This window comes from Lysinibacillus sp. CNPSo 3705 (assembly GCF_028674935.1).
GTDB lineage: Bacteria > Bacillota > Bacilli > Bacillales_A > Planococcaceae > Lysinibacillus.
In genome coordinates, this window is the sequence record NZ_JAQZSD010000023.1 from 1 (window position 1) to 94,820 (window position 94,820).

Sequence of the window (94,820 nt, forward strand, 5' to 3'; positions counted from 1 at the left end):
TCGATTGGATAAAGCATTCTTCCAAAATCTAGTTAAATACAATGAACAACCATTTGGCGAGTTAGTAGCTGCAAACTTCTTTGAACTTGATTTTTCACCAGTTATGGCAACACCAGAAGGCACTTTCGACACATTACGTGAAAAAATCGTGCTAGAGCTTACAGTAAAAGTACTGCAAGTTCAACAAATTCGTCTTGGAGCAGGCACTAGTGTTATAACTCCTGTTCTTACAGGGCTTACTCCTCCAGTTAGTCCTCCTACTCCTACGCCAACTCCGACTCCTCCTTCTAATCCTTGTTGTTAATCTCGGATTTAGAGGAGCAAAATAGACAAGAACGGGCATTTCGTAGGCACTAAAAAAACCTTAAATGGCAGTTGAAAGTTCGGATAAATCCAACTTTCAACTGCTTTTTGTATTAAAAATAGTGGATAGATAAAATTTTGGGTGCTATCGTCTCTCAAAATATGGGTATCTTAATTGCTACCCGAAATTTGGGAAGTAATCTGTGACAAAAGTTAAAATAAAGCATAGAATGGATTGTAATTAGTGCAAATACCTAGATCAAAGTAAAAGTAGCTCATAATCGTTTGACAATATTCAAAAAAGGAGCATTCATTAAAACTTTACACATTTATAAATTATTCGAAAAAAAATAGAAGAAAAAGTGTTTAGCTGTTAGCAAACATTAAAAGAAATGAAAAGGGCAGTTTTAGCAATCCATGGCAACGTAAGTAAATGAACTACTTCGTGAGTTTTTCCTGAAGAAAACGATTTTGAACATGTTTCTCTTATCGTAGGATTTTATGGATCAAATGTTTCACAATAAACATTATTTGGGAGTGAACGAATGCAAACTCCATGGATTAACTATAAAGTGATGAAAGAGATAAGTTCCGAACAAAAATATAATTGTCAAATTGAACCCATCGAAATGGATCAAGCATCGCAACAGAATCCTCCTTATTCCGATTTTGTAAATAATTCACTTGATAAAGAAAAAGAAAGTGAATCCATTCTCGTACCACATGTCATTCCTTCTGAAACGAATGTAGGGGATGAAATGGATAATCCTCTTGATGCAGACGATGTAGAAGAAACCAAGCCTGTGGAAGAAATGAATGATCCTCTTGATCCAGAACATATAGATGAAACCAAGTCCATGGAAGAGCAGGATGTTGTAGCTTGTTTAGATTCCGTCATTCCTCCTGAAACCAATATAGAGGATAAAATGAATGATCCCCTAAATATAGAACCTTTGGAAGAGCAGGATTTTGCATCACATGTAGATTTCGATTGTGAACTACCTAATCCTTCTGAAACGAATGTAGGGGATGAAATGAATGATTCCCTTGATTCAGACGATGCAGAAGAAACCAAGCCTGTAGAAGAACAGGATTTTACAACCCAACTAGACTCTAAACGTGAAACTTGTAGTCCTTGTGAATCCGATGTTGGGAAGAAAAAAATATGTCTTATCGATTCAGAAGAGATGGAAAATAGCAATTTTATAGATCGTGTTCATGCATTGTCTCGGTCAGTACAAGGGGAAGTACATTCTAAAACGAAAAAAAGCTTATTCTCTACTCACGTAGAAATTGACGATTTTCTTCATGCTCCTATCTGTGGGGAGGTTGTTAAAAATACATTTGATTTTCTTGAGCCAAACAATCATCTAACTCCGCAATTTGAAACGAAACTATTTAGTACTACAACGGATTATCCTGAACAACCTGATTGTCGTTTAGTTCACTCAAAAATTAATCAAATTACATTTTTAATGAAAACTGATACTTATGATAAAAATAATCAGAAGAGTAATCCGTCTAAATCAGTTGTTGTTCCCTTACATAACACACAATCAACTAAAAAAGGAGAAATCGATTATCACTCTTACTGTTCCGGTGACTTTATGCACATTAGAGCGCCAGTTGTAGTTGGGGAATATAAAATAGAAATATGCCTTGAAGAGAAGATCGTATTTGAAAAAGGAATTGAGGAGGTTAAAGATATCTCGAATGAGGTAGTATTAACGAATTGTAGATTCGTTCCTCATCAATTTTCTCAATCATTAGGTAATGGGACATGTTCAGCGCTGAGGGGACATTTATTTATTGAAGGTTATATTCATCAGAGTATTGAATATACAGTATCCCACATTGGGAATGCAGTACCTGCACAAAATGAGTCATTAATTCATTCAAATCAAATGTGTCAAAACATAGTATTAGAAATAATCATTCATTTGCTACAAGCACAAAAAATTCGAGTGCCTAAGATCTAAAGGATGCTTAAGCATATATCTCTGCTCAAAAAACTCTTTTTTAAAAAAACTAGTGTATATGTCCATATATGGATTAAATCCCGACATATTCTAGCGATATGAGTACTCTCATAAAAAAAAAGAAAAGAGGGAACATTTTGAGTGAACAATTAGATAATCAAGTAAATAACGTTAGTAAAGGTGAACCTTGTCCAGTGGCGTCAACTGAACAAATACCATTAACTAGTGCTATTACTCCAGTAATCGCTACACCGGTTACGGCTCCAACTATTAAAGTTCCAGTTGTACTTGCAGAACCAACAGTTCAGATCGTTGTGGAGTCGGATATTACGCTTACTCCTGCAGCAACTGAAATCAAAAGAGTGAAAAAAAATGTATTCTTAAATCAAGTAAAATTAGTACCGGTTAGCTTTGCACGTATTGACAACACTGACTTTTTTGCGGTAACAAGAGCTAAATTATTTGTAGCAGGACATATTCGTAAAAATATAGAATATGCTTCATCTGCATGCAATGGGGCACTTCGTGATAGAATTGCCGATGTTCAGTTTTCTGGTTTTACAGATCTTACTTTCCCACAAACACCTGGAGGTCCTACTCCGATCTTAGGAATTTCCGAGTTTGCCGAAGCGAACTTCCTTAATGAAAAAACGCAAATGGATGCTCGATTGGATAAGGCTTTCTTCCAAAACCTGGTGAAATATAATGAACAGCCATTTGGCGAGTTAGTAGCTGCAAACTTCTTTGAACTTGATTTCTCACCAATTATGGCAGCACCAGAATGTACTTTCAGCACATTGCGTGAAAAAATTGTACTGGAACTTACTGTAAAAGTACTGCAAGTTCAACAAGTCCGCCTTGGAGCTGGCACTAATGTAATAACTCCAGATCTTTTCGGACTTACGCCTCCTACTAGTATATGATAATCTCTAGTTTTTAGAGGAGCAGAACAAGTAAAGGTATCTCTTTTATTTGGAAAAACAACAACTATGTAAAATTTAATGAGCACTAATAAAAATCCAATATTCGAGAGGGCAGTTGAATGTTAGGTTGCTTCTAATGTTCAACTGCCTTTTTAAATTTTATACCCAAAGGAATTAATTTGTGGATTAAGAGGACAGGAATGATGTAGGGAATAGCAGGGCCTTAAAATAAAATGGAGCAAGAAGGATTTTGGTTTAGTGGAACAGCCTATGATCAAGCAGGTACTCAATACTATAGTGCCTGTTTTTTTATTCAAAAAAATAAGCTTAGCCAAAAAGCTAGGCTCATTATATTCATTTGTGCTATTATAAGACACGTTAATAATTTTATTTATTGTAGTGTACTCTTGAAAGGATGATATATATTATGAGTAACGAGCGACCGAAAATCGTGAGTTTCCATACTCTAGGTTGTAAAGTGAATCATTATGAAACAGAAGCGATTTGGCAGCTATTTAAAGAAGAAGGCTATGAACGTACGGAGTTTGATCGTCAAGCAGACGTTTATGTCATTAATACATGTACAGTAACAAATACAGGAGATAAAAAATCACGTCAAGTTATCCGTCGTGCTATTCGTCAAAACCCAGACGCTGTCATTTGTGTAACAGGATGTTACGCTCAAACATCTCCAGCTGAAATTATGGCGATTCCTGGTGTTGACATTGTTGTAGGTACACAGGATCGTACAAAATTAATTGGCTACATAGACCAATATCTTACTGAACGCCAACCAATTAATGCAGTCCGCAACATTATGAAAAATCGCGTTTATGAGGAATTAGATGTACCGGCATTTACAGACCGTACACGTGCATCTTTAAAAATACAAGAAGGCTGTAATAACTTCTGTACGTTTTGTATTATTCCATGGGCACGTGGGTTAATGCGTTCTCGAGATCCTCAAGAAGTATTGAACCAAGCTCAACAATTAGTGGATGCAGGCTATCTAGAAATTGTTTTAACGGGTATTCATACAGGTGGCTATGGACAAGACTTAAAAGATTACAATTTAGCTCAGCTACTACGTGATTTAGAGGCAAATGTGAAAGGCTTAAAACGTCTTCGAATTTCTTCGATTGAGGCAAGTCAATTAACAGATGAAGTGATTGAAGTTTTACGCGAATCAAAAATTGTTGTTAATCATTTACACATTCCAATCCAATCTGGCTCTGATACCGTTTTAAAACGTATGCGTCGTAAATATACAATGGAGTTTTTCGGTGAACGCTTAACTAAACTACATGAAGCTTTACCAGACTTAGCTGTCACTTCTGATGTAATCGTAGGTTTCCCGGGAGAAACTGAGGAAGAGTTCATGGAAACATATAACTTTATACGTGATCATCAATTTTCTGAATTACATGTATTCCCGTTTTCTCCACGTACAGGTACACCAGCAGCGCGTATGGAGGACCAAATTGACGAGGACATTAAAAACGAACGTGTTCACCGATTGATCGCATTAAATGACCAATTAGCAAAGGAATATGCTTCTCGCTTTGAAGATCAAGTACTAGAAGTAATTCCTGAAGAATTCGTGCATGATGGAAGTGAAGAAGAGGGGCTATTAACAGGTTACACAGATAATTACTTAAAAGTAGTCTTTGAAGGTCCTGAAAGCCTAATCGGTCAGCTTGTAAAGGTGAAAATTATTCAAGCTGGATATCCACACTCTAAAGGACAATTTGTTCGTGTTTTAGAAACTGTAAAATAAAAATAGTAACTATGAAGAGAAGCACCGTCCGAACTTTGGACGGTGTTTTACTTTTTTGATTGAAGAGATGTCGTTTATTAACTTATAGAAATCCCTTACTATAAAAGAAATTAGACGGAAACGTTAAAAAATGTTATGATGCCAAAGAGGTACGTACAACTTGTTGGTAGAGGAGAGTTTATTAAAATGGAACAAAATTTTGCGCGTATGATTGATCACACATTATTAAAGGCTGAAGCAACAAAAGAGCAAATCGAAAAATTATGTGCGGAGGCAAAACAATTTAACTTTGCTTCTGTTTGTGTAAATCCAACTTGGGTAAATTATAGCAGCGAGCTTTTACAAGGCTCAGAGGTCTTAGTTTGTACTGTAATTGGCTTCCCTTTAGGTGCTAACACGCCAGCAGTTAAAGCATTTGAGGCGAAAGATGCGATTGCTAACGGTGCTAAAGAGGTAGACATGGTTATCAATATCGGTGCGTTAAAGGATAAAAATTATGACCTTGTGCAAGCAGATATTGCTTCAGTTGTTGAAGCGGCGAAAGGTAATGCACTTGTAAAAGTAATTATTGAATCTTGCCTTTTAACGGACGAAGAAAAAGTAAAAGCATGTGAGTTAGCTGTGGCAGCAGGTGCTGATTATGTGAAAACATCAACTGGTTTTTCTACTGGAGGCGCAACAGCAGAAGATATTGCATTAATGCGTAAAACAGTAGGCCCAGATTTAGGTGTAAAAGCCTCTGGCGGTGTCAGAAGCTTAGAGGATATGAAAAAGATGATTGAGGCTGGAGCAACTCGTATCGGAGCAAGCTCTGGTGTTGCTATTATGAACGGATTAATTGCAGATTCTAATTATTAATAGTAATGAAAATCCTTATATAGTAAGGTATATGGGGCTGTTCGTTATGAACTAGCCCCTTATACATTTAGAATTTAAAAACCCCATTAACCCCCACGCTTAAAATCCCCCAGCAATTTATAACAAATATTTAATCAATCGATCTATTGTTATTATTTCATCCACATCCCCCTCTTTTTAACTTATAGTAGATGATGTATTATTGAGAGTAATTGCAAAAATGTTTAGGAAGGAATATGATAAATTTTAGGTTTTACAATAAAGTTTTTATAGATAAAAAATATAGTTATTGGACTGAAATTTTTTCTTTATAGGAACTTTGTATAGATATAAACCGACTTCTTACATAATTTAGTAACATCGATAACATAAAGTATCGTAAAACGGGTCAATCATTCGTTAACTACTATATTTTCGTCTGAGTTGCCTCTCAAATTTTTAACTTCTTTCAACAAATGTTTTGGCAGTGAAGCGAAGCATCAGCTACAAAAGTCAATGCGGAATTAAGTTACTTTTCAGCGGGTGTACAAACATCTGCTATTATGCCAAGGTATAATTGATTCATCATCCCGGTGTTTTAATAAGCAAAAATGGGGTAATATAGATATTTGATAAAAGTAACGAATTGTATTAAAAAAGGAGAAACTATCCGTGGAATTCATAAGCAGTTTTATAAGTCAATATGGATATATTGCTATATTTTTACTTTTATCTTTAGGGATAATTGGCTTACCTGTCCCAGATGAAATCTTGATGACGTTTGTGGGATTTATGTGTCAAGAGGGGCATTTAAACTATCTATTGAGTATACTTTTAAGTTTTCTAGGCTCAGCTACTGGTATGATCATTAGCTATTTAATAGGTAATAAATTAGGGAAACCTATAATATTAAAATATGGGAAATGGATTGGTCTTAATAATAAACGGTTCGTTAAAGTTGAACGATGGTTTCATCGTTTTGGACCATGGACAATAATCATCGGATATTATGTTCCAGGTATTAGACATGTTACAAGTTACATGTCTGGAATAACTCAGATGAAATTTAGGACTTATCTCGCTTTCGCTTGTTTTGGAGCTTTGACATGGGTCATTATTTTTATTTCTATAGGTTATTTTCTTGGTATAACTTTATAAAAATGCATAAGGGGTACAAAAAACAGCTCGCGTTTTTCGAAATGCGAGCTACTTTTGTGTTCTTTGTATGCGAGTGCTTACTAAATGTACTTCCTTCTGATCAAAACACTACTTTGAATAAAAATTTCATCTACCTCATATACTCCACTGATGTAATTGATTACAGAAGGGAGGATACAATGTTCACTCAATTTAAATATTGGAAGCCTTATATTAGCCCATTCGATCCATGTCCACCTATAAGGGTTAAAAGTTTTTCTACACCACCCCAATTGTATATAGGTTTTCAACCACCTGGGCTACCACAATTTCAAACCCCTCAAGAAGCTCTTAGATCCGGCACATTATGGCCTCAATTATTTAGCCCCTATCCAAATCCCCAAAAAGGAGGGATGAAGAATGAGTAAAGAGATGCCACCAGAATTTTATAAGCTACTTGAAGAAATACAAGCAATCGATTTTGTAATCGTGGAATTAAATCTTTATTTAGATACTCATCCTTACGATTATGATGCTATCCAGCAATTTAATGAAAACACTGAAATAAGCATGCGATTTAAAGTTGAATTTGAGCAAAAATTTGGTCCACTTATGAATTTTGGGAGAAGTTATTCAAATTATCCTTTTAATTGGATAGATACACCTTGGCCATGGCAAGTTTAAATTTATTAGCAAATGTTTTGGTAGCGAAAGCAAAGCGGCAGCTATAAATGTTTGGGTAACGAAAGCAAGCTATAAATGTTTTGATATTATGCCTAGGTATAATTGATTATGAGTAACTAGGAGGAATTTTTTTGTGGTATTACGAAAAGAAGCTCCAATATCCAGTAAGGGTGAGTACATGTAACCCAACGTTAGCTAAGTATTTAATTGAGCAGTATGGTGGTGCGGATGGAGAATTAGCAGCGGCACTTCGATATATGAATCAGCGCTATACTATTCCAGATAAAGTGGTTGGTTTGTTGACAGATATAGCTACAGAGGAATTTTCTCATTTGGAAATGATTGCTACGATGGTTTATAAACTTACGAAGGATGCCACTCCAGAGATGCTGAAAGAGGCAGGTCTTGGAGAACATTATGTCAATCATGACAGAGCATTATTTTATCAGAATGCAGCTGGATCACCGTTTACGGCAACTTATATTCAGGCTAAAGGGGATCCGATTGCTGATTTGTACGAGGATATTGCGGCTGAAGAAAAGGCACGAGCGACATATCAGTGGATTATTGATTTATCAGATGACACAGATTTGAATGATAGCTTGAAATTTTTACGCGAACGAGAAATCGTCCATTCTCTACGTTTCAGAGAGGCGGTAGAGATTTTAAAAGACGATAGGGATAGCAAGAAAGTCTTTTAATTGCCTCCATCCATTATTTTTTGTAAACGACAGCAAATCGATTGGTACAAGTGTTAGTTTCTTTTCAAAGGAAGTTCAAACCGCTACTGACATAAGATAACTCAGTCTAAGAATGCCACGTCCTGTGGAAAAAATCGTGCAAGGCAAAGCACAATGTCCACTATAGACGCATTGTTTATCGAGGTGACAATGACAAAAGTTTACTGCGCGAAAGCAAGGCGGCGGCAGCGATTATGCCGAAGCATAATTGATAAAATATAGCAGGCTGTTTCAGGGGGGGAAATTACCTTTTGGCGCAGCCTCTTTTCATTTATGCTTTTTCTATTCAATATTTGAAAATACAGTGAGATCCTTTCTATGCCCAATCATAACTAATATATCTTTTTCCTCAATAATTTCATCTGGAGAGGGTAAAATGGTAATATTACCGTCTCGAACTATGGCGATAACACTGACATTATATTTAGCCCGAATGTCTAAATCCCGTAAATTATGGCCAGCCATGTTAGAAGGAATCATAATTTCCTCTATACTGTATTCTTTTGACAATTCAATGTAATTTAGCATATTCGGTGAAAGTAGCTGATTGGCTACACGTTCCCCCATGTCTCTCTCAGGGTAAATAACCCATTCAGCACCCACCTTATCTAAAACTTGTCCATGTCTTTTTCCAAGAGCCTTTGCAATTATTTTTTTGATACCTAGCTCCTTTAATAAGGAAACAGTTAAAATACTTGATTGCATATCAATACCTATAGCAACAATGACACAATCGAAATTTCTTATCCCAATGGAGTTAAGAGCTTTTTCTTCTGTCGTATCGGCAACTACTGCATGTGTAACATATTGTTCGGCATCTTCAACTCTTTCCTCGTTAATATCGATTCCTAAAACTTCGTGTCCAGCTTCATACAACTTGCGTGCTACGCTAACGCCAAACCTACCTAGACCTATAACAGCATATTGTTTGATAGACATTGTACACATCGCTCCTTTATCATCGTTATCCAATCATAATATTTCCTTTTGGATGACGGAAAGCCCCTTTTTTCCGTCGATTTGTAATGGCAAAAGCAATTGTTAAAGGGCCTAATCTTCCGATAAACATCGTTAATATGATAAGAAGACGGCCACCAATTGATAGCTCGGGTGTTAGCCCCATTGAAAGTCCAGCTGTTCCAAATGCAGAAGTAGCCTCAAATAAATACATCATAAAACTATGACGTTGTTCAATGATACTTAAGACAATGGTAACAAGTACGACAATCATCATTCCACACATTGTGACTGTTAAAGCTTTTAAAATTGTTTCATGAACGATTCTACGTCTAAAAAGCACAACATCTTCTTGCCCTTTTAATTGAGACCACATCGTAGCAACTAAAACAGCAAAAGTCGTTATTTTAATACCACCAGCCGTTGATCCAGAACCGCCTCCGATGAACATTAGCCAAATGATTAAAAATAATGTTGAATGTGTTAAATCACTAATAGGAAGGGTATTAGAGCCAGCAGTTCTGGGTGTAACCGCTTGGTATAATGAACCAAGAATTTTGCCCCATCCAGATAGTTGCCCAAGGGTTTTACTATTTCCGTATTCAAATAAGAAAATTAAAAGTGTCGAGCCGACTGTTAAAATAAGCGTTGTCGTTAATACAATTTTTGTGTGCACTGAAAGTCGTTTCATTTCACGGTATTCATAAAGTTCATTTATAACAATAAACCCTAAGCCTCCAATCGTAATAAGTGCACAAATAGTTATTACTACGAAAGGATCATCTACGTACTCTGTTAAGCTCTTAAACCCACCCATTAAATCAAATCCTGCATTATTAAAATTCGATATAGCATGGAAAAATCCGAAATAAATGGCCTTACCTACTGGCATATCGAATGAAAAACGAATAGATAAAATGATACCACCTATAAATTCAATCAGTGCGGTAAATAACAGTATCCTTTTAACTAATTTAACTAGACCAGCAATTGTAATGTTATTAAATGCTTCCTTTAACAAAAGCCTTTCTTTTAAAGAAATTTTTTTCCCTAATAGCAAAAACAATAACGTTGCGAACGTCATAAAGCCCAATCCGCCAATTTGGATAAGAAACAGAATAACTAATTCCCCAAATATCGAAAATGTATCACCGGTATCTACAACAACGAGTCCTGTTACACAGGTAGCAGAGGTAGCAGTAAATAAAGCATCTAAAAATGAAAGACCTTTACTATCGACCGTTGCAATGGGGAGCATTAACAAAAATGTTCCGATTGAAATGATGACGGCGAAGCCTAACACAAGTATTTTGGGAGGATTTAATTTATTTTTAAATGTTTTCATTTTTATCTCCTCATTAAACCTTTCATTTAACTTCTTTCAGCAGGTGTCTAAACATCCGCTGAAAAAGAACGCCACGCCCTGTGGCATTTATCTACAAGTTATCGCTTTTGCGCAAAAACATCTGTAGCTGTCGCTTTGCTTTCGCTACAAAAAACATCTGTAGCTGTCGCTTTGCTTTCGCTACAAAAAACATCTGTAGCTGTCGCTTTGCTTTCGCGCACGTCTACAGGTCTAAGCTCAAAGCTAATTCTCGGCGCAATTATGCCGAGATATAATGGATCACTTTGTATGTTTATGGTGTCCAAAAGCAAGCTGAAAATTCTTAAGGTAATAAAACCAAAAATTCATCGGATTAATTCGTACACTTTCTATTGACCATTTTTAGACAATACGTTATAATTCTTTAGTACACAGCAAATGGTTATTTGCCTATTTGTGTATTGACGTGTGTTCGGAGGGAGGGAAAGAGAGATGTCAAAAACTGTCGTTCGCAAAAACGAATCGCTTGAAGATGCTCTTCGCCGCTTCAAACGTACTGTATCAAAAAGTGGTACAATTCAAGAAGTTAGAAAGCGCGAGTTCTACGAAAAACCTAGCGTAAAACGTAAAAAGAAATCAGAAGCTGCACGTAAACGTAAGTGGTAATTTAATTTCCCATTAAAAATCCCTACGTTCATAACACGCAATTGTATGATTCACTGAGCAGACAAAGATATACCTGAAATTAATCGCATGTCGGTTAATTTCAGGTATTTTACTTTAAGCACTCAAAATTACGTACATATTGAAGAAGCCGAATGTAATCGCTGAGATTCATTCGGCTTTTATGTTATATTCTGATTGTATAAACGTAAATTAATAATTCACACTATAATAAAATTATTAGGATTTTTGAAACTTTTCGGTTAGTCAGTCGTATATACAGGAGAGAAGCATGTTAGAAGGGAGGGAAAAAGATGCGGAGACGAAGAACCCTCAGTTATTTAATAGTTATTTGGATGACATTTTTGTTAGCGTTGCCATTAACGTCGGCTTTTGCAAGTAGTAAGGTGTACCACATACCTATTCATAATGAAGTAGAACGAGGACTTCACGCATTTTTAGAACGAGCTTTTAAAGAGGCGGAAGAAAACTATGCAGAGGCGATTATTTTAGATATTCATACGCCAGGCGGTTTCGTGAATGCAGCAGGTGATATTGCTATGCTAATGGATGCAACGGATATACGTAAGATTGCGTATATTAACAAAGACGCGCATTCTGCAGGTGCTTTTTTAGCCTTACATGCGGATGAAATCTATATGGTGCCAAATGGAACAATCGGGGCGGCTGCAGTAATTGATTCAGCAGGAAATGCAGCAGACTTAAAGGCTCATAGTGCATGGGTTGCTCAAATGGAGGCAGCTGCAGAATCGAAAAATAATCGTAAGCCGATTTATGCACGAGCGATGGCTGATGCATCTGTTGATTTACCAGATTTTCGAGCAGGAAAAGGGAAATTATTAACTTTATCTGCTTCGGAGGCAGAAAAAGTGGGTTATTCTAATGGAACGGTTTCGAATTTCCAGGATCTTTTAAAAGCTACCCAACTAAATGGTAGTGATATCATTCCGGTTGAACCTACTTTTGCTGAAAAACTTGCTCGATTTATTACGAATCCGATTATAGTTCCGATTTTATTGTCGATTGCAAGCTTGGGACTTGTAGTTGAGCTTTATTCGCCAGGTTTTGGTGTTCCAGGTATAATGGGATTGTCAGCACTTGGATTATTTTTCTTCGGGCATATGGTGGCAGGCTTCGCAGGTTATGAAACATTACTTTTATTTATTGTAGGCTTAGCACTTGTTGTTGCGGAGTTTTTTGTCCCGGGAGGTATTGTTGGTATTTTAGGTGGTGTGTTAATCTTACTAAGTCTAATACTGGCAGGTGCAAACATGATGCAAATGCTTGTAGCGATTTTCATTGCGCTTGTTGTAGCGATAATAGGAATGGTGATCCTGATGAAATTTTTTGGTAAAAAATTGCATGTTTTAAACAAGCTAGTCTTGATGGATGCGACAACAACGGAAGAGGGCTATGTCTCTAACGTGAATCGCACAGAGTTGCTCGGAAAAGTAGGTACAACGGTTACACCACTTCGTCCGGCAGGTACAATGCTATTTGGTAGTGAACGTATTGACGTAGTATCGGAAGGTGGCTATGTTGATGCTGGAAAACATGTAGAAGTTATTAAAGTAGAGGGCTCACGTATTGTTGTGAGACAAACAGAAAAAGAGATGGAGGAATAACAAATGGGTATTGATTTTGCATTAATAGGTCCAATTGCGGGGCTAGTCTTATTATTCATTGTTGTCGCGGTATTCTTTACCTTTGTACCAGTGGCGCTGTGGATTTCTGCACTTGCTGCAGGTGTCCGCGTTAGTATTTTCACATTAATCGGTATGCGATTACGTCGTGTAATCCCATCACGAATTGTGAACCCATTAATTAAAGCACATAAAGCAGGTTTACCTGTGACGATTAATCAATTAGAAAGCCACTATCTAGCAGGTGGTAATGTTGACCGAGTTGTCAATGCGTTAATCGCAGCTCATCGTGCAAATATCGAGTTAACATTTGAACGTTGTGCGGCAATTGATTTAGCGGGGCGTGATGTATTAGAAGCTGTACAAATGTCTGTTAACCCGAAAGTTATTGAAACACCATTTATTGCAGGTGTTGCAATGAACGGGATTGAAGTAAAAGCGAAGGCACGTATTACAGTGCGCGCAAACATTGAACGTTTAGTCGGTGGTGCTGGTGAAGAAACGGTTATTGCCCGTGTAGGTGAGGGGATTGTTTCTACAATTGGTAGTGCATCTAGTCATACGACAGTTCTTGAAAATCCTGATATGATTTCTCAAACTGTATTAGCAAAAGGCTTAGATTCTGGAACAGCATTTGAAATCTTATCGATCGATATTGCAGACGTTGATATCGGCAAAAACATTGGTGCTGAATTACAAATTGAACAAGCTCAGGCTGATAAAAACATCGCCCAAGCGAAAGCTGAAGAACGTCGTGCAATGGCTGTAGCAAACGAGCAAGAAATGATTGCACGCGTACAAGAGATGAAGGCAAAAGTAGTAGAAGCAGAAGCTGAAGTACCGCAGGCGATGGCCGAAGCTTTACGTTCGGGTAATCTTGGTATTATGGATTATATGAACTACCGCAACATTCAAGCAGATACAGCGATGAGAGATTCCATTTCTAAAGTAAGCTCAGATAAATCGGAAAAAAATGAACCTAACGAATAAAAAACGGAAAGGAGCAGTACTAATAAGTGGAACAATTAATTATATTTGTGATAATTGCCATAGTCAGCTCTATTTTCGGTAAAGCAAAAAAGAAAGAACAAACAACACCGATGCCTCCTTTTAATAAGGATTCACATGTTGAGCCTCCTGTTAAAACAGAGATGACTTCAGAGCGACCTGCTTCTAAACCACAGAGCTTTGAGGATTTTGCACGTGAATTTTTAGGTGAAAGGAAAAATGAACAGCCTAAAGTGGAAGAGCCGAAAAAAATTGTCGAAGAAACAGGGAATAAGGACATTCCAAGCTATGCAGCTCCACCGTTAATCCCAACTGACAAAGTGAGTCGTACTTCGAATCGAGAAAGTATCGGTCGTTTAGCTGCTGGGAAAAAAGCTGCGGGAGTAGCTGAATCGCAATCTGCTTTTCAATTACCAACATCAAAAAAATCATTAATGCAGGCTGTTGTAATGGCAGAAGTTTTAGGTCCTCCTAAAGCAAAAAGAAAATAACTAGCATGTCCTCCTTTTTCGATGCATATATTGCCGAAGAAGGAGGCATTTTTTATGAGAAAACTATTTCAATTAACGCCACTACTTGAATTATTACAATATAATACATTAAAAATCATTGGCCCATATCGTTTTCTACATGCTGATGCTTCATCATGCTCTTTTATTTATGCAGACTATCATATTACTGTGCGTGGGAAATCAGTGGAAATTAATGCTCTTAAAGAAGAAATGCTTCATCTTTCTGTAGAGGATTTGCAGGAGCTTCATCTGAAAATGACAAAGGATATGGGTGTGAGCGATAATGTGGAATAATCGGCCAATTATCATACGTATAAAGCGCCATGAAAATGTTCATCCTTTTATTCAAGCATTGCATGCACAACATGTGCCATTAAAGCGGATTGTCTTTCGTGAGCAAGAGGTTACTTTTGAAACAACGATGCATTATTTACCAAAGATACGCCGAGTACGTAGTCGATACCGACTGAAAATGGCTATCTATTATGCAGATGAGCTTCAAGTTTTTCGAGCGCAGCTTTGGACTTTACTTGGTCTAGCGTTGATGATAGTAATACCATTGCTATGTGCACAGGTTATTTGGCGTATTGATATTAAAGCGGCAACGCCAGAGTTAGAGGAACGTCTAGGAAAGACCTTTCAAGATACATTTCAACTAGAAACACCTATTTCTAAAAAAGACTTACCCTCAGATGCTGTTATTCGTCAGAAGCTATTAGAAGGGCATCGAGATCTTTCATGGGTGCATATTGAAAAGCATGGTGGACGTGTAACTTTACGGCCTCAGGAATCTCCGAAACAAACTAAACAAACGAATGAGAAACTAGCAACGCATTTAGTAGCAACAAAAAGTGGTGTTATTACGAATTTTAATATTCAAAATGGTGAACGAAAAATTTCAGTCAACGATACTGCTTACGAAGGTGATGTTCTTGTAAGTGGCGTAATTGAAAGTGGCGAAGATCAAGTTTTTGTTGGGGCGAAGGGAGAGGTCTACGCTGATTATTGGCTCGAATGTTCATTTAAAATTCCAACAAAGCTAACGATGGAAACGCTACAACAGAAGCAGTGGCGTGTATTAGTGAAAGGCATTCATCAAGAAAAAGAAAAAATTGACTATGTGCAAAAGAAAGATATACCAAGCTGGCTCGATCAGTATGTATCAATTGTTGAAGAGCAGTACACTAAAAAAGTGCAAGTGGAGCTTGATGAATCCAAAAAAGATTCGCTGCTCTTACCATTACTTCATGAAAAGGTAATACGTTCATTACCTGCGAAAACGGTTATCAAAAAAGAAAACCTTTTACAGGTAAAGTGGGGGAATGGTACAGTTGAAGGGAAAGTTCTATTTTTAGTCAATGAAAATATTGCCAGTCCAATACAAGGCCCACAAGGAGAATGATTATGTCAGAACATTTAACTGTATTACAAGTGGATAATCCAAACGAAGCGGTTATGCTACTCGGAATTTCCGATGCAAATATGAAGTTAATCGAAGAGGCACTACAAGTCCACATTATTACACGTGGTGAACAAATTCAGCTTGCTGGTGAAGAGGATGCAAAGGAACATGCGACTTTCCTTTTACATGCTCTTCTAAAGGTCATTCGTAAAGGAATTAATATTGATCAGCGTGATGTTGCAACTGCTATTGAAATGACACAAAAAGGAACGATTGAATATTTTGCAGAACTTTATGATGAAGAAATTGCACGCACGACGAAAGGAAAGCCTATTCGTGCAAAAACAATCGGTCAACGTGAATACATACAAGCAATCCGTCATAAAGACGTTGTTTTTGGTATCGGTCCTGCTGGTACTGGGAAAACGTATTTAGCGGTAGTCATGGCAACGCAGGCGCTAAAAAATGGGCATGTTAAGCGTATTATTTTAACACGCCCTGCAGTAGAAGCAGGAGAGTCTCTAGGCTTTCTTCCGGGGGATTTGAAGGAAAAGGTAGATCCTTATTTACGACCTCTCTATGACGCTTTAAACGATATTTACGGGACAGAACAAACTCAAAGACTTATTGAACGAGGTACAATCGAAATTGCACCTTTAGCATATATGCGAGGCCGTACATTAGACGACGCCTTTGTTATTTTAGATGAAGCTCAAAATACGACACATCAGCAAATGAAGATGTTTTTAACGCGATTAGGCTTTGGCTCAAAAATGGTCATTACCGGCGACAAAACACAAATTGATCTTCCGAAAAACACGGAATCTGGGTTAATCGTAGCAGAACGTACACTAAAGTATGTAAAATCAATACACTTCCAAATTTTAGAACAGGGCGATGTTGTACGCCACCCAATCGTAGCAAAAATCATCAAAGCCTACGAAGAACAGCAACTTTAATAGGACCGCTAGCGGTCCTATTAAAGTCTGCACCGAAAGTGAAGTGAAACGGAACGACAGGTGCAACTAAGTTTAGAAAGTCTGCACCGAAAGTGAAGTGAAACGGAACGACAGGTGCAACTGGGTTTAGAAAATGTGCATCGAAAGTAGCGATTGTATAAAATTTAACAAACGTGAAAACACTTGGAAAATGGAAAAATTTGTGACAGCTATACAAATTGTATAGCTGTTTTTTTGCTTTCTTATACATTTTTCGGGAAAAATGTTTTTTGAATTGGTATGATAGTAGATAGATAGAGGAGGTGCCGGATGGAGAAACAATTAAAAAAATTTACAGAACTTATTGGCTTCCGCTACTTTTTAATTGTCGTTCTCATCTTAACAGGAGCCCTACAATTTGCTTTTATGTATGGCAATGTTAAAGGTGTTACATATGATTTTAAACCATTACAATTAGCGCCTGAAACAGTACGATCTACTAAAACGATAGAAGATACTTATAAAACACAGCAGGAACGAGAAAAAGCAGCAAATGCGGTTGCGCCAGTCTATCAATTTTCTGCGGATGTTGCTAAGCAGCGAGCTGCGATTGTAACGTCTTTATTTGACTATGTACTTGACGTAAAAGCGGATGTTGAGGGTAGCAAAGAACCTATTCCAATTGACGACCAAGTGACGAAGCTCCGTAAAAAGTTTGAATCCATAGATTCAGAGCAAATGCCGATTATCTTTACCGATTCACAGCTAGAAGGATTGTTAGTACAAAGTGAAGCAGATTTAAAAAGAACAAGTACGCACCTTTCAAAATCTGTGCAGGAATATTTGCAAAAATCTATTCGATCAGAAAATGTATTTGCGGGTCAAAATGATTTTGAGACAAAAATTCGTGGACAACGTGGCTATCCAGATAAAATATTTAATACGGTAGTTTTAATTGGACGGACGAGTATTATCGAAAACGAAACTGTAAACGAAGAACAAACGAAAATTCGAAAGGATCAAGCGAAGGAATCGGTTGAACCAACTCGAATTCTTCAGGGGCAAATCATCGTACAGGAAGGTCAAATTATTGATAATGAGGCATTTCGTCAATTAGAACTTTTAGGTATGGTCAGTAATAAGGCATCGATGAAACCGATTGCAGGGCTGATTATTTTAATACTTTTGGAAATGACGTTTATGTTTGTGTTATTTGAACGTTCGGATACAGATGAGCACAAGAAACGTAATGCCTTGTTGGTGACAGTAATTGTTTATGGTTTATCCATTTTGCTGATGAAATTTATAAGCCTAGTTTCTGGTGGCTTCGATGTTACGGTTGCCTTCCTTTTCCCAACAGCTTTGGCAACAATGCTTGTACGGCTCTTAGTGAATGATCGTGCTGCGGTACTCATTACGGTTATGACAGCGGCATCTGCGGGTGTTATTTTTCAAGAGGGTTATTCATCTGTTATGCAGATGGAAATTACACTGTATATAATTTTTGGAGGCTTTGCGAGCTTATTCTTTTTAGGTAGTATGGAAAAGCGTTCGCATATTCTACATGCTGTAGGTGTTATAGGGCTAGTAAATATGTCGTTTATCGCATTTTATTTACTGATGACACAATCTACTTACGGCTTGTCAGAGTTAGTGTATTACTTTATAGCGGCATTGATATCGGCGCTATTATCAGGTGCTCTTACAATGGGTCTGTTACCATTCTTTGAATCAGCATTTAGTTTATTGTCGTCGTTGCGTTTAATTGAATTATCGAACCCAAACCATCCGTTGCTGAAAAAATTACTAATGGAGGCTCCAGGAACATATCATCATAGTGTAATGGTGGCAAACTTAGCGGAGGCAGCATGTGAGGAAATTGGAGCAGATGGATTACTGGCTCGTGTAGGATGCTATTATCATGATATTGGCAAAACGAAGCGTCCTGCCTTTTTCATCGAGAATCAAATGTCTGGTATTAACCCACATGATTCATTGCCCCCTGAAAAAAGCGCGGAAATTATAATTGCGCATACAACTGACGGAGCTGAAATGCTAAAACGTTATAAGATGCCACAGGAAATTATCGATATTGCCTTGCAGCATCACGGATCTAGTCTGTTAAAGTTCTTCTACTTTAAAGCGAAGGAAGAAGGAAAATGTTTAGATGATACAAAGTACAGATATCCAGGTCCGAAGCCACAAACGAAGGAAGCGGCAGTGATTAGCGTTGCAGATAGTGTTGAGGCAGCGGTGCGATCGATGAAGGAACCGAATGCAGAGAAAATTCAAAAGTTGGTACGCGCAATAATTGATGATCGAGTACAAGACAATCAATTTGATGAATGCGATATTTCAATAAAAGAGTTAAAATGTATAGAGCGAGTACTTTGTGAAACGTTGAATGGAATTTTCCACTCACGAATTGAATATCCAAAGGCAGATAAGTAGGAGGATCTATGATTTTAACAATTGATTTTACAGATGAAACAAATGAAGTAGCTGCTGAGCATATGGAGCTTGTTGAAAAGCTTTTGCAGCATGCTGCGAAAATAGAGAATATGGAGCCGGAAACAGAAGTGTCAGTAACGTTTGTTACAAATGATGCGATTCAAGAAATCAACCGAGAATATCGTGACAAGGATCAACCGACAGATGTTATTTCTTTTGCCTTGGAGGAGTTAGGTGAGGGAGAAATAGAAGTAACATTTGAAGGGATGCCCCGTGTGTTAGGAGATATTATTATTTCAACAGATCGTACGAAAGAACAAGCAGAAGAATACGGGCATACTTTTGAGCGGGAATTAGGATTTTTAGCGGTTCACGGTTTCTTACATCTACTTGGCTATGATCATATGGTGCCAGAAGATGAAAAGGTGATGTTCGGTAAGCAGGATGAGATTTTACAAACTTTCGGCTTAGGACGAGAATAAATGAATGTTCGCAAATTCGTACGCTCCTTTGGGTATGCCTTTAAAGGTATCATTACAGCCTGTACCGAGCAAAATTTCAAGTCCCACTTGCTAAGTGCAGGAATAGTTTTGATTGCTGGCTATTTTACGGATTTATCACATATTGAATGGTATATAGTGTTGCTATTAATAGCACTAATGTTAGTACTTGAAATGATTAATACTGCAATTGAACGAGTAGTGGATTTAGCTTCACCTAATATCCATCCGCTTGCAAAGCAGGCTAAAGATCTTGCAGCAGGCGCAGTACTTGTATTTGCGATATTCAGTGCTATAATCGGATTACTCATATTTATACCAAAATGGTTTTGATAGTACAAAAAATCATTAATCGGTCATGAAGTAGTAACAGTTGTGCTGAAGAAATATGATTTATTCAATTACGCCAAGGCGAAATGGATTTGTAGAGGAGAACATAATGACAATTGATATGCATGCATTACTAGAAGAATCAAAAAAAGCGCGTGAAAAGGCTTATGTACCTTATTCAAAATTTAAAGTTGGCGCGGCGATTTTAACGAAAAATGGAGAGGTTATTCATGGTTGCAATATTGAAAATGCTGGCTATAGTATGACCAATTGTGCTGAACGTACAGCCTTTTTCAAAGCTGTATCAGAAGGTATTTATGATTTTGAGGCGATCGCTATTGTAGCTGATACGGATGGGCCATGTGCGCCATGTGGGGCTTGTCGTCAAGTGATGATAGAATTTTGCAAACCATCTATGCCTGTATATTTAACAAACTTAAAAGGTGATGTCACGGTAACGTCTGTAGGCGAATTACTACCGTTTGCATTCACAACGGAGGATTTAGAGAATGCTGGAAAATAACAATGGCTATAAGTCAGGTTTTATCTCCATAATCGGTCGCCCAAATGTAGGGAAATCAACATTTTTAAACCGTGTTATAGGTCAAAAAATTGCGATTATGAGTGATAAACCACAAACAACACGAAATAAAGTACAAGGTGTACTAACAACAAATGATAGCCAAATGATTTTTATAGATACACCAGGAATCCACAAGCCAAAACATAAGCTAGGGGATTTTATGCTAAAGGTTTCTAAAAATACTTTGCGTGAAGTGGATGTTATTATGTTCATGGTAAATGCAGAGCAGAAACTTGGGAAAGGTGACGAATTTATCCTTGAAATGTTGGCGGGTAATCCAACGCCTGTCTTCCTAGTGATTAATAAAATCGATCAAATTCATCCTGATGAACTAATGGGGATTATTGAAAGTTACAAAGAGCGTTATGACTTTGCTGAAATAGTTCCAATTTCCGCATTACAAGGGAATAATGTTGAAAATTTATTAGCAACATTAGCGAAGTATTTACCAGAAGGTCCACAATATTACCCAGCAGATCAAGTAACAGATCATCCTGAGCGTTTTATTATTTCAGAGTTAATTCGTGAAAAAGTGTTACATTTAACGCGTGAAGAAATACCCCATTCCATTGCTGTTGTTATTGATAAAATTCGCCGTGATGAAGAAAATGAAGATAAAATTCGTGTAGCAGCAACAATTATCGTGGAAAGGGATTCTCAAAAAGGGATTGTCATTGGTAAACGTGGAGCGCTATTAAAAGAAGTAGGGATACGTGCAAGAAAAGATATTGAAATGCTTCTTGGTTCAAAAGTGTATTTAGAGCTTTGGGTAAAGGTACAAAAGGATTGGCGAAATAAATCAACACATTTACGTGACTTCGGTTTCCGTGATGATGAATATTAATAGGAAAAGCTGTTAAGTTCCAAAGCTTACTAACATTCCTGTTTATCGCTGTAGTTTTAAATGGAGCTGTCCAATAATTATTGGAGAGCTCTATTTTCACTTCTTTCAGCAAGTGTTTTTTGTAGCGAAAGCAAAGCTACAGGAATTTGGACACTGCTGAAATAGAGGGACGCAGTCTAAGGACACCACATCTTGTGGCAATATTGCTGTGCGAAAGCAAACGACTGTGCAATACATGACTGAGTGACCAACATCGTGTTGCTGTCGCTACGTTAGCTCTAAAGCCTCCGGACGCGCATTATTGATTGCAAAGCTTGTAGAAAGGAGGAGGATCGATGCTTCATAAATGGGAAGGAATTGTCCTAAAGGTGCGTGCCTATGGGGAATCAAATAAAATTGTAACATTACTAACAAGAGAAGCAGGAAAGGTTGCAACAATGGCGCGTGGAGCGAAGAAGCCTTCCAGTAGGCTAGCATCCGTGACACAGCCATTTACGTATGGCATGTTTATGGTACAGCATCATACCGGTATGGGGACATTGCAACAAGGAGAGCATCTAAATTCAATGCGTCATATTCGTGAGGATATAATGGCAACGGCCTATGCAAGTTATATAATGGAGCTTGTCGAACGTGTAGTAGAAGAGGGGAAACCAGAGCCACTTGCATTTGATGTGCTCCTTCAAGCATTACAAGCAATTGAGGAAGGTTACGACCCGGAGGCCATTACATTGTTCGTTGAATGGAAAATGCTACCCTATACGGGTGTGCAGCCTATATTACATGCTTGTGCTGCTTGTGGGGCAGTAGACGGTGAATTTGCATTTTCTTTTGTGCAGGGAGGTTTTTTGTGTCATCGTTGTTATCATCATGATCCTTATATCATTCGATTAACACCGACTCAGCTTAAGCTTATCCGAATGTTCTATACTGTTCCAATTGACCAAATTGGGAAATTAGAATTAAAAAAGGAAACCAAATATTTTATTAAAAAAATAATTACAACAATTTACGAAGAACAAACAGGAATTCGTTTTAAGACTAAAAAATTTATTGAACAGCTTGAAAGAACGCCTGAATTTCAGTTAAGAACGAGTACCGATCAAGTAAAAAAGCCAGAAGACCATTAATTATGATCTTCTGGCATTTTACTTTTTACATTACAAAATATTAATATTCTTCTGGATCTTCCAAGAACTCGTAAGAAGCAGCCCATTTATTAGCGATTTTTAGAAAATCAATATATAGGTAAGCAGTTTCACCATTTTTACCTGTTATATGTAAAATAGATGTGCCTTCTGCTAATGGTGTAACATTTACTTTCTTATCCTTTATTGTCGCTTTCACAGCAGCTGGCTCAGAATTAAATTTTTCTAAGGCAACATGTGTTGGCTCGAACGATAGATCGCTACTTGAAAACGTTAACTCATCTGTAACTTGATACAAATCAATACTACGCACGAAATCATATGTATTGACATCAGCAGCCATTATTTGTTGTTGAGTACCGTTAGTGAAAGTAAGCATATATTGACCATTTTTAAAGATAGAAAGTGTAGCAGAATTAGTCGTTGGTTTAAAACTATATAATTCAGGAGATAAAGCTTGACCATCTGCAGTTTGAATACTTACCTTAGTAGGAACAAATTTTAAATTACTTTCCATTAAGTTTAGCGGTAAGTTTTCTGCATAATCCTCTTCTTTCACTTTTTGAAGCGTTGTTTGTAGCTTTCCGTTTACTTTCTTCACATTTACTAAGTAATAGACATCTGTAAATTCTTCCGTATCTTCTTTAAAGCCCGTAATAACTAATTTTCCTGTGCCTTCTTTAAGCGGTTTAATTGTAATGGACTCTGTCATATAATCTTCTTCATCTTCAACCCATGTAAAGATATCCTCTGCGGGGTTAATGCCGCCATAAGAAGCAAAGATATAGTCTTGCTTAAATTGGCTAGCAAAAATTGTGACGTTGCCTTGAGCTTTTTCAGCACGTACAACAAAAAGTGCTAACTGGGAGCGTTTTACATTAGTTTGTGGTCCGAAGGTAGTAGGCGTTGTACCTTTTGTAATGCTATTGGCAAAAAGTGTTTTTATATATGGTTCGTATTCGCTACCTTCGTCGACATCATCGAAAGGAATGTAAATGCCGTTTGTAATTGGTAATTTAAAACCTTTTACAATCATTTTTGACATTTGTCCACGTGTAATATTTTTAGTTGGGTTGAAATAGCCATTAGTTCCGCTAATAATACCTGCATTTGCTAAAGCAGCAATTGCGCCATAATTTGGATCGCCGGGTTTTATATCCTTAAAATTTGGATTTTTCACATGAACCGTATCTAGCTTTAAAATACCAGCTAAAATTTTCGCAGCTTGTGTACGAGTAATTGAATTCTCAGGTTTAAAAGTGCCATCGGGGTAGCCTGATATAATGCCACGTTGAGCTAAGTTAATAATAGCTTGACCTTCTTCAGATGACACATTTTTCACATCGGAGAATACCGATGCAGCATGTGCCGGGGGTGCAATGGCAATAGCGCTTGTTGCTAGTGCTGATGCCATTGCGATGTGATAAAAACGATTGCTTTTCAAAAAAATTCCTCCAAAGTACATAAAAAATTTTTATAGCTAGGACCATCCTGTTAAATAGGTTGGAATCTCCATGAATTGTTAAATTATTGTTATTTAACGTTTAAGATTAACTATAATACTTTATTTATATCAAAATGATGAAGATGAGAATAGAGGGAATTATATGATGTTAAAAATTAACATGGATAAAATGCTTGTTCATCAACAAGTATTAGCTATTAATTCCTTATCGGCTGGGACGTATTTTAGGTGAGATAAAATATATAAAAATGATTTCAATAATGTAAAATTTTCTTAAAAGGTAATGTTTGTATAGTATTGTGAGATTTTAGGACGAAATGAGTGATTTTTTGTAATTTACAGAAAATATTATTTGTGATATAAATTTAACTATAAATTATAAAAATATGCTTTTAGTTCTATTGTATAGGATTTTCTATCTTTTTTATGGTTGTTGATAGCTGTTGTTAACAGAATTGGTTAGATATAAATTACTGAATTTTGAATAGTTTTTAACATAAACATAGTAGTAACGATTCATTTGTATACCATAAACTAGTTGAAAAGGCATTTTAATCTATGCTATTGTAAATAATATAGATGATCTTTAACTTCTTTCAGCGTATGTCCAAACGTCCGTTGAAAGAAGTTAAAGCCTCCAAAACGCAATTGTGCCGAGGCATAATTGATGAACAACGCAGTCTATCGAAGAAGGAGGGAGTCACATAATGCTTGGATATTGCATATGTGGCAGAAAATATGCTAAGAAAAGTGACGTTAAGTATTGATGAAGTTGAAGCCAATGATATTTTAGCTGAAGATATTTTTTCTGATTATCGTTTACTCGCTAAAAAAGATTTAGTTTTAACGGAACGAATTATTGCTTTACTTAAGCTTAGAAAAGTAGACCAACTATCTGTATATTTACCAACTAATTCAGTCCGAATTGTTCATGATTTAAGTATGCAGCATACAAAGGATTGCTGGGATATATTTGCACCACTACTCGATAAGAAGGATGACGTAGGAGAGTATAAAGATAAGGTGAATACCCTTTTTATGACTACATTAGAAAATGTTGTGCATGAATTGCGCTATGGTCAAATTTTAAAAAGTACCCAAGATACTACTTATGTACAAAATGTTTTTGCACAAATTTTAGAAAAAAAACATCGCTATGAATTACTTATGCGATTAAAGGAATGGGATGAGTATTCCTTTGTTCATTCATTTGATGTTTTCGTTTTAGGTACTATCTTTGCACGTTATTTAGGGTTAACCGATATTGTAACGCTAGCAAGGGGCTATTTGTTCCATGATATTGGGAAGGTGTTTATCCCGCAAGAAATATTAAATTTAAAACGGAAATTATCAGAAGATGAGTTTGACATTGTTAAAACTCATACGACTAAAGGTTATGAGTTGCTCTTAGAAAATGGGGAAGAGGATATTGCCTATTTAGCACGTGATCATCATGAACGTTTTGCCGGTAAAGGTTATCCGAATAAGCTTTGTGAGGACGATATGCGTGAGGGAGTTCAATTACTGCAAATTATAGATGTTTATTCAGCTATGACATCAAAGCGTGTATATCATTCGGGATATGCTGCAACAGATGCATTAGCTGTTTTATATCGTGATCGACATTTATATAACGAGAAATTTATGCACAAATTTGTAGAGTGCTTAGGGATTTATCCTGTTAACTCGGTCGTTCAATTATCAAATAATCGAAGTGCACAAGTAGAACTTGTCTATGATTTATTCCCAACGTTACCTAAAGTTAAGTTGTTGGATGAACAAAAGTCAATGATTTTACCTTTAAATTATAATGTGAAAATTGCGAAAATGATTGATTATCGTGCGAACAGCTTTGAAGAAATTTTTAATTTATTTATAGAACAATTAATTCGTTGTGACGAAAATGGCTTAAGAGTCTACTTTAATAAATTAATAGATCATTTACATCCTAAAGAAATTATTTTAAAAATATTTTTACCTGCCTTTCGAATTCTACGTTTATTAACAAGGGAAATTCAAACAGATGTGAAAAAATACAGGAACTCTATTACTATATTAAAGAAACTGTTAGAAGAGCAATTACATATATTGTATATGGATTATCAGCATGAGAAAACAACGATATTAGTTGTGGAAACTTCACTACGTGAAAATTTCTTCATTAAACTTGTGCAAAGTATTTTGTATATTGATAAAATTGTGCCGTTCTTTATTAATCCAGATGATGACCAGAGCATTACGCAATTAATGGAACATTGTAACGTAAATGTAGCGTACTTTATTGGGGAAGAGCTGACAGTTGATAAGAGAGTTCGCACGATGCGAGAAGGAACATTCCTTTTTTATTCGCTTGTAGATATTGAGGAACTACTTATTAGTTTAGTAGGCATGAATATGAAAAGGTTTTCATTTGAGGAGAAAATGCAAGAGCGCTTGTTTTCATTATTAAAGACATAAGGAAGAGGGAGTCGCTTAAAATGCGACTCCCTCTTTATACTGATGAATTTTAGAATTGAAGATGTTTTTCGATGTATGCTTTCACATCTGTAATTGGCATACGAACTTGATCCATTGAATCGCGATGACGCACTGTAACTTGACCATCCTCTTTTGAGTCAAAATCGTAAGTGATACAGAATGGTGTACCAATTTCATCTTGACGACGGTAACGTTTACCGATTGATTGTGACTCGTCAAAGTCAACTGGGAAAGATTTACGAAGCTCTGCCCATACATCTGTAGCTTCATCCGAAAGCTTTTTAGAAAGTGGTAGAACTGCAGCTTTAAATGGTGCTAGAGCAGGGTGGAAGCGTAACACTGTACGCTTATCATCCCCTTCAAGCTCTTCTTCGTCATAAGCGTCGCAAAGGAATGCTAATGTTACACGGTCTGCACCTAAAGAAGGCTCGATACAATATGGAACATAACGTTCGTTTGATACTGGGTCAATGTAAGTGAAATCTTCACCAGAATGCTCCATATGCTGTTTTAAATCGAAATCTGTGCGATCCGCTACGCCCCATAGTTCGCCCCAACCGAATGGGAATTTAAATTCAATATCAGTTGTAGCATTTGAGTAGTGAGACAATTCGTCTTCTTCATGATCACGAAGACGCATAGAATCTTCCTTCATGCCTAAATTTAATAACCAATTTTTACAAAATTCTTTCCAATATGCGTGCCATTCAAGGTCTTCGCCAGGTTTGCAGAAAAATTCAAGTTCCATTTGTTCAAATTCACGTGTGCGGAAAGTGAAGTTACCTGGTGTAATTTCGTTACGGAATGATTTACCGATTTGTGCAATACCGAATGGTGTACGTTTACGCATTGAACGTTGTACGTTTTTAAAGTTTACGAAAATACCTTGTGCTGTTTCTGGGCGTAAATAAATTTCATTAGTAGAAGATTCTGTCACACCTTGGAATGTTTTAAACATTAAATTAAATTGACGAATATCTGTAAAATCAGCTTTACCACAATCCGGGCACACTACGTCATACTTAATCATCGTTTCTTTCATTTGATCAAATGTCATACCATCGACAATGATTTCATCGCCTTTTGCTAGCGCAGCGTCCTCGATAATTTTGTCAGCACGATGGCGCGCTTTGCATGCTTTACAATCAATCATTGGGTCATTAAAGTTGCCAACGTGACCAGAAGCAACCCAAGCTTTTGGGTTCATTAAAATTGCAGCATCTATTCCAACATTGTGCTCTGATTCTTGGACAAACTTTTGCCACCACGCTTTTTTAACATTGTTTTTTAATTCAACACCTAGTGGACCGTAATCCCAAGTGTTTGCTAAGCCTCCGTAGATTTCAGAGCCAGGGAAGACAAAGCCGCGATGCTTCGCTAAAGATACGATTGTTTCCATTGATTTGTTTGCCATAAAAAATAGCCTCCTTCATAGTTTTCACAGAGTGAACATTGATTTTGTTTTAGCGAATCTATACAATTCGCTAGAGATTTTTTTAATTTAGGTAGGACTAAATTAAAAATAGCACCCGTCTCCGGGCACAATGAATGCCCAGGGACGAGTGCTAAAACCCGCGGTTCCACCCTGATTGTTTTAAACACGTTGTTTAAAACCTCTTTTCAAAAAAGTTAGCTCAAGGAGTGCCTTTTCTCTGTTACTATGTAGACTTTCACCATCTTCTACTCGCTTTAAAGTGGAACAGATACTTTTTTCCTATCATCGCCTATAAAACGCAAATCGCTCGAAAATACATTTAGAGCAAGCGTATGTGTCAATATTGTAGCATGTAGTTCTTTTCTTCGCAATAATTATTAAAATAGTATATAATAATTGGAGCATAAGTATAACACTATTAGATTTGAGGCGGTGAGTCCAATCGAACTCAATAAACGTCAGGAAGACATTTTACAAATTGTGAAAGAAAACGGCCCAATCACAGGCGAACATATTGCAGAACGTCTCAATCTGACAAGAGCAACTTTAAGACCAGATTTAGCAATACTTACAATGGCGGGCTTTTTAGATGCTAGACCTCGTGTTGGCTATTTCTATTCAGGTAAAAAAGCATCCGTTACATTGACGGATAGTATTAACAATTTAAAAGTGAAAGATTTCCATTCAGGGCCAGTTGTTGTACCGGAAACAATGACTGTTTACGATGCGATTTGTTTCATGTTTTCAGAGGATGTTGGCACACTCTTTGTCGTAGATAAAAATGAGTTTTTAACAGGGGTACTTTCTCGAAAAGATTTATTACGAACAAGTATTGGCACACAGGATTTAAACAAAATTCCTGTACATATAATTATGACACGAATGCCAAATATTTCGTACTGTGAGAGAGCAGATTCTTTAGTTGTTGCAGCGAATAAACTAATAGAACGAGAAGTTGATTCGCTACCAGTAGTAGAGCCACAAGAAGGTGGTTTGAAAATCGTTGGTCGTCTTACAAAAACAACGATTACACGAGCTTTCTTATCACTGGCACAGAATGACTAAATAGTTGAAGGAGAGCAGCATGAAAAGACTACGGGTTTTTGTTGTATCTGATTCAGTCGGTGAAACAGGTGATCAAGTAGCGAAAGCGGTTATTAGCCAGTTTCGACCTAGTTTGGAAAACACAGTAATTCGCCGTTTTCCTCATATACAATCAGAGGAGCTCATTCGGAAAATTGTATGCCTTGCAGCGAAACAGAATGCATTTATTGTATACACGCTTGTTCGCCAGGAGATGCGATCGTTATTACATGAATTGTGTGAGCATGAAAATGTCTATGCTGTCGACATCTTAGGGCCTGCTTTAAAAACAATGACAACATTTGTGGAAGAATTCCCATTAGAAGCACCAGGAATTGTTCACCAGCTAGATGATGATTATTTTAAAAAAATAGAGGCTATTGAATTTGCAGTAAAATATGATGATGGTAGAGATCCACGTGGTCTTTTACAGGCTGATATTGTGTTAGTCGGTGTTTCACGTACCTCTAAAACACCGTTATCACAATATTTAGCACATAAACGCTATAAGGTGGCGAACGTACCTTTAGTACCAGAGGTGGAGCCACCAGAAGAACTATTACAAATTGATCCGAAAAAATGTTTTGGTTTAATTATTTCTCCTGATAAATTAAACTCAATTAGAAAAGAGAGACTAATGTCTCTTGGATTGAATGATGATGCTATCTATGCGCAGCATAATCGAATATTAGAGGAAATCCAACATTTTGAAAAAATTGTCGCTACAATCGGTTGTAAGGTTATTGATGTGACAAACAAAGCTGTTGAGGAAACAGCGAACGTCATTATTGAGCATATCTCGAACTGTAAATAAGAAACGAATGATGATAAACCACCTCATGGATAGAGGCGGTTTTTTTGAGTGGTTTTGAAAATAGTATAGATAAAAACTAATTTTTGTTTTATAATAATAAAATTGTGGTAAAAATATTTATTAAGAGAAAAATCCTATTTTTTTGTCGAGAAATAAAGGATTTTTAAATCGGATAGCGAATTGTGTTTTAGAACGTAATTTAAAAGATGGTGATAAGATTTGGCAGGGAAGATTCCTGAAGAAGTGATTGAACAGATTCGCTCACAATCGGAGATTGTTGATGTCATAAGCGAATACATGCAGCTTACAAAGCGTGGGCGCAATTGGTTTGGGCTCTGTCCATTTCATGGAGAACAAACGCCATCTTTTTCTGTGTCATCAGACAAACAAATTTTCCATTGCTTTGGTTGTGGTGCAGGCGGTAATGCTATTACTTTTGTTATGGATATAGAAGGTATTTCTTTTCCTGACGCTGTCGTGAAACTTGGTGAACGTGTTGGCATACAGTTAGATATTGGGCCAAGTTTACCTGAAGTAACGAAAAAGGTATCTAAAGCGGAAGAAAGGATGAAAGAAGCTCACGCTTTTGCAGCAGATTTTTTTCATCATTTACTGTTAAATACTGAAGATGGTGAAGAACCTTTAAATTATTTGCTAGAAAGAGGATTTACAAGGGAACTTATAGAATCTAATAGCATTGGATGGTCTCTTCCAAGCTTTGATGCATTAACGATATTGCTTGAAAGAAAAGGTTATAACTTACAAGAAATCGCGGAAAGCGGTTTAGTAATTAAGCGTGAAGGGGAAGAACGCTATTTTGATCGTTTTAGAGGGCGTATTATGTTTCCCATTCGTGATGAGAACGGAAAGGTTATAGCATTCTCAGGGCGAATCCTTTCATCTACTGGTGAAGAGGCAAAATATTTAAATAGTCCAGAATCACCAATTTTTCAAAAGAGTGAAGTGCTATATAACCTAGATAAAGCACGAACCTCGATTAGAAAAAATCGTCAAGTAGTATTGATGGAAGGGTTTATGGATGTTTTAGCAGCAACCTCTGTGGGTGTAACGAATGCTGTAGCAACAATGGGCACTTCGCTTACGAATCAGCATATCACAAAGCTAAAGCGCTTAGTAGAGCAGATTACGATTTGCTATGACGGTGATAATGCTGGGTTTGATGCGGCGAAAAGAGCAGCACAGTTACTTCAAACGGAACGTATGAAAGTCAATATTGCGGTGTTACCAGATAAGCTAGATCCCGATGAATACATTCGTAGTTTAGGTGGACAAGCCTTTAAAGAACAAATTTTGGAAAACCCTCATGCGTATATTGCTTTTATGATGATGCATGCTAGACGAAATAAGAACTTTCAGTTTGAAAATGATACGCTTCAATATATTCAAGAAGTTCTTGAACAACTGGTAGGTAGATCATCACCAGTTGAACGAGATTTGTATATAAGACAGCTATCGAAAGAAACAAACATCTCGGAAGAAGCAATTTATGCTCAATTCCGAAAGCTAGAGGCCAATCAGGTTCGTTCCGCAAAAGTGGAAATGCCTGTTCAAACGCCTTCGATGCCGGTCACTCAGCAACATAAGCCTATGGACGCAGCTGAACGTGCCGAACGTTTATTACTGGCTCATATGCTTCATAATATAGATGTAGTGGACAGGGTATTACGTAGTGAGCAAAAAGATCCATTTGTACGAGATGCTTATATGGCAGTTTTTGTTCGCTTAGTAGGATTTTATGAGGAATATGGTCATCCTGATTATCAGCGTTTTGTTGAGATATTAGATGACGCTGAATTACGCAAGATTGTAATGGAAGCGGCATTAGCGGAAAGAGATCCTGACCAAGCAGATGCAGAGGTCACGGACTCCATACGTCAGCTGCAAAAATATAGAATTGAGCAAGAAATTCAACAAAAGATGCATGAGTCAAAGGAAGCGGAGAAGATGCATGAGTATGCGCGTGCACTTGAAATCGCCCAACAGATTATTCATTTAAGAAAATCGTTATCGGCGATTTAACCCGATTCGGTTGTTTAGAAGGAGGAAGGTTTATGGCGGACAAGTCAGAACGTTCAAAAGAGGTAGAAGTAGAAATTACATTAGATGAAGCAAAAAAAATACTACAAGAAAAAGCAAAAACAGAAGGTGAAATTTCTATGAAAGAAATTTCAGAGAAACTAGCGCCTTATGAATTGGAGAACGAAGAGATTTTCCACTTTGCTGAGGATCTTGAAAAGGCTAAAGACATTCAAATCATTGGAAAAGAAGAGTTTGAAGAAGAAAGCTTAATGAAAGAAGAAGCAAACGAAGAGACTTTTGATTTAAATGATTTGAGTGTACCACCGGGTGTTAAAATAAATGACCCTGTACGTATGTATTTAAAAGAAATTGGTCGGGTTGATTTACTTTCTGCCGAGCAAGAAATTGCCTTAGCTGAGCGTATTGAGCAAGGTGACGAAGAAGCACGTAAACGCCTAGCTGAAGCGAACTTACGTCTTGTTGTATCGATTGCAAAGCGCTATGTTGGCCGTGGAATGCTATTCCTTGATCTAATTCAAGAGGGGAATATGGGTCTTATCAAGGCTGTTGAGAAATTTGACTACCGTAAAGGTTTTAAATTCTCCACTTATGCAACATGGTGGATTCGCCAAGCGATTACACGTGCAATTGCGGACCAAGCACGTACAATTCGTATTCCAGTGCATATGGTAGAAACCATTAATAAATTAATTCGTGTACAACGCCAATTACTACAAGACTTAGGTCGCGAGCCATCTCCAGAAGAAATTGGTGAGGAGATGGATTTAACACCTGAAAAAGTACGTGAAATTTTAAAAATTGCACAGGAACCAGTATCTCTTGAAACACCAATTGGAGAAGAAGATGATTCACATTTAGGAGACTTTATTGAGGATTCAGAAGCTCAATCTCCATCTGACCATGCAGCTTATGAATTGTTAAAAGAGCAATTAGAGGATGTGCTAGATACATTAACTGACCGTGAAGAAAATGTCCTTCGCTTACGTTTTGGTTTAGATGATGGTCGCACACGTACATTAGAAGAGGTAGGGAAGGTATTTGGTGTAACACGTGAACGTATTCGCCAAATTGAAGCGAAGGCTCTTAGAAAGCTACGTCACCCTTCTCGCAGCAAGCGTTTAAAAGACTTCTTAGAATAAAGACAAAAAGTTGGGCTATCTAATTAGTAATGACTAATTGGATAGCCCTTTTTTAGGCTATTATTATATTCACATGAAATAGGAGAATACGTGTGAACGTGAAGTAAAACCCGCGCAAAATTGTCATCATTTTCCCTAGAACCTACTAAACATAGTAAATATTTTTTCGATAAATGTTATAGCGAGTAATTAGAATGAGTCAATCTTGATTATTTTTGCTACTTTATACAGATGTGTTATTAACAATTTTAAGATAAAATTGTAATAACAACCATTATTAAGCAATGTTTGGAGTATACACTATGACAAATCCTCGAAAAAAAATAATCTTGAATGAGATTTTGTTTTGGAAGCAAAATAAGCTATTACCAGAGCATTACTGTGATTTTTTAGCGGCTCTATATGCAGAGGGGTCAGATATAGAGGAGTTAGAACCAGTACATCATAAACAGGCTATATTCCCTTCAGAAAAGAGAAGGCTGCTACTTATAATTGCAGGTATATGTATTGCAATAATTACGTTGCTGTCTATTTATTTTACAATATCGTCCTTAATGATAATTTTAACGGTTGTCGTTGGCATAGCTGCAGTGATATTATTTTTGACGGCGTTTCGGATGGCAGGAAAAAATGATCTTCTAGCCCCTGTTTTTCATTTGTTAGGTGCTATTTTATTATTTAGTATGTCTATTCGAATTTACACTACATATTTTAATGGCAATAATAGTGCATTGTTTTGCTTGATTGCAGCAAACTGTGGGGTTTGGCTTTGGTCAGGTTTAAAAATGAAGCTACTTTATTTTACGGTCTCAGGTGTCCTAGGTTTTCTGGCATTGATTAGCTACTATATCATAAACGTTTGATAGGAACTCATTTTGTAAAATAGTTTCGCTGACAAAGACAAGAATCTGTTTGCTTTCCAATAGCTAACGGATTCTTTTTTGTTTTAAAATTGGGTCTGTAATGGAGCCTACACTATGTTGATGAAAATTATAATCGTATAGCTTATTTGGCGAATGGATGATTACATAAAGAAATTTTGATTTTCTTAGTATATGACTGTGCAAAGAGAGGAAAGATAACAGCGTAGAAGGAAGTCGTTCAGAAGATCATGGATAGTCCAAATATTGGGGATTTCAAGACATATTTTATCCAATAGTTACAGAAATGTCGAAATTGTTACAAACAAAGGAAAACTTAGCGAATAGGCTTTTCGTTTTTTGGTTAATGAAGTACAATATTAGATGTTGACTGATTCTATATTATCATAGAAGTAGATTTACAATGAGGAGGGGAAATATATGAAAAACAATCCAGTCGTTCCTTACATCTTAATTTTAGCATTTGGTATTGGTCTTATTTTCTTTATGTCTTTAATAGGCGCAGAGAACAAAAAGGAAATCGCTGCTGAAAAAGAGGGTGGTGGCGAAAAAACAGAAGCTACTGATGACTCTGCATTAGTACAATCTTGTGTTAGTTGTCATGGTACTGACTTAACTGGTGGTATGGGTCCAAATCTACACGGCAAAGATGAAGCTCGTATCGTAGATGTTTTAACAAACGGAATCCCAGGAACTCCAATGACGCCTGGTATGAAAAACGAAGCGGAAGCGAAAGCAATCGCTAAGTACATTTCAACTCTAAAATAGTCTAAAAAAGTAGCTGTACTGAAAGCGTTTAATCGTAATCGGTACAGCTACAATTTATTTATTTTCATTTCAGTTAATGAAAAATGGAGTTGCTCAAAATTTGAGTCAACTCCATTTGTTTTTTTTCACGACATCATACATACTAAGAAAGAACACTATTTAAGACAGGCGGTAAAAATAAATGAACGCACAAAAATTATCAAAGCGATTAGAAACAGTAGCAAAATATGTACCCTCTGGTGCAGTTGTAGCCGATATTGGTAGCGACCATGCCTATTTGCCATGCTACTTAATTCATAAAGGTATTGCTTCTTACGCAATAGCAGGGGAAGTTGTGAAAGGACCATTTGAATCAGCAGTTGGACAAGTGCAAAAGGAAGGCTTAACAGAAAAAATTACAGTACGGCTCGCGAATGGCTTAGCGGCTGTTGAAGAAGCTGACCATGTAGATACAGTTACGATTGCCGGAATGGGTGGACCTCTTATTGTTTCCATTTTGGAGAAGCATCCTGAAAAATTGCAAGGGGTAACAAGGCTTATTTTGCAACCAAATATTCATGCTAAAGTGATTCGCGAATGGGCATTAGCAAATAATTGGGCAATCCAGGACGAAGAAATTTTAGAGGAAGACGAAAAAATTTATGAAATTCTTGTTTTGCAAAGAAGCACAATGACGTTATCGGAACCAGAAATTTTATTTGGTCCGAAATTAATGCAACGAAAATCACCATCATTTATAAAAAAATGGTCACGTGAAAAAGAAAATTGGCAGCGTGTATTAAAGTCCATTGAAGGCGCAGATCAAACACCTGAAATTGAAGAAAAACGTGCAGAGTTAGTAGCTCTACTCAATTTAGTGGAAGGGGTTCTATGAGATGAAAACAGTTAACGGTCAGGAAATTATACAATTGTTCGAATCATGGTCGCCTAAAAAACTAGCATGTATGGAAAATGACCCAATTGGTCTTGCGATCGGTACATTAAATAAACCTGTTAGTAAAGTATTGGTCACATTAGATGTTAATGAAGCAGTTGCTGAGGAAGCTATTGCACAAGGATGTGAGCTAATAATAGCGCATCATCCACCGATTTTTAGACGACTTTCAAATATTCGTACGGACAATCCAGCTGGGCGTTTATATGAAAAGCTACTAAAAAATGATATTGCCGTTTATGCTGCACATACGAATTTAGATGTAGCTGAAGGCGGTGTTAACGATTTACTAGCGGATGCTTTACAGCTTGAAAACCGTTCTATTTTAGAAGAAACATATGCGGAAAATATGTTGAAGCTAGCAGTTTTTATACCGACTACAAATGCCACTGATTTACGTGAGGCATTAGCAAAAGCAGGAGCAGGTCGTATTGGAGATTATGAAGCGTGTAGCTATACTACATTAGGAGAAGGGCGTTTCCGTGCACTAGAAGGTGCAAACCCACATGTGGGTTCTATTGGTGAAATACATGTTGAAGAAGAAGTGAAGGTAGAAGTTGTATTTCCGGAATCTATAAAAAATCGTGTATTAAAGGCAATGTTAAACGCACATCCATATGAAGAACCAGCTTATGATATCATTCGCTTAGACCAGCAAACGAATGTAATGGGCTTAGGACGAGTTGGTTATTTACCACAAGAAATGACGCTTCATGAATTTACGCAATTCGTTAAACAGCAGCTAGCCGTACCCGCTGTCCGCGTTGTTGGTGATTTACAGTCGAAGGTGAAAAAAGTTGCGCTTGTCGGTGGCGACGGCAATAAATATATCTATTCTGCGAAGCGTGCCGGGGCGGATGTATTTTTAACAGGAGATATGTATTTCCATACTGCACAGGACGCTCAAGCAATTGGTCTACAAATCGTAGACCCAGGACATCATGTGGAGAAAGTGATGATTGCAGGAGTAGCTAACAAGATGGCAAGAATGTGTGAGGATAAAAAATACTCTGTTGAATTTGTACAATCTACTATTCATACAGAACCTTTTTTATTCGTGTAAGAGAGGGGAATATCTATGGCGCATGAAAGACCTGCCGGCAATAAGGCCGGCAAGTTATGGATGATGGTTGGTTTGCTGATTGCTGTATTTGGGGTAGGTTTGACATTGATGACGAATACGATGAATGCCAAAAAAATTGATACTATGACAGAGCAATGCGAAAAAGACGGGGGAGAAGCCATCGTCTCAAAGGAAAAGAATTTTCTATCAACAAACTATTCATTTAAATGTAAAAAGTAATAATAACAAGGCTGAATTATCGTATTTAAAATAATTCAGTCTTTTTGTGTAGAAAACAAAACGCTTAAGGAAATCTTTGTGAATGTTGTGCTCTAAAAATGAGGGTGATTTCCGTTCCAGGCTACTCGCTTTCCTGTGGGCGAGCGTCGAGCCGCTTCCTCCGCTAAAGGAACGAAGGCTAAGTGCGTCACATCCTGTGACAATGCCTTCGTGACCAACATCGTGTTGGCCTCAGGGTCTCGCCTGTCTCGCCTTCCCACGGGAGTCGAGTAGCCTTCCACTCCAATCAGCAATAGCGTATAACTTTTATAAATTTTATTTATTTCAAAAGTGAACACTATTATTATTCACCATAATCAAACAGAAAAGACTTATAACAGTGACGCAATTGTAAACCTATTATTGCTAACGCTAAGATTTCGCACAAAGATGCCGTCGCTGTTTCGTTGTATCATTATTAATTAGAGTAACATGCCAATAGATACATGCTAAATGGTTGATTGTAGTGGAGGCTGGGCGACTCCTTGGGGATCAGCAAAAGAGGAACGAAGGCTAAAAGCATCACATCCTGTGATAACGCCTTCGTGACCAACATCGTGCTGCTGTCGCTACGTTGCACTCACGCTTTCGCGCAAAAACAAATGCTTTATCTGCGCGAAAGCGAAGCGTCAGCGGCAAATGTTTTATCTGTGCGAAAGCGGAGCGGCAGCAACAAAGCGCCCAGCCGGAACGGAAATCAGCCCCTCGTTTTGCCGAAGAGCCAAACATAATTTATTGTGAAACTTTAATATAATTGACATAATACGGAATATGAAGACTGAATTATAGTATTTAATATAATTCAGTCTTTTTGTGTATGCATGAATTAATTTTAGAGTATTATGATAGGTGAGTATAAATTGCTATGAGAGGGGATTTTTGGATTGTTTATTCGTTTCACAAAAGAGCAACAGGAAACAATAATTGCTAATATTCAACGTTTTTTCTATAATACTCGAGATGAGGATATTACAGAATTTGAAGCGGAAAGAATATTGGACTTTATAAAGGAAAACATTGCTCCACATATTTATAATGCGGCTATCTCGGATGCAAAATATGTTGTAGAAAGACAATATGCATCGATTGAGGATGAACTTGCAGCATTAGAAAGACCGATAAAAATAAAATAAATTAATCCGAATTAAATAACTGGAAATTTTTATAAATATATGATATTTTTATCTTGGATTAAAGATAATTTAATTCGAAGTAAAAAACAATGGTTCATTAACCTTGTACAACATGGCTAAGAGAACTGTTTTTAGTATTAAATGAATGATTCGGTCATATTAGAGGGATGAATGAAGGAGGAACAACATGTTGAAAATAGGGGTAATTTTAGGGAGTACGCGTGAAGGTCGTTTAAGTCCACAAGTGGGCGAATGGGTAAAGGAAGTCGCTGGAAAACGCGGTGATGCGGAATATGAAATTATTGATATTGCGGATTATAAACTACCACTTCTAGGCGAACCAGGTGGAGATGCTTCAGGAGCAGCTACATGGTCACAAAAAGTTGCTGCATGTGATGGCTTTGTTTTTATCGTTGGAGAGTATAACCATTCTATTACTGGGGCATTAAAAAATGCATTAGACTACTTACGCGTGGAATGGAATAATAAGGCGGCAGGTATTGTTTCTTACGGTTCTGTTGGTGGAGCAAGAGCTGCTGAACATTTACGTGGAATTCTTGGTGAATTATTAGTCGCAGATGTCCGCGTCCATCCTGCTTTATCTTTATTTACAGATTTCGAAAATGGTACAGTATTTAAACCAAAGGATGTGCAAGCAGAGTCAGTAAATCAGATGCTAGATCAACTTATCCCGTGGGCAACGGCTTTAAAAACAATTCGATAGATGCTTAGGCAGTATGTACAGTAAAATGTGCATATTGCTTTTTTTATGCATTTAGGGATCTATGTCCGTATGCAGATATGCACGCACGACATTTTTCATCACCTTATTCTGGAACATTTGAAGATATAACTACAGGTACAGCCTCTGGTGTTATGGGAGCATATTTTGCTGCGTATATGGATCGACAAGCACAATTGCCGAAGACACTAATTATTGAACAAGGGCAGGAACTCGGAAAGGATGGCCGTGTGCATGTACATGTAAAAAATGATGAGGGCAAATTGGCTATTTCTATTTCAGGAACCGCTGTATATGTGAAGGAGCTAAATGTCAAATATAAAAAAGTGGCCGCTTAAAAACTTTTACTTAAGAAGCGGCCACTTTTTGAATGCCATCCATTCGATTAATGTTTTATTTCTTCAATGACTTTTTCTTTTAAATCTGCATCCATAGAGGAAAGTTTAACGTTATTAGTGAGACGTTCTTGTAACTCTCTTTCTGTCATAATACCACGTTCCTCTAGAATTTGAACAAGTAAATCTAGCGACATTAAATTTTTAATGTCTGCTGCTTTTGTATCCATGTTAAATGCCTCCAAATGTATAGTATTTCTACCTCTTTAGTGTACTCCTTTTATAGAAGAGCTGCGTAAAATGGTCAAAACAAAGCGAATTTATTTCGTGTCCCGGAAGATATTGATTGATTCTAGCAGTAGTAAAAGGCTAAAGCTTTTAGGGGTCACTTCAATATTAGGAGTTTTTTTGTTCATCATCTATTTAAACCGTATGTTATGTATATAGTCACCTAATTACTCATAGAGAATAATGCCTGATACAGAGTTGCTAGCAAAGCAACAAAGAGAGTATCGTCAGAGTTAAACAGTTTAAAAGTTATACCAGTACGCACAAGCTCAGTTTCTATATTACTAGCGCTTGCTATTTTTTCATCATTACAATATAAATAGGCGGTTGAAGTAAAATCCTTTTCAAAGCGAAAAGCGAGTCCATCCATTGTAAAAGAGTAGGAAGATTCAAGTAATTGAACCGTCTTCCGTTGTATCGGTAAAATGGATCCGTCTGGCATAATAAGCTGATGGCTAACACCCTTTGTTAATAGTGTAGATTGCACTTGAAAAAGTGGTGCCCCTAACGTAGTGCGTGATTCATAGCGATGTGGTAATGACTGTTGTGCAGCAACTAGCATAACAGCATTGATTACTTTTCCAACGGATGAACGTTCCACCTTTTGTAGCACACAAACAGTCTCATGTTGTTCATTCACAATAGGAATATTTGAAAAGCTTTCGAAAGCTTTTGGGTAGGTAAGGGTAAATATAGTCATAAAAAAGCCTCCAATCTACTTACTATACGGAGAAGCTTTACGCTAGGTTTCATCTTCAATAAAAATTTTGATAGTTAAAGAGGTCCATTCAAACGGTTTAAAGGTCCATCGTGTTTATTAACTACAGGGTAATTAAAAGATACTAATTTTGCAAATAGCAGTAAATGATCAAAGTTTATAAATCAGGTCGGCTAGATTACAGTAAGTTCACGTATAAGTACGCACACAATATCAAATCCATTGAACAAAAAGACTATAATACTTTAAATTAATTAACATAAGAAACGTATGATGATGATAGGCAAGTGGATTACACATATGATCAGGTTGGTAATCGTCTTTCAAAAACGGTGAGTAAAGCAGGTACATACCAATATAATGGAGCCAATTAATTAGTATATGTGAATTATCAGCAGTCGTATAAGCCGATGATGATGGAAATTTAATAAGTGATGGTGTATATTCGTAGGAATGGAATGCGTTTGATCAGCTAACGAAAGTAAAAAATAATGCTGGCACAGTCATCGCGGAATATCTCTATAAAAAGGTTTATTTTAATATAAGGGGGATTAAGACAATGATAGAAGACCTACTATCAGGATTAGTGCCACAAGGAAGTAATGCATTAGATACCCGGAAAATTGATAAACATATTAATTATTTATTAAGTGAAAATTGGTTTAAAGAACTATATGAAAACGAAAAGTATAGACATTTATTATATACGAATCGAAAAGTTAGATCCTATTTAGAAAGTAAAAGAAGAGTAGACAAACTAATAGTGAATGATAAAAAAAGAAAAAAATTAATAGAATTAATGGCGAATCAATTGAAAAATTAGAATAAAAGCGGTATCGAAAAGTTAGATTGACTTTTTATGCAAGCAACAAATGGTGTACATTTGATTTTAAAAATGAAATACGGAGTTTAACACTAAAAAAGGCTGGCCGATAATGTGAATTTCTTCACTACCGGACAGCCTTTCGTTTTAATGTTGAGTTGTGACTTCTCCTGCAAGAGCACGTTTTTCTTGCTCTGGATCGAATTCTTTTTCCATTTTTGAAACGACAACTGTTGCTACACCATTACCAATTAAGTTTGTAACGGCACGAGCCTCTGACATAAAGCGGTCGACCCCGATTAAAAGGGCAATCCCTTCTACTGGAATCATTGGGAATGCTGCTAATGTCGCTGCGAGTGTAATAAAGCCAGAGCCTGTTACACCGGCTGCACCTTTAGATGTTAGCATTAAAATAGCTAGTAATGTAATTTGATGCCAAACATCTAAGTCTACTCCATATGCTTGTGCGATAAAAATAGCCGCCATAGATAAGTAGATGGACGTACCATCTAAGTTAAAGGAGTACCCCGTTGGAATAACAAGCCCAACGACTTGTTTAGAGCAACCATAGTTTTCTAATTTACGCATCATCGAAGGTAGGGCAGATTCTGATGATGATGTTCCAATAACGATAAAAATTTCATCTTTAATATATTTAATAAACTTAAAGATACTGAATCCAAAGTAACGTGTAATAAGACCAATGATGACTACGATAAAGATAAACATTGTAATATAAACGGAAAGCATTAAAAATCCTAAGTTTCCTAGTGATTTAAGTCCGAAGTTTCCGATTGTGTAGCTCATAGCGCCAAATGCACCAATCGGGGAAACTTTCATGACCATATTAACAATTTTAAAGAATATATCTGCAACTTGTTCGAAAAATTTAATAACTGGTTTAGCGGGTTCACCAATAGCTGCAGCAGCTATGCCGAATAAAACAGCGGAGAATAAAACAGGTAATAACTCGCCATTTGCAAGTGCTCCGACAACATTATCAGGTATAATTTGCATGATAAATGCACCAATACCATGCTCTGTAGCTGCTGCTGCCTCTGTATATTGGGACACATCTGCACCGTTCGCAGCAGCTGTATTAAAGCCTTTACCAGGTTTTACGATATTGACAACGATTAAACCGATCGCTAATGCGAAAGTAGAGACAATTTCAAAATAAATTAATGCCTTCCCGCCAATTTTACCAACCTTTTTTACATCGCCCATACTACCAATTCCAATAACAACTGTTAAGAAAATGATAGGAGCTATTAACATCTTAATTAATTTAATAAAAATATCTGCTAATATTTTCAACTTCGCTCCGAATTCAGGGAACGTAGCACCTACAATAATACCTAGCACAATAGCAATCAGGACTTGTACTGTTAAGTTTTTAAAATTTATACGCATAAAGTTCTCCCCTAACACTGTTTATGAATATTATGTGAACGCTTTCATGAAGTTATCTTAGCTGAAATTTTCCGACAATAGTTTTTATGACCGTAAAGTTTCTATTGTTCATTTTGTTCAATTTTAGTTGGGAGATCAATAAAACTAGTGATATCAGGGGTTTTAAGCTGTTTTATAGTAGTTTTGTAATTTTAGAACCTATTATAATACACAAGAAAAAAATCCCCACGCTAGTGAGGATTTTATCATTAATGAACAAAAGTATGAATCGCACATTAATACTTTAAGGAGAAACAATTTTTTCAATTTCTGATAAAACATCATTTTCTTGTACATTGCTTCTATAAAAATCATAAACAGGCGCTAGTTTGTCCTTAAAGCGTTGGCGTTCCTTATTACTCATCGTATAGATTTCAAAGTTTTCCTGCTGCTTAAGTTTTTGCAAATCTTCTTCGTTCATTTCTACTGCTTGTTCAAATTGCCAGTCTGTTGTTTCTTTCATAGCCTCCATTACCTGTTGTTGGATATCTGAAGGTAAGGATCTCCAAAATTTGTCATTCATTAAAACAGCGTATCCTAAAATGCCGTGCTTAGTTAATGTCATATGTTTCTGCACTTTATAGAAACCTTTAGAATAAATATTTGACGCTGTATTTTCCTGAGCATTAATCGTATTTGATTCTAAATCAGAAAAAACCTCGCTAAAAGAAGTTGGGATTGGTGTAGCCCCAACTACTTCGAATTGCTTTTCAAGGGTTTTACTTGGCATTGTACGGACACGTAAGCCTTTTAAATCCTCAAATGTATGAATAGGGTGATCGACAGAGGTTAAATGTTTAAAGCCATTATGCCAAAAGCTCAGTCCTTTAATATGAAAAGGCTTAAGCTCATTTAACAATTGTTCACCGATCGAACCTGTCAGTACCTCATGTACTTCATCATCCGTATTAAAAAGGTATGGTAAATCAAGAACCTGCCAATTTGGTATATAGGATGTCATCTTTGAGAAAGTAGGGATAATCATTTCTACTTGTCCATTTTGCAAAGCCTGAAACTCGTTTTCATCATTAAACAAGGAGGAGTTTGGGTAAACGTGTACCTTCACCTTGCCATTTGTTTTTTTCTCAACAAGCTCGGCGAATTTACTTGCCGCCTGTCCTTTTGGTGTATTCTCAGCAACAACATGACTTAAATGAATCGTAATTTGCGTATTCAATCCTTTTTGCTCATCGTCATAGGGAAGAGGCTTGGCGAATAGTAAGCCTTGTTGAACACCAAACGCTATCGTTAACAATAAAACGGTTGCAATTGTACCAATAATAAATTTTTTCATCTATTACACCTAATTTATTCGTATTTTCTGATGTTTTTGTTATTCTAACATATGGAGTAAGTTAAAATATAGTAAGAGGGAGGCGTACATCTTGAAATTTCAAAAAATATCGATGAAGAGAAAAATTATGTCTCTGACTTTTTTTATTCTCATGCTCTCCTTTAGTATAGGTGGAACATTTTTGCTAGGGTTCGTCATGACTGTGCAAAAGGATAAGCTTGGAGATCAGGCTTTACTCGTGGCAAAAACAGTATCACAGCTTCCCGAGCTAAAAACTTACATATCAAATAAAAATTTTAACGAGGCTACGAAACACATAAATCCTGTAGTGGAGGAAATACGTGATATAAATGGCGCACAATATATTGTTGTACTAGATATGCAAAGGCGTAAGTACTCACATCCAAATACAGAGGAGATTGGGCAAATCTCGGAGTCAGGAGATCTAAACGCTGCGTTTTCTGAGCATTATTATACATCCATTGCACATGGTGAACATGGAGATATGGTACGAGCATTCGTCCCAATCATGAGTAAAGAAGGTAAACAAATAGGCGTAGTAGTAGTAGGCTATAGTGTTTTAACTGTGGCAGAGTTGCTACAATCTATTCAAACAGAATTAATGATTACTATTTTATTATCTCTGTTCTTTAGTGCATGGGGGGCTCATACATTAGGGCTTCATATGAAAAAGCAAATGTTTGGGTTAGAGCCTCACGAAATTGCTAAAATGTATGTAGAAAGAACCGAAACATTTAACGCGATGCATGAAGGGATCATTGCTATTGATAATGATTTGACAATTACAATATTTAATGAAAAAGCATGTGACATTTTGGGGGTTCACAAAAAACCTTCAACATTAATAGGGAAGAAAATTTTTGACGTGTTACCTGATACACGATTACCGGAAATATTGGAGTTAGATCAACCCATTTTTAATCGAGAGCTCTATATTAATGAAAACAATATTATGAGTAATCGAATACCAATACAAGTTAATGGAAAAACGGTTGGGGCTGTAGCCATGTTTAAGGATCGTACAGAAGTGAAAAAGCTTGCAGAGGAACTAACGGGTGTTAAGGCATTTGTACAAGCATTACGCGTACAAACACATGAGCATAAAAATAAATTGCACACAATTGCTGGTCTATTACAACTTGGACATCATGAACAAGCACTTTCTTATTTAACACAAGTAAAAGAAGAACACGATGAAATTACAAACTTTCTAAATGAACGGATTAAAAATGAAAATATTTCCGGGCTATTGCTTAGTAAAATTTCCTATGCAAAAGAACAGGGAATTCTACTGGAGATTGATAGGGAAAGCCGTTTGACAACATTTCCTAACAATTTAGATCATCATGATTTCGTTATTTTATTTGGTAACTTAATCGAAAATGCTTTTGATGCATTAAGGGATGTACAAATTGAAGAAAAAATAATTCATGTTTCTGTTGATGAAGATGAGGACGTGCTGGCAATATTAGTAACGGATAATGGTATAGGCATGACGAATGAAGTCAAGGCACATATTTTTGATAATGGCTATTCGACAAAAGAGAATAAAGGTCGAGGCATTGGACTTTTTTTAATACAAGAAATTGTACAAAAAGGAAAAGGAGAAATCGAAGTCATAAGTGAACCGAATAAAGGAACAAGCTTTTTAATAACTTTTTACCATACTTAATAGGCTCATTAACAAATGCTGGACGACTCATGATGTCCCTAAGAAAGCGCTTGGTTGTATGGAAGGTCAATTCTATGAGTAATGAGTTGAAATAGCAGTGAGAATTTCTATGGGAACCGTGTGGCGCTCTCATAGATAGCTTCCTTAAGTAAAAATTTGCACATATAGAGATAGAACAAAGTGTATGGAGGACTAACAGTGACACAAACAAAGGTTTTATTAATAGAGGACGATCCAATGGTGCGAGAGGTTAATCGCCAATTTATTGAAAAGATAGTTGGATTTGAAGTAATTGGACAAGCCTCAAATGGAGTTGAAGGGATTGCGCAAATTCAAAAACTTAAACCAGAATTAGTATTTATGGATATTTTCATGCCAGAGCAAGATGGCGTGACAAGTTTACGAAAAATTCGTGAACTCAAGTTACCGGTAGATGTAATTACGGTAACAGCTGCTAATGATATGGAAACTGTAAAACAGGTCCTACATCTTGGTGTCTTTGATTATATTATGAAACCTTTTTCATTTGAACGAGTGCAAGGAACGCTTGAAAATTATTTGCGCTTCAAAAAGCAAATGCAATCGGAGCGTGAAATAACACAAGGAGAGCTGGATGAGTTATTCCATTATCACGGAGGACATAATGAAGCTCAGCAATCAAACGTCTTACGGTCAGAAAAAAGTTTACCTAAAGGTTTTAATCGCGCAACGCTAGAGAAAGTGGTGCACTATTTGCACTCTGTAGAAGGAGCATCAGCAGAAGAAGTAGCCAGTGGTGTAGGTATTGCGCGTGTAACAGCAAGAAGATACTTAGATTATTTAGAGAAGCAAGAGGAAATTACGATGGATGTGCATTATGGTGGTATTGGTCGTCCAGTCAATTATTATTTTAGTAAATAATGAGAAATCCTGATTGTCAACATAGACAATCAGGATTTTTTTCTACTATAGATCGTCTAGACTAAAGCGCTACTTCCTCGAGGTCGTTTCGATTGTCGTGCAAACTGGTGAGCGTTTCTGTTGCTTCTGGCTCTCCAGTGCTTGTCGGATGTAAACGAACGCTTTAGCACATGATTCTTAGTAAGGCATAATTTTATCAACAGGCTTTGGTGATTTAATTTTAGGTAAAATTTTATCTAATGTAACTGTACGCTCAATGATATGTGTTGATTCATCATTTTCATCGAAATGCTCAAGGAATGAAATAACCTCTTTTACAATGGGTGTTGGCGTAGAAGCACCTGCTGTAACAGCGACAGCATTAATTCCTTTTAACCATTCAACTTTTAGCTCAGAAACGTCAGCAATTCGATAAGATGGCGTCCCTGCTATTTCAACTGAAACTTGCGTTAAACGATTCGAGTTATTGGATTTTGGGTCACCAACAACAATAAGTAAATCTGCCTCCCCAGCTTGCTGAGCAACAGCCTCTTGGCGGACCTGGGTTGCCAAACAAATTTCCTTATGCACTTCAATATGTGGGAATTTCTCTTTTAAACTATCCATTAAATGAGCAACATCCCATTGACTCATCGTCGTTTGATTTGTTACTAGTAATTTATCATTCGTTAAATTTAATGCATCAATATCAGTAGACGATTGCACTAAATGTACATGATCAGGTGCAACCCCAATTGCTCCCTCTGGCTCGGGATGGCCTTTTTTACCGATATAGATAATATCATAGCCATTTGCTGATTTTTCACGAATTAAATCATGTGTAACCGTTACGTCAGGACATGTAGCATCAATGGATACTAAGCCTTTTCGCTTTGCAATTTCACGAATTTCAGGTGAAACACCATGTGCTGTGAAAATAACAGTGCCAGTTTCAACTTGTTCGATAATTTCTAAACGATTTTCGCCATCTAATGTGATGATGCCATCTGCTTCAAAGGCATCCGTGACATGTTTATTATGCACAATCATACCTAAAATGTAGATAGGTCTTGGTAATGTTTTATCGAGTGCGGCGTTTCGAGCGATGACCATCGCATCAACAACACCGTAGCAATAGCCACGTGGATTAATTTTTAATACTTGCATGGTTGTGACTCCTTTCAAGCTTACCTATCTACATTATAACGGACAGGGACGGTGAATACAAAGAAACCTTATTTACATAGGCGGCTGGAATATACGAGGCTTTGATGGAAGTGGTTCAGCAGGAGTAAATGATCCATTTTGTCGTCGAGACGCTTTTCGACTTTTAGTAGAACCAGATCCGCTAGCCGCTGCTTCAGCTGCTACTGCTCCAGCCCCTGCGGCAGCTCCTGCAGCAGGAAGACCTTGAAATCCTTTATACAATTTTAAAAGTGACGGAATATTTTTTACCATTGGCATTGCTTGCTGAATGTAAGGTGTATATGTTTTCGCGGAGTTAAATAAATTATTCGCCTGCTGCAAAAATGAACCGATTTTTGAAGGTTCCTGCATTGGCATTTGTCCTCCAAATGAACCTATTCCACTGGACATAGGAAAGCCACCGGGAATTCGTGGCTGATTTGGGAAGCCTCCAGGCGGGAAAAAGGACTGCGGTGGCATTTGTGGAGGTGTTGGCATTTGCATTGGCATTTGCATCGGCATTTGCATTGGCATTTGCATGGGCATTCTCATGCCACCAGGATACATCGGGAACTGTGGTCTAAATACCATAACGATCTCCTTTCGATAGTGATTTAACATAGATGACATACTTGATTATAAATATGATATGCAGATGGGTAAGCTAGCGTTCGACACGCACAAATAAATAACTAGATCCGTTGTAAATGTATTCACTGTATCCTGTAATGTTTACTTATTTCATCTGTTGTAATAATTGGTGAAAAATTCTTGAAAACTACATATTTTTTTTATTTTTCCGGTCGATAAGAAAGGTATAATGTTTTGTTGGTAAATCATTACGTGGCAAAAATGAAGAATTCGAAGTTAGTTTGGTAAATATGTTACATTAATGTAAATAAATTGTTAAAATATTTTCTATCAGACTAAACTATTAGAGGTTAAAAATAGGAGGTATTTTGTGTCAATTAAAGTAAGAAGTATGGTGTCGTTTGGCCTTATCGTAGTATTCGTTTTAATTATGGGGGTATTTCAACAACAAAATGCTAAATCTCAACTGGAAAAAGTACATTTGATGAAAGAAAAAACACTTCAAACGACGTTATTAGCAGATGAGATGAAGCTAGCAGTTGTACAGGTTCAGCAGTATTTGACTGATATTAGTGCCACAAGAGCACTCGATAATTTAGATGATGGATTTGAACAGGCAGAAAAATATAGCAAAATCTTTTATAAAGATTTGGAACAAGTGAAAAAAATGCATCAGGAAGACCAGGAAAGATTAGATGCGATTAAAATAGCGTTTGATAAGTACTATAGTACTGGTCAGAAAATGGCTCATCGTTATATTCAAGATGGGCCTGAGCAAGGGAATAAAATGATGCTTGAATTTGATACTACTTCAGTTGAGATTAATGACAAAGTAGATTTGTTTCAACAAGAAAACATTACAGACATGCAAAATTCTTTAGCACATGTGGATAAGCTTATTAATAATAATAAACAGTGGTTCTTATGGATGTTCTGCATTATTTTATTGATTTGTGTAGTAGTTGGGATTATATTTGTACGTTCCATCGTTGTCCCTGTAAATAAGCTAACTTCTGCAGCGAGGGTCATTGCTAAAGGTGATTTATGTCAAAAGGATATCGAAGTTAAAACGAAGGATGAAATTAAAGAATTGGCCGATTCTTTTAATTTGATGAAGTCTAATTTACATTCACTAATACATAGCATGACTGCAAATGTTGAGCATACATCATCAGCGGCTGAAGAACTAGCAGCAAGTACAGAAGAAATTTCAAATTCCTCACATGATATTGCAAACCTTGTAGAGAGAATGGCGATTAGTGATACCCAAGCGGCTGTTACAGGTCGTGAAAGTTCGATAGCAATGGATGAAACCGCTCAAGGTGTTCAACGTATTGCTGAGGCTACTCAAATGCTTCATTCTAAAGCAGTAGACACACAATCTATTGCAAATGATGGTGAAAAAACGTTGCATATTGCAGAAAGCCAAATGTCAATTATCCAACAATCTTCAAATACAACAAATGAACGTATTAAGAAGCTAAGTACGCAATCAGCTGAAATTGTTAATATTACGAAAGTAATTACTGACATTACTGAGCAAACAAATCTTTTAGCATTAAATGCTGCGATTGAGGCGGCTCGTGCAGGAGAGCATGGTAAAGGCTTCGCGGTCGTAGCAGATGAAGTGCGTAAATTAGCCGAGCAATCCAAAGCTTCTGCCAATCAAATAGTAGATGTAATAGCACTTATTCAGCAAGAAACAAAAGAAGTAGAAAATGCCGTAAATGTAACAGTATTGAATGTAGACGAAGGTGTCACATTTATTCAGAATGCCCAAAATGCCTTCGATGGAATTTTAAAGGCGATTAGTGATATGACATCTCAAATCGAGGATGTATCTGCTTCTACGCAACAAATTTCTGCGAGTACTGAAGAAGTGGCAGCATCGGTCAATGAAATGTCCTCTTCTTCCAAGCATGCTGCACAACAGTCTGAAACAATAGCAGCGACAATAGAAGAGCAAGCTGCGACTATTCAAGAAATTAACGCTGTTGCTAAGGCATTAAGTGAAGAAGCTGTGTCCGTGAAGGAAGAAATCAATAAATTTAAAATATAAGGACCATTACCAAAATGTGTAGTTTATTTCCGTTCAACTGGACGCTAATAGATGTTTTTTGTGCGGAAGCTTAGCGGCAGCAGTAACAACACGATGTTGGTCGCGAAGGCGTTCTGATCCTCAAGGAGTTCAGACCAGCCTTCACTATACACTGTAACAAATGTCATCACTAACTTTTGGTACTGAAACATTTAAAGTACGTTTCTAATACTTAAGCTTTAGAAGAAAGCACTTCATGTCTAAAAGCTCACAAAAAAGCGAGGTAGTTCCAATGGAATTTTCCATTTGGAATTACCTCGCTATATTTTATTTATTTAGTATTAAAATCTTCCAGTTTGGTAGGAGGGACACAAACGTTAGAGGAACAACTCTTCTGTAATGAGCATGATGCGCATTTGCCCTTTTTCTGCTTCTTAATGCTCTTATATAAAGTAATACCAGCATAGCCAAATATAATACTACCGATTAAGATATTAATTAATAAAGTCATCCTCTACACCTCACATCAATAAATTCCCAATACCATAAATCATAAGTGCAATGAGATAAGCTACAACAAATGGATAGATGGTTGCAAATAAAGTCCATTTCACAGACTGTGTTTCCCTTTTTATTGCGCCTACTGTTGCTAAACAAGGCATATAAAGTAATACAAAGGCCAAGAATGTATAAGCACTTAAAGCAGTAAAATGAGTTGTCATTGTAGATGATAATACACCTTCACTTACACCATAAATAATCGCCATTGTCGAAACAATTACTTCTTTTGCCAGGAACCCAGCAATAAGGGATGCACCGGCTTGCCATGTTCCAAAGCCAAGAGGGATAAACAGCACACCAAAAGCGCCCCCAATAATGGCTAAAAAGCTGTCATCCATATTGACATTAGCACCATGTGGTCCAAGATAAGAAAGAAGCCAAATTATAACGGAGCCTGCAAAGATAATAGTACCAGCTTTGCGGAAAAATCCTTTCCCTTTTTCCCAAGTGGAACGCCAAAGTGTTTTAAGTTGTGGTACATGGTAGGCTGGTAACTCAACGAAAAATACGGAAGTTTCATTTTTTAAAATTGTCATTGATAATATTTTTGTTACAATAAGCGCTATGACAATACCCATAACATATAGTGAGAATACTACTAATGATTGATGTGCAGAAAAGAATGCAGCACCGAACAAAGCATATACAGGTAGCCTTGCTGAGCAGCTCATAAACGGCGCAACAAGAATTGTTAATAGTCGTTCTCTCGGCTGTTCAATTGTTCTCGCTGCCATGACACCTGGAACATTGCATCCAAAGCTTACAATCATCGGAATAAAGGCTTTGCCGTTTAGACCGAAAAATTCCATAAGGCGATCCATTACAACAGCAATTCTCGCCATATACCCTGAATCTTCTAATAGTGAAATAAAGAAAAATAGGACAAAGATTTGCGGAATGAAAACTAAAACACCGCCAACACCTGCAATGATACCATCACATATTAAATGAACAATAAAAGGAGCTGCACCAATAGCTTCTAAGCCATGAGTAACAGCATCTGAAAGAGGACCACTTACAAAGCCATCCAGGAAATCCGAAAGAGGGGTACCAATCCATGCAAACGTTGCTTGAAACATTAAAAACATAAGTGCTAGGAAAATCGGAACACCTAAAATTGGATGTGTTAGAATTTTATCAACTTTCTCTGACCATTGAGTTTCACTTTTCTCTTGTATAATTACTTCACTATTGATGGTAGAAATATATAAATCACGTTTTTTAGCAATCGCTTTATTTAATGGTTCTCCTATTTGCTTCTCTAAAGTATCTCGAATAGTAGCTAGCTTTTCAAAGTATTTCTTGTCATGCAAATAAGCGTCAACAGCGTCATTTCCCATTAAAAATTGAATCGTACACCATCTTCTTTGTTCTTCAGGAACATGCTGTAACAATGCTTCAATTTTTGAGATGCCTTTTTCAATTACGTCATCATAGGCTAATGTAAAACGTTGTTGAGTACGATCTGAGGCTTGAATAGCAGCATAAATACCTTCGACACCTTTACCCGTACGAGCACTTATTGGAACAACAGGTACTCCTAAAGAACTTTGTAATTTCTCGACATCAATTGAGATGCCTTTCTTTTTCGCTACGTCTATCATATTTAAACAGATGAAAACAGGCTTTCTAAGTTCAAGTATATCTACTGTTAATTGCATATTTCGTTCGAAATTTGAGGCATCGATAATATTTAAAATTCCATCTACCTGATCTTCCAGTAAAAAGGAAGTAACAACACTTTCATCTTTTGAAATAGGGTTAAGCGTATAGACACCAGGTAAATCAATTATTTCTTTTTGTAGTTTTTTTACTTGTCCTACTTTTTTTTCAACGGTTACACCACTCCAATTGCCAACATATTCATATGAATTTGTCAACGTATTGAACAATGATGTTTTACCGATATTCGGGTTTCCTATTAAAGCTAATCTACTCATATTTGTTCGACCTTTATATCCATTAAATCTTTTTTTCTAAGCCCGATTTTCTGTCCTTGACATTCTAGTATACAAGCTCCAGAAAACCATCCTTTTTGGATCATACAAACCTGACAGCCTTCTTTAATACCAAAAGCGTTTAAACGTTTACATAAAAGAGTGTCAATTTGCTGTAGATCTTTCACTTTAACTTTTTCACCCAATTGAACAGCGTGAAGGTTCATAAGATCTACCTACTTTCTTTTCAGTGATAATCATTATCAAATAAATAGTATCATTTTTTATCCAGTCAATCAATAATAAGTTTGCCGTCTAAAGTAATATTGGAATAGTTATACCTTATGTTTCATCGTGACAACGAAGCATTCTGTACCCAACGCGGACATGTGTCTGGATGAACTTTGGGTTAGCTGGATTATCTTCTATTTTCTTTCGAAGAGTAGCCATAAAAACTCTTAAACTTGGAACATCCGATTGAAGTGCGTTATGCCAAACTTCCTTTAAAATAAAATTATGCGTTAAAACTTTGCCGACATGCTTTGATAAAATAACCAATAGCTTATATTCAATAGGCGTCAAATGTACTTCTTTGTCATGTACAAACACTGTATTTGCCGCGTAGTTTATTTGTAAATGGCCATTTACAAAGATAGAGGGTTCATTTTCTAGCTGATGCTCAAATGACATTCTTCTCAAAGCTACTCGAATTCGGGCTAATAGCTCTTCAACACTGAAAGGCTTTGTAACATAATCGTCTGCACCGGCATCTAAAGCATTGATTTTATCGTGCTCTTCGCCGCGTGCACTAACTACGATAATAGGTGTTTGAGTCCAGCTTCTTATTTTCGTAATAAGCTCTACACCGTCTATGTCTGGTAGTCCTAAATCCAAAATAATAACGTCTGGATTCATGGCAAGAGCCTTTTGTAAAGCACTATTACCATCTCTAGCAATGTCAAATTCATATTGCTGAGTAGTTAATGTCATTTTAATTAAATTGCCAATGGCTATATCATCTTCTACTACTAGAATTCGTTTATTCATCGAAATTCATTACTCCTTTTTAGTTCATCACCATAAACGTGTCGTTGATTTCTATGCCGACTCGTGCTTTTTGGGGCATTCGCTTAGGATAGCCTCTGTGGCACTATGTTCTACTCCAATCAACTTATCCAAACGCTTAATAAATATTATCGCTAACCTTTGGTAAAGGGCATTTTTTCAGTGAAAAATTAAAAATTGTTCCTTTTGGTTTATTATCCGAAACTGTTATTTCACTTCCGTGTAATTTTAATATAGTTTGACATAGCGCTAGGCCTAAACCTAAGCCTCTTCGACTATCGCTCCGCTGTACTTTTCCGGTAGTAAATGGCTCAAAAAGGTTGTTTTTTATAGAATCGTCAATGCCAGAGCCATTATCTGCAATGCTAAAGTGTACGAAACGTTCAGATTCTTTGACCTTTATAGTAATAACACTGCCTGAAGGTGTATAGGTCAATGCATTATCAATAATATTAATTAGAACTTGAATAATCAGTCGTGCATCCATTACTGCAAATAAAAATTCTGGTTCAATTTGATAGGATATTTCATGTGTATTGTTTAGACGAACGACATGCGTTAATGCCTCTTGAATAATATCTTCTACAAGTTCCAATTGCATCTCCATTGCAAATTGTCCATCTTCTAACTTAGACACAGCAAGTAAGTTTTCAACCATTTGTACAAGCCATTTCGAATTTTTATAAATATCCTCATATATTTTGCTTTTTTCATCCTCTCGAATTTGAGATGCACTTGATAGTAATATATCTGCATTACCGGAAATAGCAGTTAACGGTGTTCTTAAATCATGAGAAACTGCGCGCAAAAGGTTTGCTCGCATTTGCTCCATTTCAGCTTCTCTAGCTACTTCTGCATTGAGTTTTTGTAAATACCATTTATCAAGTGCGAATGAAAAATCATTCATAATGGCATGCAAAATATTACGCTCAAATGCAGGTAATGGTGATTGCTTTGACAGTGCAATACCGATAACGCCTTTAACACTCCCGTTTGAAATAACCGGTAAATAGTAGGCATTCACTTCAGGAAATATGTCAGTGGAGACGCCTGCGACATGTTTATTATTAATAACCCAGCTTACTACACCGTGCTCATTCGGATTGTCAAAGAGGGATGCTATCTTCTTATTTTCAATACTAGATATGCTCTCGGTACGGAAAAAAATAGAGTTCACAATTAAGTTATTTTCTATTTCAAAAAATTGTACTGGTTTTTCTACTAATTTAACGATTTGTGACATGCCTTCAATAATAATTTCTTCTATTGACTTAGCATGTTGAAGTCTACGATTTGTATCAAGGAGCACCTCCATTCGATAAGATTTACGAACAGCGACAATGGTTTGCTCCTTTATTTTTTTCGTTAAGCTACTCGTAATCACTCCTGAAAGGAACATGATCACAAAGGTCATCGGATAGTCACGATGATAGGCGTTAAATGAAAATCGTGGTTCTGTAAAAAAATAATTAAAAAGTAGTACTGCTATGATGGAGCTAATAATGCTCATCATCCATCCTGATGACCAAATGGCAAGAATTAAAACACCTAAAATGTAGATAGTGATAATGTTCGAGTCGCTAACACCAATTGTGTAAAAATATAGCCCAACAACTGATACTATGCCAAATATTACAGCCATTTTTAATAAGTCATGCCATTCAAATGACAGCTTATTTTTTACAGTAGGGAAGTAGAATTGTTCGTTTTCCTGATCAGGGACTATATGTATGGCTAAATTCGGCACAAATTCGTTGAGTCGATCGCTAATTTTGGTGTTTGGTCGCCACCATTTTTTTCTCATGCTAGTTCTACCGATGACTAATTTTGTAACACCACTAATTTGTGCATAGTTAGCAAGGGCGACAGCTACATCATCTTCCTGAACAATTACGACATGGCCACCAAGCTGTTCAACAAGCTTTATATGCTGCTGAAGTCGTTCAGAATTTGCGTTACTCCTGTCGTGCTCCTGTACGTTTTGAACGTAAAGAGCTGTAAATTTCCCATGTAATGCCTGTGCTAATCGTGCAGTAGTTCGAATAACTTTGGCATTCGTAGGAGAACTACTAATACCCACAAGTAAATGCTCTTCGATTTGTACAGGATGCTTTATAGATTCGTCGCTGTTTACTTGCTTATAGTTAATCGTATCTGCAGCTCTCCGTAATGCAATTTCTCGAAGTGCTACTAAATTTTGTTTGCGAAAAAAAGATTGCAACGCTTTTTCAGCTTGTTGTTTTACATAAATTTTACCTTCTTGTAGGCGTTGAATTAACTCATCTGGTTCAATATCGACAATTTTTATTTGTGCAGCTTGATCAATTAAATAATCGGGAATACGCTCTTGAACCTTTATTCCGGTTATTTCTTCTACTAAATCATGTAGGCTTTCAATATGTTGAATATTTACGGTTGTATAGACATGGATGCCCTTTGCAAGTAATTCCTCTACATCTCCAAAACGTTTCTTATGACGCATCGTTAGAACATTGCTATGTGCCAATTCATCAATAATGACAATTTCCGGTTTGCGCTTTAGTACTTCATCAATATCTAATTCCTGAAAAGGTTTCCCTTTATAAATTATTTTTTTCGTAGGAATTTGCTCAAGTCCCTCGAGTAAAGCTAACGTATCTGGACGAGGATGTGGTTCTACATAGCCAACTACCACATCTTTACCAAGTTTTTTTGCTTGATGTGCTGCATCTAGCATTGCATAAGTTTTCCCTACTCCAGCAGCATAACCAAGAAAGATCTTTAACTTCCCTACAAATTGTTCTTCCTGTTGAAGTCTCGCTAAAAACGTCTCTGGAGTTGGACGTGTATTTTCCATCCTCTTTCACCTCATTTGTATTATAGCGTTATCTTCCATTAAGAAAGTATTAAGATTTTCCCTCTTTATAGTTTCTTAATAGAAAAAGAGATTTCCTAACACTACATTAATTTGAAAGTCAGTATGATGAGAGCATCCAAATAAAGGAGGGGGTTCGATTGATGGACTTTTATATGATTGGCTTACTGATCGTAAGCTTTGCGAGTCTATATGCATTAACAGCTTGGTGCTTCAAGTTAGTCGATGAAAAGTAAGGAGGAATAAAAAATGTGGATTGTTATGGGGATTGTACTTGTGTTCCTTTTCGGTTTTCTAGGGCATGCATTACTTTATCCTGAAAATTATTAATAGGCTTGTAGGAGGTATTGCGGTATGTGGCAAATCGCCATCGTATTAATTATTTCTTTACCAATCGTTATTTTAACCGGTCATTATTTATTTCGGGTGACGATGCAACAAAAAACATGGCTTGATCCAATAATGAACAAATTCGATGGATTTATTTATAAAATATGTGGCATTAAGCAAGTTGATATGACTGGTAAACAGTATGTACTTTCATTAATTTTGTCGAACGCCTTTATGGTGTTTATTGGATACTTTCTTTTACGAATTCAAGCTATGTTGTTTTTAAACCCAAATGATATTGACAATATGGAAGCAACACTTTCATTTAATACCATAATTTCATTTATGACGAATACCAATCTTCAGCACTATAGTGGCGAATCAGGATTAAGTTATTTATCACAATTGCTAATCATTATTTTTATGATGTTTACATCTGCAGCTACTGGTTATGCAGCTTGTATGGCGTTCTGCCGTCGTCTTGTTGCTAAAACTGACACGATTGGTAATTTCTTTGTCGATTTTGTGCGTATTATCACACGTGTGTTAATGCCTATAGCTATTGTTGTGGCCATTATTTTAGTCTCTCAAGGTACACCACAAACCTTGAATGGGAATAAAACTGTTCAAACAATAGAAGGTAAATTACAAGATATTGCACTTGGACCTGTAGCTTCTCTTGAATCTATCAAGCATATAGGAACAAACGGTGGTGGCTTCAATGGGGCGAATTCAACAACACCATTTGAAAATCCAACGGTCATTTCTAATATAGTGGAGATGCTATCTATGATGCTATTACCAGGTGCTTGTGTAGTTGCCTTTAGTTTAATGGTTGCATATGGAAAAAGGAAAACGATCTTTGGGAAGCAAGGGCTCGCCATTTTTGTGGCAATGAGTGCGCTGTTCCTAGTTGGATTGGTGACGGTGTATGTTGCAGAGAGAGCGGGTAATCCAATCATTCATGAGCTCGGAATTACACAGGACCTCGGAAGTATGGAAGGAAAAGAGATGCGCTTTGGGGTGGCACAATCTGCGTTATTTACGACAGTGACCACTGCTTTTACAACGGGGTCTGTCAACAATATGCATGATACATTAACGCCGCTTGGTGGACTTGTACCGATGTTTAATATGATGCTAAATGTTGTGTTTGGAGGCAAGGGAGTCGGCCTGATGAACATGATGATGTATGTGTTATTAACAATTTTTATCGCCTGTTTGATGATTGGTCGAACACCTCGGTTTTTAGGTAAGAAAATTGAAGAGAAGGAAATGAAGCTAATTGCACTTTGCATTCTCATCCATCCTGCTATTATTTTGCTATTTTCAGCGCTTGCAGTACTAACACCGTCAGGAGTAGCAGCCATTACGAATCCTGGTGCACATGGGTTATCTCAAGTTCTTTATGAATTTGCATCTGCCTCAGCAAATAATGGCTCAGGTTTTGAAGGATTAGCTGACAACTCAACATTTTGGAATGTGACGACAGGGCTTGCCATGTTCTTCGGACGTTATTTGACGATCATTATTCAACTAGCTATAGCGTCCTTACTAGCGAAAAAAATGTTTCATAGTGACTCGATAGGAACATTGAGAACAGATAATACTATTTTTACATTTTTACTTGTTGCTATCGTTTTAATGATTGGTGCTCTTACATTTTTACCGGCATTAGCACTTGGGCCAATTACGGAGCACTTACAACTTTATCTTCATTCAGCTTAAGACTTCCACCTCTGAAAGTGGTGAGATGAATGCGGATGTGGTTCCTTGTAAATTAAAATAGAGGAACTCAGTCTAGGAACGCCACGTCCTGTGGAAATTTATGTGCGTCAGCGGCAATTACGCCAAGGCGAAATTGATTTTTAATAAGGAGAGACACCTATGGAAACAGCTAGAAAAGGTTTGCTTACGGGCAATATGCTAAAAAGCTCGATTATAGACGCTTTAAAAAAATTTAGTCCATTATATATGCTGAAAAATCCTGTTATGTTTGTAGTAGAAGTAGGGTTTATGTTTGTGCTGCTATTAACCCTCTTTCCGAATATGTTTGGTAGCGAAGTAGTAGAACATGCTCGATTGTATAATGCGATCGTCGCTAGCATTCTTTTTGTAACTATTCTATTTGCAAACTTTGCCGAGTCGATTGCTGAAGGGCGAGGAAAGGCACAAGTTCAAACGTTAAAAAACACAAAAACAGTTACACAGGCTCGTGTTTTACTTAGTGATGGCTCTGAAATACTTAAACAGGCGCATGAACTAAAAAAGGGCGATATTGTTTTAGTTCAGGCAGGTGAGGTTATCCCAAATGATGGAGAAGTTATGGAAGGCATTGCGACAGTAGATGAATCGGCGATAACAGGTGAATCTGCGCCTGTTGTAAAGGAGCGGGGGGGAGATTTTTCATCAGTTACAGGTGGTACGACGGTTACAAGTGATTGGTTGATCATCGAAATTACTTCGATGCCTGGTGAATCATTTTTAGATAAAATGATCACACTCATCGAAGGAGCCAGTCGTAAAAAAACACCAAATGAAATAGCACTCAATACACTTTTAGTAAGTTTAACGATTATTTTCTTATTAGTTGTTGTGACGCTCTATCCAATGACAACTTATTTACATGTACCGATTTCCATTGCAACATTAATTGCCCTTACAGTTTGTTTAATTCCTACAACCATTGGTGGATTATTGTCGGCAATCGGTATTGCAGGAATGGATAGAGTTACTCAGTTTAATGTGATTGCAATGTCTGGAAGAGCCGTAGAGGCGTGTGGAGATGTTGATACATTAATTTTGGATAAAACCGGAACTATCACTTATGGAAATCGCATGGCAGCAGAGTTTCTCCCAGTAATAGGGGTGGAAAGTAAAGATTTAATGCAAGCTGCATGGCTTAGTTCTTTAACAGATGATACACCTGAAGGAAAGTCTATTTTGTCACTTGCTTGTGAATTAGGAGTGAATATAGACGGTGAAGAAGACATTATTAAGACAAGTGAACATATTCCCTTTACCGCACAAACTCGTATGAGTGGGTTGGATAGGAAGGATGGCACAAAAATTCGAAAAGGAGCCTATGATACGATAAAAAATGAGAGCCTAAAAGCAGGTCATAGCATTCCTCCAAACTTGGAACAGCTGATTCAACAAGTATCTTCTGTTGGTGGGACACCACTCGTAGTTGCGTTAAACGATAAAATTTTAGGTGTCATTTACTTAAAGGATGTCGTAAAGGCCGGACTCAAGGAACGCTTTGAAAAGCTTCGAACGATGGGGATTAAAACGATCATGTGTACAGGAGATAATCCTTTAACCGCAGCGGCTATCGCAAAGGAAGCGGGGGTGGACAGCTTTATAGCAGAAAGTAAGCCAGAAGATAAAATTCAAGTTATTAAAAATGAGCAGGCACAAGGGAAAGTAGTGGCGATGACTGGTGACGGGACGAACGATGCCCCGGCATTAGCACAAGCTAACGTAGGTCTTGCTATGAATTCGGGAACGAACGCTGCAAAGGAAGCTGCGAACATGGTCGATTTAGATTCAAATCCAACTAAAATTATTGAAGTTGTAGAAATAGGGAAACAGTTGCTCATGACGCGGGGGGCATTAACGACTTTCAGTATTGCAAATGATATTGCAAAGTATTTTGCTATTATTCCAGCTATGCTTATGGTCGCGGTGCCAGAGATGGGGACATTAAACATTATGAATCTCAATTCACCATCTAGTGCAATTATTTCTGCTTTAATTTTTAACGCAGTGATTATACCACTATTAATACCTATTGCGATGAAGGGTGTAAAGTATGAGCCGATGAGTGCTACAAAGTTATTAAATAAAAACTTACTTATTTATGGCGTAGGTGGAATTATTGCTCCCTTTATTGGCATTAAATTGATTGATTTACTAGTGGGACCACTATTCCAGATGTTTGATTTATAGGAGGAAGGACATGCGGAAATTTTTTGAGAATTCCAAGCAAGCATTTTTAATCTCAATGACAATGTTCGTTTTATGTGGTTTTATATACCCATTTGCAGTAACTGCATTAGCTCAAGGGTTATATCATCATAAAGCAAATGGTAGCTTAATAGAAGCGGATGGTGAAGCCGTTGGTTCAGCATTAATTGGTCAAGCTTTTACTGCACCGCAATATTTCTGGGGGCGTGTCTCATCTGTTAACTACAATGTCTATACGAAAGAGGATACGATACCAGATGAAAATGGCCAGGTGAAATATAGTGGTGTTAGCTCTGGAACATTTAACTATGCACCATCCAACCCAGCGTTAAAGAAACGGATAGAAGTAGATATCGAGAAGTTTTTACTAGCAAACCCATCGGTAAAACGACAAGACATACCTGCTGATTTAATGACCGCTTCAGGCTCAGGTTTGGATCCGCATATTAGTGTGAAGGCTGCAGAAATACAAGTCGATCGAATTGCCCAAGCAAGTGGGCTTGCGAAGGATGACATTGAAGAAATTATAGAAAAAAATATAGAAAAACGTACGCTTGGGACTTTTGGAGAAAATAAGGTGAACTACCTAATGGCCAATCTAGCTATTATGAAAAAAATGGAGAAAAAAGAGGGTTAACAAAATTATAAAAACAGGTAGAGAAAAGTTTCTTCGTTTTCTCTACCTGTCTTTCTATATATTAAGCTTGTGAATTGACAAGGATTTTAATATGGTTTTTTTCTTTCATTAGTGCCTCGAAGCCTTCTGTTACGACTTCATCAAGAGCAATTCGTTTCGTAACAAGCTTTTCAGCAGGGAAGTAACCTTGTTTCATTAATTCCATCACGGCTGGGAAAATATCGCGATATGCAATGATACCTTTTACAGAACGCTCTGTCAGTACGATATTGTTTGGCAGAATAGAAGCTGCAGTTTCCCAAATTGACACGATAATTGTTTCTCCTTCAAATGTTGTAGAATCAATAGCTTGCTGTAATACTATAGGAACACCTGTTACTTCAAATGCAACATCTACGCCACCATTTGTTAATTCATGGAGACGAGCTACTGCATCCTCATCTTTAGGATTAATAACTGCCGTAGCGCCAAGCTCTAATGCTTTAGCAGCACGCTCTGCAGAAAGCTCCACCGCATAAATTTCGGCTGCTCCAGCTGCACGTAATGCTTCGATTACAAGAAGACCGATTGGCCCAGTACCAAAGACAGCTGCTGTATCGCCAGCTTTTAGTTTACTTTGGCGAACTGCATGTAAGGCTACTGCCGCTGGTTCAACAAGTGCACCTTGTTCATAGGAAAGACCCTCAGGCATTTTGTGTACCATTTTTTCATCTACCATTGTATATTCAGAGAAACCACCACCACCGCCAGAAAGACCGTGGAACCCTAAGTGTTTACAAATATTGTATTTCCCTTTTTGGCAAGCTGCACATTCGCCACATGCAAGAATAGGTTCTACAACTACAGGATCTCCAACTTGAACTTTTGTCACATGTTCTCCAATTTCTACTACTTCACCAGAGAACTCATGTCCCATAACAATTGGCGCAATATCTTTACTTACATAGTGAGGTTGTTCCACTGGTATGAATATCGGACCGGCTGCGTACTCATGTAAATCACTGCCACAAATCCCTGTCCAATGTACTTTAATTTTTACTTTTCCAGGTGAAATTACTGGTTCTTCAATGTTTTCTACACGGATGTCTTTTGCTTTATACCATCTTGCTGCTTTCATAATAAGTCAACCTCCTCTAGTATCTTACATTTTTATCGTAACATATGGTAATTCCTCAAGGCATTGGTTAACAATAAATTGACATAAAAAATACTAATTTTTGGCTGTTTCCAACAGCGTTATAGTGCTTTGAATATAAAATTATAGGTTGAGTCACTTCGATTGGGTACTCTCACGGGCTTGATTTCAATTCCAACGTCATAAGTACGGGTAACTAACAGCAGCAAAATAGTATTAAAGCTATGTTAAACATATTAATAAACGTGATTAAATTATAATGGAAGCAAACTATAGAAGTTTCGCGAAATGGGAATGTCGAGGTTTTACGATAAAATTACCACAATTGTAGCGTTTGTCACAGGTCTTAGCGCTTTTTTTATTGCATATTTACTGCATTTCGAGTAACTTTGATAAGGGCTTCGCTACAGCTATGATAAAAATATAAAATTATGTTCATGCTTAGATAATGGGACGTTAATATACCTGAAAGTTGAATCATGATACAATGGGAAAGATGTTAGGAGGAACGAATTATGTCAAAATATACTGATTATAATTTTCAGCCATTTTTGCAGGACGCAATTGCAAGACTTGGCTTTACAGAACCAACGCCGATTCAAAAGGAAATTATTCCGCTACTATTAAAAGGAAAAAGTGCAATCGGACAAGCACATACAGGGACGGGAAAAACACATAGTTTTTTAATTCCGATTGTACAACGAATTAATGCTGACAAGCAGGAAGTACAAGCTGTTATTACTTCACCTACACGTGAGCTTGCGCAGCAGATTTTTGATGCGTTAAATCAATTAATAGAAGGAACAACTATTCAAGCGAAACTATTTATTGGAGGTACGGACAAACAACGCTCCATTGATAAGTTAAAAACACAACCACAAATTGTTGTCGGGACGCCAGGACGTATTCGTGATCTCGTTGCAGCGCAAGCGTTATTTGTGCATACGGCGCCAATTTTAGTTGTTGACGAGGCAGATTTAGCCTTCGATATGGGCTTTGTAGAAGATATCGATGGTTTTGCTTCTCAAATGCCAGAAAAGCTTGAAATGTTTGTGTTCTCAGCAACAATTCCAGAAAAGCTTCAGCCTTTCTTAAAAAAATATATGGAAGCACCAGTTCATATCCAAATGAATGATAAACGCCCTGTCGCAGAAGGAATTGACTTTGTGCTTGTACCAGTGCGTTCTAAATCACGTAACAAACGTTTGTTGGAAGTCATAGAAGGAATCAATCCGTTTTTAGCGGTAATTTTCACCAACACACGTAAAACAGCAGAGCACGTTGCTGGCTACTTAAATGAAAATGGGATTCGCTGTGGTCAAATTCATGGTGACTTAAGCCCACGTGATCGTAAGAAGATGATGAAGCAAATTCGAGAATTGGACTATCAATATATCGTTGCAACTGATCTTGCAGCACGTGGTATCGACATTCAAGGAATTTCACATGTCATTAACTACGAAATCCCAGAGGACTTAGAATTCTTTATTCACCGTGTGGGACGAACAGCCCGTGCAGGGAATAAAGGAACTGCTATCACATTGTTTGAGCCATCAGATGAGGATGCAGTAGTACGTGTCGAGAAAATGGGTATTCCATTTGTTCAAAAAGATGTAAAAGATGGCGAATGGACTGAATTGAAAGATCGCCATGCACGTAAAAATCGTGTGAAGCATGAAAATGAAATCGATGCGAAGGCGAAATCATTAGTGCGTAAGCCGAAAAAAGTAAAACCAGGCTATAAACGTAATATGAAATGGGAAATGGAGAAAATTAAAAAGCGTGAACGTCGCTTAAAAGCTCGCGGTAAAAAATAAGGAGGCTTTCAAATGCTACTTGGATCACATGTTTCAATGAGTGGAAAAGAAATGCTACTCGGATCAAGTAAGGAGGCCCTTTCATATGGGGCAAATACCTTTATGATTTATACAGGGGCACCACAAAACACTCGTCGTAAGGCAATTGCTGACCTTAATATTATGAATGGTTTATTACACATGAAAGAGCATGGTATGACGAATATTGTTGTCCATGCTCCATACATTATTAATATTGCGAACACAGAAAAACCTGAAACTTTCCGTTTAGGTGTAGATTTTTTACAGTCTGAAATCGAACGTACAGCCGCGTTGGAAGCAACACAAATTGTTTTGCATCCGGGTGCCCATGTAGGTGCTGGAGCTGACGCAGGGATTGCTAAGATTATTGAAGGTTTAAATGAAGTACTGTTACAGGATTACCCTGTACAAATCGCATTGGAGACAATGGCGGGGAAGGGAACTGAATGTGGCCGTTCCTTTGAAGAACTTGCAAAAATTATAGATGGCGTAACACATAATGAACGTCTTTCAGTTTGCTTTGATACATGCCATACTCATGACGCTGGATATAACATTGTAGAAGATTTTGATGGTGTCTTAAATGAGTTTGATAAACTAATAGGTGTTGATCGTATCAAAGTCCTGCATATCAATGATTCAAAAAATGTCCGTGGTGCAGGAAAAGACCGTCACGAAAATATTGGCTTCGGTCATATTGGCTTTGACGCATTAAAAAATATTGTGCATCATCCACAATTAATGGAGATTCCTAAAATCCTAGAAACCCCATTTGTTGCTTTAAATAGTGATGCCAAATCAAAATCGGCTCCTTATAAGCATGAAATTGAAATGCTTCGTAATGGAGAGTTTAATCCAGCATTAATCGATGCTCTAAGAGGATAGAATAAAAAGCCCGAAATCAGCGTATTTGCTGATTTTCGGGTTTTTTTCTCCATGGTGATGAGATGAATGTTGATATAATCCTTTATTCAATGGGAGTCTAAACACATACTGAAATAGAGGAACGCTGTCTAAAATCGCCACGTCCTGTGGCAATTTAGCTGTGCGACAGAGGCAATGCCTACTGCGCGAAAGCGAAGTGACAGAGGCAATGCCTACTGTTGTGAAAGCAATACGTCCGCTACAATTACGCCAAGGCAGAATTGATTATTTCGTAAACAATGCAATTAGTTGTCTGGAACGCTTTCTACCTAAAACAGCTTCTACCTCTACAAGAATATCTTTTGGAATACCTAAAAAGAGCCACGTAAATGAGAATTGCTCCAAATAAGGACGGAGTTTTCTTACTTCAGAAGTAGTAATTTCAAATCCTTCAGCACGTGCAATCGCAACAACTTCCTTATCACTACTTTGTGTTAATTGCTGTAAAAATTGAATACTCAAAGCTAATCCTCCTTTTAAAGTTGTTTAGTTTCTTGAACAAAATCACTCTTGTGAGTCGTGACAGTTATGAAAACCCTTCACATTAAAAGTGTTAGAATCAATGCCTGTTACAAAATAGCGCGGTTTAAATCCAGTCGGAACGGAAATCAACCACACGTTATGGTGATGATTTTATTTTCTTTACAAAAACTGTACTTTCATTTATACTTACAACTTGTAAATCGTAATGATTTTGAATTAGAAAGAAGAGAACATACATGAAAAAATCATTAATTGACATTAAAAACGTGTCATTTCAATATGACTATACGCAAGTATTAAAAAATATCTCTTTTCGTGTAGAAGAGGGAGATTTTTTAGCACTTCTTGGTCCGAATGGTTCAGGGAAATCCACATTATTAAAAATTATTTTAGGATTACTTAAACCAATGTCTGGAGAAATAAAACTATTTGGTGTACCAAGTTCAACTTTTAAGCATCGTGAATGGATAGGGTATGTGTCACAAAAATCGAATGCCTTTAATTCGGGTTTCCCAGCAACTGTCCAAGAAGTAGTGAAAAGTGGATTATCGAAAAAATTAGGATTATTTAAAAGACCTGGACGAGATGCGAAGGAAAAAGTGTTAGAAGCATTAAAAGCTGTTGGAATGGAAGCATTTATCAATCGTAATATTGGTGAGTTATCTGGTGGGCAACAGCAACGTGTCTTTATTGCAAGAGCATTAGTGAGTGAACCAAGGCTACTAATATTAGATGAACCAACTGTCGGCATTGATCATGAGAATGTGCAGTCATTTTATGATATGCTGGCGAAATTGAATCGGGAACAGGGAATTACAATGATTCTTGTTACACACGATGTTGATACAGTGTCGAATCGCATCAGTCATGTGGCATGTTTAAATCAAACTATACATTTCCACGGTTACAAAAATGAATTTGATACAATTTCTCATGATGCGCTAGATGCTTGGTATGGCCATTCTGTAAGAAAGATTCACTAGAAGGAGAAGGCATAATGATTGAAGCAATTTTTAACTATGAATTTTTACAAAATGCCTTTTTCTCTGGGCTATTAATTGGCATATTGGCACCGCTATTAGGTGTTTTTATTGTCGTTCGCAGGCTTTCACTTATTGCTGATGCCTTGTCACATGTGACACTGGCGGGAATAGCGGGAAGTTTATATATCAGTCAATCTGTTACAGCATTTGCGATGCTAAATCCGATTTACTTAGGCATACTAGCCTCTGTCAGCGGTTCAATTTTAATTGAGCGTCTTAGACGATTATATAAGCACTATGAAGAGCTTGCTATTCCAATTATTATGTCTGGTGGCATTGGTATTAGTGCTATTTTTGTCTCGCTTGCGAGTGGCTTTAGCACGGATTTAATGAGCTATTTATTTGGTTCAGTGTCAGCTGTATCACGTCAGGATTTATGGGTAGTAGTAGGAATTGCTGCCGTTGTCATTATCTTTTTATTTATATTTTTTAAGGAACTTTTTGTTTTATCTTTCGATGAGGAATATGCAAAAGCTAGCGGTCTGCCTGCACGTTGGATTCATCTCTTGTTTATGATCGTTACAGCGCTTGTTATTGCTGCAAGCATGCGCATCGTCGGCATTTTACTTGTATCATCACTTATGACGTTACCAGTGGCTGCTGCAATGCGACTCGCAAAGGGCTTTAAGCAAACAATTATTTATGCAATTGTCTTTGGTGAAACGGCTGTGTTAATCGGTTTAGTCAGTGCTTTTTATTTAGATTTAGCACCCGGTGGTACAATTGTCGTTACTTCTATCTTAATTTTGTTGCTTGTAATACTAGTGAAGAAAATAGTGTTTAAAATGGCTACAAAACGGGAGGAGGTAGCGCAGTGAATGTTTCAAGAGCGTGGGATATTTTAAAAGAAAACGGCTTTAAAAAAACAGATAAGCGTGAGTTAATATTAGATATGTTTGCAGCAACAGATAAATATTTAACTGCTCGAGATTTATTAGATGTTTTGAAAAAAGATTTTCCAGGTATGAGTTTCGATACGATTTACCGTAACCTTTCAACGTTTGTGAAGCTAGGAATACTGGAGGAAACTGAGTTATCTGGGGAACGAAATTTCCGTATGCATTGTGAATCTGAACATCATCACCATCATTTTATTTGTATGGATTGCGGCAATGTTAAGGAGCTAAATCTCTGCCCTATGGAAATGCTTGGAGAAAAGCTGCCAGACTATGAGATTGAAAATCATAAATTTGAAATCTATGGTAAATGTCCGGAATGTAAGCATGAAACTTTGTGAATTCTGACATGACAAAATTTGAAGAGAGGGGTAGTTCCGAGTGCGGTTTCATTTGGAACTACCCCTTTTATTGTATATATGCTGTTATACTTGTAGTTTCAATTTTTTTGTACAAGGACTTTTCCGACTAGTATTGCGCATCACTTTAATAATCTATGATTTTTGAGTGAAATGAGATTGGTAAAATGTCCGCTAGGCATTTAAAAAGATGTATTTCCTTAAAATAATAATAAAAAGAGACGAATGATTACGTTAAGTAAATCATTCGTCGATTTTTTATCTTTATTCAGTAAAAGGGTCCAATCTTTGAAGGTAAAGATTGGACCCTTTTCAGTAGGTATCCAAGCACTTACTGAAATAGAGGAACGAACGCCACGTCCTAGGCGAAATTTTGTTACTTTTGATGTTTTTGTTGGAATTCTACCATAAAGTCACGTAATGCTTCACAAGCCTCTAATGGTACAGCATTGTAAGTAGAAGCACGGCAGCCGCCTACAGAGCGGTGTCCATTAAGTCCAACAAATCCAGCTGCTTTTGCCTCAGCAAGGAATTGTTTTTCAAGCTCTTCATCAGCAACACGGAAAGTGATGTTCATTAAAGAACGGCTTTCAGGTGTTGCATGACCTGTATAGAACCCATTGCTGTTGTCAATAGCATCATAAATTACTTTTGCTTTTAATTCATTATGCTTGGCAATTTCAGCAACGCCGCCTTTTGATTCTACCCATTTTAATACTTCACCTAACATATAGATACCAAAAGTTGGTGGTGTATTGTATAAAGAGTTGCTATCAGCATGCGTTGAATATTTAAGCATTGTAGGAATATTTTTATTCGCTTTCTCTAGTAAATCTTTGCGAATAATGACTACTGTTACACCAGATGGACCAAGATTTTTTTGAGCCCCTGCATAAATAAGACCAAATTTACTTACATCTACTGGTTTAGAAAGAATATCACTAGACATATCCGCAATTAAGGGTACATTACCTGTTTCAGGGAATTCCTTCCATTGTGTACCGTAAATCGTATTGTTTGAAGTGATATGTAAATAGGCATCATCTTCATTGAATTCAAGGTTTGCCAAAGTTGGGATATTGCGGTATTTATTTTCTTTTGTACTAGCAGCTTCAACAGGTGTACCAAATAATTTAGCCTCTTTGAAAGCTTTTTCAGACCATGATCCAGATAATACGTAACTTGCTTTTTGATCTGCTTGTAGGAAGTTCATCGGTATCATAGTAAATTGAAGACTAGCTCCACCTTGTAGGAAAAGGACTTCATAGTTCTCTGGGATAGCATAAAGCTTTTTCAATAAAGCAATTGCTTCATTATGTACTTCGTCGAAAATGGCACTACGATGGCTCATTTCCATAATTGACATGCCTGAGTCACGGAAGTTTACTAATTGTTGTTGGGCTTTTTCTAATACTTCTAGTGGTAGGGCAGAAGGGCCTGCGTTAAAATTGTATGCTCGTTGTGTCAAAGTGGTACACTCCTTGTTTGTTTTATAAGGTCAAACCTTAATCAGTTTAGTCCTTACTAATTGGTTAATGAATCTATCGGGCTTTTACAATCAGTTCATAGTCATCTAGCTAACTTTTTTAATGTAAAGATAATAGAATAAACGGATTACTGACCGTTAAAAGCACTTTACTGGATTATAACTCAATTTTCAAGAGAAAAAATAAAATTATCGCTATTCGAGCAGAATAATGACAGGCTCGCAACAAAATGTACACAATTGAGTTAAAATTCACAATAGCGTTTTAGCTTCAAATACGAACAAACTGAAATGGAGTGGTACATATATGAGTTAATATTTCGTGATTTACATATTGCTAAAACAGTGTGCTAATTAAATGTTCGTGTTTGTGTAAATGAAATTTCTTCTGTTAAATAAGCACTCGCTAGTACATTCCACCCCACAAGGACGCTTTCCGGAGTATAGTCTAAGTTCTTATAGGGTAAAGATGGATATATTTACAGGCAGAGAGGAACATACTAATTAAGTTAAATGGACGAAATATCGCTAACCGTGAACATAAACTAGTAACTTTAGGTATAATGAATTGTGAATACTGCTATAAGGGGTGTTTTAAATGTTTACAATAGAAGAAGCGTGTTTAGTTGTCGTCGATGTACAAGGGAAGTTAGCGACAATTGTTGACGAAAGTGAAGCGGTAATTGAAAATGTGGCCAAGCTGGTACAAGCTATGCAAGTATTAGAGGTACCTATTTTATGGCTCGAGCAAAATCCTAGCCGTTTAGGTGGGACAGCGTTAAATATTGCTCAGCATATTCAAGGTCAACAACCTATAGCTAAAATGGCTTTTAGTGCATGCCAGGAACAAGAGTTTGTCGATGCAATGAAGGCAAGTGGTCGTTCTCAATTTATTGTGACAGGTATCGAAACACATATTTGTGTCTATCAAACGGCCATACAGCTAAAAGAACAAGGGTTTGAGGTTGAAGTTGTTGCGGATGCAGTGTCCTCTCGTACAAAGGCCAATAAAGAGATAGGGCTTGAGAAAATGAAGGCACTTGGAATTTTACCAACAAGTGTGGAAATGATTTTATACGAGTTATTACAACGTGCAGATCATCCACATTTTAAAACGGTGCTACAGCTCGTTAAATAACAAAAAAACTCATCAAACGATGAGTTTTTTGTTATTAAGCAGGCATATCAGTCGGCGTTGGTTTTGCGTAGCCTTCTTTATATGTGTCATCAATTGTTTGACGAATTTCTTTTAGGCTCATACCATCTTTATGCATTTTTGCAGACTGTACAGCAATTTCTAGGCAAACGAGACAACGGGTACCGTGATCATCCCAAACAATGGTGCCATCCTCACGTTTTTCCTCAATAAAGCAGTTTAAATTGCTTTTATGTCCAGCTGATTCACCACATCCACAATAGCATGGCATCCATTCTAAAATGTCAGTAGAGTGACCAGCAATTTGATACACTAAGCGAATATCTTCTGATTTATTGTTTAAAAACGATGGTAATATATCAGAAGATGCAGTTTCCTCCTGAATATCTCCGGAAGCATGTCTATGTTCTTCATGTGAAACTTCTTTTTGCGCTGCATTTTTTTCAACAACCTGTTTATCTTCACCACAAGCACTCAACACTAATAACGACAAAGTAAAAATAGATAGTAGTTTTTTCAACAAAGGCGCCTCCTACATGTTTACAATACTTCCATTATAACATCGTTCGTTTTAGGATTTACAAGAAGCACTAGTGAAAATTAATGAAAAATATCTAATCCGCGTGTTTTGTTCATTAAAAGTTCCATTTTCTCACTCAGTAATTTTTTCATGAAGAAACCAAATAGTATGAAAATGAGCCAGAAGAAAGATAAAAAGGCAAGATCAATCCAAACCTTTGACCAAATAATACCACCAACTGCCTCTCGCATCATCCCAATTGCATAAGTAAACGGCAGAAATGGATTTATCATTTGGAAAAACTTCGGTAGTAATTCGACAGGATATGTGCCACCGGAACCTGCAATTTGCAATACTAACATGACAATGGCTAACGCTTTTCCAACATTTCCGAATACGGATACTAGCGTATAGACAACTGTAATGAACACTAAGCTAATAAATAGCCCAAATGGAATAAAGAAGTAAGGAGCACTAATTGAACCATCTAAAATAACAATATCGCCAATTGTTATAATGAGCGTTTGAATAAATGAAAAAGTTGCAAATGTTAATAAACGTCCAAAGTATATTTGGCGAATACTATATTGACTATTGTCGTGAATATCTACAGATAATAGAGAAATTAATAATAAACAACCAACCCAAACGGAAAGCACAGTGTAAAACGGTGTCATAGCTGTTCCATAATTAGCAATTGGAAACATTCTATGTTCTTCAAGCTTAATTGGCTCCTCAAAAAAATCTCGCTCCGCGTTAACGTCGTTTTTCAACAATTGAACGATTTCAGAAATGTCAGCTTCGCTTTCTAATTTTCTCAGCTTATCTGCAAGAGCTTTAATTTTTGTACTTAATGCAGGAAAATCTGATTGTACTGTACCAATGGTCTTATTAGCTGTGGCTAACATATTTTTAGCATTTGTTAAACGATCTGTTGCTTGAGGTAGTAAACTTTTTACTTTTGTTAACATGGTTGAAGCATTCGTTAAAGTATTTTTCGCAGAAGTCAGTGTCGTATGAATTTGTGGCTCTAGATGATCGTTATAATTAGTAAGGAATTGATGAAGATTGTTCGAAGCATTTTGAGCAACACTTTGAACATCAGCTAGATCTTTTTTTATCGTTTCGACATCAATAGTATTTAATTGCTGTATTTTAGTTGAGGCGTCCGTTAATAAAGTATTTAGCTGATTTAATGCTGTTAAAGAGCTTAAAGAATAATCAGTAAAACTAGGATTTGCCTGTAAATCTCCACGTATAGCTTCAAGTTGTTCAATAATTTGATTGTTAGTTAGCAAAGTCTTAACATCTTCAGAATTGCTTTGCTGTAGCGCCGTCAGGATGTTTTGCACCTTGTTTTCAAGCTGTTTTCGAGTCGAAGCATCAGCTTGTGTTAATTTTTGAAGTGCTTCAAGTGTTTGGATGCTAGTATTTACTTTCTCGCGAGATGCAGCTAGTTGGTTTTTTATCGTATCCTTTATTTGTGCAAGGGCAGCTGTATCTATATTAGCATTTTGTAGCTTCCCTATAATATCTGTAAATCGTTGAGCAATATTTTGCACAGATTCTAGATCTTTCTTTACGATAGGGGACAGTTGGTTGAATAATGTATCCGCTTCATTAATCAATTTTAAACCTGAGTTGATCGTTGTTAGACCATCATTTGCTAATTTTTCAACCTCAGGAACTTGCGTAATCGTATGATTCAGTAATGTCTCAGCTTCTTTTCCGCCATTAGCAGTTTTCGCTAAAAACGTTCCGATATCTGGAAGATGATGTTCAATCGTAAAAATGTAATTTTCGAATTTTTTAAAATCTGGAATTTCCTTTTCCATTTCAACACCGACCGTATTAAAAATAGAAAAAAGTGTTCCATTAACGGTTGAGATAAACTCGCTAGATACTTGTTGCGTCAGACCACTAGCACCTTTACTTGTAATTTTAGGTGCAATTGGATTTATTTTTTCATTTACATAATAATCGATATGCGCTTTAGTAGGCACTTTTGATAGTATGGAGGTAAGTTTTTGAGAAAAATCACTAGGAACAACTATAACCGCAAAATAGTTCCCGTTTTTTAAATGATCAAGTGCTTGGTCATGAGAGGTAAATTCCCAAGTAAAGTTTTGATTGGTACTTAAATTGGTTACTACCTCGTTACCGACATTAATATCTTCTCCTCTAACATTCGCTCCTGTGTCTTCATTGACAATAGCAATCTTCATGTTGGATGTATGAGCATAGGGATCCATAGATGCATAAATATTGAGCCAAGCATAAAGAGAAGGTAAAAAAATGAGCCCACCAATAATGACAGCAACTACCCAGTTTGTTAAAATATTATGGATATCACTTTTATAAATTTGAAAAATATTTCGGATAGTGTGTTTCATATTAACCACTCCATATTCGTATTGAGCATTATATATGTATGTTTCCAAATTTGGGCCAAATTATGTTTGAATTATGGAAAAACTTATTTTCAAAGACTTATTAGTTTACTAGGTTTTCAAAACACTTTATAATCAATTGCAAATACACTAAAACTAGGGTTTTTTAGTGTGGAAAGGGAGGAATACATTTTCGTGAAAAAACTACTAATTATTGGCTCAGTAATTGTTTTGTTATTTGTAGTAATTATTGTGCTAACAAATGTATCGAACAAAAGTAAGGTAGCAAGTGGAAATAACCCTTACGGTGACAAAAAACTGAAACAAGAAACAATTGATCAATTAGATGATAAAAATTACCAAAATATTATGTTGCCAGATGAGCTTGAAAAAAAGATAAAAGCGGGTGAAGATGTAAATGCTTATTTCTTCAGTCCAACATGTGTGCACTGCAAAGCTTTTACACCTAAGTTAATGCCTATGGCTAAGAAGCTTGGTGTTGATATTGCTCAATTAAATGTTTGGGAATATCAAGATTTATGGGATAAATATCATATTAATGCGACACCAACTTTTATTCGTTTTGAAGGTGGTAAAGAGGTTCAACGCTTTGAAGGTGCCTTACCAGATGAAGATTTACGTACATTTTTAAATAAAGAAGTATTGAAAAAATAAGTAAAGCTGAGACTGTATCAAAAGTTATTTTTGAACAGTCTTTTTTTAATTCTAGTTAAAGCCTCCGAACGCAATAATGCCATAATTGATTTTTGTAGTGTATACTAAATATACTGAAGAGTTGTACATTGGAGGAATATTGAATGACAATGGATGATTATTTTTATAATGGTGAGCTAATGAAGTGTTATGAGGCAGCTAAGCAAGTTACAGATGACAATGAGAAAGCGTTAGCTGATAAATATATTAAATTATTAGAAGAGTATGATTTTGCTTGCTATCCAAAGCCTGCACTGGATGTTGAAACTCAACATGCTGAACGAGCGGATGAAAGTTATCCTGAATCGGATAGCGTAGTCGAAATTCGTGCGATCAAAGATGAAACAGCGTTTTCAAAGCGTATTAAAGAACTTGAGGATGTAGCAACAACAGGTACCCCAATTGAAAAGGCACAGTCATATTTTACACAAGGTGAACTGTTTTTGTTTGCACATCATTATAATGAGAGTGTCCATTGTTTTAGACAAGCTGTAAAAGAAAACCCTAACAAAGCTTTATATTGGGGCATCACGGGTCAAACGATGCATCGCTTTGGGTGGATGCCATTCGATGCACTTGGCTATTTAGAGCAAGCTATTAACTTAGATTCGAAAAATGCGCGTTGGAAATGGAATAAAGCACTTGTTCTTATTCAATTAGCGAAAGATTTGCAGATGGCACCGTTTATGGCAAATACCGCAATTACATTAGAAGAGGCCATTGCTGATTGTGGCGAACATCAACGTTCCTTAAAAGATGCTATTCAAAATACAATAGATAATATGGATAGCTATGTATTTTCCTAGTAGATAGAAGATGTCTCAAAAGCTGAGGCATCTTTTTTTGTAGCGATAAGCCCAGATTTAATATTTAGTGTAGGATGAAGAACCCCCCTACTGATTAAAGTTTTACTTAATTTTATTATTTAGTCCTGAATTTTTATTCTTCTTTTTGGTTAAAAAGTCAATACTTTATAATAGTTTTATAGTATAATTATCCTAAAGTCATCTATAAAGCAGTAGATGGAGGAAATTATTTAGAGCTTAAGAAGGGAGTTATGATGTGGAAATTTAATGAGGATTTTTCATTTATGAAGCAGGGCAATCAATTCATCCTATTATCAATGATTTTAATAATCGTAATGGGTTTGGGTAGCGATAAATTTTATGGGATATTTGGAGAGAACAATTATGTAACGATTCATTTAATGATGGAAATGCTTATAACTGTAGTGACAATGTCTATTTCCATTCAGACATGGTTAATTACGCCGTATATTTTATCGAATAGAGTCCTTTATGTTGGGGCATTATTTTTAACGATTAGCTTATTAGAAATAGCGCATACACTTTCCTATAAAGGAATGCCATTTTTCATTACAGAAAGTACGCCGTATGCATCAACATGGTTTTACATGTTTTGTCGATTACTATTATCGATTGGTTTTCTCATTATCTTTTTTATAAAGGAGAAGGAAATAAAATCAAGTTATCGTTGGTTTATTTATAGCTTGCCGTTTGCCATAATCATTTGTTGTTTTGGCGTTCTCTATGGTCCAACACCAATTTTGCCCCCACTTATAATGGAAGGTGAAGGCCCAACTGTTTTAAAAAATATTTTACAATATACAGCTGTTGCGCTTCAGTTGCTGATTATGGTTCTATTGCTTAAAAATATTAAGAAAGCACCTAAAATTATATTTTTATTATTATGTAGTTCCATTTATTTAATCATGAGCGATTTTCTTTATACAATTTATCAAGATGTTTATGATATTAAAAACTTCATTGGACATATTTTTGAGTTAGGTGCTTCTTATCTTTTATTTAGAGCTATTTATTTTTCATCTATCGAAAAACCTTTTCAGCAGTTAGTTGATACACAAGAGCATTTAGAAAAATCTCGCGAAAAGATGCATCATATGGCTTACCATAATGAGATTACGAATTTACCCAATGAACGTTTTTTAATGGAATCATTAAAGAAGGATTTATACATATCTAAATCCCAAAAGGCAATTCTTGCGATCGGTATAGAAAGAATTCCTGCGATTAAAGCGTCTTTAGGTAGTACATATGCAGACCAAATGATATGTCTAATCGCGCAAAGATTGAAAAATGTTTTACCAGAGAAGTATTTACTGTGCTTGCTGAGAGAAGATTATTTTGTCGTTTATATTGATGAGGTGAATAATACCCATCAATTGACACAGCTTAGTCAGCAGCTTCAATTTGTCATGGAAGAATCATTCCAAATACAACATTTTTCTCTTAATAGTCAATTAAATATTGGTATTGCTTTATTTCCAACAGATTCTTATAGGGAAGAGGAACTTGTTAGATTTGCACTCTATGCTATGCATGAAGCGCAGAAATCTCCAACTCGTCTACGCTTTTATGAGTCCTCAATATCTAAAGAGACGACGGAGCAACTTCTATTAGAAAATGATTTACATGATGCATTAGCGAATCAAGAGCTTTTTTTAGACTATCAACCACAACTAGATTTACATACGGGCCAAATTAAGTCAGTAGAGGCTTTAGTCAGATGGCAGCATCCAAAGAAGGGGTGGATTTCGCCGGGAGTCTTTATCCCAATTGCTGAGGAATCGGGATTAATTATTCCTATCGGACAATGGGTACTAGAAACAGCTTGTCAACAAGTAAAGGAATGGGAGGCAGCGGGATTGCCACCGATTAAAGTAGCGGTCAATCTGTCATTAGGTCAACTTTTTCAGCAAAATTTAGTTGAGATAATTCATCATGTTCTTGAGAAAACACAATTAGAGCCGAAATATTTGCAGCTAGAGATAACAGAAAGTATGACCATTAATATAGATCATATGACAACGATTTTACAAAAATTGAGGGCGCTTGGGGTTACGATTGCAGTAGACGATTTTGGGACAGGCTATTCGTCATTATCTTATTTAAAGGATTTTCCTATAGATTGTTTAAAAATTGATCGATCTTTCGTTCAGAAAATACATTCGAACTCTACAGATAAAGCATTAGTTGACATGATTCTCTCTATGGCAAAGCATCTACAGTTAAAGGTAGTTGCAGAAGGAATAGAAGAGATAGAGCAGTTAACCTATCTAATAGACGGTAAATGTGATACTATACAGGGCTTCTTATTTAGCAAACCTGTACCTCCACATATATTTCAGGAGAACTATCAAACGCTTCACAAAAATGCAAAGTTTATTTTAAATTCAATTTCTACATCTAAAGTATAAAATGTTCATACAACATCCTTGTTTCATCTTATGGCGAGGATGTTTTTTAGTTCGCTTGAAAAAGTATGAGAGCCTACATGGCAGACCTATACGCTCCCCGTTTCTTTCTATTCTACAATCATGGTATGATAGTGAGGAAATGATTTGTAGACATAAAGGACGGGTTTTTTCATGGCACAAGAAGTGGCAAATAAATTTATTGAAAATGTATGTAATCATTTAGTGCGCAATATGAATATTACGAAGGTTGAGGAGCACTTTAAAGAAGTAATAGAGATGCAGCGTAAATCAGCACAGTCTCAAATTGATTTTTGGGATATGTTAATGATAAATATGCTGTATTTTACTGAAAATGAGCAAATTTGGGAAAAGGAATTTTTGAAGATGCTCGAAAAGAAAGAATGGTTAAAGACCACTGTACTTGAAGAAGAACTATTGATGCATCAAATGCGAATTCGTCAGCAAGTTGCAGAACAAATGGATGCCGCTAAAGAATTGTTTCATAAGCAGTATACGACAGACAATGTGACAGAGGAAGATATTGTTTACGATTATGCTTATAGCTCTGCAGGACATTCAATGCGCGTAGATTTATTAACGGTACTTGTCTCAACTCCAGAGCAATCAAAAGTGCTATTTAATGCAGATCCACAAGAAACGATTCGTATAATTAATGGCTATATTGCTTATCACACTGACGGAATTATAAATAAGACAAAATTACTATAATTTAGTCATTACAAAAGTTGTCATGTATATGTCGATCGCAGTATATTGAGCGAACCGATAGAAGAACAGGCTAAAAAGTATATGTTCTATTATTACGATTTCGTACATAAAAACATTGTGTTCCAAGGGTCTGATCTTAGATCCAAAAAACTATTTATGATAACGAAGCAATCCTGTTTTTGTCTAGCTATTTTTTGCAGTATAATAAGGTGACACTAAGTTCACCTGAAAGGAATTTTTGCATGAATACACCATTTACATTTAAACATACACAACCAACGAATATGGATCCAAATAGAAAATATCCAGCGATTTTTTTATTGCATGGAATGGGAAGCAATGAAGATGATTTACCACAATTAGTGCAGGACTTTAAAGAGCAATGTCATATCTTTAGTTTACGAGGGCCTATTACGCAAAAGCCTGGCTATGCTTTTTTCACAATCCAAGACATCGGTAAACCAGACCGAGAAATTTTCGATAAAGTATTAGTGGCGCTACAACGATTTGTGTTAGAGGCAATTGATGAATATCAAATTGATCCACATAAAGTGTACATGCTTGGATTCAGTCAAGGAGCAGTTTTGGTACAGTCACTTGCTTTTGCAATGGGTAATTTAATTACAGGAATAGTAGCTTTAAGTGGCTACACGCCAAAATTCGTGACAGAGGAATATGCAATTCGCCCAATCAATCACTTACATGCATTTATTTCTCATGGGGATTATGATTATGTCATCCCGTCGCAATGGGGCGCTGAAAGTAAAGAACTATTTGAGCAATTTGGAGCGACTGTGACATTTAAGCAGTATCCAGACGGTCACGGTGTTACACCAGAAAATCTACGTGACCTAACTGAATTTTTAGCACAGCAATTACAAGATAATCTTCAATGAACTAAAAAGCCGAGACACGAATGATGTCTCGGTTTTGTTTTATTTTTTAGTAAATCAATCAAGCTCTATTTTGATAAGCTTCGATCTTTGTTAGTCACTGCAGCGACAGCATCGTGAATCGTTGTTTCAAAATGATTGCTTTGTAATGAGGATACACCTTGAATAGTTGTTCCTCCTGGTGAGCATACCTGATCTACAAGTGCCCAGGGATGTTCCTGAGATTGTATTATCATTTTGGCACTGCCGAGTACTGCATTTGCTGCAATATCAAGAGCCATGCTTTTAGGCATTCCTTCACGAACAGCAGCTCGTGCTAACGCGTCAATATACATATAGGTGAATGCTGGTGAAGCACCACCGATCGTTGTAAATATGGAAAATAGGTGTTCAGGGACCTCGATAATTGTACCAACTGTTTCAAACAGTGAAATGACAGACTGTAGCTGCATATTTGATACTTGTTCACTTGCTGTAAAGCAGCTTGTAGAGGCACCGATAAGTGCATTAATGTTTGGCATTACACGAATAATGGGGGTAACTTCAGATAGATAACCCTGAAAATATGAAATATTTTTACCTGCAGCAATCGAAACAATGACATGGTTGTCTTGTAAATGCTTTTTCACCTCTGGTAAAACATCTGGTAACATTTGGGGTTTGACACCGAGGATAATGACGTCACAATTCGACATAATATCTTCAATAGAGCTTGCGGCTTGAATACCGTATGAGGTTGTTAATTTTGTTGTTTTTGCTTTGGTACGATTATAGCCATAAATAAAACTAGGATTAAAATCTCCGCTTTTACACATTCCTTTAATAATGGCCGTTGTCATATTTCCAAGGCCGATAAATCCGTATTTCACGTGATAGACACTCCTTCATATAGTTAAAAGCATACTCCTTAGTATAGAGTAGATTGTTTTACTTGAATAGTAATATGCAAAGAATAAAGCCAATTAGGTTCAAATTCATGTCAGTCGGTGGTATCATAGAAGATGTTGTGAATGAACGTGTATCTCTATATTCTTTAGGTAGAATATAAAGAGTAAGAAAATCATGTACTTTATGTGAACATTGAGACAGACTCTATCTAAAAGGGGTAGAATAATAATTTGATATGTCTAACTTATTTCAGCGAAATCGGCAGTTACAATCGTTTTTTGTAGCGAACTACAGAGGTCAACCATCCTATAGATGGTAATGAATGCGGATGTAAATGCTAAAATCCGCTGAAGATGTCAAGGAATCGGCAAGGAGTTTTTAGTGCAAGCACAAAAGCAGATTCCGGACGCATAATTAATCGCATGCAAAATTTGTCGCTTTCTAATGGTAAAGCGTGTAGAAATTAAGAGAGAAAAGGAATTAAGATGAATGGAACAAAATCTAAAAACGGAGCATAAACTACAATCTTCCAAGAAGTCCTCGCGCTCGTCTATTTTAGCGCAGACAGTAAAAACAGGGATCATTAAATCCAATTTAATTCCTATGTGGGCTGGTTTAACGCTAGGTATGTACAAAAATAAAATGACTTTTGTAGAAAATATACCTGAAATTATTTTCGCAACGATTGGCTCAGCGCTCGTTATTGGTGCTGCTGGAACATTTAATAATGTGTATGACCGAGACATTGATGCTATAATGCCTCGTACGCAAAGTCGACCAACTGTAACTGGTGAAATGTCAGCTAAAACAGCGTTAACTTTAGCTTTTGCTATGCTTATTCTTGGGGCAGCTTTGTTGGCACTTGCTTCTCCATTAGCTGCAGGATTTGGTCTCTTAGGAGTATTTTTATATGTAGTACCTTATACAATGTGGACGAAACGTCGCACGATTTATAATACGGAAATAGGGAGTATAGGCGGCGCGGTACCAGCTTTAATTGGTTGGGCAGCTGTTTCTTCTGATATTACACATCCTGCGATACTTGGCCTATTTTTAGTTATGGTTATTTGGCAGATGCCTCATTTCTATGCCATTGCCATTCGTAAGCATGCTGATTACGAAGCAGCCGGCGTTCCAATGCTTCCGGTTGTGAAAGGAATGCGTCGTACTTATTATCAATCGAACTTTTATTTAATCTTATTGATATTATCAAGCTTTTTATTTGGCACTTTAAGTGTTGGTATTATGCTTGTAGCTCTATTGCTAAGCATTGCATGGCTTGTGATGAGTATTTACGGCTATCATAGTAATAAAGATCAAATAAAGTGGGCGACAAAAATGTTTGTTTTCTCACTTATCCATATGACAATTTTATTTACAACAGTGATTGTGTACTCTTTAGTAGGTGTTATTTTTAAATTGTATTAAAACTTTTGTCTTCATTTTCGCACGAAAAGCCAACAGGTTATTCTACACTTGTTGGCTTTTCCTTTTCCACCGATATGATTTGATGACTTGGCCATTCTAATGCGTGTAATTGCCCTCCAAAAACAGCTCCACCATCTATACCGATGATATTATTTTCGCCAAAATAGACACTGTAATCTGTTGGATTATGGTGAAGTCTATAGGTAGGTGTATGGCCAAAGATTACAGTTTTTTCGCCTTGATAACCTACATGAAACTCTTCACGAATCCATAAAAATTGCCAGGGATCTGTTTCTGCCAAAGCTAGGCCAGGAACTACACCGCCATGTACAAAAATGGCATCCTCTAATTCGATATAAGTATCAAAGGTTTCGATAAGCTGTAAATGTTCTTCGAGCTTTGGTAAAGATTGAATAAAGCTAGGTAATGTCTCATTTTCAATGACTTCCTTAAAATCTTCTAACTGATAACCATAGCTTGCAAGAGTTGCTTCACCACCGCAAAGTTCCACCCAATGATTCCACGGCTTAGGTTCGCCAGAGCGGCAGGCTTTTAGCATAATGGCTTCATGATTTCCTAATAGCACACGTGCACCTTGTGCCTGCAATTCTCCGACTAGGTTTAAAACGCCACAAGATGCAGGCCCACGATCAATATAATCACCAAGTAAAAATAACTGATCTTGCACAGTATCATAATTAGCTTTTAATAATAATTCTTCAAAAAGTTCTAATTCCCCATGTATATCACTAATTGCTAGTATTCGATCCATAAAAGAGCATCCTTTCCAGTATTAGAGAAGTTATTATTTAGTATAGAGAATAGTGTTAGAAATTTCGACTAATGAAACTTTTAACTAAAAGTTTAGTTGTCATGTTATTACACCATACTATCGGTTTCTAGTTATACTTTATCATATGACGAAGTGATTTCATTTTGTATTCATTCGTCTAGGTCTAGAATAACGAAGGGAGAGAATTTGCTATTATATTATAGTAGAACTAGGTGAGGAGAGAGTGAGAATGCAAGAAAGCAGTACAACAAAACAGAAGATGAATATTGAAGAAAACGAGCGCCATCACTGTAGTATTGGCAGGATCCTAGTATTTCTGCGCATAACGTAGAGGTATTTGGATGTAATGCTTCTACGTTATGTGCGAATACAGTACAATAATTATTCTCGGAAATTTTCCCATGATTGCCTAGCTATTGACTCGTCGAATGTTGATAGTAGTCGATAGTTGTTTGTATCTAAAATTCGAAAATGCTGACTAATGACATTTTGTTGTAGACGATAACCTTTGTACTCGCTAAGATTTTTCCACCATATGTATCCACCCATCGTCTTTTCCTTAGGATATAATGTTCCGTTATTAGCGATTAAGTCGACAACCTCAAGTGGGTCCCCGCCAAGCTCATGCTGTAAAATGGAGCTTTCTCGGCATAAAGCACAAACTGCCACCGTTGTAGTCCAGCCAGTATAAATACGACCTTTTTCAATTTGAACAAGTGTTTTTTTAGAAAGTCCTAGTAAATCACTCATCTGATCCTGTGTTAAATCTTTTTCGGTACGGATTAATTTCAGTTTTTCCGAAATAAGTGTGATTAATTGTTCACGATTCATCCAAACACCCTTTCTTTCAGATCATTAAATACCATTATACATGAAAGTGGTATAAGATGTTTTTTGTTTCGGGGGTGACTATAGTTAAATAATGGAGAAAATGCTGACTATTTGAACCGTAAAAACAGACTATCCGCAATCTATTGGACAGTCTGTTAAATAGTTAAATCTCGTATTTTTTCGTGTCAGAAATAACGCGGAAATGGATACCTTTAATTTGAGCGCTTACTTTATGACGTAGTGTATCAATATCTACTAGCTCATCATTTTCATTGACACATTCTGCAATCTCTTGTAATAGCTTCGTAAATGCCTCTTTGAAGAGTAAACGCATATTATCAAAATCTAAGCTACGGAAGTTTCCGTCAATATCAAATGCCTCCACAGAATTTAATTGCTTGGAAGCACCAGCAAAACGATCATCGTATACTGTGTAGTTTTCATCGGTTACTACGATAATATATAATACTTCACCTGTAATTGTTTTTAATTCAATGTTAGTTTTGTGTTTTTTGACGTCGGTAATGATATGAATACCATCCGAATGATATAGTTTAAACAATTTCATATGTATTGCCCCCTGAAAATAGAATCATATCCATATATTTATTATATATGGATATGCCTAATAATGGAATAAGAAAAAAGTATTTGGAAAAACTAGAATGGTCCCATTTGAACGATCCTATGGAGATAAAATTGTTATAAACTATTAAGAAAACCATATCAGTCAGAATAGGCCTCTAATACAGTAGGCACTATATTGCGAAGGGGACGAACTTCGATGTAATGAATACGATGGCCTTGCTGCTCATAAATACTAAATATATAAGGGGCCAACTCAATATTTTTAGTTGCTTTAATGCCATTATTGACTGTTAAAAACCAACCGCCCAATGTTTCGACTTCATCCGCTTCAAGTGTTACATTTAATAGTTTTTCAACATCCTCAATGAGCATTTTTGCGTTTAAAATATAGTGATTGTCACTTACTTTTCGTATTTCTGCAATTTCATCATCATCAAACTCATCGCGAATCTCGCCTACTATTTCTTCTAAAATATCCTCGACTGTTACAAGCCCTGATGTCCCGCCGTATTCATCCATTAAAATAGCCATATGAATGCGCTCTTTTTGCATACGTACAAGTAATGCTTGAATAGGAATCGTTTCAATGACTCGTATAACAGGATTAATGAAATCTTCAAGAATTAATGAATCATCTGTAAGTTGCTCAAGCAAACTGTGTGTAAACAATTCCTTAACGTTGATAAAGCCTAAAATATTATCACGATCACCATCATAAACAGGATAGCGAGTATATTTTTCAGCGGCGATAAAATGAATCATATTTGTAAAAGATTCATTTTTTTCAATGCCAACAATCTCTGTTCGAGGAACCATAATTTCACGAGCAATACGTTCATCAAATTCAAAGACATTATTCACAAACTTTAGCTCTGTTTTATTGATTTCACCACTTTCAAAGCTTTCAGATAGCAGTAATCGTAATTCTTCCTCTGAATGTGATATCTCATGCTCTGAAGCAGGCTTCATACCAATTAGGCCGATTAATACTCGAGCTGAGCCGTTCAAGAACCAAATAAATGGATACATCACTTTATAGAACAACATAATAGGTTTGGCAAAATGGAGTGTAATCGTTTCAGCCTTTTGAATCGCAGCAGTTTTTGGTGCCAACTCCCCGACGACAACATGTAAAAATGTTGCGATGGCAAAAGCACTACCAATTGTAAAAATCGTCATATACTTATCTGAAATGCCTATCATGTTAAATAGAGGGTGTAGCATAAATTCAAATGTTTTTTCTCCGACCATCCCGATACCAAGCGCTGTTACAGTAATACCAAGCTGACAGGCAGATAAGTACTCGTCTAAATGATTGACAACATACTTTGCAGATACGGCTTTTTTATTGCCCTCCGCAATTAATTGGTCAAGCCTTGATGAACGTACTTTTACAATAGCAAACTCCGTTGCTACGAAAAAGCCAGTTAATGCTAATAAAATTGTAAAAATCGATAAGTTGAGTATGGTCTCCAAATAGTCGTTCTGTATGAACAGAACGTCACCTCCTAATTATGAATAAGTAAAAGTAAAGATTGCATGAGTGCAATACTTTCGGGTGAAACATTTTTTTTAATTTTTTCAATATTTTTGTTGTCTTGTTTGTTTATTTGTTCAAGTAAAGAAGTTACATCCTGCTCTAGGTCTTGCATTTTTACACGTAGCATTTGTACATCAATTTCTTCATGTGGAGCGATGTTTAGTTCATGTTGGATATCAATAAGTGAAAGACCTTGCTGTTTGCGTTGCTCGATATACTGAAGTCTTTCGATCATTGCAGGAGCATAGTAGCGATAATTGGATGCAGAACGTTCGGCTTCTAATAAGCCGATGTTTGTATAATAATCGATTGTTCTTTTTGTAATGCCTGTTTTTTCTGCAAGCTCGCCAATTTTTAATCTCTCTGTCCCAATGCAAACACCTCCAAACCATCACGTGATACTTTTATTATAACTTGTTGGTTTTGAAAGTTTCAATTAGGAGAGTCCGATATTTCAAAATTGTAAGATTTTTTTGGTAGAGGGGCTTATTGCTCAAGAACATCGATTAGACGCTTGTACATCTACTGTTGCTGTTCTTTCGCACAAAAATTGTTACTGAAGTTTCGTTTTCGCTAGAAATTAAAAGTGGTTGGAGTGAGTGAGGCTAAGGCGACTCCTTGGTGTTCGTCGGACGTCTCGGGAACATGCCGGTTAGGTGAAGAAAAATTGGAACATCACATCATTCCGTTCGTCTTACTATAGATTGGATTATTAAAATTAAAAGGAGAGGATAATGTGTTGTATGAGCTTAATCGTAGCGTATGAAAAGAAATGTATGCAATAGTATCTATCGTATACATTGTTATTTTTTGCTCAAGTGTCTTTTAAATGATTCGATTCTTTTGCAACTTCTTATTCTTCTTTTGTCATTGTACCTATAGATAATTTTATTTCCTTCGTCCTCTAAAGAACTGCCACTGGGCGAGATTATTTTAGGTGCAGATGTTCTATTTATATTTTGGACATCAACAATACAATTTTTTATGATGAGCGTATTAACAGTCGTTTTATATTTATTTCACAGACTATTTAATTGTAGTAATAGTAACGATCTTTTAGAAAAAAATAAAAAACAAGCTCATATATTAAAATTTGCTACCGATAATTTACATAATGTCAATCGTTACAGTGAATATGGAGGTTATTATGAAGAAAGTATTCAAGCTCATCACTATATTGCTCGCGGTAGTACTTGTTTTTTTTCTGTGCCTACACTTACTTATCGTGTCTCAAGGCAAAAATACTGCGGTAGAAAATGCAGATTACCTCATTATTTTAGGTACACGATTATCGGGGGATCAACCGTCTAGTCTGCTGTACGAGCGCATTACGACCGCAGCTGCCTACTTAAAAGAAAACGAAAATACAATAGCAATCGCTTCAGGTGGTCAGGGACAGGACGAAATTGTGTCTGAAGCTTCTGTCATTAAAGAATCATTAATGCAATTAGGTATTGATGAACAACGAATCATCACCGAATCCAATTCTACTCGTACTCTTGAAAATTTCCAGTATTCAATGGATTACATAGACAAAGATTCCACAATTGTAGTTGTAACAAACCGATTCCATCTATATCGAGCCGAATCCATTGCTGAAGATTTAGGACTTAACGTTACCGGCTTACCAGCTGCAACACCATCAGAATTTCGTATTAAGTACTACTTTAGAGAATATTTAGCTATCGTGAAGTATTATTTAGAAAAAATACATATCCTCACCTAGCATCACAGAAACAGCCCTAGAACAAGCTGTAACTAGTCAATAACACTAACAATTAAACAAACAATTTTCGATTCGCGATTTATTAGAACAAAAAGACAGAATTTAATCTAGACGTTTTGTAGATTAAATCTGCCTTTTTTTTAAACAATCTTTGAAAGAACAGCCTTGTTTAAAGGCTACGGAGCTTATTTTTGTAAATATGTATCATATAGGTGATGAAGAGCGTCCTCGCCAGTCATTTCTAGAATCGTTTCGTCATTAAAAATAAGTGTTACATTTGTGAGAGCGCTATCAACTTTATTGTTGTTAATAGTGCATGTTACCTTTACTACACCTGTTTCTGCTAGTTGTTTTTTCTTCGTATCATCCCACGGTTGCTCAGAAAATAGTGGTGCTTTCCAAGTGCCTCTCACATGAAGCTCACTTTTTTCAGCGTCATAATCCCAGCGTACGTCACGTAAAATAGTTTTAAATAGGTCATTAACCGTAAAAGATGTATCTTTATAGTTAATGGCAATTGCTCGTACAGCATGTACATCACGACTAACTGCACTGGCTGCATTTTCTGCTGCTGAATTTATGCCGGAAACCGCGTCTTTAATTTCTGATAATCGATTATCACAGCCAGTGAGCAACGCGCAAAGACATGTTATACAAGCTACCTTTGTCATCCATCTCACAAGTAGTCCCTCCAGTTTTGTAAGTTGATACTACTATATTAACGAAAAGAAAACTATGAAAAAAGGGCATGGAGGCGGCAGATTGTGACGGTTTTGCAACTATGCGAACTCCACTAGAATATTCGAGAAATTGGAAGTTTAAGTATCTGAAAATTCAGTGAAAAATTCAAGGGAAGGGAGCGGTTTGTCATGAAGATTAATGATGAATTACTTGAGCGATTAGGAACTTATTTTGTTTACCATGCTGTTTATGAAAATTATGGCATTACCTTTGAAAATTTTGTGGAGCGTTGGTTACGAGGGATACTTGATGTATAAAGAAGAAGAGTCGTGTTCAATACATGGACACGACTCCATTTTGTTTATTTAAAATAATTTGTGATAAAATGGTTGGCTTCTTGCCAGTTATAAACACGTACAACATTGTCCGGAACAGCAAGACGATTATACGGAGTGTCAAATAATACAACAGGTATTTTTAATTCCTCTGCAAGCATAACCGCATTATCATGCTTATCTTCAAAAAATGCATCTACACCATGTTTTTTTGCTACGGAAATTTTATCATGACTACCGATAAGCTCGATATGATCATACGGAATAGATTGTGATTTAAACCAATTTACCGTAACATCTGATACATTCTCACCACGAGCAGAGATGTAATAAAGTTCGTAGTTTTCTTTCCACGTATTTAAAATATCTTGCGCATCTTTAGCTGCCTCAGAAACTTCATACATAAATGGTTCATTTTCTTTAAACCATGTATTAAATGCTACACGATCAACAGGATGAGGAAATGCTGATAAAAAATCATATTCGCACACATCGTCGAGTGTAATATTTATATTGTATTGTTTATTAATATGTGGAATGAGAGTACTAGGACATGTTACTGTTCCGTCGATATCAATACCAAAGCGAGGCTTTTTCATACTAGCACCTCCTTAGGCGTTCGCTTTTGCTGCTTCTTCAGCAGCACGTTTTTCTGCCATTTCAGCTGCTAATTTATCGATTTCTTTTTTCAACTCTTCTACCATTGTTTCTTCAGGCACTTTACGAACAGTTTTGCCCTTCATAAATAGTAAACCTTCACCACGAGCACCAGCAATACCGATATCGGCTTCACGTGCTTCACCAGGACCGTTTACCGCACAACCAAGAACAGCTACTTTTAATGGTACATTAAGTGTAGAAATATATTCTTCTACTTCATTGGCAATTGAAATTAAATCAATTTCGATACGACCACAAGTTGGGCAAGAAATAAGTGTTGCCATATTAGAAGCGAGACCGAATGATTTTAATAGCTCACGTGCTACTTTCACTTCTTCGACAGGGTCTGCAGATAGTGAAATACGTAACGTATTACCAATACCTTTTGATAGGATTGCGCCAAGGCCAGCCGCTGATTTTACAGTACCCGCAAATAATGTACCTGATTCAGTAATTCCTAAATGCAGAGGATAATTAAAGGCTTTAGCCGCTTTCTCATAGGCCTCAATCGCTAGATTTACGTCTGATGCCTTCATTGATACGATAATATCGTGGAAGTCCAAGTCTTCCAAAATTTTAATATGGTGAAGGGCAGATTCTACCATACCGTCAGCAGTAGGATAACCATATTTTTCTAAAATATGACGCTCTAAAGAACCAGCGTTTACCCCGATACGGATAGGAATACCTTTAGCCTTAGCTGCATTAACAACAGCTTCTACTTTTTCCTTACGCCCAATATTACCTGGGTTAATACGAACTTTATCGATACCATTTTCAATTGCTTTTAATGCTAATTTATAGTCAAAGTGAATATCAGCTACTAATGGAATATTAATACGTTTCTTAATATCTGCTATCGCATCAGCTGCACGTTCATCTGGTACTGCGACGCGAACGATTTGACAGCCTGCTTCCTCAAGACGAAGAATTTCTGCGACTGTTGCTTCAACATCATGTGTTTTTGTTGTACACATACTTTGAATGAATAATTCATTACTACCACCTATTGTTAAATTACCGACACGCACGGGACGTGTATTTGTACGGTGACAAATTTCACTCATTAACTTTCTCTCCTTTTCGGGCCATACTTTCGACCGTCACTGACATTTATTTTAGCAGTGTAAGAAAATAAGGACAAGGAAGAAACGTTATCTTTTCATTTTCCGCATTTGTTTTCAAATTCAAATGACAGAGGAAGCTTAATATTTTCACCAGGAACAAGAGCCTGTAATTGTAAGTGTGGATTCAATTCATAAAATAGTTGCAAGCGTTCAGGGAAGGTCATTGGTACTTTGGCGGGATGAAGTGCAAATAAACTGTGAATCGAATCGCCTTGAATAGTCTGTACAGTAATATAATTTGGCTCTCGCTGCTTTTCACAAAGGGCGTTGTCAGTATCTTTCGGATAAATGGCAGCAAGATGTAATGAACCTTCTGTTAAATCTACTTTCACAACAAAAGCAAAAATAATAATGATAGCTGTTAACACAAAAGCACGCAAAAAATCCCCTCCTTTTCTACACTATATTTAGAAGAGAGGGGATTCATGCACATTATTTTATGTTTGGTTGTTGTGGATATTTTATGATGGCTACGATTAGTAGAGTTACAGTTAAAAATAAAGAAAAAACAGAGATAATTGTACTGTTAATCGGTAGATAATCTGCTAGCATACTTATTAGAATTGCCCAAGTCATGGCAAATGTCGTAGTACGCCAAATATGACGGTATTCACCGCGACGCTTCATGACTTTTAAAATCAATAGACCTGCTAAGGCATAGAGAGCAATTTGTGCAAAAATAAGCATCGTTGTAAAAACAAAAAGCATAATGAATGTCACGGGATACAATACCCATTTAACACCTTCTATGTATTCAGTAATACCATTTAAACTATTCATATCAAATGTATCAACAGACATTCCTGCCGTAAAACGACCAAAAGAGAAAACTGTAACGACAGTAATTAGCAGAAAAGTATATTGAATGACTTTTCCGATAGGTAATAAACGATAGGCAGCAAGTTTTTTTGGATGAATTAAGCTATCGATAAATAGTTGTGAGTGTTTCATAAGCATATCTCCTCCAATCGCTATTCTACCATGTTCAACTTTGACAAGATATGAAATAAGTAATAATAACTGAGAATACGATGATGAAATGTTAATATTGTGTAAAGAAGTTAAAGGTTTTCTTTACTTTTTCTAAACTATCATTTAAAGATTAGGAATAGGGAAGTAGAGATGTAGGAATTGGAGCGAATACAATTGACAATAGATTGGCAAAGCATACTGTTTCAATTTTTAGGCGGTTTAGGAGTCTTTTTATTTTCCATTAAATTCATGGGGGATGGGCTTCAAAAATCAGCAGATGATCGATTGCGTGAATGGTTGAATCGTTTTACAACAAATCCTTTAATGGGTGTGTTAGTGGGCATAATTGTGACGATTTGTATCCAGTCGAGCTCTGCAACTACGGTGATTACGGTTGGGCTAGTGAGTGCAGGTTTTTTAACATTACGTCAAGCAATCGGCGTCATTATGGGGGCAAATATTGGCACGACCATAACCGCATTTATTATTGGTATTAATATCGGCATATATTTTTATCCGTTATTGGCGCTAGGTGCAGGGTTGTTATTCTTCTTTAAGAAAGCGACGTATCAGTATATCGGGCAAATATTGTTTGGCTTTGGGGGATTATTTTTAGGATTAGAGTTAATGAGTGCAAGCATGCAGTCACTCCATCAATTAGCGGACTTAGCATCATTAACCCTTCATCTCAAGAATCTGCCCATTGTAGGGATTTTTCTAGGGGCAGTTTTTACATTGCTTGTCCAAAGCTCAACAGCAACTGTTGGTGTGTTACAGGGCTTATATGCGGAGCATTTGATTGGCTTAGATAGTGCTTTACCAATTTTATTCGGTGAGAATATAGGAACGACCATAACCGCAGTATTAGCTTCACTGGGAGCTTCTATATATGCTAAGCGTGCAGCGGCGGCACATGTACTATTCAATATTATAGGAACAATCATTTTCATGGTGTTCTTTACACCGTTTATACATTTCGTTCAGTGGATTAGTGGGCTATTCCATTTAGATGCGAAAATGCAAATAGCGCTTGCGCATGGCTCATTTAACATCATTAATATGATGATTCAGCTGCCATTTATCGGAGGTTTAGCTGCACTTGTAACGAAGCTAGTTCCTGGGCATGATGGAAATATTGATGTGACAACGAAGCATTTAGATCCTTCATTTATTGATTCCTCTCCGGCGATTGCACTCGGGCAAGCGAAGGAGGAAGTGTTACGTATGGGAGAGCATGCACTGCATGGTTTAGAAGAAACATTTTTATACATGAAAACGGGTGAAGCCGCTCATATTCCTACAGTTTTACAATTAGAAGTAGCGCTCAATCATTTAGATAAGGAAATCACGAATTATTTAGTGATGGTGTCTAAGCAGCCACTTTCTCGAGCAGACTCAGTAAGACACCATACACTGCTAACAAATGTACGAGACATTGAACGTATTGGCGATCATTTTGAAAATATTTTAGAGCTTTTACAATATAAAGATCATCATGAGGTAAATTTAAGTAAATCAGCACGACAAGATTTAATAGGCATGTTTAGCTTGGCGATTGAGGCTGTACGAAAGAGCATAGCGGCTCTGGATACAGCCAGTTTGAGCTTGGCGCAGGAAGTAACGGAGCTCGAAAGCTTGATAGATGATATGGAAGATAAACTAAAGCAAAAGCATATTGCGCGCTTAAATACGTACGAATGCAATGGAGCGGCGGGAATCGTCTATACGGATATCATTAGCAATTTAGAACGAATAGGAGACCATGCTGTAAATATAGCTGACTCTATTTTAGGAATTAGACATTAGATCAATTGCGCCTTGACGTCATTGTAGCTGACGCTTTTGCTTTTGTTACAGGGAAGATTTGTAGCTAATGCTGCGCTTTCGCTACAGGGAAGATTTGTAGCTGACGCTGCGCTTTCGCTACAGAAAATATCTGTAGCTGAAGTTGCACCTACGATACAAACGAAAATAACTGAAACCTATAGCTTTGTAAATCCGTAAAATAGGCAATGCATGATAGAAGGAGAGAATTTTCATGGAAGTTGTTGGTTGGATCTTAGTGATTGCCTGCTTTATCATTTCATTCGTTGGATTGGTATACCCGATAATTCCAGGTGTGATTTTTTTAATCGGTGGTTTTTTAGTATATGGATTATTTTTTTCATTTGCAGAGCTAAGCTGGTTATTCTGGGCGACTGAAATACTATTTGTTATCATTTTATTTGTTGCTGATTCTGTAGCCAATGCCTTTGGTATTAAAAAATTTGGTGGTTCAAATGCGGGGATGTGGGGGAGTACCATTGGTTTATTAATTGGACCGTTCGTCATTCCGGTAGTAGGTATACTAATCGGTCCATTTTTAGGAGCTGTAATTGCAGAATTAATCGTGGAGCGTCGTACATTCAAAGAGGCTGTGAAAAGCGGTGTTGGCTCTCTTGTTGGCTTCTTAACATCCACACTCGCAAAAGCAGTCATTCAAATCGTTATGATTGTCGTGTTCTTTATAGCGGTTTTCGCTATTTAAATTCTTTCAGCCGGTTTCTAAACATCCGTTGAGAGAAATTAAAGCCTGCGGTGGATGTCACTCCTTTCCAATTCCGGATGCAATTATGCCGAGGCATAATTGCTAAAACAACAGGGTAGTATAGTAATCGTATTGGCTTTTCAGTCAAAAGGCTGAAATCTTTAATTTGAAGTATTTTTCGTTGAATGGTTTGACCAATTTTGATAATCTAAGAATGTATTAATTATTTCTTTATTTTAGGGAGGAACTTAACAATGGCTTACGAATTACCACAATTAACTTACGCTTATGACGCATTAGAACCACATATCGATGCAAAAACAATGGAAATTCACCATTCTAAACACCACAATACTTATGTAACAAACTTAAACGCGGCAGTAGAAGGCACTGAATTTGCTGAAAAAGACATTAACGATCTTATCGCAAACATTGATGCTCTTCCAGCTGACAAACAAACTGCTGTACGTAACAATGGTGGTGGACATGCTAACCACTCATTATTCTGGGAAGTAATCGCTCCAGGCGGTTCAAAAACTCCAGTTGGGGAAGTTGCAAAAGCAATCGATGCTAAATTCGGTTCTTTCGATGCATTCAAAGAAGAATTTGCAAAAGCTGCTACAACTCGCTTCGGTTCAGGCTGGGCTTGGTTAATCGTTGATGGTGACTCAGTTGCTGTTACATCTACTCCAAACCAAGACTCTCCAGTTATGGAAGGTAAAACGCCAATCCTAGGCTTAGATGTTTGGGAGCATGCTTACTACTTAAACTACCAAAACCGTCGTCCAGATTACATCGGTGCATTCTGGAACGTAGTAAACTGGGATGTAGTAGAAGCTAAATTCCAAGCTGCAAAATAATTAATCTTTATTAAAAGGCTATGTCAAAGGTGATAAGTCACCGAGGCATAGCCTTTTTTGCTGCTTTTTTAATATAAGATGGAGGTAAATGCCCCAACACGCCAGTTGGGCTGAAGGGAAAGGAACTATTGCCCGAACTTTGGAGTGCTCACCCCACAATAAAAAACTATTTTTCTAGCAATCGTTAAAAAACAGAAACTTTTTATCTTAAAGTGCCGTCAAATAAATGATGTTTTCCATCATTAATTCTCAAGTACATGCTTTCCTGTCGTATCTTCGAATGGTAAACTAAATATCGTGTATTTAAATTGTAATTAGATGAGGAGGGGAATACATATGCGCAAAGCACCGGGAAAAAATCGCGCGACGAGTGTTAAAGCAAAACATCACTCTAATTTAACATTTCGTATGAATGTCCTTTTCTTTGCTATA

89 protein-coding genes and 2 pseudogenes are annotated in these 94,820 nt (G+C 36.7%); 60 read left to right on the forward strand and 31 right to left on the reverse strand.

What is annotated here, in order from left to right:
- The 9 genes and pseudogenes from PVA17_RS11625 to PVA17_RS11665 form a co-directional block, all read left to right on the forward strand.
- Positions 1-304: pseudogene (locus PVA17_RS11625) on the forward strand (CsxC family protein); the annotation flags it as partial.
- Positions 305-848: 544 nt separating this feature from the next.
- On the forward strand, positions 849-2,282 hold the full coding sequence (locus PVA17_RS11630; RefSeq protein ID WP_274067772.1) for a BC_2427 family protein: 1,434 nt from the start codon (positions 849-851) through the stop codon (positions 2,280-2,282).
- A 137-nt stretch (positions 2,283-2,419) separates the two neighbouring features.
- Positions 2,420-3,205, forward strand: a complete 786-nt coding sequence (locus PVA17_RS11635) for a CsxC family protein (protein ID WP_132356838.1) — start codon at positions 2,420-2,422, stop codon at positions 3,203-3,205.
- 427 nt (positions 3,206-3,632) lie between these two features.
- Positions 3,633-4,982 carry a tRNA (N(6)-L-threonylcarbamoyladenosine(37)-C(2))-methylthiotransferase MtaB gene (gene mtaB, locus PVA17_RS11640; RefSeq protein ID WP_132356837.1) on the forward strand — a complete coding sequence of 450 codons (1,350 nt, stop codon included), beginning with the start codon at positions 3,633-3,635 and terminating at the stop codon, positions 4,980-4,982.
- Between the two features lie 186 nt (positions 4,983-5,168).
- Positions 5,169-5,840, forward strand: a complete 672-nt coding sequence (gene deoC, locus PVA17_RS11645) for a deoxyribose-phosphate aldolase (protein ID WP_274067773.1) — start codon at positions 5,169-5,171, stop codon at positions 5,838-5,840.
- A 651-nt stretch (positions 5,841-6,491) separates the two neighbouring features.
- Complete coding sequence (locus PVA17_RS11650) at positions 6,492-6,977, forward strand: DedA family protein (RefSeq protein ID WP_132356835.1); 486 nt, start codon at positions 6,492-6,494, stop codon at positions 6,975-6,977.
- Positions 6,978-7,156: 179 nt separating this feature from the next.
- Positions 7,157-7,384 carry a spore coat associated protein CotJA gene (locus PVA17_RS11655; RefSeq protein WP_132356834.1) on the forward strand — a complete coding sequence of 76 codons (228 nt, stop codon included), beginning with the start codon at positions 7,157-7,159 and terminating at the stop codon, positions 7,382-7,384.
- The gene (locus PVA17_RS11660; protein ID WP_274067774.1) at positions 7,377-7,640 is read left to right on the forward strand and encodes a spore coat protein CotJB; all 264 of its coding nucleotides are present in this window, start codon (positions 7,377-7,379) and stop codon (positions 7,638-7,640) included. The genes PVA17_RS11655 and PVA17_RS11660 overlap by 8 nt, the downstream gene beginning before the upstream one ends.
- 131 nt (positions 7,641-7,771) lie before the next feature.
- Complete coding sequence (locus PVA17_RS11665) at positions 7,772-8,341, forward strand: manganese catalase family protein (RefSeq protein WP_274067775.1); 570 nt, start codon at positions 7,772-7,774, stop codon at positions 8,339-8,341.
- Between the two features lie 321 nt (positions 8,342-8,662).
- On the opposite strand, the gene PVA17_RS11670 is transcribed toward PVA17_RS11665, so the two are convergent.
- Entirely contained in the window at positions 8,663-9,319 is a 657-nt protein-coding gene (locus tag PVA17_RS11670; protein WP_132356831.1) for a potassium channel family protein, read from the reverse strand.
- A gap of 25 nt (positions 9,320-9,344) precedes the next feature.
- Positions 9,345-10,682 (reverse strand): TrkH family potassium uptake protein, encoded by a 1,338-nt coding sequence (locus PVA17_RS11675; RefSeq protein WP_274067776.1) that lies wholly within the window; start codon positions 10,680-10,682, stop codon positions 9,345-9,347.
- Positions 10,683-11,153: 471 nt separating this feature from the next.
- Here PVA17_RS11675 and rpsU point away from each other — a divergent pair, with 471 nt between their 5' ends.
- The 13 genes from rpsU to recO all read left to right on the forward strand — a co-directional run bounded on the left by rpsU (position 11,154) and on the right by recO (position 22,686).
- Positions 11,154-11,327 (forward strand): 30S ribosomal protein S21, encoded by a 174-nt coding sequence (gene rpsU, locus PVA17_RS11680; RefSeq protein ID WP_004227078.1) that lies wholly within the window; start codon positions 11,154-11,156, stop codon positions 11,325-11,327.
- A 311-nt stretch (positions 11,328-11,638) separates the two neighbouring features.
- Positions 11,639-12,970 (forward strand): NfeD family protein, encoded by a 1,332-nt coding sequence (locus tag PVA17_RS11685; RefSeq protein ID WP_274067777.1) that lies wholly within the window; start codon positions 11,639-11,641, stop codon positions 12,968-12,970.
- Between the two features lie 3 nt (positions 12,971-12,973).
- Positions 12,974-13,978: a flotillin-like protein FloA gene (gene floA / locus PVA17_RS11690; protein WP_132356828.1), complete on the forward strand. Its 1,005-nt coding sequence runs from the start codon at positions 12,974-12,976 to the stop codon at positions 13,976-13,978.
- Positions 13,979-14,004: 26 nt separating this feature from the next.
- Positions 14,005-14,487, forward strand: coding sequence for a hypothetical protein (locus tag PVA17_RS11695; RefSeq protein WP_132356827.1), 483 nt, complete (start codon positions 14,005-14,007; stop codon positions 14,485-14,487).
- A gap of 54 nt (positions 14,488-14,541) precedes the next feature.
- Complete coding sequence (locus PVA17_RS11700; RefSeq protein WP_274067778.1) at positions 14,542-14,802, forward strand: hypothetical protein; 261 nt, start codon at positions 14,542-14,544, stop codon at positions 14,800-14,802.
- Positions 14,792-15,910 (forward strand): sporulation protein YqfD, encoded by a 1,119-nt coding sequence (locus PVA17_RS11705; RefSeq protein WP_274067779.1) that lies wholly within the window; start codon positions 14,792-14,794, stop codon positions 15,908-15,910. Before PVA17_RS11700 ends, PVA17_RS11705 begins: the two co-directional genes overlap by 11 nt.
- Before the next feature lie 2 nt (positions 15,911-15,912).
- Positions 15,913-16,869: a PhoH family protein gene (locus PVA17_RS11710; RefSeq protein WP_248716559.1), complete on the forward strand. Its 957-nt coding sequence runs from the start codon at positions 15,913-15,915 to the stop codon at positions 16,867-16,869.
- 309 nt (positions 16,870-17,178) lie between these two features.
- Positions 17,179-19,299, forward strand: coding sequence for an HD family phosphohydrolase (locus tag PVA17_RS11715; protein WP_274067780.1), 2,121 nt, complete (start codon positions 17,179-17,181; stop codon positions 19,297-19,299).
- A gap of 8 nt (positions 19,300-19,307) precedes the next feature.
- Positions 19,308-19,781, forward strand: coding sequence for an rRNA maturation RNase YbeY (ybeY, locus tag PVA17_RS11720; RefSeq protein WP_132356823.1), 474 nt, complete (start codon positions 19,308-19,310; stop codon positions 19,779-19,781).
- Positions 19,782-20,132 (forward strand): diacylglycerol kinase family protein, encoded by a 351-nt coding sequence (locus PVA17_RS11725; RefSeq protein ID WP_132356822.1) that lies wholly within the window; start codon positions 19,782-19,784, stop codon positions 20,130-20,132.
- 106 nt (positions 20,133-20,238) lie between these two features.
- A complete protein-coding gene (locus PVA17_RS11730) occupies positions 20,239-20,652 on the forward strand; it encodes a cytidine deaminase (protein ID WP_132356821.1) in 414 nt (137 codons plus the stop codon).
- The gene (gene era / locus PVA17_RS11735) at positions 20,639-21,556 is read left to right on the forward strand and encodes a GTPase Era (RefSeq protein ID WP_132356820.1); all 918 of its coding nucleotides are present in this window, start codon (positions 20,639-20,641) and stop codon (positions 21,554-21,556) included. Before PVA17_RS11730 ends, era begins: the two co-directional genes overlap by 14 nt.
- 335 nt (positions 21,557-21,891) lie before the next feature.
- Positions 21,892-22,686 (forward strand): DNA repair protein RecO, encoded by a 795-nt coding sequence (gene recO, locus PVA17_RS11740; RefSeq protein WP_132356819.1) that lies wholly within the window; start codon positions 21,892-21,894, stop codon positions 22,684-22,686.
- Between the two features lie 40 nt (positions 22,687-22,726).
- Here the strand turns inward: recO and PVA17_RS11745 are convergent, their stop codons facing one another.
- On the reverse strand, positions 22,727-24,148 hold the full coding sequence (locus PVA17_RS11745) for an S-layer homology domain-containing protein (RefSeq protein ID WP_274067781.1): 1,422 nt from the start codon (positions 24,146-24,148) through the stop codon (positions 22,727-22,729).
- Positions 24,149-24,880: 732 nt separating this feature from the next.
- Between PVA17_RS11745 and PVA17_RS11750 the strand changes: the two genes are divergently transcribed.
- A complete protein-coding gene (locus tag PVA17_RS11750; protein WP_274067782.1) occupies positions 24,881-26,626 on the forward strand; it encodes an HD-GYP domain-containing protein in 1,746 nt (581 codons plus the stop codon).
- A gap of 49 nt (positions 26,627-26,675) precedes the next feature.
- Here PVA17_RS11750 and PVA17_RS11755 read toward each other — a convergent pair whose 3' ends face one another.
- Positions 26,676-28,061 (reverse strand): glycine--tRNA ligase, encoded by a 1,386-nt coding sequence (locus PVA17_RS11755; protein WP_132356817.1) that lies wholly within the window; start codon positions 28,059-28,061, stop codon positions 26,676-26,678.
- A gap of 453 nt (positions 28,062-28,514) precedes the next feature.
- On the opposite strand from PVA17_RS11755, the gene ccpN reads away from it, so the two are divergent.
- The 13 genes and pseudogenes from ccpN to PVA17_RS11820 form a co-directional block, all read left to right on the forward strand.
- Positions 28,515-29,147: a transcriptional regulator CcpN gene (ccpN, locus tag PVA17_RS11760; RefSeq protein ID WP_248716552.1), complete on the forward strand. Its 633-nt coding sequence runs from the start codon at positions 28,515-28,517 to the stop codon at positions 29,145-29,147.
- Between the two features lie 19 nt (positions 29,148-29,166).
- Positions 29,167-29,979 (forward strand): pyruvate, water dikinase regulatory protein, encoded by an 813-nt coding sequence (locus PVA17_RS11765; protein ID WP_248716551.1) that lies wholly within the window; start codon positions 29,167-29,169, stop codon positions 29,977-29,979.
- Between the two features lie 219 nt (positions 29,980-30,198).
- Positions 30,199-32,019: a DNA primase gene (gene dnaG / locus PVA17_RS11770; RefSeq protein WP_274067783.1), complete on the forward strand. Its 1,821-nt coding sequence runs from the start codon at positions 30,199-30,201 to the stop codon at positions 32,017-32,019.
- Between the two features lie 32 nt (positions 32,020-32,051).
- Positions 32,052-33,179, forward strand: a complete 1,128-nt coding sequence (rpoD, locus tag PVA17_RS11775; protein WP_049663796.1) for an RNA polymerase sigma factor RpoD — start codon at positions 32,052-32,054, stop codon at positions 33,177-33,179.
- Positions 33,180-33,481: 302 nt separating this feature from the next.
- Complete coding sequence (locus PVA17_RS11780) at positions 33,482-34,042, forward strand: hypothetical protein (protein WP_274067784.1); 561 nt, start codon at positions 33,482-33,484, stop codon at positions 34,040-34,042.
- A 438-nt stretch (positions 34,043-34,480) separates the two neighbouring features.
- Positions 34,481-34,828 (forward strand): c-type cytochrome, encoded by a 348-nt coding sequence (locus PVA17_RS11785; RefSeq protein ID WP_274067785.1) that lies wholly within the window; start codon positions 34,481-34,483, stop codon positions 34,826-34,828.
- 181 nt (positions 34,829-35,009) lie between these two features.
- Positions 35,010-35,702 (forward strand): tRNA (adenine(22)-N(1))-methyltransferase, encoded by a 693-nt coding sequence (locus tag PVA17_RS11790; RefSeq protein ID WP_274067786.1) that lies wholly within the window; start codon positions 35,010-35,012, stop codon positions 35,700-35,702.
- A 1-nt stretch (position 35,703) separates the two neighbouring features.
- Positions 35,704-36,825 carry a Nif3-like dinuclear metal center hexameric protein gene (locus PVA17_RS11795; RefSeq protein WP_274067787.1) on the forward strand — a complete coding sequence of 374 codons (1,122 nt, stop codon included), beginning with the start codon at positions 35,704-35,706 and terminating at the stop codon, positions 36,823-36,825.
- A gap of 15 nt (positions 36,826-36,840) precedes the next feature.
- Positions 36,841-37,065: a hypothetical protein gene (locus tag PVA17_RS11800; protein ID WP_274067788.1), complete on the forward strand. Its 225-nt coding sequence runs from the start codon at positions 36,841-36,843 to the stop codon at positions 37,063-37,065.
- Positions 37,066-37,589: 524 nt separating this feature from the next.
- Positions 37,590-37,835 carry a hypothetical protein gene (locus tag PVA17_RS11805; protein ID WP_274067789.1) on the forward strand — a complete coding sequence of 82 codons (246 nt, stop codon included), beginning with the start codon at positions 37,590-37,592 and terminating at the stop codon, positions 37,833-37,835.
- 153 nt (positions 37,836-37,988) lie between these two features.
- A complete protein-coding gene (locus tag PVA17_RS11810; protein ID WP_274067790.1) occupies positions 37,989-38,237 on the forward strand; it encodes a DUF2164 domain-containing protein in 249 nt (82 codons plus the stop codon).
- A gap of 187 nt (positions 38,238-38,424) precedes the next feature.
- Positions 38,425-38,961, forward strand: coding sequence for an NADPH-dependent FMN reductase (locus PVA17_RS11815; RefSeq protein ID WP_132356807.1), 537 nt, complete (start codon positions 38,425-38,427; stop codon positions 38,959-38,961).
- Positions 38,962-38,999: 38 nt separating this feature from the next.
- A pseudogene (locus PVA17_RS11820) lies at positions 39,000-39,317 on the forward strand (PhzF family phenazine biosynthesis isomerase); the annotation flags it as partial.
- A 47-nt stretch (positions 39,318-39,364) separates the two neighbouring features.
- Here PVA17_RS11820 and PVA17_RS11825 read toward each other — a convergent pair.
- Together PVA17_RS11825 and PVA17_RS11830 are read right to left on the reverse strand one after the other, a co-directional pair.
- Positions 39,365-39,544 (reverse strand): hypothetical protein, encoded by a 180-nt coding sequence (locus tag PVA17_RS11825; protein ID WP_274067791.1) that lies wholly within the window; start codon positions 39,542-39,544, stop codon positions 39,365-39,367.
- A 221-nt stretch (positions 39,545-39,765) separates the two neighbouring features.
- The gene (locus PVA17_RS11830) at positions 39,766-40,302 is read right to left on the reverse strand and encodes a tubby C-terminal domain-like protein (RefSeq protein ID WP_132356805.1); all 537 of its coding nucleotides are present in this window, start codon (positions 40,300-40,302) and stop codon (positions 39,766-39,768) included.
- A gap of 577 nt (positions 40,303-40,879) precedes the next feature.
- On the opposite strand from PVA17_RS11830, the gene PVA17_RS11835 reads away from it, so the two are divergent.
- A complete protein-coding gene (locus PVA17_RS11835; protein ID WP_132356804.1) occupies positions 40,880-41,143 on the forward strand; it encodes a hypothetical protein in 264 nt (87 codons plus the stop codon).
- Positions 41,144-41,290: 147 nt separating this feature from the next.
- Here the strand turns inward: PVA17_RS11835 and PVA17_RS11840 are convergent, their stop codons facing one another.
- Positions 41,291-42,556: a dicarboxylate/amino acid:cation symporter gene (locus tag PVA17_RS11840; RefSeq protein WP_274067792.1), complete on the reverse strand. Its 1,266-nt coding sequence runs from the start codon at positions 42,554-42,556 to the stop codon at positions 41,291-41,293.
- 283 nt (positions 42,557-42,839) lie between these two features.
- Entirely contained in the window at positions 42,840-43,889 is a 1,050-nt protein-coding gene (locus PVA17_RS11845) for a TRAP transporter substrate-binding protein (RefSeq protein WP_274067793.1), read from the reverse strand.
- Between the two features lie 112 nt (positions 43,890-44,001).
- Here PVA17_RS11845 and PVA17_RS11850 point away from each other — a divergent pair, with 112 nt between their 5' ends.
- Positions 44,002-45,582 carry an ATP-binding protein gene (locus tag PVA17_RS11850; protein WP_483308020.1) on the forward strand — a complete coding sequence of 527 codons (1,581 nt, stop codon included), beginning with the start codon at positions 44,002-44,004 and terminating at the stop codon, positions 45,580-45,582.
- Positions 45,583-45,780: 198 nt separating this feature from the next.
- Positions 45,781-46,482, forward strand: coding sequence for a response regulator (locus PVA17_RS11855; protein WP_132356800.1), 702 nt, complete (start codon positions 45,781-45,783; stop codon positions 46,480-46,482).
- 177 nt (positions 46,483-46,659) lie between these two features.
- Here PVA17_RS11855 and PVA17_RS11860 read toward each other — a convergent pair whose 3' ends face one another.
- On the reverse strand, positions 46,660-47,628 hold the full coding sequence (locus tag PVA17_RS11860; RefSeq protein ID WP_132356799.1) for a 4-hydroxy-3-methylbut-2-enyl diphosphate reductase: 969 nt from the start codon (positions 47,626-47,628) through the stop codon (positions 46,660-46,662).
- A gap of 72 nt (positions 47,629-47,700) precedes the next feature.
- On the reverse strand, positions 47,701-48,237 hold the full coding sequence (locus tag PVA17_RS11865) for a 4-hydroxy-3-methylbut-2-enyl diphosphate reductase (protein WP_274067794.1): 537 nt from the start codon (positions 48,235-48,237) through the stop codon (positions 47,701-47,703).
- 370 nt (positions 48,238-48,607) lie between these two features.
- On the opposite strand from PVA17_RS11865, the gene PVA17_RS11870 reads away from it, so the two are divergent.
- Entirely contained in the window at positions 48,608-50,296 is a 1,689-nt protein-coding gene (locus PVA17_RS11870; RefSeq protein ID WP_274067795.1) for a methyl-accepting chemotaxis protein, read from the forward strand.
- A 310-nt stretch (positions 50,297-50,606) separates the two neighbouring features.
- On the opposite strand, the gene PVA17_RS11875 is transcribed toward PVA17_RS11870, so the two are convergent.
- The 5 genes from PVA17_RS11875 to PVA17_RS11895 all read right to left on the reverse strand — a co-directional run bounded on the left by PVA17_RS11875 (position 50,607) and on the right by PVA17_RS11895 (position 56,674).
- Positions 50,607-50,786, reverse strand: a complete 180-nt coding sequence (locus PVA17_RS11875) for a FeoB-associated Cys-rich membrane protein (protein WP_132356796.1) — start codon at positions 50,784-50,786, stop codon at positions 50,607-50,609.
- Positions 50,787-50,796: 10 nt separating this feature from the next.
- Positions 50,797-52,776, reverse strand: a complete 1,980-nt coding sequence (gene feoB, locus PVA17_RS11880; RefSeq protein ID WP_274067796.1) for a ferrous iron transport protein B — start codon at positions 52,774-52,776, stop codon at positions 50,797-50,799.
- Complete coding sequence (locus PVA17_RS11885; RefSeq protein WP_274067797.1) at positions 52,773-53,000, reverse strand: FeoA family protein; 228 nt, start codon at positions 52,998-53,000, stop codon at positions 52,773-52,775. Before PVA17_RS11885 ends, feoB begins: the two co-directional genes overlap by 4 nt.
- 115 nt (positions 53,001-53,115) lie before the next feature.
- Positions 53,116-53,820 carry a response regulator transcription factor gene (locus PVA17_RS11890; protein ID WP_274067798.1) on the reverse strand — a complete coding sequence of 235 codons (705 nt, stop codon included), beginning with the start codon at positions 53,818-53,820 and terminating at the stop codon, positions 53,116-53,118.
- Between the two features lie 136 nt (positions 53,821-53,956).
- The gene (locus PVA17_RS11895) at positions 53,957-56,674 is read right to left on the reverse strand and encodes a sensor histidine kinase (RefSeq protein ID WP_274067799.1); all 2,718 of its coding nucleotides are present in this window, start codon (positions 56,672-56,674) and stop codon (positions 53,957-53,959) included.
- Between the two features lie 372 nt (positions 56,675-57,046).
- Between PVA17_RS11895 and kdpA the strand changes: the two genes are divergently transcribed.
- From kdpA to kdpC, 3 genes are all read left to right on the forward strand, one after another.
- Positions 57,047-58,750: a potassium-transporting ATPase subunit KdpA gene (kdpA, locus tag PVA17_RS11900; RefSeq protein WP_274067800.1), complete on the forward strand. Its 1,704-nt coding sequence runs from the start codon at positions 57,047-57,049 to the stop codon at positions 58,748-58,750.
- 159 nt (positions 58,751-58,909) lie between these two features.
- A complete protein-coding gene (kdpB, locus tag PVA17_RS11905) occupies positions 58,910-60,973 on the forward strand; it encodes a potassium-transporting ATPase subunit KdpB (protein WP_274067801.1) in 2,064 nt (687 codons plus the stop codon).
- 10 nt (positions 60,974-60,983) lie between these two features.
- Positions 60,984-61,628 carry a potassium-transporting ATPase subunit KdpC gene (gene kdpC / locus PVA17_RS11910; RefSeq protein WP_274067802.1) on the forward strand — a complete coding sequence of 215 codons (645 nt, stop codon included), beginning with the start codon at positions 60,984-60,986 and terminating at the stop codon, positions 61,626-61,628.
- 61 nt (positions 61,629-61,689) lie between these two features.
- On the opposite strand, the gene PVA17_RS11915 is transcribed toward kdpC, so the two are convergent.
- Complete coding sequence (locus PVA17_RS11915) at positions 61,690-62,745, reverse strand: 2,3-butanediol dehydrogenase (RefSeq protein ID WP_274067803.1); 1,056 nt, start codon at positions 62,743-62,745, stop codon at positions 61,690-61,692.
- A gap of 533 nt (positions 62,746-63,278) precedes the next feature.
- Between PVA17_RS11915 and PVA17_RS11920 the strand changes: the two genes are divergently transcribed.
- On the forward strand, positions 63,279-64,580 hold the full coding sequence (locus tag PVA17_RS11920) for a DEAD/DEAH box helicase (RefSeq protein WP_132356787.1): 1,302 nt from the start codon (positions 63,279-63,281) through the stop codon (positions 64,578-64,580).
- A 12-nt stretch (positions 64,581-64,592) separates the two neighbouring features.
- Positions 64,593-65,486 carry a deoxyribonuclease IV gene (locus PVA17_RS11925; RefSeq protein ID WP_274067804.1) on the forward strand — a complete coding sequence of 298 codons (894 nt, stop codon included), beginning with the start codon at positions 64,593-64,595 and terminating at the stop codon, positions 65,484-65,486.
- Positions 65,487-65,750: 264 nt separating this feature from the next.
- Here the strand turns inward: PVA17_RS11925 and PVA17_RS11930 are convergent, their stop codons facing one another.
- On the reverse strand, positions 65,751-65,987 hold the full coding sequence (locus PVA17_RS11930; RefSeq protein ID WP_053484617.1) for a Nif11 family protein: 237 nt from the start codon (positions 65,985-65,987) through the stop codon (positions 65,751-65,753).
- A 257-nt stretch (positions 65,988-66,244) separates the two neighbouring features.
- On the opposite strand from PVA17_RS11930, the gene PVA17_RS11935 reads away from it, so the two are divergent.
- The 3 genes from PVA17_RS11935 to PVA17_RS11945 are packed head-to-tail and all read left to right on the forward strand — an operon-like array spanning position 66,245 to position 68,288.
- The gene (locus tag PVA17_RS11935; RefSeq protein ID WP_248716524.1) at positions 66,245-66,991 is read left to right on the forward strand and encodes a metal ABC transporter ATP-binding protein; all 747 of its coding nucleotides are present in this window, start codon (positions 66,245-66,247) and stop codon (positions 66,989-66,991) included.
- Positions 66,992-67,005: 14 nt separating this feature from the next.
- Positions 67,006-67,869: a metal ABC transporter permease gene (locus tag PVA17_RS11940; protein ID WP_274067805.1), complete on the forward strand. Its 864-nt coding sequence runs from the start codon at positions 67,006-67,008 to the stop codon at positions 67,867-67,869.
- Positions 67,866-68,288 carry a Fur family transcriptional regulator gene (locus PVA17_RS11945; protein ID WP_132356783.1) on the forward strand — a complete coding sequence of 141 codons (423 nt, stop codon included), beginning with the start codon at positions 67,866-67,868 and terminating at the stop codon, positions 68,286-68,288. The genes PVA17_RS11940 and PVA17_RS11945 overlap by 4 nt, the downstream gene beginning before the upstream one ends.
- Before the next feature lie 394 nt (positions 68,289-68,682).
- Here PVA17_RS11945 and serC read toward each other — a convergent pair whose 3' ends face one another.
- Entirely contained in the window at positions 68,683-69,774 is a 1,092-nt protein-coding gene (gene serC / locus PVA17_RS11950; protein WP_132356782.1) for a 3-phosphoserine/phosphohydroxythreonine transaminase, read from the reverse strand.
- 616 nt (positions 69,775-70,390) lie between these two features.
- Between serC and PVA17_RS11955 the strand changes: the two genes are divergently transcribed.
- Complete coding sequence (locus PVA17_RS11955) at positions 70,391-70,930, forward strand: hydrolase (protein WP_248716523.1); 540 nt, start codon at positions 70,391-70,393, stop codon at positions 70,928-70,930.
- Positions 70,931-70,964: 34 nt separating this feature from the next.
- Here the strand turns inward: PVA17_RS11955 and PVA17_RS11960 are convergent, their stop codons facing one another.
- Together PVA17_RS11960 and PVA17_RS11965 are read right to left on the reverse strand one after the other, a co-directional pair.
- Positions 70,965-71,468 carry a PCYCGC motif-containing (lipo)protein gene (locus PVA17_RS11960; RefSeq protein ID WP_132356780.1) on the reverse strand — a complete coding sequence of 168 codons (504 nt, stop codon included), beginning with the start codon at positions 71,466-71,468 and terminating at the stop codon, positions 70,965-70,967.
- Between the two features lie 80 nt (positions 71,469-71,548).
- The gene (locus tag PVA17_RS11965) at positions 71,549-73,861 is read right to left on the reverse strand and encodes a YhgE/Pip domain-containing protein (protein ID WP_274067806.1); all 2,313 of its coding nucleotides are present in this window, start codon (positions 73,859-73,861) and stop codon (positions 71,549-71,551) included.
- A 192-nt stretch (positions 73,862-74,053) separates the two neighbouring features.
- On the opposite strand from PVA17_RS11965, the gene PVA17_RS11970 reads away from it, so the two are divergent.
- The 5 genes from PVA17_RS11970 (at position 74,054) to PVA17_RS11990 (ending at position 79,435) form a co-directional block, all read left to right on the forward strand.
- Positions 74,054-74,533: a thioredoxin family protein gene (locus PVA17_RS11970; protein WP_274067807.1), complete on the forward strand. Its 480-nt coding sequence runs from the start codon at positions 74,054-74,056 to the stop codon at positions 74,531-74,533.
- Positions 74,534-74,676: 143 nt separating this feature from the next.
- The gene (locus PVA17_RS11975; RefSeq protein ID WP_274067808.1) at positions 74,677-75,378 is read left to right on the forward strand and encodes an O-linked GlcNAc transferase; all 702 of its coding nucleotides are present in this window, start codon (positions 74,677-74,679) and stop codon (positions 75,376-75,378) included.
- 251 nt (positions 75,379-75,629) lie between these two features.
- Complete coding sequence (locus PVA17_RS11980) at positions 75,630-77,810, forward strand: bifunctional diguanylate cyclase/phosphodiesterase (protein WP_274067809.1); 2,181 nt, start codon at positions 75,630-75,632, stop codon at positions 77,808-77,810.
- A 171-nt stretch (positions 77,811-77,981) separates the two neighbouring features.
- Complete coding sequence (locus PVA17_RS11985; RefSeq protein WP_132356775.1) at positions 77,982-78,539, forward strand: hypothetical protein; 558 nt, start codon at positions 77,982-77,984, stop codon at positions 78,537-78,539.
- A 242-nt stretch (positions 78,540-78,781) separates the two neighbouring features.
- Positions 78,782-79,435, forward strand: a complete 654-nt coding sequence (locus tag PVA17_RS11990) for an alpha/beta hydrolase (protein ID WP_274067810.1) — start codon at positions 78,782-78,784, stop codon at positions 79,433-79,435.
- Between the two features lie 65 nt (positions 79,436-79,500).
- On the opposite strand, the gene proC is transcribed toward PVA17_RS11990, so the two are convergent.
- Entirely contained in the window at positions 79,501-80,301 is an 801-nt protein-coding gene (gene proC / locus PVA17_RS11995) for a pyrroline-5-carboxylate reductase (RefSeq protein ID WP_274067811.1), read from the reverse strand.
- 508 nt (positions 80,302-80,809) lie between these two features.
- On the opposite strand from proC, the gene cyoE reads away from it, so the two are divergent.
- On the forward strand, positions 80,810-81,748 hold the full coding sequence (cyoE, locus tag PVA17_RS12000; RefSeq protein WP_132356772.1) for a heme o synthase: 939 nt from the start codon (positions 80,810-80,812) through the stop codon (positions 81,746-81,748).
- Positions 81,749-81,785: 37 nt separating this feature from the next.
- Here cyoE and PVA17_RS12005 read toward each other — a convergent pair whose 3' ends face one another.
- The 5 genes from PVA17_RS12005 to PVA17_RS12025 form a co-directional block, all read right to left on the reverse strand.
- Entirely contained in the window at positions 81,786-82,520 is a 735-nt protein-coding gene (locus tag PVA17_RS12005) for a metallophosphoesterase (protein ID WP_132356771.1), read from the reverse strand.
- Positions 82,521-82,922: 402 nt separating this feature from the next.
- Entirely contained in the window at positions 82,923-83,372 is a 450-nt protein-coding gene (locus PVA17_RS12010) for a helix-turn-helix transcriptional regulator (protein ID WP_248716512.1), read from the reverse strand.
- A gap of 163 nt (positions 83,373-83,535) precedes the next feature.
- The gene (locus PVA17_RS12015) at positions 83,536-83,940 is read right to left on the reverse strand and encodes a hypothetical protein (protein ID WP_132356769.1); all 405 of its coding nucleotides are present in this window, start codon (positions 83,938-83,940) and stop codon (positions 83,536-83,538) included.
- 158 nt (positions 83,941-84,098) lie between these two features.
- Complete coding sequence (locus tag PVA17_RS12020; protein ID WP_248716510.1) at positions 84,099-85,436, reverse strand: hemolysin family protein; 1,338 nt, start codon at positions 85,434-85,436, stop codon at positions 84,099-84,101.
- Between the two features lie 32 nt (positions 85,437-85,468).
- Complete coding sequence (locus PVA17_RS12025) at positions 85,469-85,873, reverse strand: MerR family transcriptional regulator (RefSeq protein WP_323653577.1); 405 nt, start codon at positions 85,871-85,873, stop codon at positions 85,469-85,471.
- 774 nt (positions 85,874-86,647) lie between these two features.
- Between PVA17_RS12025 and PVA17_RS12030 the strand changes: the two genes are divergently transcribed.
- Complete coding sequence (locus PVA17_RS12030; RefSeq protein WP_274067812.1) at positions 86,648-87,226, forward strand: YdcF family protein; 579 nt, start codon at positions 86,648-86,650, stop codon at positions 87,224-87,226.
- A 185-nt stretch (positions 87,227-87,411) separates the two neighbouring features.
- On the opposite strand, the gene PVA17_RS12035 is transcribed toward PVA17_RS12030, so the two are convergent.
- Entirely contained in the window at positions 87,412-87,897 is a 486-nt protein-coding gene (locus PVA17_RS12035; protein WP_274067816.1) for a hypothetical protein, read from the reverse strand.
- Positions 87,898-88,095: 198 nt separating this feature from the next.
- Here PVA17_RS12035 and PVA17_RS12040 point away from each other — a divergent pair, with 198 nt between their 5' ends.
- Positions 88,096-88,224, forward strand: coding sequence for a hypothetical protein (locus tag PVA17_RS12040; RefSeq protein WP_256469430.1), 129 nt, complete (start codon positions 88,096-88,098; stop codon positions 88,222-88,224).
- A 44-nt stretch (positions 88,225-88,268) separates the two neighbouring features.
- Here PVA17_RS12040 and PVA17_RS12045 read toward each other — a convergent pair whose 3' ends face one another.
- The 4 genes from PVA17_RS12045 to PVA17_RS12060 all read right to left on the reverse strand — a co-directional run bounded on the left by PVA17_RS12045 (position 88,269) and on the right by PVA17_RS12060 (position 90,980).
- Complete coding sequence (locus PVA17_RS12045; RefSeq protein WP_132356764.1) at positions 88,269-88,841, reverse strand: 5' nucleotidase, NT5C type; 573 nt, start codon at positions 88,839-88,841, stop codon at positions 88,269-88,271.
- A 12-nt stretch (positions 88,842-88,853) separates the two neighbouring features.
- Positions 88,854-89,969, reverse strand: a complete 1,116-nt coding sequence (gene ispG / locus PVA17_RS12050; protein ID WP_132356763.1) for a flavodoxin-dependent (E)-4-hydroxy-3-methylbut-2-enyl-diphosphate synthase — start codon at positions 89,967-89,969, stop codon at positions 88,854-88,856.
- 95 nt (positions 89,970-90,064) lie between these two features.
- Positions 90,065-90,409: a hypothetical protein gene (locus tag PVA17_RS12055; RefSeq protein ID WP_274067813.1), complete on the reverse strand. Its 345-nt coding sequence runs from the start codon at positions 90,407-90,409 to the stop codon at positions 90,065-90,067.
- A 52-nt stretch (positions 90,410-90,461) separates the two neighbouring features.
- Entirely contained in the window at positions 90,462-90,980 is a 519-nt protein-coding gene (locus PVA17_RS12060; RefSeq protein WP_132356761.1) for a DUF1189 family protein, read from the reverse strand.
- Positions 90,981-91,175: 195 nt separating this feature from the next.
- On the opposite strand from PVA17_RS12060, the gene PVA17_RS12065 reads away from it, so the two are divergent.
- From PVA17_RS12065 to PVA17_RS12075, 3 genes are all read left to right on the forward strand, one after another.
- Entirely contained in the window at positions 91,176-92,807 is a 1,632-nt protein-coding gene (locus PVA17_RS12065; protein WP_132356760.1) for a Na/Pi cotransporter family protein, read from the forward strand.
- 232 nt (positions 92,808-93,039) lie between these two features.
- The gene (locus PVA17_RS12070; protein ID WP_274067814.1) at positions 93,040-93,528 is read left to right on the forward strand and encodes a DUF456 domain-containing protein; all 489 of its coding nucleotides are present in this window, start codon (positions 93,040-93,042) and stop codon (positions 93,526-93,528) included.
- A gap of 254 nt (positions 93,529-93,782) precedes the next feature.
- Positions 93,783-94,388, forward strand: coding sequence for a superoxide dismutase (locus PVA17_RS12075; protein WP_248716503.1), 606 nt, complete (start codon positions 93,783-93,785; stop codon positions 94,386-94,388).
- Positions 94,389-94,820 lie beyond the last annotated feature (432 nt).

Excerpts from the sequence above, each read along its gene's own strand:
- PVA17_RS11965 (WP_274067806.1), bottom strand. The coding sequence starts at position 73,861 with ATGAAACACACTATCCGAAATATTTTTCAAATTTATAAAAGTGATATC.
- PVA17_RS11825 (WP_274067791.1), bottom strand. The coding sequence starts at position 39,544 with ATGGATACAAAAGCAGCAGACATTAAAAATTTAATGTCGCTAGATTTA.
- PVA17_RS11790 (WP_274067786.1), top strand. The coding sequence starts at position 35,010 with ATGAACGCACAAAAATTATCAAAGCGATTAGAAACAGTAGCAAAATAT.
- PVA17_RS11845 (WP_274067793.1), bottom strand. The coding sequence starts at position 43,889 with ATGAAAAAATTTATTATTGGTACAATTGCAACCGTTTTATTGTTAACG.
- rpsU (WP_004227078.1), top strand. The coding sequence starts at position 11,154 with ATGTCAAAAACTGTCGTTCGCAAAAACGAATCGCTTGAAGATGCTCTT.
- PVA17_RS11835 (WP_132356804.1), top strand. The coding sequence starts at position 40,880 with ATGATAGAAGACCTACTATCAGGATTAGTGCCACAAGGAAGTAATGCA.
- PVA17_RS11890 (WP_274067798.1), bottom strand. The coding sequence starts at position 53,820 with ATGAATAAACGAATTCTAGTAGTAGAAGATGATATAGCCATTGGCAAT.
- PVA17_RS11850 (WP_483308020.1), top strand. The coding sequence starts at position 44,002 with ATGAAGAGAAAAATTATGTCTCTGACTTTTTTTATTCTCATGCTCTCC.
- floA (WP_132356828.1), top strand. The coding sequence starts at position 12,974 with ATGGGTATTGATTTTGCATTAATAGGTCCAATTGCGGGGCTAGTCTTA.
- PVA17_RS11875 (WP_132356796.1), bottom strand. The coding sequence starts at position 50,786 with ATGACTTTATTAATTAATATCTTAATCGGTAGTATTATATTTGGCTAT.
- PVA17_RS12005 (WP_132356771.1), bottom strand. The coding sequence starts at position 82,520 with ATGGATCGAATACTAGCAATTAGTGATATACATGGGGAATTAGAACTT.
- PVA17_RS11715 (WP_274067780.1), top strand. The coding sequence starts at position 17,179 with ATGGAGAAACAATTAAAAAAATTTACAGAACTTATTGGCTTCCGCTAC.
- PVA17_RS11895 (WP_274067799.1), bottom strand. The coding sequence starts at position 56,674 with ATGGAAAATACACGTCCAACTCCAGAGACGTTTTTAGCGAGACTTCAA.
- recO (WP_132356819.1), top strand. The coding sequence starts at position 21,892 with ATGCTTCATAAATGGGAAGGAATTGTCCTAAAGGTGCGTGCCTATGGG.
- PVA17_RS11660 (WP_274067774.1), top strand. The coding sequence starts at position 7,377 with ATGAGTAAAGAGATGCCACCAGAATTTTATAAGCTACTTGAAGAAATA.
- ispG (WP_132356763.1), bottom strand. The coding sequence starts at position 89,969 with ATGAGTGAAATTTGTCACCGTACAAATACACGTCCCGTGCGTGTCGGT.
- rpoD (WP_049663796.1), top strand. The coding sequence starts at position 32,052 with ATGGCGGACAAGTCAGAACGTTCAAAAGAGGTAGAAGTAGAAATTACA.
- PVA17_RS12060 (WP_132356761.1), bottom strand. The coding sequence starts at position 90,980 with ATGAAACACTCACAACTATTTATCGATAGCTTAATTCATCCAAAAAAA.
- PVA17_RS11865 (WP_274067794.1), bottom strand. The coding sequence starts at position 48,237 with ATGGTATTTAGACCACAGTTCCCGATGTATCCTGGTGGCATGAGAATG.
- PVA17_RS11985 (WP_132356775.1), top strand. The coding sequence starts at position 77,982 with ATGGCACAAGAAGTGGCAAATAAATTTATTGAAAATGTATGTAATCAT.
- PVA17_RS11990 (WP_274067810.1), top strand. The coding sequence starts at position 78,782 with ATGAATACACCATTTACATTTAAACATACACAACCAACGAATATGGAT.
- PVA17_RS12030 (WP_274067812.1), top strand. The coding sequence starts at position 86,648 with ATGAAGAAAGTATTCAAGCTCATCACTATATTGCTCGCGGTAGTACTT.
- era (WP_132356820.1), top strand. The coding sequence starts at position 20,639 with ATGCTGGAAAATAACAATGGCTATAAGTCAGGTTTTATCTCCATAATC.
- PVA17_RS11885 (WP_274067797.1), bottom strand. The coding sequence starts at position 53,000 with ATGAACCTTCACGCTGTTCAATTGGGTGAAAAAGTTAAAGTGAAAGAT.
- PVA17_RS11940 (WP_274067805.1), top strand. The coding sequence starts at position 67,006 with ATGATTGAAGCAATTTTTAACTATGAATTTTTACAAAATGCCTTTTTC.
- PVA17_RS11955 (WP_248716523.1), top strand. The coding sequence starts at position 70,391 with ATGTTTACAATAGAAGAAGCGTGTTTAGTTGTCGTCGATGTACAAGGG.
- PVA17_RS11860 (WP_132356799.1), bottom strand. The coding sequence starts at position 47,628 with ATGCAAGTATTAAAAATTAATCCACGTGGCTATTGCTACGGTGTTGTT.
- PVA17_RS12075 (WP_248716503.1), top strand. The coding sequence starts at position 93,783 with ATGGCTTACGAATTACCACAATTAACTTACGCTTATGACGCATTAGAA.
- PVA17_RS12040 (WP_256469430.1), top strand. The coding sequence starts at position 88,096 with ATGAAGATTAATGATGAATTACTTGAGCGATTAGGAACTTATTTTGTT.
- PVA17_RS11630 (WP_274067772.1), top strand. The coding sequence starts at position 849 with ATGCAAACTCCATGGATTAACTATAAAGTGATGAAAGAGATAAGTTCC.
- kdpB (WP_274067801.1), top strand. The coding sequence starts at position 58,910 with ATGGAAACAGCTAGAAAAGGTTTGCTTACGGGCAATATGCTAAAAAGC.
- PVA17_RS11755 (WP_132356817.1), bottom strand. The coding sequence starts at position 28,061 with ATGGCAAACAAATCAATGGAAACAATCGTATCTTTAGCGAAGCATCGC.
- kdpC (WP_274067802.1), top strand. The coding sequence starts at position 60,984 with ATGCGGAAATTTTTTGAGAATTCCAAGCAAGCATTTTTAATCTCAATG.
- PVA17_RS11830 (WP_132356805.1), bottom strand. The coding sequence starts at position 40,302 with ATGACTATATTTACCCTTACCTACCCAAAAGCTTTCGAAAGCTTTTCA.
- PVA17_RS12010 (WP_248716512.1), bottom strand. The coding sequence starts at position 83,372 with ATGAATCGTGAACAATTAATCACACTTATTTCGGAAAAACTGAAATTA.
- PVA17_RS12015 (WP_132356769.1), bottom strand. The coding sequence starts at position 83,940 with ATGAAATTGTTTAAACTATATCATTCGGATGGTATTCATATCATTACC.
- cyoE (WP_132356772.1), top strand. The coding sequence starts at position 80,810 with ATGGAACAAAATCTAAAAACGGAGCATAAACTACAATCTTCCAAGAAG.
- PVA17_RS11915 (WP_274067803.1), bottom strand. The coding sequence starts at position 62,745 with ATGAAAGCAGCAAGATGGTATAAAGCAAAAGACATCCGTGTAGAAAAC.
- PVA17_RS11980 (WP_274067809.1), top strand. The coding sequence starts at position 75,630 with ATGATGTGGAAATTTAATGAGGATTTTTCATTTATGAAGCAGGGCAAT.
- PVA17_RS11675 (WP_274067776.1), bottom strand. The coding sequence starts at position 10,682 with ATGAAAACATTTAAAAATAAATTAAATCCTCCCAAAATACTTGTGTTA.
- PVA17_RS12070 (WP_274067814.1), top strand. The coding sequence starts at position 93,040 with ATGGAAGTTGTTGGTTGGATCTTAGTGATTGCCTGCTTTATCATTTCA.
- PVA17_RS11670 (WP_132356831.1), bottom strand. The coding sequence starts at position 9,319 with ATGTCTATCAAACAATATGCTGTTATAGGTCTAGGTAGGTTTGGCGTT.
- PVA17_RS11705 (WP_274067779.1), top strand. The coding sequence starts at position 14,792 with ATGTGGAATAATCGGCCAATTATCATACGTATAAAGCGCCATGAAAAT.
- kdpA (WP_274067800.1), top strand. The coding sequence starts at position 57,047 with ATGTGGCAAATCGCCATCGTATTAATTATTTCTTTACCAATCGTTATT.
- PVA17_RS11725 (WP_132356822.1), top strand. The coding sequence starts at position 19,782 with ATGAATGTTCGCAAATTCGTACGCTCCTTTGGGTATGCCTTTAAAGGT.
- PVA17_RS11685 (WP_274067777.1), top strand. The coding sequence starts at position 11,639 with ATGCGGAGACGAAGAACCCTCAGTTATTTAATAGTTATTTGGATGACA.
- PVA17_RS11730 (WP_132356821.1), top strand. The coding sequence starts at position 20,239 with ATGACAATTGATATGCATGCATTACTAGAAGAATCAAAAAAAGCGCGT.
- PVA17_RS11800 (WP_274067788.1), top strand. The coding sequence starts at position 36,841 with ATGGCGCATGAAAGACCTGCCGGCAATAAGGCCGGCAAGTTATGGATG.
- ybeY (WP_132356823.1), top strand. The coding sequence starts at position 19,308 with ATGATTTTAACAATTGATTTTACAGATGAAACAAATGAAGTAGCTGCT.
- PVA17_RS11765 (WP_248716551.1), top strand. The coding sequence starts at position 29,167 with ATGAAAAGACTACGGGTTTTTGTTGTATCTGATTCAGTCGGTGAAACA.
- PVA17_RS11780 (WP_274067784.1), top strand. The coding sequence starts at position 33,482 with ATGACAAATCCTCGAAAAAAAATAATCTTGAATGAGATTTTGTTTTGG.
- PVA17_RS12045 (WP_132356764.1), bottom strand. The coding sequence starts at position 88,841 with ATGAAAAAGCCTCGCTTTGGTATTGATATCGACGGAACAGTAACATGT.
- PVA17_RS11815 (WP_132356807.1), top strand. The coding sequence starts at position 38,425 with ATGTTGAAAATAGGGGTAATTTTAGGGAGTACGCGTGAAGGTCGTTTA.
- PVA17_RS11700 (WP_274067778.1), top strand. The coding sequence starts at position 14,542 with ATGAGAAAACTATTTCAATTAACGCCACTACTTGAATTATTACAATAT.
- mtaB (WP_132356837.1), top strand. The coding sequence starts at position 3,633 with ATGAGTAACGAGCGACCGAAAATCGTGAGTTTCCATACTCTAGGTTGT.
- deoC (WP_274067773.1), top strand. The coding sequence starts at position 5,169 with ATGGAACAAAATTTTGCGCGTATGATTGATCACACATTATTAAAGGCT.
- PVA17_RS11785 (WP_274067785.1), top strand. The coding sequence starts at position 34,481 with ATGAAAAACAATCCAGTCGTTCCTTACATCTTAATTTTAGCATTTGGT.
- PVA17_RS11655 (WP_132356834.1), top strand. The coding sequence starts at position 7,157 with ATGTTCACTCAATTTAAATATTGGAAGCCTTATATTAGCCCATTCGAT.
- PVA17_RS11795 (WP_274067787.1), top strand. The coding sequence starts at position 35,704 with ATGAAAACAGTTAACGGTCAGGAAATTATACAATTGTTCGAATCATGG.
- PVA17_RS11840 (WP_274067792.1), bottom strand. The coding sequence starts at position 42,556 with ATGCGTATAAATTTTAAAAACTTAACAGTACAAGTCCTGATTGCTATT.
- PVA17_RS11710 (WP_248716559.1), top strand. The coding sequence starts at position 15,913 with ATGTCAGAACATTTAACTGTATTACAAGTGGATAATCCAAACGAAGCG.
- feoB (WP_274067796.1), bottom strand. The coding sequence starts at position 52,776 with ATGAGTAGATTAGCTTTAATAGGAAACCCGAATATCGGTAAAACATCA.
- PVA17_RS12035 (WP_274067816.1), bottom strand. The coding sequence starts at position 87,897 with ATGACAAAGGTAGCTTGTATAACATGTCTTTGCGCGTTGCTCACTGGC.
- PVA17_RS11975 (WP_274067808.1), top strand. The coding sequence starts at position 74,677 with ATGACAATGGATGATTATTTTTATAATGGTGAGCTAATGAAGTGTTAT.
- PVA17_RS11935 (WP_248716524.1), top strand. The coding sequence starts at position 66,245 with ATGAAAAAATCATTAATTGACATTAAAAACGTGTCATTTCAATATGAC.
- PVA17_RS11920 (WP_132356787.1), top strand. The coding sequence starts at position 63,279 with ATGTCAAAATATACTGATTATAATTTTCAGCCATTTTTGCAGGACGCA.
- PVA17_RS11925 (WP_274067804.1), top strand. The coding sequence starts at position 64,593 with ATGCTACTTGGATCACATGTTTCAATGAGTGGAAAAGAAATGCTACTC.